This is a genomic window from Micromonospora sp. II (assembly GCF_001709195.1).
GTDB classification, from domain to species: domain Bacteria; phylum Actinomycetota; class Actinomycetes; order Mycobacteriales; family Micromonosporaceae; genus Micromonospora; species Micromonospora chalcea.
This window is the reverse complement of record NZ_LYXF01000057.1, coordinates 1-114,349: the sequence shown is the minus strand read 5'-3', so window position 1 is coordinate 114,349 and position 114,349 is coordinate 1. Positions and strand designations below refer to the sequence as shown.

103 protein-coding genes, 3 pseudogenes and 1 riboswitch (1 of these 107 cut by a window edge) are annotated in these 114,349 nt (G+C 73.1%); of the genes and pseudogenes, 38 read left to right on the top strand and 68 right to left on the bottom strand.

What is annotated here, in order from left to right:
• From A8711_RS23795 to A8711_RS31715, 3 genes and pseudogenes are all read left to right on the top strand, one after another.
• Positions 1 to 290: the end of a helix-turn-helix transcriptional regulator gene (locus A8711_RS23795; protein ID WP_069089521.1), read on the top strand. The gene continues 553 nt to the left of window position 1, outside the view; the window shows 290 of its 843 coding nt (coding positions 554–843); its start codon lies off the left edge, out of view; the stop codon is at positions 288 to 290.
• A 9-nt stretch (positions 291 to 299) separates the two neighbouring features.
• Entirely contained in the window at positions 300 to 467 is a 168-nt protein-coding gene (locus A8711_RS31720; protein WP_082931024.1) for a DUF397 domain-containing protein, read from the top strand.
• A gap of 52 nt (positions 468 to 519) precedes the next feature.
• A pseudogene (locus A8711_RS31715) lies at positions 520 to 701 on the top strand (DUF397 domain-containing protein).
• Between the two features lie 70 nt (positions 702 to 771).
• On the opposite strand, the gene A8711_RS23790 reads toward A8711_RS31715, so the two are convergent.
• Together A8711_RS23790 and nrdR are read right to left on the bottom strand one after the other, a co-directional pair.
• A complete protein-coding gene (locus tag A8711_RS23790; protein WP_043325710.1) occupies positions 772 to 3,669 on the bottom strand; it encodes a vitamin B12-dependent ribonucleotide reductase in 2,898 nt (965 codons plus the stop codon).
• A 34-nt stretch (positions 3,670 to 3,703) separates the two neighbouring features.
• Positions 3,704 to 4,204: a transcriptional regulator NrdR gene (gene nrdR / locus A8711_RS23785; RefSeq protein ID WP_013284751.1), complete on the bottom strand. Its 501-nt coding sequence runs from the start codon at positions 4,202 to 4,204 to the stop codon at positions 3,704 to 3,706.
• 489 nt (positions 4,205 to 4,693) lie between these two features.
• On the opposite strand from nrdR, the gene lexA reads away from it, so the two are divergent.
• Entirely contained in the window at positions 4,694 to 5,476 is a 783-nt protein-coding gene (lexA, locus tag A8711_RS23780; RefSeq protein ID WP_043325711.1) for a transcriptional repressor LexA, read from the top strand.
• Positions 5,477 to 5,532: 56 nt separating this feature from the next.
• Here lexA and A8711_RS23775 read toward each other — a convergent pair whose 3' ends face one another.
• Both A8711_RS23775 and hflX read right to left on the bottom strand, forming a co-directional pair.
• Positions 5,533 to 7,236, bottom strand: a complete 1,704-nt coding sequence (locus A8711_RS23775) for a hypothetical protein (protein WP_069089354.1) — start codon at positions 7,234 to 7,236, stop codon at positions 5,533 to 5,535.
• Positions 7,237 to 7,286: 50 nt separating this feature from the next.
• Positions 7,287 to 8,777 carry a GTPase HflX gene (gene hflX / locus A8711_RS23770; protein ID WP_231915529.1) on the bottom strand — a complete coding sequence of 497 codons (1,491 nt, stop codon included), beginning with the start codon at positions 8,775 to 8,777 and terminating at the stop codon, positions 7,287 to 7,289.
• Positions 8,778 to 8,946: 169 nt separating this feature from the next.
• Between hflX and A8711_RS23765 the strand changes: the two genes are divergently transcribed.
• Complete coding sequence (locus tag A8711_RS23765) at positions 8,947 to 10,419, top strand: NAD-dependent malic enzyme (RefSeq protein ID WP_013284747.1); 1,473 nt, start codon at positions 8,947 to 8,949, stop codon at positions 10,417 to 10,419.
• 481 nt (positions 10,420 to 10,900) lie between these two features.
• Here the strand turns inward: A8711_RS23765 and A8711_RS23760 are convergent, their stop codons facing one another.
• From A8711_RS23760 to A8711_RS23745, 4 genes are all read right to left on the bottom strand, one after another.
• On the bottom strand, positions 10,901 to 12,097 hold the full coding sequence (locus A8711_RS23760) for a DDE-type integrase/transposase/recombinase (protein WP_218062398.1): 1,197 nt from the start codon (positions 12,095 to 12,097) through the stop codon (positions 10,901 to 10,903).
• Positions 12,098 to 12,555: 458 nt separating this feature from the next.
• Positions 12,556 to 13,425 carry a diaminopimelate epimerase gene (dapF, locus tag A8711_RS23755; RefSeq protein ID WP_064447116.1) on the bottom strand — a complete coding sequence of 290 codons (870 nt, stop codon included), beginning with the start codon at positions 13,423 to 13,425 and terminating at the stop codon, positions 12,556 to 12,558.
• A gap of 7 nt (positions 13,426 to 13,432) precedes the next feature.
• A complete protein-coding gene (gene miaA, locus A8711_RS23750) occupies positions 13,433 to 14,452 on the bottom strand; it encodes a tRNA (adenosine(37)-N6)-dimethylallyltransferase MiaA (protein ID WP_082931022.1) in 1,020 nt (339 codons plus the stop codon).
• Positions 14,335 to 15,054: a hypothetical protein gene (locus tag A8711_RS23745; RefSeq protein ID WP_064447114.1), complete on the bottom strand. Its 720-nt coding sequence runs from the start codon at positions 15,052 to 15,054 to the stop codon at positions 14,335 to 14,337. Before A8711_RS23745 ends, miaA begins: the two co-directional genes overlap by 118 nt.
• Before the next feature lie 205 nt (positions 15,055 to 15,259).
• On the opposite strand from A8711_RS23745, the gene A8711_RS23740 reads away from it, so the two are divergent.
• Positions 15,260 to 16,468 (top strand): DUF349 domain-containing protein, encoded by a 1,209-nt coding sequence (locus A8711_RS23740; protein ID WP_064447113.1) that lies wholly within the window; start codon positions 15,260 to 15,262, stop codon positions 16,466 to 16,468.
• A 331-nt stretch (positions 16,469 to 16,799) separates the two neighbouring features.
• Positions 16,800 to 18,434, top strand: coding sequence for a cellulase family glycosylhydrolase (locus A8711_RS23735; protein WP_069089353.1), 1,635 nt, complete (start codon positions 16,800 to 16,802; stop codon positions 18,432 to 18,434).
• A 98-nt stretch (positions 18,435 to 18,532) separates the two neighbouring features.
• On the opposite strand, the gene miaB is transcribed toward A8711_RS23735, so the two are convergent.
• Complete coding sequence (miaB, locus tag A8711_RS23730; protein WP_069089352.1) at positions 18,533 to 20,032, bottom strand: tRNA (N6-isopentenyl adenosine(37)-C2)-methylthiotransferase MiaB; 1,500 nt, start codon at positions 20,030 to 20,032, stop codon at positions 18,533 to 18,535.
• Between the two features lie 52 nt (positions 20,033 to 20,084).
• On the opposite strand from miaB, the gene A8711_RS23725 reads away from it, so the two are divergent.
• Positions 20,085 to 20,312: a DUF2277 family protein gene (locus A8711_RS23725; RefSeq protein WP_043325723.1), complete on the top strand. Its 228-nt coding sequence runs from the start codon at positions 20,085 to 20,087 to the stop codon at positions 20,310 to 20,312.
• Between the two features lie 79 nt (positions 20,313 to 20,391).
• Here A8711_RS23725 and A8711_RS23720 read toward each other — a convergent pair whose 3' ends face one another.
• Both A8711_RS23720 and selD read right to left on the bottom strand, forming a co-directional pair.
• The gene (locus A8711_RS23720) at positions 20,392 to 20,871 is read right to left on the bottom strand and encodes a hypothetical protein (protein ID WP_043325725.1); all 480 of its coding nucleotides are present in this window, start codon (positions 20,869 to 20,871) and stop codon (positions 20,392 to 20,394) included.
• A gap of 212 nt (positions 20,872 to 21,083) precedes the next feature.
• Complete coding sequence (gene selD, locus A8711_RS23715; protein WP_069089351.1) at positions 21,084 to 22,073, bottom strand: selenide, water dikinase SelD; 990 nt, start codon at positions 22,071 to 22,073, stop codon at positions 21,084 to 21,086.
• Between the two features lie 198 nt (positions 22,074 to 22,271).
• Between selD and A8711_RS23710 the strand changes: the two genes are divergently transcribed.
• The 4 genes from A8711_RS23710 to A8711_RS23695 are packed head-to-tail and all read left to right on the top strand — an operon-like array spanning position 22,272 to position 25,667.
• Positions 22,272 to 23,027, top strand: a complete 756-nt coding sequence (locus A8711_RS23710) for an amino acid ABC transporter ATP-binding protein (RefSeq protein WP_030504151.1) — start codon at positions 22,272 to 22,274, stop codon at positions 23,025 to 23,027.
• 52 nt (positions 23,028 to 23,079) lie between these two features.
• Positions 23,080 to 23,958 carry a glutamate ABC transporter substrate-binding protein gene (locus A8711_RS23705; protein WP_043325728.1) on the top strand — a complete coding sequence of 293 codons (879 nt, stop codon included), beginning with the start codon at positions 23,080 to 23,082 and terminating at the stop codon, positions 23,956 to 23,958.
• A 36-nt stretch (positions 23,959 to 23,994) separates the two neighbouring features.
• Entirely contained in the window at positions 23,995 to 24,702 is a 708-nt protein-coding gene (locus tag A8711_RS23700) for an amino acid ABC transporter permease (protein WP_043325733.1), read from the top strand.
• Positions 24,699 to 25,667, top strand: coding sequence for an amino acid ABC transporter permease (locus A8711_RS23695; RefSeq protein WP_043325734.1), 969 nt, complete (start codon positions 24,699 to 24,701; stop codon positions 25,665 to 25,667). The genes A8711_RS23700 and A8711_RS23695 overlap by 4 nt, the downstream gene beginning before the upstream one ends.
• A 56-nt stretch (positions 25,668 to 25,723) precedes the next feature.
• Here A8711_RS23695 and rny read toward each other — a convergent pair whose 3' ends face one another.
• From rny to A8711_RS23660, 7 genes and pseudogenes are all read right to left on the bottom strand, one after another.
• Positions 25,724 to 27,490: a ribonuclease Y gene (gene rny / locus A8711_RS23690; RefSeq protein ID WP_030504155.1), complete on the bottom strand. Its 1,767-nt coding sequence runs from the start codon at positions 27,488 to 27,490 to the stop codon at positions 25,724 to 25,726.
• Positions 27,491 to 28,197: 707 nt separating this feature from the next.
• Positions 28,198 to 28,902, bottom strand: coding sequence for a 3-keto-5-aminohexanoate cleavage protein (locus A8711_RS23685; RefSeq protein WP_069089520.1), 705 nt, complete (start codon positions 28,900 to 28,902; stop codon positions 28,198 to 28,200).
• A 62-nt stretch (positions 28,903 to 28,964) separates the two neighbouring features.
• Positions 28,965 to 29,657 carry a regulatory protein RecX gene (locus A8711_RS23680; protein ID WP_069089350.1) on the bottom strand — a complete coding sequence of 231 codons (693 nt, stop codon included), beginning with the start codon at positions 29,655 to 29,657 and terminating at the stop codon, positions 28,965 to 28,967.
• An 11-nt stretch (positions 29,658 to 29,668) separates the two neighbouring features.
• Positions 29,669 to 30,718, bottom strand: a complete 1,050-nt coding sequence (gene recA, locus A8711_RS23675) for a recombinase RecA (RefSeq protein WP_013284729.1) — start codon at positions 30,716 to 30,718, stop codon at positions 29,669 to 29,671.
• A gap of 185 nt (positions 30,719 to 30,903) precedes the next feature.
• On the bottom strand, positions 30,904 to 31,104 hold the full coding sequence (locus A8711_RS23670; RefSeq protein WP_030504158.1) for a DUF3046 domain-containing protein: 201 nt from the start codon (positions 31,102 to 31,104) through the stop codon (positions 30,904 to 30,906).
• Positions 31,095 to 32,407, bottom strand: a pseudogene (locus A8711_RS23665) (MFS transporter). The gene A8711_RS23670 and the pseudogene A8711_RS23665 overlap by 10 nt, the downstream one beginning before the upstream one ends.
• A 67-nt stretch (positions 32,408 to 32,474) precedes the next feature.
• Positions 32,475 to 33,617, bottom strand: a complete 1,143-nt coding sequence (locus A8711_RS23660; protein ID WP_069089348.1) for an acyl-CoA dehydrogenase family protein — start codon at positions 33,615 to 33,617, stop codon at positions 32,475 to 32,477.
• Positions 33,618 to 33,706: 89 nt separating this feature from the next.
• Between A8711_RS23660 and A8711_RS23655 the strand changes: the two genes are divergently transcribed.
• Complete coding sequence (locus A8711_RS23655) at positions 33,707 to 34,357, top strand: 4a-hydroxytetrahydrobiopterin dehydratase (protein ID WP_069089347.1); 651 nt, start codon at positions 33,707 to 33,709, stop codon at positions 34,355 to 34,357.
• Between the two features lies 1 nt (position 34,358).
• Here A8711_RS23655 and A8711_RS23650 read toward each other — a convergent pair whose 3' ends face one another.
• Positions 34,359 to 35,057, bottom strand: a complete 699-nt coding sequence (locus A8711_RS23650; RefSeq protein WP_069089346.1) for a UdgX family uracil-DNA binding protein — start codon at positions 35,055 to 35,057, stop codon at positions 34,359 to 34,361.
• Between the two features lie 81 nt (positions 35,058 to 35,138).
• Positions 35,139 to 36,476 (bottom strand): aminotransferase class I/II-fold pyridoxal phosphate-dependent enzyme, encoded by a 1,338-nt coding sequence (locus tag A8711_RS23645; RefSeq protein WP_069089345.1) that lies wholly within the window; start codon positions 36,474 to 36,476, stop codon positions 35,139 to 35,141.
• Positions 36,477 to 36,514: 38 nt separating this feature from the next.
• On the opposite strand from A8711_RS23645, the gene A8711_RS23640 reads away from it, so the two are divergent.
• Both A8711_RS23640 and leuE read left to right on the top strand, forming a co-directional pair.
• Positions 36,515 to 37,762 (top strand): bifunctional pyridoxamine 5'-phosphate oxidase family protein/GNAT family N-acetyltransferase, encoded by a 1,248-nt coding sequence (locus A8711_RS23640; protein WP_069089344.1) that lies wholly within the window; start codon positions 36,515 to 36,517, stop codon positions 37,760 to 37,762.
• A complete protein-coding gene (leuE, locus tag A8711_RS23635) occupies positions 37,759 to 38,421 on the top strand; it encodes a leucine efflux protein LeuE (RefSeq protein ID WP_043325749.1) in 663 nt (220 codons plus the stop codon). The genes A8711_RS23640 and leuE overlap by 4 nt, the downstream gene beginning before the upstream one ends.
• A gap of 61 nt (positions 38,422 to 38,482) precedes the next feature.
• Here leuE and A8711_RS23630 read toward each other — a convergent pair whose 3' ends face one another.
• From A8711_RS23630 to A8711_RS23585, 10 genes are all read right to left on the bottom strand, one after another.
• On the bottom strand, positions 38,483 to 39,412 hold the full coding sequence (locus A8711_RS23630; protein ID WP_043325751.1) for a sporulation protein: 930 nt from the start codon (positions 39,410 to 39,412) through the stop codon (positions 38,483 to 38,485).
• Positions 39,413 to 39,568: 156 nt separating this feature from the next.
• On the bottom strand, positions 39,569 to 40,633 hold the full coding sequence (locus A8711_RS23625; protein ID WP_043325753.1) for a hemolysin family protein: 1,065 nt from the start codon (positions 40,631 to 40,633) through the stop codon (positions 39,569 to 39,571).
• Positions 40,630 to 41,985: a hemolysin family protein gene (locus A8711_RS23620; protein WP_043325755.1), complete on the bottom strand. Its 1,356-nt coding sequence runs from the start codon at positions 41,983 to 41,985 to the stop codon at positions 40,630 to 40,632. Before A8711_RS23620 ends, A8711_RS23625 begins: the two co-directional genes overlap by 4 nt.
• A 163-nt stretch (positions 41,986 to 42,148) precedes the next feature.
• Positions 42,149 to 42,484 (bottom strand): monovalent cation/H(+) antiporter subunit G, encoded by a 336-nt coding sequence (mnhG, locus tag A8711_RS23615; RefSeq protein ID WP_069089343.1) that lies wholly within the window; start codon positions 42,482 to 42,484, stop codon positions 42,149 to 42,151.
• Entirely contained in the window at positions 42,481 to 42,744 is a 264-nt protein-coding gene (locus tag A8711_RS23610; protein WP_013284715.1) for a monovalent cation/H+ antiporter complex subunit F, read from the bottom strand. The genes mnhG and A8711_RS23610 overlap by 4 nt, the downstream gene beginning before the upstream one ends.
• A complete protein-coding gene (locus A8711_RS23605) occupies positions 42,741 to 43,391 on the bottom strand; it encodes a Na+/H+ antiporter subunit E (RefSeq protein ID WP_064447104.1) in 651 nt (216 codons plus the stop codon). Before A8711_RS23605 ends, A8711_RS23610 begins: the two co-directional genes overlap by 4 nt.
• A complete protein-coding gene (locus tag A8711_RS23600) occupies positions 43,388 to 44,893 on the bottom strand; it encodes a Na+/H+ antiporter subunit D (RefSeq protein ID WP_069089342.1) in 1,506 nt (501 codons plus the stop codon). The genes A8711_RS23605 and A8711_RS23600 overlap by 4 nt, the downstream gene beginning before the upstream one ends.
• Entirely contained in the window at positions 44,890 to 45,369 is a 480-nt protein-coding gene (locus A8711_RS23595; protein ID WP_043325764.1) for a Na(+)/H(+) antiporter subunit C, read from the bottom strand. The genes A8711_RS23600 and A8711_RS23595 overlap by 4 nt, the downstream gene beginning before the upstream one ends.
• Positions 45,366 to 48,200: a Na+/H+ antiporter subunit A gene (locus A8711_RS23590; protein WP_069089341.1), complete on the bottom strand. Its 2,835-nt coding sequence runs from the start codon at positions 48,198 to 48,200 to the stop codon at positions 45,366 to 45,368. Before A8711_RS23590 ends, A8711_RS23595 begins: the two co-directional genes overlap by 4 nt.
• A 234-nt stretch (positions 48,201 to 48,434) precedes the next feature.
• A complete protein-coding gene (locus A8711_RS23585; protein WP_030504176.1) occupies positions 48,435 to 48,755 on the bottom strand; it encodes a hypothetical protein in 321 nt (106 codons plus the stop codon).
• Between the two features lie 178 nt (positions 48,756 to 48,933).
• Here A8711_RS23585 and A8711_RS23580 point away from each other — a divergent pair, with 178 nt between their 5' ends.
• The 3 genes from A8711_RS23580 to A8711_RS23570 are packed head-to-tail and all read left to right on the top strand — an operon-like array spanning position 48,934 to position 55,049.
• A complete protein-coding gene (locus A8711_RS23580; protein WP_069089340.1) occupies positions 48,934 to 53,685 on the top strand; it encodes a DEAD/DEAH box helicase in 4,752 nt (1,583 codons plus the stop codon).
• Positions 53,686 to 53,715: 30 nt separating this feature from the next.
• On the top strand, positions 53,716 to 54,219 hold the full coding sequence (locus tag A8711_RS23575; RefSeq protein ID WP_043325767.1) for a GNAT family N-acetyltransferase: 504 nt from the start codon (positions 53,716 to 53,718) through the stop codon (positions 54,217 to 54,219).
• Positions 54,216 to 55,049, top strand: a complete 834-nt coding sequence (locus A8711_RS23570) for an S-adenosyl-l-methionine hydroxide adenosyltransferase family protein (RefSeq protein WP_069089339.1) — start codon at positions 54,216 to 54,218, stop codon at positions 55,047 to 55,049. The genes A8711_RS23575 and A8711_RS23570 overlap by 4 nt, the downstream gene beginning before the upstream one ends.
• 103 nt (positions 55,050 to 55,152) lie before the next feature.
• Here the strand turns inward: A8711_RS23570 and A8711_RS23565 are convergent, their stop codons facing one another.
• Positions 55,153 to 56,403 (bottom strand): hypothetical protein, encoded by a 1,251-nt coding sequence (locus A8711_RS23565; protein ID WP_069089519.1) that lies wholly within the window; start codon positions 56,401 to 56,403, stop codon positions 55,153 to 55,155.
• A gap of 108 nt (positions 56,404 to 56,511) precedes the next feature.
• Here A8711_RS23565 and A8711_RS23560 point away from each other — a divergent pair, with 108 nt between their 5' ends.
• Complete coding sequence (locus A8711_RS23560) at positions 56,512 to 57,303, top strand: DNA-formamidopyrimidine glycosylase family protein (RefSeq protein ID WP_124778724.1); 792 nt, start codon at positions 56,512 to 56,514, stop codon at positions 57,301 to 57,303.
• A gap of 169 nt (positions 57,304 to 57,472) precedes the next feature.
• On the top strand, positions 57,473 to 61,099 hold the full coding sequence (locus A8711_RS23555; protein ID WP_069089338.1) for a multicopper oxidase domain-containing protein: 3,627 nt from the start codon (positions 57,473 to 57,475) through the stop codon (positions 61,097 to 61,099).
• 288 nt (positions 61,100 to 61,387) lie between these two features.
• On the opposite strand, the gene A8711_RS23550 is transcribed toward A8711_RS23555, so the two are convergent.
• The 7 genes from A8711_RS23550 to A8711_RS23520 form a co-directional block, all read right to left on the bottom strand.
• A complete protein-coding gene (locus A8711_RS23550; protein ID WP_069089337.1) occupies positions 61,388 to 62,161 on the bottom strand; it encodes a hypothetical protein in 774 nt (257 codons plus the stop codon).
• A 16-nt stretch (positions 62,162 to 62,177) separates the two neighbouring features.
• Complete coding sequence (locus A8711_RS23545; protein ID WP_030503385.1) at positions 62,178 to 63,029, bottom strand: PspA/IM30 family protein; 852 nt, start codon at positions 63,027 to 63,029, stop codon at positions 62,178 to 62,180.
• A 127-nt stretch (positions 63,030 to 63,156) separates the two neighbouring features.
• Positions 63,157 to 63,597 (bottom strand): helix-turn-helix domain-containing protein, encoded by a 441-nt coding sequence (locus A8711_RS23540; RefSeq protein ID WP_043325770.1) that lies wholly within the window; start codon positions 63,595 to 63,597, stop codon positions 63,157 to 63,159.
• Between the two features lie 210 nt (positions 63,598 to 63,807).
• The gene (locus A8711_RS23535) at positions 63,808 to 64,353 is read right to left on the bottom strand and encodes a CinA family protein (protein ID WP_043325772.1); all 546 of its coding nucleotides are present in this window, start codon (positions 64,351 to 64,353) and stop codon (positions 63,808 to 63,810) included.
• Positions 64,354 to 64,424: 71 nt separating this feature from the next.
• Positions 64,425 to 65,006, bottom strand: coding sequence for a CDP-diacylglycerol--glycerol-3-phosphate 3-phosphatidyltransferase (gene pgsA / locus A8711_RS23530; protein ID WP_030503388.1), 582 nt, complete (start codon positions 65,004 to 65,006; stop codon positions 64,425 to 64,427).
• A gap of 47 nt (positions 65,007 to 65,053) precedes the next feature.
• On the bottom strand, positions 65,054 to 66,556 hold the full coding sequence (gene rimO / locus A8711_RS23525; RefSeq protein WP_043325775.1) for a 30S ribosomal protein S12 methylthiotransferase RimO: 1,503 nt from the start codon (positions 66,554 to 66,556) through the stop codon (positions 65,054 to 65,056).
• 50 nt (positions 66,557 to 66,606) lie between these two features.
• On the bottom strand, positions 66,607 to 67,530 hold the full coding sequence (locus tag A8711_RS23520) for an ornithine cyclodeaminase family protein (protein WP_043325777.1): 924 nt from the start codon (positions 67,528 to 67,530) through the stop codon (positions 66,607 to 66,609).
• A 96-nt stretch (positions 67,531 to 67,626) separates the two neighbouring features.
• Positions 67,627 to 67,692, top strand: a riboswitch (guanidine-III (ykkC-III) riboswitch).
• Between the two features lie 57 nt (positions 67,693 to 67,749).
• Between A8711_RS23520 and A8711_RS23515 the strand changes: the two genes are divergently transcribed.
• Together A8711_RS23515 and A8711_RS23510 are read left to right on the top strand one after the other, a co-directional pair.
• Positions 67,750 to 68,064, top strand: a complete 315-nt coding sequence (locus A8711_RS23515; protein ID WP_043325778.1) for a multidrug efflux SMR transporter — start codon at positions 67,750 to 67,752, stop codon at positions 68,062 to 68,064.
• A gap of 88 nt (positions 68,065 to 68,152) precedes the next feature.
• Entirely contained in the window at positions 68,153 to 68,395 is a 243-nt protein-coding gene (locus A8711_RS23510) for a hypothetical protein (RefSeq protein ID WP_043325780.1), read from the top strand.
• 64 nt (positions 68,396 to 68,459) lie between these two features.
• Here A8711_RS23510 and A8711_RS23505 read toward each other — a convergent pair whose 3' ends face one another.
• Entirely contained in the window at positions 68,460 to 70,916 is a 2,457-nt protein-coding gene (locus A8711_RS23505) for a DNA translocase FtsK (RefSeq protein ID WP_043325782.1), read from the bottom strand.
• Between the two features lie 113 nt (positions 70,917 to 71,029).
• Between A8711_RS23505 and A8711_RS23500 the strand changes: the two genes are divergently transcribed.
• Both A8711_RS23500 and A8711_RS23495 read left to right on the top strand, forming a co-directional pair.
• Positions 71,030 to 71,509: a YbjN domain-containing protein gene (locus A8711_RS23500; protein ID WP_043325784.1), complete on the top strand. Its 480-nt coding sequence runs from the start codon at positions 71,030 to 71,032 to the stop codon at positions 71,507 to 71,509.
• The gene (locus A8711_RS23495) at positions 71,506 to 73,152 is read left to right on the top strand and encodes a YbjN domain-containing protein (RefSeq protein WP_069089336.1); all 1,647 of its coding nucleotides are present in this window, start codon (positions 71,506 to 71,508) and stop codon (positions 73,150 to 73,152) included. Before A8711_RS23500 ends, A8711_RS23495 begins: the two co-directional genes overlap by 4 nt.
• A gap of 89 nt (positions 73,153 to 73,241) precedes the next feature.
• On the opposite strand, the gene A8711_RS23490 is transcribed toward A8711_RS23495, so the two are convergent.
• The 6 genes from A8711_RS23490 to A8711_RS23465 all read right to left on the bottom strand — a co-directional run bounded on the left by A8711_RS23490 (position 73,242) and on the right by A8711_RS23465 (position 80,370).
• On the bottom strand, positions 73,242 to 74,792 hold the full coding sequence (locus A8711_RS23490) for a S1 family peptidase (protein WP_064447093.1): 1,551 nt from the start codon (positions 74,790 to 74,792) through the stop codon (positions 73,242 to 73,244).
• Positions 74,793 to 74,966: 174 nt separating this feature from the next.
• Positions 74,967 to 76,655: a ribonuclease J gene (locus A8711_RS23485; RefSeq protein ID WP_043325788.1), complete on the bottom strand. Its 1,689-nt coding sequence runs from the start codon at positions 76,653 to 76,655 to the stop codon at positions 74,967 to 74,969.
• Positions 76,656 to 76,706: 51 nt separating this feature from the next.
• Positions 76,707 to 77,633, bottom strand: a complete 927-nt coding sequence (gene dapA, locus A8711_RS23480; RefSeq protein ID WP_043325790.1) for a 4-hydroxy-tetrahydrodipicolinate synthase — start codon at positions 77,631 to 77,633, stop codon at positions 76,707 to 76,709.
• Between the two features lie 52 nt (positions 77,634 to 77,685).
• Positions 77,686 to 78,423 carry an FAD-dependent thymidylate synthase gene (gene thyX / locus A8711_RS23475; protein ID WP_043330542.1) on the bottom strand — a complete coding sequence of 246 codons (738 nt, stop codon included), beginning with the start codon at positions 78,421 to 78,423 and terminating at the stop codon, positions 77,686 to 77,688.
• 134 nt (positions 78,424 to 78,557) lie between these two features.
• On the bottom strand, positions 78,558 to 79,151 hold the full coding sequence (locus A8711_RS23470; protein ID WP_069089335.1) for a DUF2752 domain-containing protein: 594 nt from the start codon (positions 79,149 to 79,151) through the stop codon (positions 78,558 to 78,560).
• Complete coding sequence (locus A8711_RS23465) at positions 79,141 to 80,370, bottom strand: winged helix-turn-helix domain-containing protein (RefSeq protein WP_043325793.1); 1,230 nt, start codon at positions 80,368 to 80,370, stop codon at positions 79,141 to 79,143. Before A8711_RS23465 ends, A8711_RS23470 begins: the two co-directional genes overlap by 11 nt.
• Positions 80,371 to 80,449: 79 nt before the next feature.
• On the opposite strand from A8711_RS23465, the gene A8711_RS23460 reads away from it, so the two are divergent.
• Positions 80,450 to 80,995: a GNAT family N-acetyltransferase gene (locus A8711_RS23460; protein ID WP_069089334.1), complete on the top strand. Its 546-nt coding sequence runs from the start codon at positions 80,450 to 80,452 to the stop codon at positions 80,993 to 80,995.
• Here the strand turns inward: A8711_RS23460 and A8711_RS23455 are convergent.
• Positions 80,900 to 82,204 (bottom strand): glycosyltransferase family 87 protein, encoded by a 1,305-nt coding sequence (locus A8711_RS23455; protein ID WP_069089518.1) that lies wholly within the window; start codon positions 82,202 to 82,204, stop codon positions 80,900 to 80,902. The two genes, A8711_RS23460 and A8711_RS23455, sit on opposite strands and share 96 nt — an antisense overlap.
• 35 nt (positions 82,205 to 82,239) lie before the next feature.
• On the opposite strand from A8711_RS23455, the gene A8711_RS23450 reads away from it, so the two are divergent.
• Complete coding sequence (locus A8711_RS23450; RefSeq protein WP_064447090.1) at positions 82,240 to 82,833, top strand: GNAT family N-acetyltransferase; 594 nt, start codon at positions 82,240 to 82,242, stop codon at positions 82,831 to 82,833.
• 191 nt (positions 82,834 to 83,024) lie between these two features.
• On the opposite strand, the gene A8711_RS23445 is transcribed toward A8711_RS23450, so the two are convergent.
• The 7 genes from A8711_RS23445 to truB form a co-directional block, all read right to left on the bottom strand.
• Positions 83,025 to 83,495: a GNAT family N-acetyltransferase gene (locus A8711_RS23445; RefSeq protein WP_069089333.1), complete on the bottom strand. Its 471-nt coding sequence runs from the start codon at positions 83,493 to 83,495 to the stop codon at positions 83,025 to 83,027.
• Positions 83,496 to 83,570: 75 nt separating this feature from the next.
• The gene (gene dapB / locus A8711_RS23440) at positions 83,571 to 84,332 is read right to left on the bottom strand and encodes a 4-hydroxy-tetrahydrodipicolinate reductase (protein WP_069089332.1); all 762 of its coding nucleotides are present in this window, start codon (positions 84,330 to 84,332) and stop codon (positions 83,571 to 83,573) included.
• Between the two features lie 108 nt (positions 84,333 to 84,440).
• A complete protein-coding gene (locus tag A8711_RS23435) occupies positions 84,441 to 85,781 on the bottom strand; it encodes a pitrilysin family protein (RefSeq protein ID WP_199495900.1) in 1,341 nt (446 codons plus the stop codon).
• Positions 85,782 to 85,934: 153 nt separating this feature from the next.
• Entirely contained in the window at positions 85,935 to 88,292 is a 2,358-nt protein-coding gene (locus A8711_RS23430; protein WP_043325800.1) for a polyribonucleotide nucleotidyltransferase, read from the bottom strand.
• A 220-nt stretch (positions 88,293 to 88,512) separates the two neighbouring features.
• The gene (rpsO, locus tag A8711_RS23425; RefSeq protein WP_013284678.1) at positions 88,513 to 88,782 is read right to left on the bottom strand and encodes a 30S ribosomal protein S15; all 270 of its coding nucleotides are present in this window, start codon (positions 88,780 to 88,782) and stop codon (positions 88,513 to 88,515) included.
• Positions 88,783 to 88,963: 181 nt separating this feature from the next.
• Positions 88,964 to 89,890 carry a bifunctional riboflavin kinase/FAD synthetase gene (locus A8711_RS23420; protein ID WP_030503409.1) on the bottom strand — a complete coding sequence of 309 codons (927 nt, stop codon included), beginning with the start codon at positions 89,888 to 89,890 and terminating at the stop codon, positions 88,964 to 88,966.
• Positions 89,891 to 89,919: 29 nt separating this feature from the next.
• Positions 89,920 to 90,804 (bottom strand): tRNA pseudouridine(55) synthase TruB, encoded by an 885-nt coding sequence (truB, locus tag A8711_RS23415; RefSeq protein ID WP_043330544.1) that lies wholly within the window; start codon positions 90,802 to 90,804, stop codon positions 89,920 to 89,922.
• Positions 90,805 to 90,912: 108 nt separating this feature from the next.
• Here truB and A8711_RS23410 point away from each other — a divergent pair, with 108 nt between their 5' ends.
• The 3 genes from A8711_RS23410 to A8711_RS23400 all read left to right on the top strand — a co-directional run bounded on the left by A8711_RS23410 (position 90,913) and on the right by A8711_RS23400 (position 93,269).
• Positions 90,913 to 91,908: a hypothetical protein gene (locus A8711_RS23410; RefSeq protein ID WP_043325802.1), complete on the top strand. Its 996-nt coding sequence runs from the start codon at positions 90,913 to 90,915 to the stop codon at positions 91,906 to 91,908.
• A 41-nt stretch (positions 91,909 to 91,949) separates the two neighbouring features.
• Positions 91,950 to 92,243 (top strand): hypothetical protein, encoded by a 294-nt coding sequence (locus A8711_RS23405; RefSeq protein ID WP_043325804.1) that lies wholly within the window; start codon positions 91,950 to 91,952, stop codon positions 92,241 to 92,243.
• Positions 92,244 to 92,327: 84 nt separating this feature from the next.
• Positions 92,328 to 93,269 (top strand): hypothetical protein, encoded by a 942-nt coding sequence (locus A8711_RS23400; protein WP_069089331.1) that lies wholly within the window; start codon positions 92,328 to 92,330, stop codon positions 93,267 to 93,269.
• Between the two features lie 7 nt (positions 93,270 to 93,276).
• Here the strand turns inward: A8711_RS23400 and A8711_RS23395 are convergent, their stop codons facing one another.
• The 12 genes and pseudogenes from A8711_RS23395 to rimP form a co-directional block, all read right to left on the bottom strand.
• Complete coding sequence (locus A8711_RS23395; protein WP_069089330.1) at positions 93,277 to 94,599, bottom strand: MATE family efflux transporter; 1,323 nt, start codon at positions 94,597 to 94,599, stop codon at positions 93,277 to 93,279.
• A gap of 47 nt (positions 94,600 to 94,646) precedes the next feature.
• Positions 94,647 to 95,156 (bottom strand): adenylate kinase, encoded by a 510-nt coding sequence (locus A8711_RS23390; protein ID WP_043325807.1) that lies wholly within the window; start codon positions 95,154 to 95,156, stop codon positions 94,647 to 94,649.
• A gap of 475 nt (positions 95,157 to 95,631) precedes the next feature.
• Complete coding sequence (locus A8711_RS23385; RefSeq protein ID WP_176722875.1) at positions 95,632 to 95,841, bottom strand: DUF6186 family protein; 210 nt, start codon at positions 95,839 to 95,841, stop codon at positions 95,632 to 95,634.
• A complete protein-coding gene (locus A8711_RS23380) occupies positions 95,841 to 96,248 on the bottom strand; it encodes a hypothetical protein (RefSeq protein ID WP_043325811.1) in 408 nt (135 codons plus the stop codon). Before A8711_RS23380 ends, A8711_RS23385 begins: the two co-directional genes overlap by 1 nt.
• Positions 96,249 to 96,384: 136 nt before the next feature.
• Complete coding sequence (locus tag A8711_RS23375) at positions 96,385 to 97,431, bottom strand: bifunctional oligoribonuclease/PAP phosphatase NrnA (protein ID WP_064447083.1); 1,047 nt, start codon at positions 97,429 to 97,431, stop codon at positions 96,385 to 96,387.
• A complete protein-coding gene (rbfA, locus tag A8711_RS23370) occupies positions 97,428 to 97,910 on the bottom strand; it encodes a 30S ribosome-binding factor RbfA (RefSeq protein WP_043330546.1) in 483 nt (160 codons plus the stop codon). Before rbfA ends, A8711_RS23375 begins: the two co-directional genes overlap by 4 nt.
• A gap of 181 nt (positions 97,911 to 98,091) precedes the next feature.
• Positions 98,092 to 98,385, bottom strand: coding sequence for a DUF503 domain-containing protein (locus A8711_RS23365; RefSeq protein ID WP_043325814.1), 294 nt, complete (start codon positions 98,383 to 98,385; stop codon positions 98,092 to 98,094).
• Between the two features lie 41 nt (positions 98,386 to 98,426).
• Entirely contained in the window at positions 98,427 to 99,470 is a 1,044-nt protein-coding gene (locus A8711_RS23360; RefSeq protein ID WP_064447082.1) for a TRM11 family methyltransferase, read from the bottom strand.
• Between the two features lie 82 nt (positions 99,471 to 99,552).
• Positions 99,553 to 102,558 carry a translation initiation factor IF-2 gene (gene infB, locus A8711_RS23355; RefSeq protein WP_069089329.1) on the bottom strand — a complete coding sequence of 1,002 codons (3,006 nt, stop codon included), beginning with the start codon at positions 102,556 to 102,558 and terminating at the stop codon, positions 99,553 to 99,555.
• 93 nt (positions 102,559 to 102,651) lie between these two features.
• Positions 102,652 to 102,988, bottom strand: a pseudogene (locus A8711_RS31710) (YlxR family protein).
• Positions 102,989 to 103,003: 15 nt separating this feature from the next.
• Positions 103,004 to 104,047: a transcription termination factor NusA gene (nusA, locus tag A8711_RS23350; protein ID WP_030503423.1), complete on the bottom strand. Its 1,044-nt coding sequence runs from the start codon at positions 104,045 to 104,047 to the stop codon at positions 103,004 to 103,006.
• On the bottom strand, positions 104,044 to 104,700 hold the full coding sequence (rimP, locus tag A8711_RS23345; protein ID WP_069089328.1) for a ribosome maturation factor RimP: 657 nt from the start codon (positions 104,698 to 104,700) through the stop codon (positions 104,044 to 104,046). Before rimP ends, nusA begins: the two co-directional genes overlap by 4 nt.
• Before the next feature lie 263 nt (positions 104,701 to 104,963).
• Here rimP and A8711_RS23340 point away from each other — a divergent pair, with 263 nt between their 5' ends.
• The 6 genes from A8711_RS23340 to A8711_RS23315 all read left to right on the top strand — a co-directional run bounded on the left by A8711_RS23340 (position 104,964) and on the right by A8711_RS23315 (position 110,562).
• Positions 104,964 to 105,413, top strand: coding sequence for a hypothetical protein (locus tag A8711_RS23340; protein WP_176722874.1), 450 nt, complete (start codon positions 104,964 to 104,966; stop codon positions 105,411 to 105,413).
• Positions 105,410 to 105,853 (top strand): ferritin-like domain-containing protein, encoded by a 444-nt coding sequence (locus tag A8711_RS23335; RefSeq protein WP_069089327.1) that lies wholly within the window; start codon positions 105,410 to 105,412, stop codon positions 105,851 to 105,853. The genes A8711_RS23340 and A8711_RS23335 overlap by 4 nt, the downstream gene beginning before the upstream one ends.
• A gap of 69 nt (positions 105,854 to 105,922) precedes the next feature.
• Positions 105,923 to 106,504, top strand: a complete 582-nt coding sequence (locus A8711_RS23330) for a PadR family transcriptional regulator (protein WP_030503427.1) — start codon at positions 105,923 to 105,925, stop codon at positions 106,502 to 106,504.
• Between the two features lie 19 nt (positions 106,505 to 106,523).
• Positions 106,524 to 107,255, top strand: coding sequence for an ABC transporter ATP-binding protein (locus A8711_RS23325; protein WP_069089326.1), 732 nt, complete (start codon positions 106,524 to 106,526; stop codon positions 107,253 to 107,255).
• Complete coding sequence (locus tag A8711_RS23320; protein ID WP_069089325.1) at positions 107,252 to 109,930, top strand: FtsX-like permease family protein; 2,679 nt, start codon at positions 107,252 to 107,254, stop codon at positions 109,928 to 109,930. Before A8711_RS23325 ends, A8711_RS23320 begins: the two co-directional genes overlap by 4 nt.
• Positions 109,931 to 110,082: 152 nt before the next feature.
• Entirely contained in the window at positions 110,083 to 110,562 is a 480-nt protein-coding gene (locus tag A8711_RS23315; RefSeq protein ID WP_069089324.1) for a nitroreductase family deazaflavin-dependent oxidoreductase, read from the top strand.
• Positions 110,563 to 110,582: 20 nt separating this feature from the next.
• Here the strand turns inward: A8711_RS23315 and A8711_RS23310 are convergent, their stop codons facing one another.
• Both A8711_RS23310 and A8711_RS23305 read right to left on the bottom strand, forming a co-directional pair.
• The gene (locus A8711_RS23310) at positions 110,583 to 110,828 is read right to left on the bottom strand and encodes a type II toxin-antitoxin system RelE/ParE family toxin (RefSeq protein WP_073830496.1); all 246 of its coding nucleotides are present in this window, start codon (positions 110,826 to 110,828) and stop codon (positions 110,583 to 110,585) included.
• Positions 110,829 to 110,860: 32 nt separating this feature from the next.
• Positions 110,861 to 111,130: a type II toxin-antitoxin system prevent-host-death family antitoxin gene (locus A8711_RS23305; protein WP_026268006.1), complete on the bottom strand. Its 270-nt coding sequence runs from the start codon at positions 111,128 to 111,130 to the stop codon at positions 110,861 to 110,863.
• A 67-nt stretch (positions 111,131 to 111,197) separates the two neighbouring features.
• Here A8711_RS23305 and A8711_RS23300 point away from each other — a divergent pair, with 67 nt between their 5' ends.
• From A8711_RS23300 to A8711_RS32160, 3 genes are all read left to right on the top strand, one after another.
• A complete protein-coding gene (locus tag A8711_RS23300; protein ID WP_233607827.1) occupies positions 111,198 to 111,524 on the top strand; it encodes a hypothetical protein in 327 nt (108 codons plus the stop codon).
• 606 nt (positions 111,525 to 112,130) lie between these two features.
• Entirely contained in the window at positions 112,131 to 112,430 is a 300-nt protein-coding gene (locus A8711_RS23295) for a winged helix-turn-helix domain-containing protein (protein WP_369830125.1), read from the top strand.
• A 16-nt stretch (positions 112,431 to 112,446) separates the two neighbouring features.
• The gene (locus A8711_RS32160; protein WP_124778973.1) at positions 112,447 to 113,205 is read left to right on the top strand and encodes a hypothetical protein; all 759 of its coding nucleotides are present in this window, start codon (positions 112,447 to 112,449) and stop codon (positions 113,203 to 113,205) included.
• A gap of 11 nt (positions 113,206 to 113,216) precedes the next feature.
• Here the strand turns inward: A8711_RS32160 and A8711_RS32510 are convergent.
• The coding region (locus A8711_RS32510; protein ID WP_176722868.1) for a pentapeptide repeat-containing protein at positions 113,217 to 114,349 on the bottom strand (1,133 nt) is incomplete at its 5' end.

Genomic DNA, 114,349 nt, shown 5'->3' with positions numbered 1-114,349 from the left:
ACCAGCTCACCGCCTTGCTCGACGCCGGCAGCCGATGGAACGTCACGGTCCAGGTGATCCCGTTCCGGGAAGGTGCCTACGCTTCCATGCTGTCGAGCTTCCACATCCTCAACTTCGCTGACGGCCCCAGCGTGGTGTACATCGAGGGTTTGACGGGCGATCTCTACGCGGAGGGCGAGGATGTGCGCCGCTGTACGGTGGTGTTCAACAGCCTGCGCGCCGCGGCCCTGTCGCCAACCGACTCGGCGGCAATGATCAAAGCAATCCGAGGCGCGCTGCCCGTGGAGTAGGAGGCGGACGTGGACTCGCAGTGGCGCAAGAGCACCCGGAGCGGCACCAACGGAGCCTGCGTCGAAGCGAGATACGCCGACCAGGCAGTAGAAGTCCGCGACAGCAAGGATGCAGGCGGCGCGGTTCTACGCTTCAAGCGTCAGCCGTGGCAAGCGTTCCTCCGCACCCTGCGCTGAGCGCCCACCTCGGCGGTGCTCGTGCCAGGCGCTGGCAGGAAATGGAGGTGGCATGACAGACCGGATCGGCATCAAGTGGCGCAAATCGAGTCGCAGCGACAACAACGGCGGAGCGTGCGTGAGATTGCCGCAGTCAACGGGAGCATCCTGATCCGCGACAGCAAGGATGCGTCCGGCCCGGTTCTGCGCTTTGGGCGTCAGCCGTGGCAGGTGTTCCTCCGTACCCTGCGCTGAGCCCGACTCGCCAAAGCACGCGCGAGCGCGGCAGGGAGGTCCCTGCCGCGCTCGCGTCTTCGGTCGGTCGTCAGCTGCAGCCGCTGGTGGAGCCGCAGCCCTCGCAGACGTAGCAGCTACCGGCGGGCCGCATCTTCGTGCCGCAGGTGAAGCAGAGCGGCGCGTCGGCGGCCTTGCCGATCACGGCCTCCAGCAGCTCCGTGCTGGAACCCACCACCGGAGCGGGCTTGACCGCGGCGACGTCGGCCATCTCCTGCGCCGGCTGCGCGACCGGGCCGGTCTTCGGCTCCGGCGCCTCGACCGGGGCGGAGGCGGCCATCGCGGTGAGGTCCGCACCGCTCGCCTCCGCCTCCGCCTCGGCCGCGAGCTGGGCGGCCCGCTCCTTGGCGGTGAAGATGCCCAGCTCGGCGCGGCGGTCGTACGGCAGGAAGTCCAGCGCCAGGCGACGGAAGATGTAGTCCATCACCGAGGCGGCCATCCGCACGTCCGGGTCGTCGGTCATGCCGGCCGGCTCGAAGCGCATGTTGGTGAACTTGCTGACGTACGTCTCCAGCGGGACGCCGTACTGGAGACCGATGGAGATGGCCACCGAGAAGGCGTCCATCACGCCGGCCAGGGTCGAGCCCTGCTTCGACATCTTGAGGAAGACCTCGCCGAGACCGTCGTCCGGGTACGACGAGGCGGTGAGGTAGCCCTCCGCGCCGCCGACCGAGAAGGAGATGGTCTCCGACGGGCGCTTCTTCGGCAGCCGCTTGCGCACCGGGCGGTACTCGACGACCTTCTCCACGACCTTCTCCGGCTCGGCGGCCGGGGCCTGGGTCTCGACGGTGCTCTTGTTCTTCTTCGCCGCCGACAGCGGCTGGCCGACCTTGCAGTTGTCCCGGTAGATCGCCAGCGCCTTGAGGCCGAGCTTCCAGCCCTCGAAGTAGATCTTCTCGACGTCCTCGACGGTGGCCTGCTCCGGCATGTTCACCGTCTTGGAGATGGCGCCGGAGATGAACGGCTGGACGGCCGCCATCATCCGCACGTGGCCCATCGGCGCGATCGAGCGCTCGCCCATGGCGCAGTCGAAGACCGGGTAGTGCTCCGGCTTGAGGCCCGGGGCGTCCACCACGTGGCCGTGGTCGGCGATGTGCTCGACGATCGCCTCGACCTGCTCCTCGGGGTAGCCGAGGCTGCGCAGGGCGCGCGGCACGGTCTGGTTGACGATCTGCATCGAGCCGCCACCGACCAGCTTCTTGAACTTCACCAACGCCAGGTCCGGCTCGACGCCGGTGGTGTCGCAGTCCATCATCAGGCCGATGGTGCCGGTCGGGGCGAGCACGCTGGCCTGCGAGTTGCGCCAGCCGTGCTTGTCACCGAGCTTGTTGCCCAGCGTCCACTGCTTGGTCGCCTCGCGCTGCACGGCGGTGCCCACGGTGCCGGTCGGCTTGATCGCGTCGTTGGCGGCGGCGTGCTTGCGCATGACCCGCTTGTGCGGCTCGGCGTTGCGGGCGTAGCCGTCGTACGGGCCGACGATGCCGGCCAGCTCGGCGGAACGGCGGTAGGCGGTGCCGGTCATCAGCGAGGTGATCGCGGCGGACACCTCCCGGCCCTGCTCCGAGTCGTACGGCAGGCCGGAGGCCATCAGCAGCGCGCCCAGGTTGGCGTACCCGATGCCGAGCTGCCGGTAGGCGCGGGTGGTCTCACCGATCTTCTCGGTCGGGAAGTCGGCGAAGCAGATCGAGATGTCCATCGCGGTGATGACGAACTCGACCGACTTGACGAACTTCTCCACCTCGAAGCCGCCGTCGGCGCGCAGGAACTTCATCAGGTTCAGCGAGGCCAGGTTGCACGAGGAGTTGTCCAGGTGCAGGTACTCCGAGCACGGGTTCGACGCGGTGATCCGCCCGGTCTCCGGGCAGGTGTGCCAGTCGTTGATGGTGTCGTCGTACTGCAGGCCCGGGTCGGCGCACTCCCACGCGGCCTGGGAGATGGTGCGGAACAGCTTCTTCGCGTCGATCGTCTCGATGGTCTGCCCGTCGAGCCGGCCGCGCAGGTCGAAGCCGCCACCGTTCTCCACGGCGGTCATGAACTCGTCGGAGACGCGGACCGAGTTGTTGGCGTTCTGGTACTGCACGCTGACGATGTCGGCGCCGCCCAGGTCCATGTCGAACCCGGCGTCGCGCAGCGCGCGGATCTTGTCCTCCTCGCGCGCCTTGGTCGCCACGAACTCCTCGATGTCCGGGTGGTCGACGTCGAGGATGACCATCTTGGCCGCGCGCCGGGTGGCGCCGCCGGACTTGATGGTGCCGGCGGAGGCGTCCGCGCCGCGCATGAAGCTGACCGGGCCGGAGGCGGTGCCGCCGGAGGAGAGCAGTTCCTTCGAGGAACGGATGCGGGACAGGTTCACCCCGGCGCCCGAGCCGCCCTGGAAGATCCGCCCCTCCTCCTTGTACCAGTCGAGGATGGAGTCCATCGAGTCGTCGACCGACAGGATGAAGCAGGCGCTGACCTGCTGCGGCGACGGCGTGCCGACGTTGAACCACACCGGCGAGTTGAAGCTGAACACCTGGTGCAGCAGCATCCAGGTCAGCTCGTGCGCGAACACCTCGGCGTCGGCCGGGGTGGCGAAGTAGCCGTACTCCTCACCGGCGGTGCGGTAGGTGTCGACCACCCGGTCGATCAGCTGCCGCAGCGACCACTCCCGCTCCGGGGTCCCCACCGCGCCCCGGAAGTACTTGGTGGTCACGATGTTCGCCGCGTTCACCGACCAGGACTCGGGGAACTCCACCCCCCGCTGCTCGAAGTTGATCGAGCCGTCCCGCCAGTTCGTCATGACGACGTCGCGGCGCTCCCAGGTGACCTCGTCGTAGGGATGCACCCCCTCGGTCGTCCAGACGCGCTCGATCTTCAGCCCCGCCCCGGCCTTGTTCCGTGACCTGCTGGTCGTCACGCCCTCGCCCCCCTCGTCGGCACGGTCACCCACCGCGCCTCGTGTACCTGTCAGAAACCCGAAAATGTCAGCTGATCGCGCCGGCGGCGTCCGCCGCACCGGCACCGGCGCCCTCCCGGGCGCGCGCGGCGGCCCGCAACGTCTCGATCTCCCGCTCGAAGTCGGCGAGCGAGTCGAAGGACCGGTAGACGCTGGCGAACCGCATGTAGGCCACCTCGTCGAGGTCGCGCAACGGGCCGAGGATGGCCAGGCCCACCTCGTGGCTGGGGATCTCGGCCGCCCCCTTGGCCCGTACGGTCTCCTCGACCTTCTGTGCCAGCAGCGCGATCGAGTCGTCGTCGACCGGCCGCCCCTGGCACGCCTTGCGCACCCCGCCGATGATCTTCGTACGGCTGAACGGCTCGGTCACCCCGCTGCGCTTGACCACCGCGAGCACCGCCTCCTCGACGGTGGTGAACCGTTTGCCGCACTCCGGGCAGGACCGCCGCCGCCGGATGAGCTGGCCGTCGTCGGCCTCCCGCGAGTCGACCACCCGGGAGTCGGCGTGCCGGCAGTACGGACAGCGCATGGGCCCGACCTCCTCCGTCGATCGCGGGCACACCTACCGGCTCCCGGGCACACGTCGGCACGGCGGAGTCATCGTCCGATGACCGTCGCCGGATGCGCGGTGCGGGAGTGCGTTCGGTAGTTGAACCCAACCTGTGGGCGACTTACGCCCGTGTGACTACTACATCTAGGGGTCGACCGTATGCCGAACCCCAAGCGAGGTCAAGTTGGCGGGCGTGTCCGGCGCGTCATCAGAATCACGGTCGGCGCGACCCCGCCGAGGAGCCCAACGGACGGCCTCCCGCGCTGGACACGGCCCGCCGCAATGGAACATCTGTACGAGCGGCGTACTCTTTTATCAGAACAACAGTTCGGAAATCCAGGAATTCGGCACGACACGCCGACAGCAGGTCGTACAGATGTTTGAAAATGACCGATCTCACCTATACGGTCAGACCACACGCACCACGAGCCGACGAGGCACCCCAGCGCCGACCAGGGAGGGACGGACGTGACCGAGGACCGGGCCAGCCGGCAGAAGAACCCGCAGCCGAACGACGGGGCGGGTCCTCCGGCGACCCGCCGCCCCCGCGCCGCCCGCAGCCGCACCGCCCCGGCGGCGGTACGCCCGGTCACGCCGGTGGTGAGCAGCTTCCCCGACCCGACGAGCGTCGACCTGACCGCCCGGCAGCGGCGGATCCTGGAGTTCATCCGCACCTGGGTCGAGCGGCACGGCTACCCGCCGAGCGTGCGCGAGATCGGTGAGGCGGTCGGCCTGGTCTCCCCGTCCAGCGTCGCCTACCAGCTCAAGGAGCTGGAGAAGAAGGGCTTCCTGCGCCGCGACCCGAACCGGCCACGCGCCGTCGACGTCCGGGCCCCGGGCGAGGCCGACGACGAGGCCGCCCGCGCGCAGCGCCCCACCCCGGCGTACGTGCCGATGCTGGGCCGCATCGCCGCCGGTGGGCCGATCCTCGCCGAGCAGGCGGTGGAGGACATCTTCCCCCTCCCCCGCGAGCTGGTCGGCGAGGGCGAGGTCTTCATGCTCCAGGTCAAGGGCGACTCGATGCTCGACGCGGCGATCTGCGACGGCGACTGGGTGGTCGTCCGGCAGCAGCCCAACGCCGAGGTCGGCGACATCGTCGCCGCGATGCTCGACGGCGAGGCGACGGTCAAGACCTACCGGCGGCGGGACGGGCACGTCTGGCTGATGCCGCAGAACCCGGCCTTCGACCCGATCCCCGGCGACGACGCCACCATCATGGGTCGCGTGGTGGCGGTGCTGCGCCGCATCTGACCCCACAGCAGCGGAAAGGGGGTGACCGTCGCGGTCACCCCCTTTTCCATGTCGTCTCAGTAGCGGTCGCCCCGGTACTCCCGGCCACCACCGGACACCGGGCCGTACTGACCCCGATCGTCGTAGCCGTCGTCGCGGCGCGCGCCACGCGGGTCCTGGCCGCGACGCGGCGGCTCGGCCCGGCCGCCGCCTCCGCGCGGCCCGCCACCGGGCTGCCCGCGGTAACCGGGCCCGCCCGGGCCGCCGCCGTAGCCGCCACCCTGACCGCCACGACCCGAACCGCCCTGGCCGCCGCCGCCCTGGCCACCGCCGTAGACACCGCCACCGCGACCTCCGCCGCCGGCCGGGGCGCCACCGCCGTACACCCCACCACCCTGCGGACGGGTGCCGCCCGGGGGACGGCCACCGCCCTGGCCACGGCCGCCCTCCTGAGGGCCGCCGCCGTACACGCCGCCACCCGGCCGGCCACCGCCGTAGACGCCGCCCGAGGGCGGACGGTCGCCGTTCGCCGCGCCACCGTAGACGCCGCCCTGGCCCCCGCCGTAGACGCCGCCGCGTGGGGCGTCCGGCCGTTCCGCCGACGGGAACCCGCCGTTCACCGGGAACTCGCCGCTGCGCTCCGGCTCCTCGGCCGCCGCCCGCGGCGCGGGCTTGCGCCGCGACCGCAGGATCCCGAAGACGCCCGCGCCGACCAGGAGCGCGCCGATCACCCCGACCGCCGCGATCAGGTACGTGATCTCGTCGAGTGAGAGCCCTTCGAGCCAGGACTTCTCGGCGGCCGCCTTCGTCTCGGCCTTGCCGCCGTTCGGGAGCGCCTCCGCGCCACTGGTGGACGGCGTGTAGCTGAGAATGTCGATCGGATCCGAGTCGTCCAGCGTCCCGCCGTCGGAGACGGTGACGAACAACTTTCCGTCGGGCGTGTACGAGATCGCCTCGCCGAACGGGTCGGCCAGCGGGGTGATCCGGGGCTTACCTGTGGTCAGCGCCTTGACGATGTCGCCGCCGGACACGTCGAACTCGAACGCGTCGGCGTACGTGCGCAGCACGACCTTGCTGCCGTCGGGTGAACGGGCCGCGCCGGTCACCAGCGCTCGCCCGGGCGACCCGAGCTTGTTCTCGGTGTCGGTCTTCGGCAGCGTGACCTCGCCGACCTTCTTCATCGGGATCGGCTCGGGGTCGCCGGCGGTCTTCAGCTTCACCGTCGGGGTGAAGATCTCCGACTTGCCGGACAGGTCCTTGGTGATCACCAGCGGCATGTTGTCGTCGCCGACGAGCAGGGCCTCCGCGTCGTGCGGCTCCTTGCCCGGGTAGCTGAGCCGGTGCAGCACCGGCTGCTTCGCGCCGCTGAGCGGCATCGTCCAGACCGCGACCCGCTCCCGGCGGGTCTTCTTCTCCACGTTGTCGCCGGTGTCGGCGATCCAGAGCGTCTTGCGGTCCGGGCCGAGCGCCAGGTCCTCGGTGTCGAAGGGCCCGTCACCGGAGTACCGGACCTCCTTCTCGACCTTGCACTTGGCGTCCAGGTAGAAGACCCGCTTGCGGCTGGGGTCGTCGGTGCCGTCGTTGATCACGACGTACCCGCTGCTGGTGGCGATCAGGCCGGACAGCTCGCGGAGGCGGTTGTCCTCGACCGTGCACTTCTTCTTGGGAGCCGCGGCCAGCACGGGGGCCGCGGCGGGAGCCGCCGGGGCCGGCCCGGCCGGCGCCACGACCGCGCCGACCAGGCCGAGCGCGAGCGTGACCGAGGAGACAACGTGCCGCATGACGCTCAGTGTCGCACGACGCGGGTTTCCGGCGGGTGACGCCGGACGGCTCACCGTCCGGCACCCACCCGCTCGTCGCTGGTCAGCCGATCCCCCGCCCGGTAGGGCGCGAGCTCGGCGGCGAGCCCCTGGCCCACCCGTACGTGCAGCAGCGTGCCTTCGGGCAGGTGAGCGGTGCTGAGCACCTCACCCTGCCGGTGCGCCCGGGCGACCAGGTCACCCCGGTCGTACGGGAGCACGACGCGCACCTCGACGGCCGGCCGGGGCAGCCGGCGCTCGACCGCCTCGCGCAGCTCGTCGATCCCGCGGCCACTGTGCGCGGAGACGAACACGGCGTCCGGCCACAGCCGCTTGAGCCGCAGCATCGTCTCCTCGTCGGTGGCGTCGGTCTTGTTCACCACCAGGAGCTCCGGCAGCCGGTCGGCGCCCACCTCGGCGAGCACCTCGCGTACCGCCCGGACCTGCTCCTCCGGGTCCGGGTGGGTGCCGTCGACCACGTGCACGACCAGGTCCGCGTCGGCGACCTCCTCGAGCGTCGAGCGGAACGCCTCGACGATCTGGTGCGGCAGGTGCCGGACGAAGCCGACCGTGTCGGACAGCGTGTAGAGCCGCCCGTCGGACGTGGTGGCGCGGCGGGTGGTCGGGTCCAGCGTGGCGAACAGCGCGTTCTCCACCAGCACGCCCGCCCCGGTGAGGCGGTTGAGCAGGCTGGACTTGCCGGCGTTGGTGTAGCCGGCGATGGCCACCGCCGGCACCGCGTTACGGGTGCGCCGGGAGCGCTTGGTCTGGCGTACCGTCGCCATGCTCTTGATCTCGCGGCGCAGCCGCGCGATGCGGTGGCGGATACGCCGCCGGTCGGTCTCCAGCTTGGTCTCACCGGGACCGCGCAGGCCCACGCCGCCGCCGGCGCCACCGCCGCGACCGCTACCGCCGGTCTGCCGGGACAGCGTCTCGCCCCAACCGCGCAGGCGCGGCAGCAGATATTCGAGCTGGGCCAGCTCGACCTGCGCCTTGCCCTCCTTGCTCTTGGCGTGCTGGGCGAAGATGTCGAGGATCAGGGCGGTCCGGTCGACCACCTTGACCTTGGTGCGCTGCTCCAGGTTGCGCAGCTGCGACGGCGACAGCTCACCGTCGCAGATGATGGTGTCGGCGCCGGTGGACAGCACCACCGCGCCCAGGTCGTCGACCTTGCCGCGGCCGATGTACGTGGCCGGGTCGGGCCGGTGCCGGCGCTGGATCAGCCCTTCGAGCACCTGCGAGCCGGCCGTCTCGGCCAGCGCCGCCAGTTCGGTGAGGCTGTTGTCGGCGTCGGTCTGGGTGCCCTCGGTCCAGACGCCGACCAGGACGACCCGCTCCAGCCGCAGCTGGCGGTATTCGACCTCGGTGATGTCTGTGAGTTCGGTGGAGAGGCCGGGGACCCGCCGCAGCGCCTGCCGCTCCGACAGCTCGTACTCGCCCGTGGTGGCCTCGAGCTCGTCGTCGGTGTAGGGATGGAAGGTCTCCTGCTCGCGCAAACTGCGTCTCCTGTCCGTTATGTGCATCGCCGAGAATTTTCGGCGCGTGACAGCAATCCTGACATGTGACAACGCCCGGCGCACCTGCCTTATGCCCGTGACGCTACTGACCGGTAGCGGGGGCGGATGCCGGGCGACCTGCGCGGGCGAGTAGAAATGCCAGTCGAGCCGCTCAGCGCCGACGGAGGAGTTTCTCGTGGCCAACACACGACTGCCGAGTGCCGGATTCTCCATCACCATCCGGATCGCGGTACCCGCCGACGCCTCCTCCATCGGCCGGCTCACCACCGCCGCCGGCGAGGCCGGGGCCATCGTCACCGCGCTGGACGTGGTCGACTCCGACCCCGCGCACGTGATCGTCGACCTCACCTGCGACACCGCCGACGCCGGGCACGCCGACCAGGTCGTCGACGCGCTCACCGCGCTCGACGGGGTGGACGTCCGCAAGGTCTCCGACCGCACGTTCCTGCTGCACCTCGGCGGCAAGATCGAGGTGACCCCGAAGGTCGCGCTGCGTACCCGCGACGAGCTGTCCCGCGCGTACACCCCGGGTGTGGCCCGGGTCTGCATGGCCATCGCGGAGAACCCGGCCGACGCGCGCCGGCTCACCATCAAACGCAACACCGTCGCCGTGGTCAGCGACGGCACCGCCGTGCTCGGCCTGGGCAACCTCGGCCCGGCCGCCTCGCTGCCGGTGATGGAGGGCAAGGCCGCCCTGTTCAAGCGCTTCGGCGGGGTGGACGCCTGGCCGGTGGTGCTGGACACCCAGGACACCGACGAGATCGTGGCGATCGTCAAGGCGATCGCGCCCGCGTACGGCGGGATCAACCTGGAGGACATCGCCGCGCCACGCTGCTTCGAGATCGAGGCCCGGCTGCGCGAGGCGCTGGACATCCCGGTCTTCCACGACGACCAGCACGGCACCGCGATCTGCGTGCTGGCCGCGCTGACGAACGCGCTGCGCGTCGTGGGCAAGCAGCTCGCGGACGTCCGGGTCGTGGTCTCCGGCGCCGGCGCGGCCGGCACCGCGATCATGAAGCTGCTGCTGCGCCAGGGCGTGGGCGACATCATCGCGTACGACCGCCAGGGCGCCCTGCACCGCGGCCTGCCGGACCTCAACCCGGCCTGGCAGTGGCTGGCCGAGAACACCAACAAGGAGAACTACTCCGGCGACCTGGCCGGTGCGGTACGCGGCGCGGACGTGTTCATCGGCGTGAGCGCGCCGAACCTGCTCACCGGCGAGGACGTCGCCGCCATGGCGAAGGACTCGATCGTCTTCGCGCTGGCGAACCCCGACCCGGAGGTGGACCCGCGCGAGGCGCGCAAGTACGCCGCCGTGGTCGCCACCGGCCGCTCCGACCAGCCCAACCAGATCAACAACGTGCTCGCCTTCCCCGGCGTGTTCCGCGGCATGCTCGACGCGCACGCCGAGGAGTTCACCGAGGAGATGGCGCTCGCCGCCGCCCGGGCCATCGCGGACGTGGTCGGCGAAGACAAGATCAACCCGACGGTGATCGTGCCGAGCGTCTTCGACTCCCGGGTCGCCCCGGCGGTGGCCGCCGCCGTGCGGGCCGCCGCCCAGAACCCGGCCGCCACGCCGGCGCCGGCGGCCGACCCGGGCCCGGCCGACCTGCCCGAGATCGCCGCCAACGCCAGCGCCACCCCCTGACGCGCTCCTCCCGCTCGCGGCGCCTCTCGCAGGGCAGCGCCTCCTCGCGGGACAGCGCCTCCTCGCGGGACAGCGCCTCCTCGCAGGACAGCACCTCCTCGCAGGACAGCACCTCCTCGCAGGACAGCACCTCCTCAGGGCAGCGCCTCCTCGCGGGGCACGCCCCTGCCGGGTCGGAGACACGAGCGCGCGTGTTCCGGGCACGCGCACGGCTTCTGGGTGCACGTGCCGATTCGGGCACACCAGCAGCTTCCGGGACAGGGGCGCGGCTTCCACCGCACGCGAGTTGCCCGGCTCAGACGCTCTTCTCAGCACACGCGCACACTTCTTCGGCTACGACGCCACCCGCACCCGCACCCGCACCCGCATGAGGGTCAGGCGTCGCCCGACGCGCGTCCACGCGAGATCTTGGAAGGAAATGGCAGCCAGAGGGACTGTCATGTCCCGGGACATGTGTCAACGGGAAGTCCCGATAGATGTGTCAGGGGTTGTGGATCGTGGGGGTGGGGGTGAGGGGGATGTAGTTCTTGTCGGGGTTGAGGTGGAGGTAGCCGATGGGTTGGCCGTCGGGGTGGTAGATGGTGACGTGGTTGTTGTCGCGGATGGCGGTGACGGTGGTGCCGGCGTGGGTGGTGCCGACGCTGGTGCGGTGTCCGGCGACGGCGATGGCGCCGTTGCTGGCGACGGGGCAGTGGTGCAGGGTGGCGTCGGTTTGCAGGGGTGGGCTGGTGGGTCCGCCGAGGGTGGGTGCGTGGGTCCAGGCGTGGGCGGGTGTGGTGCGGTGGGGTAGGGCGCTGTGGCGGCGTTGGGTGTTGTAGTAGCGGCGGTAGGTGTCCAGGAGTGTTTGCAGGGCGGTGAGGGTCTGTGGTGGGGGTTGGGTGCTCAGCCATTTTTTGAGGGTTTGGTGGTGGCGTTCGACCTTGCCGCAGGTTTGTGGGTGGTAGGGGCTGGAGTTGATCGGGCGGGTGCCGTGGTCGATCAGGGTCTGCACGAAGGTGGAGATTGATCCGGGTCGGGTGCGGCGGCTGGTGAACGCGATGCCGTTGTCGCTGAGCACGATGGCCGGCACGCCGTAGGCGGTGAACGCCTGTCTGATCGCGGTGATCGCGGCTCGGGCGGTCTCCGCGGCGGCGGCGTGGCAGGCGACCAGGGTGCGGGTGCAGTCGTCCAGGACGTCGAAGACGACGACAGTGCGGCCGTCGGCGAGTTTCACTTCGGTGGCGTCGATCTGATAGCAGTCGCGGGGCCGGGCATAGCTGAAACGCCGCCACGAGCTACGCGGTCGTTTAGCCGGAGTAGCCACGAGCAGGTCATGCCGGGCCAGCACCCGGTTGACCGTCGAGCGTGACGGCACCGACCAGGACGCGTCGGTGCGCCGGCGCACATCGTCCAACGCGTCTCGGATGAAGTCAGCCCCGTTGTCCGGGCCCAGTTCAGCGCGCAGTTTGCAGATCCACGCGTCCACCTCCGGCGGCGTGACCCGCGGACTGGTACGCGGCCGCCGGGATCGTTCCTGCCACTGACCCTCGGCCCGGATACGTGCGCGGTGCCGGTACACCGTGCGCACCGACACCCCGTGCTCACGCGCGAACTCGGCCGCGTTCACCCGAACCCCCGCCGCCAGCAGCGCGTCCAGCAGGTTCATCACATGCCGCCGAGAAGCCATGCCCGGCAGCACATACCACCCGACCCAAGATCCCTACCACGTGACACATGTATCGGGACTTCAACGCTGACAGATGTCATGGGACTGAACAGCAGCCAGAGGGACCCTAATCTTCCAAGATCCACAACAGCGCCCCACCCCGAGGGGGACAAGTCGGACACATGACCCTTCACCCCGGCTTGATCGACTCCACTTCCCCGAAGTGGCGGCATCATCGCCCTTGATCAACACCAGTTCCCCGAAGTGGTGCCATCAGAGGCTCCGCGACACCACCACTTCGGCGAGCTGGTGTTGATCATGCCGGGCGGCAGCGCGCCAGGGCGGGATGGTACGGACGGCCAAGGCCCCGCGTGCCAGGGCCGCGAACACCCCAAGTTGACCAAGGAGTTCGTGTCACTGGGACGCCGGAAATCCCCCGCAAACTCCTTGATCAACCGCGAAGGGGGGCGCCGCAGACGGAGAGGGCGCGGTCAGGGGGTCAGGGCGGACGGGGTCAGGGTGCCGGTGGCCACCAGGACCGCCGGGCCCGACAGCCAGCACGAGTCGGCTGTCACGGTGACCGTCAGGCGTCCGCCCGGTACGTCCACCGCCACCGTGCCGGTGTCGAGCCCGGCGTCGCGCAACGCCACCGCGCCGACCGCGCACGCGCCGGTGCCGCAGGACAGCGTCTCGGCCGAGCCGCGCTCGTAGACCCGCATCAGCACGTGCGCGTCGGCGCCGGTCACCGGCTCGCCGGGCGTGGTGAACTCCACGTTCACCCCGGCCGGGAAGGTCCCGGCGTCCACCTCGGGCGCGCGGGTCAGGTCGAGGCCGGTCAGCTCCAGCGCGGCGGGCAGCGCGCACACCAGGTGCGGGTTGCCGACGTCCACTGCGGCACCGGGCAGCGTCAGCCCGCCGAGCGTGGCGGTCGCGGTGTCGTACAGCCGGGGGCGGCGCATCTCGACCGCCACGTCCGCGCCCTCGACCCGGGCCCGCACCAGACCGGCGCGGGTGGCGATCGGCAGCGTCCCGCCCGACGAGGACGAGGACGACGAGGACGAGGCGGCGGCCAGCGAACGGTCCAGCAGGTACCGCACGAACACGCGGGCCCCGTTGCCGCACATCTCGGCGAACGAGCCGTCGGAGTTCCAGTAGTCCATGAACCACTCGGCCTCGCCGGCGAGCGCGACGCCCTCGGGGTGCTTGGCCGCGCGCACCACGCGCAGCACGCCGTCGCCGCCGAGGCCGCGCCGCCTGTCGCAGAGCGCGGCGACCAGGCCGGGTGTCAGGTCGAGCGTGCCGTCCGGGTCGGGCAGGATGACGAAGTCGTTGCCGGTGCCGTGACCCTTCGTGAACTCCACGCCCCCATCATTCCCGATGTTCGGCGACCACCCGCAGGGCAGTGTCGAGAAACGCGGGCGACGCCGAGTCCAGCCAGTGCACGCGCGGGTCGCGCCGGAACCAGGAGCGCTGCCGCCGGACGAACCGGCGGGTGGCGCGGACGGTCTCCTCGTGCGCTTCGGCCTCGGTCAGCTCCCCGGCCAGGAACCGCAGCACCTGCTGGTAGCCGAGCGCCCGGCTGGCGGTACGGCCCTCGGGCAGCCCTTCGGCGACCAGCGCCCGCACCTCGTCGACCAGGCCGTCGGCCCACATCCGGTCCACCCGCAGCGCGATCCGCTCGTCCAGCGACGCGGTGTCCAGGTCGACGCCGAGCTGCACCGACGGGTAGTACGGCGTGGGCGACGGCAGCGACGCGGTGAACGGCGCGCCGGTCAGCTCGATCACCTCCAGCGCCCGCACGATCCGCCGTCCGTTCGTGGGCAGGATGCTCGCCGCCGCCCCCGGGTCCGCCTCGGCCAGCCGCGCGTGCAGCGGCAGCGGGCCGACAGCGGCCAGCTCCGCCTCCAGCCGCTGCCGCAGCGCCGGGTCGGTGCCGGGGAACTCGAACTGTTCGAGCACCGCCCGCACGTACAGCCCGGAGCCGCCGACCAGCAGCGGCACCCGCCCCCGGGCCAGGATGTCGTCGACGGCCGCGCGGGCCAGCGCCTGGTACTCCGCGACGCTCGCCGGCTCGGTCACCGGCCAGATGTCCAGCAGGTGATGCGGCACACCCTCGCGTTCGGCCGGCGTCAGCTTCGCGGTGCCGATGTCCATGCCCCGGTAGAGCTGCATCGAGTCGGCGTTGACCACCTCGCCGCCGAGCGCGTGCGCCAGCGCGATGCTCAGCGCCGACTTCCCGGCCGCGGTCGGCCCGACCACGGCGACGACGGTCACGCCCGCTCCCAGTTCGCCACGAAGTAGGCCACGCCGTAGGGCGCGTCCTGGTAGCTGACGTCGCCTCGCCAGTCGCCGCCCGCCGCCCGGGCCGCTCCGGCCAGCGCCTGCCACGGCGCGCGCCCGGCGACCCGCAGCTGCGCCGACAGCCCCGGGTCCAGGCCGAGCAGGGCGTCGGCGTCCGCGCCGGCCAGGGCAACCGCAACCCCTTCGTCGTACGCCTCGGCGCGCGGATCGTCGTACCCCGGCGCCTTGACGCCGCGGCACGCGGACCCGTCACCGAGCACGAGCAGCGCGACCCGCGGATCGTCGTCGGCGATCAGGCTCGCGCCGAACGCCGCGCACTCCGCCGGTGTGGCGTCGTGGGCCACCGACCGGGCCAGGCGGGGCAGCTCGGTGCCGGAACGGTTGAGCAGCCAGGCGCCGACGGTCAGGCTCAGCGGCAGGCGCTCCGCACCGGAGCAGGAGATCTTCCACAGCCGCACCGGCCGGTCCAGCCCGAAGCCGCGCAGGGAACCCCAGTCGGCGGCGTTGAACCGGACGGTCTCCGGCCCTGCTCCGACGAGCAGGACCGCCTCGGGCCCGGCGGCGAGCAGCCGTGCGACAGCGGCGTCGGCGGCGGCGCGCAGGTCGTCCAGCTCGGGCGCGGCGGCGCCGGCCAGCTCGGGCACGATCAACGGCGGATGGGGGCAGACTGCGGCGGCGACCAGTGGCACGCCCCCAAACCTATCGGGATCCGCCGGTGCGTCCCCGCGCCGATCCGGTCATCGAGGGCGTACGACACCGTATGGTCACGGTCGACGGCAGGCGCTCGACACGGACCGGGTCGGACCTGTGACAATGCCGGGAGAAAGTTTGCTGCGCCGTGGCGGCGATTCGAGGGGACTGTCCCCTCGACGCCGGGAGAACGAGGATGGGCACATGAGCGACTGGACTGCCTTCGGACGGGTGGACGAGGACGGCACCGTCTACGTCAAGACGACCGAGGGCGAGCGGGTGGTCGGATCCTGGCAGGCGGGCGCACCGGAGGAAGGGCTCGCCCACTTCGCCCGGCGCTACGCCGATCTGGTGACCGAGGTCGACCTGACCGAGGCCCGGCTCAACTCGGGCGCGGCTGATGCCGGCCACTCCCTGACCACGATCCGGCGGATCCGCGGTTCGCTGGCCGAGGCGCACGTGGTCGGTGACCTCGACGCGCTGGCCGCCCGGCTGGACAAGCTCGCCGTCGTCGCCGAGGAGAAGGCCGGCGAGGCCAAGGCGGCCCGCGAGGCCGCCCGCGGTGAGGCGCTGGCGCGCAAGACCGCCCTGGTCGAGGAGGCCGAGAAGCTGGCGGCCGAGTCGACCGGCTGGAAGACCGCCGGGGACCGGCTCAAGGAGATCCTCGACGAGTGGAAGACCATCCGCGGCGTCGACAAGAAGACCGACGGTGAGCTGTGGAAGCGGTTCGCCGCCGCGCGGGACGGCTTCACCCGCCGCCGGGGCGCCCACTTCGCCTCCCTGGACCAGCAGCGCAAGCAGGCGCAGACGGTCAAGGAGGAGCTGGTCGCCGAGGCGGAGAAGCTCAAGGACTCCACCGACTGGGGCGTCACCGCCGGGCAGCTCAAGGACCTGATGGCCCAGTGGAAGGCCGCGCCGCGCGCCGCCAAGGAGGCCGAGCAGAAGCTCTGGGAACGGTTCCGGGCCGCGCAGGACGAGTTCTTCAGCCGGCGCAGCGAGGTCTTCTCGGCACGCGACAACGAGCAGCGCGCCAACCTGGAGCGCAAGCAGGCGCTGCTGGCCGAGGCCGAGGCGCTCGACGTCGACGCCGACCCGAAGGGCGCCCAGGCGAAGCTGCGGGAGATCCAGGCGCAGTGGCACGAGGCCGGTCGCGTGCCCCGCGAGGCCGCGTCCGGGCTGGAGCGCCGGCTGCGGGCCGTGGACGACAAGGTCCGCGAGGTGATGGACTCGGCGTGGCGGCGTACCTCCAAGGAGGACAACCCGCTGCTGGCGCAGATGCGCGCCCAGGTCGCCGAGGCCGAGGACCGGCTGGCCCGGGCCCAGGCCGCCGGTGACGCCCGCCGGATCAAGGAGGCCGAGCAGGCGCTCGCGTCGAAGCGGCAGTTCCTCCAGCTCGCCGAGCAGGCCGGCTGACGCACGCACCCCGGCCGGGCAGGCCGGCGGACAGACACATCGGGTGAGCCCCCGGCCGTTCCGGCCCGGGGGCTCACCTGCGTCCGGGCCGGGTTGACGCATCGAGGCGGGCTGATCAGAATGAGCGGCGGAGCCAGGTTCAGGCACCGGCACGAGGGCACCGACGGCTGATCTCGCCGTCGACGGTCGCCGGTGCGACATCTCGCGGTTGGCCGTCCACACGACACGGCCCGGCGCGCGCTGCGCGCGTACTCGATGACGAGCGGGACGTGCCTCCTGGTCCTGCCGCCCGCGGCGCCTGCGCGGCGCGGGCATCCGAAGTGGAGCTCCCATGCACCGACGCACCGCCCTCGGCGGCGCCCTGACAGCGCTCGCCACCGCTGCGGCCGGCGTTCTCGTCGCCGCCGCCGTCTCCACCACACCGGCCGCCGCTGCGGCCGGTGGCACCGGCACCGGTTACCTGCACACCAGCGGCAACAAGATCGTCGACAGTACGGGCGCGACAGTCCGGCTGACCGGCATCAATTGGTTCGGGATGGAGACCGACAACAAGACGTTCCACGGCCTGTGGTCGAGCAACCCGTGGCGCGGCCAGCTCGACACCATGGCCCGGCTGGGCTACAACACGCTGCGGATTCCGTACTCGAACGACGCGCTCAAGTCCGGCGCGACAGCGACCGGCATCAACGACTTCGTCAACCCGGACCTGATCGGGCTCTCCCCGCTGCAGATCCTCGACAAGGTCATCGACTACGCGGGCAGCAAGGGGATGCGGGTCATCCTGGACCGGCACCGGCCCACGTCGGCCGGGCAGTCGCCGCTCTGGTACACCTCGACCGTCTCCGAGGCGACCTGGATCAACGACTGGAAGATGCTGGCCCAGCGGTACGCCGGCAACACCACAGTGATCGGCGCGGACCTGCACAACGAGCCGCACGCCGAGGGCACCAACCCGGCCGCCACCGGCGCCTGCTGGGGCTGCGGCGACACCGCCCGGGACTGGCGGCTGGCCGCCGAGCGGGCCGGCAACGCGATCCTCGGCGTGCAGCCGAACTGGCTGATCTTCGTGGAGGGGGTGAGCTGCCCGAGCGGCGGCCTGTCGAACGTCTGGGACAACGACCCCAGCAACGACGAGGACTGCGGCTGGTGGGGCGGCAACCTGTCCAAGGCCGGGCAGTTCCCGGTCCGGCTGAACGTGGCGAACCGGCTGGTCTACTCGCCGCACGAGTACGCCACGTCGGTGTACCGGCAGGCCTGGTTCGACGACCCGACGTACCCGGCGAACATGCCGGCCATCTGGGACAAGTACTGGGGCTACCTGTACAAGCAGAACATCGCGCCGATCATGATGGGTGAGTTCGGCACCACGCTCCAGGACCCCAAGGACAAGATCTGGCTGCAGAACCTGATGGCGTACACCGGCACCGGCGTGAACGGCATGTCGTTCACGTACTGGTCGTGGAATCCGAACTCCGGTGACACCGGCGGCATCGCCAACGACGACTGGACCACTATCAACCAGCCGAAGCAGGACATCCTCACGCCGTACCTGATCCCGCCGACCGGCGGTGGCGGCACCACCAGCCCGTCCCCCACCGGCACCCCGAACACCTCGCCGGCGCCCACGACCCCGGCGCCGACCACCCCGCCGCCGGCCACCGGTGGCTGCACCGCCACCTACAAGCAGATCAACTCCTGGGCGGGCGGCTTCCAGGGTGAGCTGACGGTCAAGAACACCGGCACCGCCGCGGTGAACCCGTGGTCGGCCACCTGGACCTGGCCGTCCGGGGTGACGCTGGCCAGCGGCTGGAACGCCACCGTCACGCAGTCCGGCACCACTGTGACGGCGGCCGCGCCGGGCTGGGCGTCGTCGCTGGCGGCGGGCGCGTCGGTCACCGTCGGCTTCACCGCCAACGGCACCGCCGCCGCCCCCGCCACGGTCAAGCTCAACGGCACCGCTTGCTGACCGTGCAAGGAAGGGCCCCTTATTAACGCCTGCGGTAGAGGAAGGGCCCCCTCTTAACACCGAGTGTTAAAAGGGGGCCCTTCCTTACACGGGGGCGGTCAGTGGGCGGCGCAGCCGCCGGTGGGGGCCGGTGACGGGGCCGGCGCGCCGATCGTCGGCAGCCCGAGCAGCACCCCGGGGGTACGCGGAACCTGTCCCGCCTCGGCCGCGTCACCGGCCCGGGTACGCCGGTGGGCCAGCGGCGCGCCGTCGGCGTTCAGGTGGTGCGGGGCGGCGTACGTGACAACTGTGTGCACGATGTCGCCGGGGCGGATCTGCCCGGCCAGCTCGCCGGTGGCGAAGTGCACGAGGCGGCCGTCGCGGGCCCGGCCGGACATCCGGCCGGTGCGCTCGTCCTTTCGGCCCTCGCCGACTGCCACGAGCACCTCGACGGTCTCCCCGACCAGTTTCTTGTTCTCCGCCCAGGTGATCTCCTCGACGCAGGCGATCAGCCGCTCGTAGCGTTCCTGCACCACCTGCTTGGGCAACTGCCCGTCCATCGTGGCGGCCGGGGTGCCGGGGCGCTTGGAGTACTGGAACGTGAACGCCGACGAGAACCGCGCCTCCCGGACCACGTCGAGCGTGCGGACGAAGTCGGCCTCGGTCTCGCCGGGGAAGCCGACGATGATGTCGGTGGTGATCGCCGCGTCCGGCATCGCCGCCCGGACCTTGGAGATGATCCCCAGGTAACGCTCCGACCGGTACGAGCGGCGCATCGCCCGCAGCACGTCGTCCGAGCCGGACTGCAACGGCATGTGCAGCGAGTGGCAGACGTTCGGCGTCTCCGCCATCGCGGCGATCACGTCGTCGGTGAAGTCCTTCGGGTGCGGGCTGGTGAACCGCACCCGCTCCAGCCCATCGATGTCGCCGCAGGCGCGCAGCAGCTTGCCGAACGCGTACCGGTCGCCGAACTCGACGCCGTACGAGTTGACGTTCTGCCCGAGCAGCGTCACCTCCAGCACGCCGGCGTCGGCGAGCGCGCGCACCTCGGCGAGGACGTCGCCGGGGCGGCGGTCCTTCTCCTTGCCGCGCAGGGAGGGCACGATGCAGAACGTGCAGGTGTTGTTGCAGCCGACGGAGATCGAGACCCACCCGGCGTACGTCGACTCGCGCCGGGTCGGCAGCGTGGAGGGGAAGACCTCCAGCGACTCCAGGATCTCCACCTCGGCCGCGGTGTTGTGCCGCGCCCGGTCCAGCAGCGCCGGCAGCGAGCCGATGTTGTGCGTGCCGAAGACGACGTCCACCCAGGGCGCCTTGCGGACGATGTCGCCCCGGTCCTTCTGGGCCAGGCAGCCGCCGACGGCGATCTGCATCCCGGGGTGCTTGGCCTTCACGGGGCGCAGATGACCCAGGTTGCCGTAGAGCCGGTTGTCGGCGTTCTCCCGGACCGCGCAGGTGTTGAACACCACCACGTCGGGCTGCTCGTCGGCCTCGGCGGCGCGCACGTACCCGGCGTCCTCGAGGAGGCCGGAGATGCGCTCGGAGTCGTGCACGTTCATCTGGCAGCCGTACGTACGCACCTGGTAGGTGCGCGGGCTGCCCGCGGCTGCGGTAGTCATGACCCGGACAGCGTATCCGGGTGGAGCTGATCGGATCGAACGAGGAGGAGCCGTGTGCCGGAGCATCAAGACCCTGCGTGAGCCGTACGTCCCGGTGGTGACCGAGGAGGACATCCGCGCCGCCGCGTTGCAGTACGTCCGGAAGATCTCCGGATTCCGTACCCCGGCGGCGCACAACGCGGCCGCGTTCGACGCCGCGGTGGACGCCGTGGCCGCCGCCACCGCGACGCTGCTCGACCAGCTCGTGGTGCGGGGCCAGCAGCCGGCGACCCGGGACTGAGCCCGGGGCCGCCACGGCTCGCCGCCGGGCGGGGGCACGGCGGCGAGCGCCGGTCACCGCCTCCGGCCGGCGCTCGCGGTCAGGCGGCGGCGAGCGCCGGGGCGACCGTGTCGGGGGCCCAGCGGGAGCGGTGGCACTGCGACCAGCCCCGGCAGCGCGGGTCGGCCTGCGTGCAGAGCCGGTGGTGGCTGAGCACCTCGCCGTCGTCGGTGTCGGCCACGTCGAAGTGCACCGGGCGGATCGTGCCGTCCGGCGCGAACAGCAGGTGCCGGCCGGCGTCGAGGGTGTCGTCGCGCATCAGGCAGTTGCGGCCCAGCAGCCGGGCCAGCGCCGCGAGCGCGGGCAGCTCGGCCAGGCTCTCGGGCACGCCGTAACAGTCGACCACGGTGCCGTACAGCCCGGGCGCCTCCCACACGTCGCAGACCACCGCGTACGCGGGGAGCCGCATCGGGTCGGCGACGGCCATGGGCATCACCACCCGGCCGAGCGCCTCGGCCAGTGCCGGGTAGACCTCCACCGGCTCGCCGCCGTCGATTCTCCAGTTCCACAGCTCGGTCATGCCGCCTCCTCGCCGCGCTCGTTTCCACCGGCCTCCGGATCGGGCCCTACTGACGATGGTGGGGGGCATTTGCCCTCAGCCGGGCGCAAGTTACCGGTCTGTGACCATTCCGGGCAAAATTCCCTCGGGCGACGTTGCCCAGAGTAGCTGGAAGATGACAGTTTATCGGGTACGGTGCCGTGTTCGCTTTCCCGCCGCGCCCACCGGCGCGTTCAGCGAACCCGGATCAGGTGCTCCGAGGCCGGCAGCAATTCACCGATGACGGTCCCACCGGGCACCTCACCGGCGACCAGCAGGCCGCCCGAGGTCTGCGCGTCGGCCAGCAGCAGCCGCTCTCCCTCGTCCGCGTCGCCGAAGTCCGTCCACGGGTTGACCCAGTCCAGGTTGCGCCGGGTGCCGCCGCTGACGTACCCGTCGCGCATCGCCTCCCGCGCGCCCGGCAGGTACGGCACCGCCGCCGCGTCGATCGCCACCGTGAGGCGGCTCGCGCGGGCCAGCTTCGAGGCGTGCCCGAGCAGGCCGAAGCCGGTGACGTCGGTGCCGCAGCGGATGCCGGCGGCCACCGCCGCGCGGGCCGCGTCCCGGTTGAGCCGGGCCATCGACTCGACCGCCTCGGGGAAGCGCTGGCCGGTCTGCTTGTGCCGGGTGTTGAGCACGCCCACGCCGAGCGGCTTGGTCAGCGACAGCGGCAGCCCGGCCCGCCCGGCGTCCAGCGTGATCAGCTCCTCCGGCCGGACCACGCCGGTGACCGCGAGGCCGTACTTCGGGCTGTCGTCGTCCACGCTGTGCCCGCCGGCCAGGTGGCAGTTCGCCTCCCGGGCCACGTCCAGACCGCCGCGCAGCACCTCGCGGGCCATCTCCGGCGGCAGCACGCCGCGCGGCCAGCAGAGCAGGTTCAGCGCGACGAGCGGGGTGCCGCCCATCGCGTACACGTCGGAGAGCGCGTTGGCGGCGGCGATGCGGCCCCAGTCGTAGGCATCGTCGACCACCGGGGTGAAGAAGTCGGCGGTGCTGACCAGGCCCGTACGCTCGTCCAGCCGGACCACCGCGGCGTCGTCGCCGTTCTCCAGGCCGACCAGCAGGTCGGCGGAGCCGCCGGTCGCGCCGAGGCCGGCGACCATCGCCTCCAGCTCGCCCGGAGGGATCTTGCAGGCGCAGCCGCCACCGCGGGCGTAGTCGGTCAGCCGGATCGCGTCGGTCATCACCTCATGATCTCTGGCCAGCGCCTTCGGCGCCACTCGGCCCACCCGGACGGCGACAAAATTCGGACGTGCCGGTATGCAGGTGACCGGTGTTACCGCTCCGTGACCATCTGAGTTGCGTACTGCCACATCACCCCGCCTACAGTTGCCCAACCGGGGGTCGATCGACCCCCAATTCCGGCATGGACGACAGGGACGGTGGACGACGTGACGACGGGCGACCCGCTGATCGTGCTCGACGGGGTCAACAAGTGGTTCGGGCCGCTGCACGTGCTCGACGACGTGTCCCTCTCCGTCGGCCGGGGCGAGGTGGTCGTGGTGATCGGCCCGTCCGGCTCCGGCAAGTCGACGCTGTGCCGCACGATCAACCGGCTGGAGCCCATCGACAAGGGCACCATCACGTTCGACGGGCAGCCGCTGCCGGCCGAGGGCAAGCCCCTGGCCAAGCTGCGCAGCGAGGTCGGCATGGTCTTCCAGTCGTTCAACCTCTTCGCCCACAAGACCATCCTGGAGAACGTCACGCTGGGGCCGGTCAAGGTGCGCAAGGAGAAGCCGGCCGCCGCCCGCGAGCGCGGCCTGGCGCTGCTCGACCGCGTCGGCATCGCCAACCAGGCGGACAAGTACCCGGCGCAGCTCTCCGGCGGTCAGCAGCAGCGGGCGGCGATCGCCCGCGCGCTGGCCATGCAGCCCAAGGCGATGCTCTTCGACGAGCCGACCAGCGCGCTGGACCCGGAGATGGTCGGCGAGGTGCTGGACGTGATGACGTCCCTGGCGAGCGAGGGCATGACCATGGTCGTGGTGACCCACGAGATGGGTTTCGCCCGGCACGCCGCCAACCGGGTGGTCTTCATGGCCGACGGGCAACTGGTCGAGGACGCGCCGCCGGCCGAGTTCTTCGCGAACCCGCGCAGCGAGCGGGCCAAGGACTTCCTCTCCAAGATCCTCACTCACTGAGCGTCCGTAGTTGGAGTCGTCCCGGCGGCTCCGTCGAAGAAGGAGATTGAGTATGCGTTACAAGCGCGTGGCGGCGGTTGCCGCGGCGGCGACTCTGGCGCTCGGCCTGTCCGCCTGCGGTGGCGACAGCGACGACGAGGGCACCGGCGCCGGCAGCAAGGACTTCGCGGCCGGCAGCACCATGGAGCGGCTGAGCAAGGCCCAGAAGATCAAGGTCGGCACCAAGTTCGACCAGCCGGGCTTCGGCCAGAAGGGCCTGTCGGGCAAGCCGGAGGGCTTCGACGTCGAGGTCGCCAAGCTGATCGTGAAGGCACTCGGCATCCCCGAGGACAAGATCGAGTACGTCGAGACGCCGTCGAAGGTCCGCGAGGACGTCATCGTGAACGGCACCGTCGACCTGGTCGCGGCCACCTACACGATCAACGACAAGCGCAAGGAGCGCATCGCCTTCGCCGGGCCGTACTACGAGGCCGGCCAGAACATCATGGTCCGCAAGGACGAGGCGGCCATCACCGGCCCCGACTCGTTCAAGGACGGCACCAAGAAGGTCTGCTCGGTCACCGGCTCCACCCCGGCCGAGGAGATCAAGAAGTACGTCAAGGACGTCGGCACCCAGCTGGTGCTCTTCGACACCTACGACAAGTGCCGCGACGCCCTGAAGGGCAAGCAGGTCGACGCCGTCACCACCGACAACGTCATCCTGCTCGGCTACATCGCCAAGGACGAGGCGTCCTTCAAGATGGCCGGCGACAACTTCACCAAGGAGCCCTACGGCATCGGTGTCAAGAAGGAGGACACCGACTTCCGTAACTTCATCAACGACACGCTCGACAAGGCGTTCCAGGACGGCAGCTGGAAGAAGGCGTGGGACGACACCGCCGGCAAGTTCGGCGCCACCCTGGGCGACCCGCCCGCCGTCAACCGCTACTGATCCGCTAGATCCGGAGGGTGGGGAGGAAACCGACCCGTGAATGTGCTCATCGACAAGTTCGACGTCTTCGCGGGCGGGTTCTGGCTCACCCTCCAGATCTGCTTTCTCGCCGCGATCGGCGCCCTGATCCTGGGCGCCGTCGTGGCGGTGCTGCGAATCTCGCCGGTGCCGCCGCTGCGCGCGGTCGGCACCACGTACGTGAACATCTTCCGTAACCTGCCGCTGACAGTGGTGCTGTTCTTCGCCGCGTTCGGCCTGCCGGCGCTGGGCTCCAACGCCGACTTCCTGCGTATCCCGGGCCTGGATTCGATCTTCAGCCGGCTCGGCACCGACCTGCCCTACTTCCGGTTCGGCCTGATCGCGCTGGTCCTCTACACCGCCGCGTTCGTCTGCGAGGCCCTGCGCTCCGGCGTGAACGCGGTGCCGCCCGGGCAGGCCGAGGCGGCGCGTTCGCTGGGCCTCACCTTCGGCCAGAACCTGCGGCACGTCGTGCTCCCGCAGTCCTGGAAGGCCTCGGTGGTGCCGCTCGGCTCGGTCATCATCGCGATGATCAAGAACTCCGCGCTCGTCGGCTTCTTCGGCGTGGTCGGTGACCTCTCGCAGACCGCCGATCAGCTCACCTCCGCCGGCGGCTACCCCTTCATTCCGGTGGCGATCGGCATCTCCGTCGGATACCTGATCATGACGGTCCCGCTCGGCGCCCTGCTGGACCGGATCGAGAAGCGACAGGCGGTGGCCCGATGAGCCAGCAGACCAGCGTCCTCTACGACGTTCCCGGGCCGCGCCAGCGACGCGTCACGCTCATCAGCAGCCTGGTCGCCGTCGTGGTGGTGCTGGCCGGCGCCTACCTGTTCATCTACCGGCCGCTTGCTGACAAAGGCCAGTTCTCGATGGAGCTGTGGGGGCCGCTGGTCGACCCCTCGAACGAGAACTTCCCGCTCGTCTGGGACCGGATCGGGTACGGCCTCAAGAACACCCTGATCGCCGCCGCGCTGGCCATCGTCTCGTCGCTCGTCGTCGGCACCCTGCTCGCCGTCCTGCGGATCCAGCTCAAGAGCCTGACCCGGCGGCGCTTCACCGGAGCCGCCGCACCTGTGGCGTACCTGCTGCGCGGGCTGAGCTGGGTGCTGGCCGCCGTGACCCGGGTCTGCGTCGAGGTGTTCCGCGGCCTGCCGGTCGTCATCACCATCTTCTTCGTGGCGCGCGGCTTCCCCGAGTTCGGCGCCTCGTTCGACAACCTCTGGTACCTCGTCATCGGCCTGACCATCTACAACTCCGTGGTCATCGCCGAGATCCTGCGCTCGGGCATGGAGGGCCTGCCCTCCGGGCAGGCCGAGGCGGCCTCGGCGATCGGGCTCTCCCCGTTCCAGACCACCGGGCTGATCCTGCTGCCGCAGGCCTTCCGGATCATGCTGCCGGCACTGATCAGCCAGCTCGTGGTGGTGCTCAAGGACACCTCGCTGGGCTTCATCATCAGCTACGAGGAGACGCTCAACATCGGCAAGCAGATCATCGGCGTCCTGGGCAACCCGATCCAGGTGTACGTGGTGATCGCCGTGCTGTTCATCGCCATCAACTACTCGCTGTCGAAGCTGGCCCAGTACGTCCAGCACCGGCTCTCCCAGGGCCGCAAGAGCGCCGGCACCCCGGCGCCGGCCCCGCCACCGGCCGCGCTCACCTCGCAGGCCGAGGGTGCCGGCGGCGTCTGACCCGCCACACGTGAAAGGGCTGGCCGTGAACGGCCAGCCCTTTCGTGTTCCCCGGTCTAGCGGGCGATCTCGGTGACCCGGGACTCGCGCACCACAGTCACCCGGATCTGACCCGGATAGGTCAGCTCCTCCTCGATCTGCTTGGCCACGTCCCGCGCCAGCACCGCCGCGCCGATGTCGTCCACGTCGTCCGGCTTGACCATCACCCGGATCTCCCGGCCCGCCTGCATGGCGAAGACCTTCTCCACGCCCAGCTTGCCGGCCGCGATCTCCTCGATCCGCTCCAGCCGCTTCACGTACGCCTCGAGGCTCTCCCGCCGCGCGCCCGGCCGCCCGCCCGAGCAGGCGTCCGACGCCTGCGTCAGCACCGCCTCGATGGTCTGCGGCGGCACCTCGTTGTGGTGCGCCTCGATGGCGTGCACCACGTCCTCGCTCTCGCCGTACTTGCGGGCCACGTCCGCGCCGATGATCGCGTGGCTGCCCTCCACCTCGTGGGTGAGCGCCTTGCCGATGTCGTGCAGGAACGCGCACCGCTTGATCGTCGGCACGTCCAGCCGCAGCTCGGCCGCCATCACGCCGGCGATGTGCGCGGTCTCCACCAGGTGCTTGAGCACGTTCTGCCCGTACGAGGTGCGGTAGCGCAACCGGCCCAGCAGCGTCACCAGTTCCGGGTGGATCTCGGTGATGCCGACCTCGACCAGCGCGTCCTCGGCGGCCCGGTGGCACAGCTCCTCCACCTCCTGCCGGGCCAGGTCGTAGACCTCCTCGATCCGGTGCGGGTGGATCCGGCCGTCCAGGACCAACTTCTCCAGCGTGACCCGGCCGACCTCCCGGCGTACCGGGTCGAAGCAGGAAAGCAGCACCGCCTCGGGCGTGTCGTCGATGATCAGGTTGACGCCGGTGACCGACTCGAAGGCGCGGATGTTGCGCCCCTCCCGGCCGATGATGCGCCCCTTCATCTCGTCACCGGGCAGGTGCAGCACGCTGACCACGCTCTCCGCGGTCTGCTCGCTGGCGACCCGCTGGATGGCGTCCACCACGATGTTGCGGGCGCGCTGCTCGGCGCTGCCCCGCGCGTCCGCCTCGATCTCCCGGACCAGCAACGCGGCCTCCCGCTTCGCCTGCCCCTCGATCGACTCGACAAGCTCGGCGCGGGCCGCGTCAGCGGTCAGGCCGGCCACCCGCTCCAGCTCCCGGCGGCGCTGCTCCTCCACCTCGGTCAGCGTCCGCTCCCGCTCGGCCAGGGCTGCCTCCCGGGCGGCGAGCGCCGCGGTGGCGGCGGTGAGCTGCCGCTCCCGCTCGGCCAGCCGCTCCACCTCCTCGGTGTGCAGCCGTTCCCGCTCGTCCATCCGGGCGGCCCGGCGTTCCACCTCGGCCGCCTGCTCCCGGGTGGTGGCGGCCAGCACCGCCACCTCACGCTCGCCGCTGCGCCGCGCGGTGGCGCGCAGCTGCTCGGCGTCCGCCTCGGCCTGCTTGTGCGCGCGCTCCAGCACGGTGTCCGCCTCGGCGCGGGCGTCGTCGAGCACCCGCCGCGCCTCGGCCCGGGCCGCCTTCGCCTCCGCCTTCGCGGCGGCCGCCTCGGCCCGCGCCGCCGCGGCCGCGGACTTCGCCACGTCGATGGTGCTGTTGGCCTCGCTGGCGGCGGTCCGCAGCGCCGCGAGCGACTGCTCCTGCCGGTCCTTCTCCGCGATGAACGCCGGATCCTCCGGCGCGGGCGCCAGGCTGAGCCGCTTGAGGGTACGCACGCCGAACAGCACGGCGCCGACCACCACCACGACGAGCAGCAGCACCACCACGAGGAGAACGATGTCGAAGGCGCTCATCGAACCGCTCCGCCGGCCCGGCCGGCGTTGCCGGCTCGTCGATACCCGGTGGCCGGGCTGTCGCCCGCCGATGCGGGGTCGGGGCCGTGTGGCAGACCGCCGGTGAACCTGTGCCGCCCCGCCATGGCCGCCTCCCCCTGAACGTCGGCGCCGCAGGACGCGCGCGAAGGACACGCGCCTGCGGCTCTGTACGCCCGACCGGAGCGGCTGGTTCTGGGCAGCTTTCCGTCGGCGGTGACCCGCGAGGGGCACCGCTGGCGGCCGGTTGCAGTTGTCGGAGGCCCCGAAAGGTTCCGGAGCTTCCGTCAAGGGCCGGTGTAGCTGGCCAAAGTGATGCTGTTCTGTTACGAGATCTATGTTGTGCGCTTAGCCTGCGCTGGTCGGGCAAAGTGAGCCTGTATGGCGAGGCTAGGTCGCGAGGGGCCGTTCGGTCAAGAAGTCATGATCAAACCACCCGGACGGAGAGAAGTTGCAGCGTCACTCATTGGTGATCAGATGCCGGACAGGCCCGGACAAACTTCGCCGTCCGGCCCCACCACTCGCCGCTCCCGACCTGCTCAGGCCACCTCCCCCATCGACGCCGCGCACCACTCCCCCGCACGATCATGAGGTTGACGGGCGCGATCATGAAGTTGGCCTGGACAAAACGGACGGGAAGTGCCGTCAACTTCATGATCAACGGGGCAGGGGCGGTCGGGGTGGGTGGGTCAGTGGGTGGCGAGGGTGCGGGCTGTGGTTACCAGGGTGGCGTTGTCGGGGGCCTGGGTGCCGTCGGGCAGCAGCAGCGTGTCCTCCAGGCCGATCCGGGTGTGCAGACCCCGGCGGACCGCCTCGGCGTAGACCGGCCAGGTGGCGGGCCCCTCGCCGTGCAGCAGCACCGGCGGGCGCTGGTCGGGCAGCGCGGCGAGGATCGCCGCCGCGTCGGCGAGCGCCGTCTCGACCTGCTCGGCCATGCACTCGACCAGGATCCGCCCGGTCGGCGCGGACCAGCGGCCCCAGGCGTCGACAGCCGCCGGCGTCCACAGGCCGGCCTCGACCATCACGCCGCGCTCGTGCAGGGCGGCGGCGACCTGGGCCGCTCCGGGTTCGTGGGCGTTGACCGAGGCGAAGTCGGGCAGCACCGTCCAGGCGCGGACGGCGGCGACCCGCTCGGCCGGGTCCGGGACGATCCAGGCGCCGGTGCTCACGCCCACCGGCAGGCCGGGACGGGAAGCCCGGATGGCGGTGACCGCAGTGGCGATCACCGCCGGGTCGAGCGACTCGGCGCCGGTGTCGTCGCGCGGGTGCACGTGCACCGCCGCCACCCCGGCGGCCGCGCAGCGCACCGCGTCGGCGGCCAGTTCGGCCGGGGTGAGCGGCACGGCGGGGTGCTCGTCCCGCCGCCGGGTGCCGTTGAGACACGCCTTCAGCACGGTGTGCGCCTCCCCTCGGGACGGCGGCCGCGACACCGACCGCCGGTCGGTCAGTCGGTCGGTCAGTCGAGCCGGCGGGAGTCGAGATCGTGCTCGGCGTCGGCCAGCGCGTCGGCGTCGATGTGCTCGGCGAACTCGGCCGCCTCGGCACTCTGCGCGGCCAGCGCGTCCTTCACCGCCCGGATCGCCACCCCGGCCGGGTAGCCCTTGCGCGCCAGCATGCCGACCAGACGCCGGAACACCGCGTCCGGCTCACCCCGGGTGCTGCGCAGCTTGCGGTCCACCAGGGCACGGGCGGTCTCCGCCTCGGTCTCCTCGTCCAGGTCGTCCAGGGCAGCGCCGGCCACCTCGCCGTCGACGCCGCGCTGGCGCAGCTCGTTGGCGAGCGCCCGGCGGGCCAGCCCACGGCCGGTGTGCCGGCTGCTCACCCAGGCACGCGCGAAGGCGGCGTCGTCGACGATGCCCACCTCGTCGTACCGGTCGAGGACCTGCTCGGCGATCTCCTCGGAGATGCCGCGCCGGGCCAGCGCGCCGGCCAGCTCGGCCCGGGTACGCGGGCGCACCGCGAGCTGCCGAAGGCAGATCTCCCGGGCCAGCTCGGCCTCGTCGCGCGGCGGAGCCGGAGCCTCCCCTGCGTCGGACTCCGCCGCGCGATCACGGCGTCCCCGGCGGGGCCGGGGCGTACCTGTGGCGTCGCCCGTACGAGGAGGACTGGCATCCCAGCCCCGGCCCGTACGGGCGCGTCGTCCTGCCACGGGTCAGCGGATCAGAAGTCGACCGGCGGCAGTTCCGGGCCACCGGCGGCGTCGCCCGCACCACCGGTGCCGACGCCGAGCTTCTCCAGGATCTTCTTCTCGATCTCGGCCGCCACGTCCGGGTTCTCGCGGAGGAACTCGCGGGCCTTCTCCTTGCCCTGGCCGAGCTGGTCACCGTCGTAGGTGTACCAGGCGCCGGACTTGCGGATGATCGCCTGCTCCACGCCGACGTCGATCAGCGAGCCCTCGCGGGAGATGCCCTTGCCGTACATGATGTCGAACTCGGCCTGCTTGAACGGCGCGGCGACCTTGTTCTTCACGACCTTGACCCGGGTGCGGTTACCGACCACGTCGGTGCCGTCCTTGAGGCTCTCGATGCGGCGCACGTCGAGCCGGACCGAGGCGTAGAACTTCAGCGCGCGACCACCGGTGGTGGTCTCCGGGCTGCCGAACATCACGCCGATCTTCTCGCGGAGCTGGTTGATGAAGATCGCGGTGGTGCCGGTGTTGTTGAGCACGCCGGTGATCTTCCGCAGCGCCTGGCTCATCAGCCGGGCCTGGAGGCCGACGTGGCTGTCGCCCATCTCGCCCTCGATCTCGGCGCGCGGCACCAGGGCCGCCACCGAGTCGATCACGATGATGTCGATCGCGCCGGAGCGGACCAGCATGTCGGCGATCTCCAGCGCCTGCTCGCCGGTGTCCGGCTGGGAGACCAGCAGGGCGTCGGTGTCGACGCCGAGGGCCCGCGCGTACTCCGGGTCGAGCGCGTGCTCCGCGTCGATGAACGCGGCGATGCCGCCGGCCCGCTGGGCGTTCGCGACCGCGTGCAGCGCGACGGTGGTCTTACCGCTGGACTCCGGACCGTAGATCTCGACCACCCGGCCGCGGGGCAGACCGCCCACGCCGAGCGCCACGTCGAGCGCGATGGAGCCGGTCGGGATGACAGCCGTCTGCACGACGGGCCGCTCCCCCAGCCTCATCACCGAACCCTTGCCGAACTGCTTGTCGATCTGAGCGAGAGCAAGGTCGAGCGCCTTCTCCCGGTCAGGCCCTGCTGCCATCGTTGCCACCCCTGCCTTCGCCGGCGTCTTTCCTGAGCTTCGCGTCACGCGGGACACGCTAGGCGCTGGGTCCGACAGAAAACCAGCCGACGGGCCGTGAGCTGTGGACGAGCACCCCGCTGTGGACAATAGCCGAACAGGTGTACGACTGGGCAAGCGACACGCGGGATCGATGAAAAGGCTGCTCAGCGTAGTCGGGCGGGCACCCGGTCGGGGTACGCGGCGACCACGGCGCGCCACACCACGTGCGTTTGCTCACCGGCCGCGAGCGCCTGCTCGATGGTCCGCCCACCGAGCTGGGACAGCACCTGGTCCCGGGCGATGCTGGCCGCGTAGCCGGGCCCGAACGCCTCCTCGAGCCGCGTCCAGAAGTCGGTCAGCCGCACGTGTTCAGTCCTCCTCGTCGAGTGGCGCCGGGCCGGGACGGCGCAGCGCCAGCGCCACCAGCGGCACCACGGCGATCGCCGCCAGCAGGGTGAGCGTCGGGTACCCCACGGCCCGCATCACGAACCCGCTCGCCGCCGCCGCGCCCGCCCCGGCCAGCCCCATGAGCAGGTCGGACAGCCCCTGCACACCGGGCCGGTCGGCGGTCGGCACCGACTCCGACAGCAGCGTCGAGCCCGCCACCATCGTGCCCGACCAGCCCAGCCCGAGCAGCGTCAGCCCCACCGACAGCGGCGCCGTGTGGTGCCCGGCAGTGCCGGAGACCGCGCACGCCGCCAGCAGCAGCGCCACCCCGCCGAGGATCACCGGCCGCCGGCCCACCCGGTCGGTGAGCCACCCCACCACCGGCGACAGCGCGTACATGCCGGCGATGTGCAGGCTCAGCACCAGGCCGACCACCGGCAGCACGTCCTCGTCGGAGTGCCACTCGCCGAGGTGCACCGGGGTCATCGACATGACAGCGACCATCACCAGGTGCCCCACCGCGACAGCGGCGATGCCGAGGCGGGCGGCCGGCCGCCCGCGTACCGTGCGCCACGCGGCGACCATGCCACCGCGGCGGGTGACCGCCGGCGCGGCGCCCGGCGCCGGCTCGGCCGCCGCCAGCCGGCGCGCGGTGAGCAGCGGGTCCGGCCGCAGCAGGACCAGGAGTACGACGGCGGTCAGCGTGAACGCGACGGCGCTGAACGCGAACGGGCCGGACAGCGCCGGCAGGCCCCAGCCCCGGGTGGTGTCGTCGGCGAGCGCGGCGAAGTTCGGCGCGGCCACCGCGCCGATGGTGGTGGCCCAGACGACCAGCGAGAGCTGCCGCCCCCGGCGCTGCGGCTCGGCCAGGTCCACCGCCGTGTAGCGGGCCTGGAGGTTGGCCGCCGTGCCGCCGCCGAACAGCAGCATGCCGACGAAGAGCAACGGCACCAGGCGCGTCACGGTGGCGACCACCACCAGCACGCCGCCGACCGCGCCGACCGCGTACGCGAGAACCAGGCCAGGTCGCCGGCCACGCGCAGCCATGAGCCGGGTGACCGGGATGGCGAGCAGCGCGGCGCCGACCACCCCGGCGCTCTGCGCGAGCCCGGCCAGGGCGGTGCCGGCGACCCGGGCGGCGAGCAGCGCGCCCACCGAGATGCCGATGGTGACGCCGATGCCGCCGATGATCTGGGTGAGGAACAGCAGCCGGACGGTACGCCGCTGGATGCCGGCGACGTCGGGCCGGGGCGGGGCCGGCGCGGTCAGGTCGGTGGACATGCGCGCTCCTGGTGGGACGGGTGCCCCATCCTCCCGCACCGGCCCGCCCGGCCGGCACCCGGTTTCGCTACAGGCCGAGGGCCCGGCCGATGATCTCCTTCATGATCTCGGTGGTGCCGCCGTAGATGGTCTGCACGCGGCTGTCCAGCCACGCCTTCGCCACCGGGTACTCCGCCATGAAGCCGTAGCCGCCGTGCAGCTGCACGCACCGGTCGGCCACCTTGGTCTGCAGCTCGGTGGTCCACCACTTGGCCTTCGCCGCGTCGGTCACCGACAGGCGGCCCGCGTTGAACTCGGCGACGCAGTGGTTGACGAACGTGCGCGCGATGGTGACCTCGGTGTCCAGCTCGGCCAGCAGGAACCGGTTGTGCTGGAACCGGCCGATCGGCCGCCCGAACGCCTCCCGGGAGCGGGCGTACTCGATGGTGAGCGCGAGCAGCTTCTCGCAGGCCGCCACCGCGGCGACGGCGATGCTCAGCCGCTCCCGGGGCAGGTTGGCCATCAGGTGGTAGAAGCCGTGGTTCTCGGTGCCGATCAGGTTCTCCGCCGGCACCCGGCAGTCGTCGAAGAACAGCTCGGCGGTGTCGTTGGCCTTCAGGCCGACCTTGGCCAGCCGGCGGCCCCGGCTGAAACCCGGCGTGCCGCTCTCCACCACGACCAGGCTCACCCCGTGGGCGCCCTGGTCCGGCGCGGTCTTGACGACCACGACCACCAGGTCGGCCATCTCACCGTTTGTGATGAACGTCTTCTGCCCGTTGAGGACCAGGCTGTCGCCGTCACGGACCGCGCCGGTGCGGATGCCGGCCAGGTCGCTGCCCGCGCCCGGCTCGCTCATCGCGATCGCGGTGACCAGGTCGCCGGAGCAGAAGCCCGGCAGCCAGCGCTTGCGCTGGTCGTCGGTGGTCAGCTCGGTCAGGTACGGCGCGACCACGTCGTTGTGCAGCCCGAACCCGAGGCCCGAGCACCCGGACGCGACGATCTCCTCGTCGAGCACCGCGTTGAACCGGAAGTCGCGCTGCCCGCCGCCGCCGTACTCGGGGTCGACGTCGGGGCCGAGCAGCCCGGCCGCGCCGGCGGCCCGCCACACCTCCCGGTCGACGATCCCGTCGGCCTCCCAGCGCTCGTGGTGCGGCACCGCCTCCCGGGTCAGGAACCGGCGGCACAGGTCACGGAACTCGTCGTGGACGGGTTCGTAGAGATGCTGCTCCATGCCGGCAAGTCTGGCACCGCTCACCCGCCCCGGACAGGGGCGAGCCGGGCGGGGTGGCCCGCCCCCGCGCGGTGGGCCAGGATGGCCGGATGGGCACACTCACGGGGAAACAGGTGGCCGAGGCCGGGCTGGACGGGTGGACGTACCTGCTGGGGGCGTTGCAGACGCGCATCCGTACCCCCGATTTCGCGGCCGGGCTGGCGTTGGTGGCCGCGGTGGGCGCGGAGGCCGAGCGGGTCGATCATCATCCCGATCTGGACCTGCGCTACACCCACGTGGACGTGCGGCTGTGGTCGCACGACGTGGGCGGGGTAACGCAGCGTGACCTGCGGCTGGCCCGGTTCATCTCGGGGCTCGCCGCGGACTCCGGGCTTACCCTCTCAGCCGCCGGGCTGGCCCGGCTGGAGCTCGCGCTCGACACCCCGGAGCACGCGGCGGTGCTGCCGTTCTGGCGGGCGGTGCTGGCGCCTGGCGCGCCGCCCGGCCCGGGCGCCGACGAGGTACGCGACCCGGACGGCGTGCTGCCCACGGTCTGGTTCCAGCGCTCCGGCCGGGACGAGCCCCGGCAGCGGTGGCATCCGGACGTGTGGGTCGACCCGGCCGAGGTGGACGCGCGTATCGCGGCCGCGCTGGCGGCCGGCGGGACGCTGGTCAGCGACGCGGAGGCGCCGAGTTTCTGGGTGCTGGCCGACCCGGACGGCAACCGGGTGTGCCTGTGCACCTGGCAGCAGCGCGCCTGACTCAGCGCAGCGCCTCGGCTGCCACCTTCAGGTCGGCGACCAGGCCCTCGTACGCGACGTCCTGGTTGTCGGCGCGCAGCACCGCCGACGGGTGGATGGTGGCGAGCAGCCGGGCCGCCGGGGCGTCGGCGACCGCGCCCGTCCGGTCCACCGGCACCCGTTCGAAGTCCTCCGGGCGCTGGGCGGCGGCGGGCCAGGGCAGCAGCTCGCCGCGTTGCTTCGTCACCCGGAAGCTCGGGCCGAGCAGCGCCTTGGCGGCGGTGGCGCCGAGCACCACCACGATCTCCGGGCGCAGCCGGGCGAACTCGGCGACCAGCCAGGGCCGGCAGGCGGTGACGTGCACCCGGTCCGGGGTCTGGTGGATGCGCCGATTGCCGCGCAGCTCGAACCGGAAGTGCTTCACCGCGTTTGTGAGGTAGATCTGGGCCGGGTCGAGCGCCGCGTCGTCGACGGCCTTGCGCAGCAGACGCCCGGCCGGGCCGACGAACGGCAGGCCCTTCTGGTCCTCGATGTCACCCGGCTGTTCGCCGACGAAGACCACGCGCGCGTGCTCGTCGCCGCGGCCGAAGACGGTCTGGGTGGCGTCCCGGTACAGCTCGCAGCCCCGGCAGTCGCCCGCCGCGGCGCGCAGTTCGTCGATGGTGTCCGCCGACGGCGGGATGAACTCCTGCGCTCCGGGTGCGCTCTCGGTCTCGGCCATGCCGATCGTTCTACCCCGTCCGGCGGCGCGCACGCGAGTGGCCCGCCGCGCTCGCCCGGAGGTGTTAAGAAGGGGCCCCTCCTATACCGAATGCGTTAAGAAGGGGCCCTTCCTTCCGGCGGTGAGCGCGTCGGCGAGCGCGGGGATGTCGGCCTCGTCCAGCGCGCTCACCGAGACGCGCACGGCGGGGTCGGCCGCGATCCGGTAGAGCCGGCCGGGCGCCACGGCCCATCCGGCGTCGCGCAGCGTCGTGACCGTCACCGTCTCGTCGGGCACCGGCACCCAGACGTTGATCCCGGTACGCCCGTGCGCGGCCACCCCGCGCGCGGCAAGCGCGGCCACCAGCCCGTCGCGCCGCCGGTCGTAGCTGTCCGCCGCGCGCCGTACCAGCTCGGCGGTGGCCGGGTCGCGCCAGAGCGACACGACCAGCCGTTGCAGCACCGTGGACACCCAGCCGGCGCCGACCCGCGCCCGGCCGGCCACCCGGGCCACTGTGGCCTCGTCGCCGGCCAGCACCGCGAGCCGCAGGTCGGGCCCGTAGGGCTTGCTCACCGACCGGACGAACGCCCACGCCGGGGTCGCCCCGGCGAGCGGATGCAGGGGTACGCGGGCCAGCTCGGCGGCGTGGTCGTCCTCGATCAGCAGCAGGTCGGCGCGGCCGTCCAGCAGTGTCCGCAGCGCGTCGGCCCGGTCGGCGGAGACGGCCGCGCCGGTCGGGTTCTGCGCCCGGCTGGTCACGACGAGCGCCCGGACCCCGGCGGCCAGCGCCGCGCGGACGCCGCCGACTGTGGGGCCGTCGTCGTCCACCGGCACCCCGACGGTACGCAGCCCGAGCGCGGCGATCAGGTCGAGCAGGTTGGCCCAGCCCGGGTCCTCCACCGCGACCGCGTCGCCGGGGCGCAGGTGGGCGGCGAGCAGCCGTTCGATGCCGTCGAGCGCGCCGCCGGTGACTGTGAGCTCGCCGGCCGGGACCCCGTCCGCGGCGAGCCGGTCCGTCGCCAGGGCGGCCAGGTCGGGCAGCACGGCGTCGGTCGCGTACCCGCCGGGGGGTCCGATGTCGGCGGCGAGCGCGGCGAGGTGCGGCCCGAGCGGGGGCAGCAGCCGGGGGTCGGGCTGGCCGGCGGAGAGGTCGCGGCCGCCGGGCAGCGGCGGGGGCAGCAGCGCGGCGCGGCGGGCGGCCACCGGTGGGCGGGGGCGGACCCGGGTGCCGTGCCGGCCGGCGGTCGCGACCAGGCCACGTTGCCGCAGTTCCTGGTACGCCTTCGCGACGGTGGCCGGGCTGACGCCGAGGTCGGCGGCGAGAGCCCGGACGGCGGGCAGGGCGTCGCCCGGGGCGAGCGCGCCGCTGCGGATGCCCGATTCGACGCTGGCCGAAATCGCGGCGGAGGTCGAGCCGGTGACCTGATAATGTGCTGCCACAGTTTGGGAATTGTACTAGAACAAAGGTGGGATGTCACATGTACCCTCCGACCCCCCGCACCACGGCCAGCCGCGTCCGCGACCGGATGCGCTACGACGCGGCCACCGCGCACGCGCTGCTCGACGAGGCGTACCACTGCGCGCTGTCGTTCACCGTCGACGGCGAGCCGCGCGTCCTGCCGACCCTGCACGTGCGCGTCGGCGACACGCTCTACCTGCACGGCTCCACCGGCAGCCGGCCACTGCTGGCCGCCCGGGGCGAGGCCGGGCTGCCGGTCTGCGTCGCCGTCACCCACCTCGACGGGCTGGTCTACGCGCGGTCGCAGTTCCACCACAGCGCCAACTACCGGTCCGTGGTGGCGCACGGCACCGCCCGGCTGGTCGAGGACACGGACGAGAAGGCGGCGGTGATGACCGCGCTGATCGAGAAGGTGGCCACCGGGCGCTCCGCCGAGAGCCGCCCGCCGAACCGGCGCGAGCTGGCCGAGACGGCGGTGCTGGCGCTGCCGCTGCGGGAAGTGTCGGTACGGGTGCGCACCGGCGGCGTCAACGACGAGCCGGCCGACGAGGCGCTGCCGTACTGGGCCGGTGTGGTGCCGCTGCGGCTCACACCGGGCCGACCCGAACCCGCCCCCGGGGTGAGCGCGCCGGTGCCGGCGTACCTGCGGGCGGCCCGCTCGCCGTGGCACGAGCCGGCGGTGCTGCGCGGCGAGCACGTGGTGCTGGAGCCGCTCGACCTCGCCCACGCCGACGAGCTGCACGCCGCCACCGACGACCCGCAGGTGTGGCAGCACCTGGGCGGTACGCGGCCGGCCGACGCCGACGAGATGCGCCGGGTGATCGGCGGCTACCTGGACGCGCAGGAGCGCGGCGAGCAGGTGTGCTGGGCGCAGCGCTGCGCCACCACCGGCGCGGTCATCGGCACCACCTCGTACTACGAGATCGACCCGGTACGCCGGTCGCTGGCGATCGGCTACACCTGGCTGGGCCGCCCCTGGTGGCGTACCGGCGTCAACACCGAGGCGAAGCTGCTGCTGCTGGGCCGTGCCTTCGACGAGCTGGACGCGGTGCGCGTGGTCTGGCACACCGACATCCGCAACGAGCGCTCCCAGCGGGCCATCGAACGGCTCGGCGCGAGCCGGGAGGGCGTGCTGCGGCAGCACAAGCAGCGCGCCGACGGCTCCTGGCGCGACACCGTGCAGTACTCCATGCTCGCGCAGGAGTGGCCGAGCGCACAGGCCAGCCTGCGGGAACGTCTTCGCGCGGCGGCCCCCGTGGCGTCATGATGTCCGGCGTGCTGGGGATCACCGACATCTGGACGTACGTGCTGGGCACCGTGGCGATCGTGCTGCTGCCCGGACCGAACTCGCTCTTCGTGCTGGCCACCGCCGCCCGCCGGGGCGTGGCCACCGGTTACCGGGCCGCGGCCGGGGTGTTCGTCGGCGACGCGGTGCTGATGTTCCTCTCCGCCGCCGGGGTGGCCTCGCTGCTCCAGGCGTACCCACCGCTCTACCTGGTGATCAAGTACGCCGGCGCGGCGTACCTCGGGTGGCTGGGGCTGGCCATGCTGCGCGGCGCGTGGCGGCGCTGGCGCGACCGCAACGACCCGGCCACGCCGCGCCTGATCGACGAGGTCGAGCCGGCCGGGCCGCAGGAGCCGTTCCGGCGGGCGCTGGTGATCAGCCTGCTCAACCCGAAGGCGATCCTGTTCTTCGTCTCGTTCTTCATCCAGTTCGTCGACCCCGGGTACGCCTGGCCGGCGCTGTCGTTCCTGCTGCTCGGGCTGATCGCGCAGGTCGCCAGCGCGCTCTACCTGACCGCGCTGATCTTCACCGGCACGTTCCTGGCGGCCCAGTTCCGGCAGCGCCGTCGGCTGGCCGCGACCGGGACCACGGCGGTGGCGATGCTGTTCCTCGGCTTCAGCCTCAAGCTCGCCGCCGGCTGAGGTGTAAGGAAGGGCCCCTTCTTAACGCCTCCGGCATAGGAAGGGCCCCTTCTTAACAAGATCACGTGCCGTCGCCCCCACCGCCACCGCCGCCGATGCCCGCGCCGCCGGCCGTGCCGCCGAGCCCGTAGCCGGGCGCGACCGGACGGTCGGGCGGGCGGCTGACGTGCGCCGACTCGCGGATCGTGGCCGACCAGTCGGCGTGCGCCGCCGCTGCCGCGTGCCTGTCGATGGCGTGCCGCAGCCAGCCGTCCACAGTCGCCACCCAGTCCCGCTGGTCGGCCCCGGCGTGCCAGATCCGGAACCGGCTGATGCTCTGGTGGGTGATCCCGGCCAGGGAGAGCCGCCGGTCCAGCCAGAGCAGCACCTCCATGCCGGCCGAGTCGGTCAGCATGATCATTTCGAGTTCGGTCATCGGCCCGGCGTAGAGCGGGGCGGCCCAGAAGCCGTACCACTGCTGGAACGGCAGCGTCTGCTCCACCCCCGGCAGGCGTCCCTCGCGCAGCCCGGCCTGCCGGATCGCGAAGCCGAGCGTGTCCAGCGCGGCGAGCACGTGCTCCTGGGAGGGCAGCGGGTGGATCAGCACCGGCACCATCGCGCCCTGGTCGACCTCCGGATCCACCGACACCTCGGTACGCAGCCCGGTACGCAGGCTCAGCAGCGGCACCCCGCCGTACGTGGTCACCGGTGACTCCCACGGCAGCGGCACGGCGAACTCGACGGCGCGCCGTCGTCCGGCCGGCACCACGAACCGGCCCGCGATCGTCCACGTCTGGAACTGCACCAGGCGGCGCGGCGCCTCCGGGTCCTCCGGTTCGACCTGGGTGACCAGGCCGAGCCGGATGTGCCGGACCGGTACGTCCGATCCGCCGGCGCTGAGCGTCACCCGGCCCGGCAGGCGCAGGCCCGGCCGGGTGCTCGGATTGGGCAGCGTGGTGCTCACCGAGAGCCCCGTCCAGGCGGAGTCCCGCGACACCCCGGTCAACCGCATGCCGGGGCATTCCCGCTGCCCGCCGGGCCATGCCCGACCGAAGCGGACGCCGGACGCCGGCTGCCGGGCGCCGGACGCCGGGTGCCAGACGCCGCAACGGACGCCGGCCCGGCGAGGTGGTCTCCCACCTCGCCGGGCCGGTACGGATCATGACGGTCAGCGCATCCGGCGGCCTCGCGGCACCGGGTCGGTCTCGTCGTCGAACTCGCCGATGACCTCCTCCAGGAGGTCCTCCAGCGCGACGAACCCGATCGGCCGGGTCGGCCCGCCACCGTTGCTCACCAGCGCGAGCTGCGCCTGCTGCGCCCGCATGGCGGCCACCGCCTCGGTCACCGACGCCTCGGCCGGCAGCGTGAAGGCGTTGGTCATCAGCTCGTCCGCGGTCGCCGGGCGGCCGGTGGTGACGGCACGCACCGCCTCGCGTACGTGCACCAGGCCGCACACCTCGCCACCGGCGTCGACCACGGCGAGCCGGGACCGGCCGCTGTCGCGGGAGACGTGCTCGATCCGCTCGGCGGTCTCGTCGCGGCCCACCGTGACGATCCGGTCGAACGGCTCCATCACCTGCGCCACAGTGGTGCCCTGAAGCTCCAGCATGCTGCTGAGCAGCTGGTGCTGCTCGGCGCCGAGCAGCCCGTGCTCCCGGGACTGCTCCAGCAGGATGCGCAGCTCGTCCGGGCCGTGCACCTGGGCGAGCTGGTCCTGCTGCTGCACGCCGAACAGCCGCAGCATCGCGTTGGCGAGCCCGTTGAGCACGGAGAGCACCGGCCGGACGATCCGGGCGAAGGCCCGGAACGGCAGCGCCAGCAGCGTCGCCGAACGCTCCGCGTCGGTGATCGCCCACGACTTCGGGGCCATCTCGCCGACCACCAGGTGCAGGAACGTCACCAGGGACAGCGCGAACACCAGCGCCACCACGTGACTGGCCGCGGTGGGCAGGCCGACCGCGTGCAGCAGCGGGCTGATCAGCCGTTCGATGGCCGGTTCGGCCAGCGCGCCCAGGCCCAGCGTGCACAGCGTGATGCCGAGCTGCGCGCCGGCCAGCATGAGGCTCAGCTCGCGGACGCCGTCGAGCGCCGCGCGGGCGGCCCGGCCGCCACCGGCGGCCGACTGCTCCAGCCGGTACCGCTTGGCCGCGACGAGCGCGAACTCGGCGGCCACGAAGAATCCGTTGAGCGCCAGCAGCACCACGGAGAAGAACAACGCGAACCCGGGGGTCATGCCGCACCCTCCCCGGAAACGTCGGCGGTGGACCGCAGCCGTACCGAGTCGGCCACGTGCCGGTCCACGGCGAGCACCTCGACCAGCACCCGCGGGCCGGAGGCCGGCTCGTCGCCGTCGGCGGCGACCGGGATCTCCAGCCGGTCACCGACCTCGGGCACCCGGCCCAGCTCCCGCATCACCAGCCCGGAGAGCGTGTCGTACTCGGGCGCCTCGGGCAGTTCGATGCCGGTGCTGTCGGCGACCTCGTCGATGCGCCAGCGCGCGGGGACGACCCAGGAGCCGTCCTCCTGCCGCGCCGCGGCCCGGTCCGGCGGGTCGTCCTCGTCGCGGATCGGCCCGACCAGCTCCTCGGCCAGGTCCTCCAGCGTGATCACGCCGGCGAAGCCGCCGTACTCGTCGACCACGCAGGCGAGCTGCCGGTGCCCGGACCGCAGCCGGTCGAGCACCGTCGGCAGCGGCAGCGTCTCGGGCACGAGCAACGGGGGTACGGCCACCGCGTCGACCCGGGTGGTCGCGCGCTGCGCCGGGGGCACCCCGAGCACGTCGGCGATGCCGACCACGCCGATCAGGTCGTCGACGCCCTCGGCGCCGCGCACCGGGAACCGGGAGTGGCCGGTGTCCAGCAGCTCGACGATGCGGCTGACCGGCTCGTCGGCCCGCACGGTGTGCACGTCGACGCGGGGCACCATCGCCTCGCCGGCGGTCAGCTCCCGGAAGTCCAGGCCCCGGTCCAGCAGGTCGGACATCTCGGCGTCGAGGTGCCCCTCCTCCCGGGACTCGGCGATGATCTGCTCCAGGTCCTGCGGGGTGGCGCCGCTGGGCAGCTCCTCGATCGGCTCGATGCCGATGCGGCGGAGCAGCCGTACCGCGGCCCGGTCGAAGAGCGTGATCAGCGGGCCGGCGATCTTCAGGTACATCAGGGTGGACCGGGACAGCGCCCGGGCCAGCGGCTCGGCGCGGGCGATGGCCAGGTTCTTCGGGGCCAGCTCACCCAGGACCATCTGCACCACTGTGGCGATGACCAGGGCCAGCGCCACCGACAGCGGCAACGCCACCGCGCTGGAGATGCCGGTGAGGCCGAGCAGGTCGGCCAGCCCGGCGCCGAGGAACGGCTCGGCGACGTAACCGACGAGCAGGGCGGTCACGGTGATGCCCAGTTGGGCGCCGGACAGCATGAACGAGAGCCGCGCGGTGACCTCCAGGGCCCGGGCCGCGGCACGATCGCCACCGTCGGCGAGCTGCTTGAGCTTGCCCCGGTCCACGGCGACGTAACCGAACTCCTGGGCCACGAAGTAACCGGTGGCGGCGGTGAGCACGATGATGAGAAGGAGACCGACGAGGATCAGCACGGGAGGTTCAGTGCTCCCGGGGTCGTCGGGGAGGGAATTCGCCGGGTATGACCCGGCCGGCTACTGCTGCCCTCCGGGGCAGGAGAGTCGATCATGCGGCCCATTTTATCGGTACCGGCTGGACGTCCGCTGAGGGTGCCGGGAACCCTCCCCCACGTCCGGTTCACCGCCCGGCGAGCTCGTCCACGTCCAGCAGGCTCCGGTCGACCCGGCCGGACCGGTAGGCCGCCCGGCCGATCATCTGCGCCGCCACCGGCGCGGTGGAGAGCTGGAAGATCGCCACCAGGACCAGCATGCCCAGGTCCGAGGGGGTACGCAGACGCAGCGCCAGCCCGGCCAGCAGCAGCAGGACGCCCAGCACCTGCGGCTTGGTGGCCGTGTGCATCCGGTCCAGCACGTCCGGGAAGCGGACCAGCCCGATGCCGGCGATCAGCCCCAGCACCGCCCCGGCCAGCAGCAGGACCCCGCCCGCCCAGTCCGCGATCGTGCCGGCACTCATGCTTCGGCCCGGACCGCGAAGCGCACCAGCGACACCGAACCGATGAAGCCGAGCAGGGAGAGCACCACGAGCACGGGCAGCGTGGTGGCGTGCCGGTTCACGGCGGCCTCCGCCCCCACCGCGGCGAGCATCGCCGACAGCAGCAGGTCGGCGCCGACGACCCGGTCGAGCAGGGACGGGCCGCGGTAGATGCGGGCCAGGGCGAGCAGCGCGGTGGCCGAGAGCAGCACGGTGAGCGCGACGGCGAGCAGGACTGTCACGGGTGGTTCCTCCGTTCGGCGGGTTCGAGGTCGAGCCGGCGTACCTCGGCGGGAGATCCGATGGCGCGGACGATGCGCCGTTCGACGGCGAGCACGCGCTCGCGGCTGCCGGTGATGTCCTCGGGGCCACGCACGTCGAGCACGTGCACGTAGAGCACGCCCGCGGCCCGGTCGACGTCGATGATCAGCGTGCCCGGCACCAGCGAGATCACCTCGGCGGTGAGCGCCAGGTTGAGGTCGGTACGCACGCGCAGCGGCACCGCGATGATGGCGCCGCGCGGGCGGTAACCGAAGCGCAGCGCCACGGCGGCCACGTGCAGGCTGGCGCTCACCAGCTCCGCGATGAAGGTGATCAGGAAGACCAGCAGCGCGCGGGGGCGGAACCGGCCGCCGAACGTGACCGGCGGCAGCGGGAAGAACAGCAGCACGGCCGCGCCGACCACCAGCCCGGCGATGAGGTTGCCCACTGACACGTCGCCCCACAGCAGCAGCCACGCGGCGACCAGCCAGCCGAGCGCGAGCGCCTGGTCGCGGCGCCGCCCACCCCGGCCCACCACCTGAATCGGCGCGTCGGGCTCGGGCGCGGCCCGGGGTACGCCCGTCGGCTCCCCGGTCGCGCCCCCGCCCGGGGGCAGGTCGTCGGTCATGGCACGTCCCGGGGCAGGACCGCCCGCACGTACGGGGTGCGTTCGCGCAGGTCGGTGGCCGCGTTCGAGGTGACCTGGAACAGCGGCCCGGCCGCCAGCGTGAACAGCACGCCGAGCGCGACCAGGGCGGTGGTGGCGCCGACCATCAGGCCGGGCAGCCGGGCCGGCACGGTGGTGGAGGCCAGCCGGGGCGCCCGCCAGAACGCGATGTTCCACACCCGGGAGGCCGCGTAGAGCGTGAGCAGGCTGGTCAGCGTGCCGGCCCCGACCAGCACGGCGGGCAGCGTCCCGCCCGCCGCCACGCCGGCCTGGAGCAGACCCAGCTTGCCGAGGAAGCCGGAGAACGGCGGGATGCCCGCCAGGTTCATCGCCGGGACGAAGAAGAGCACGCCGAGCATCGGGGCGATCCGCGCCAGCCCGCCGATACGGCGCAGGTCGGTGCTGCCCGCCCGCTCCTCGACCAGGCCGGCGACCAGGAACAGCGTGGTCTGGATGGTGATGTGGTGCACCACGTAGAAGATCGCCCCGGACAGGCCGGCGACGCTGCTCAGCGCCACCCCGAAGATCATGTAACCGATGTGGCTGACCAGCGTGAACGACAGCAGCCGCTTCAGGTCCGACTGGGCCACCGCGCCGAGGATGCCGACCACCATGGTCAGGCCGGCCACCACCATCAGCAGGCCGGCGACCTGGCCGCCGGGGAACAGCAGCGTCTCGGTGCGGATGATCGCGTACACGCCGACCTTGGTGAGCAGGCCGGCGAAGACAGCGGTCACCGGCGCGGGCGCGGTCGGGTAACTGTCCGGCAACCACGCCGACAGCGGGAACACCGCCGCCTTGATCCCGAACGCGAGCAGCAGCATCAGTTGCAGCGTCAGGCGTACGCCCGACGGCAGCGCGTCCAGCCGGCCGGCGAGCTGCGCCATGTTCAGCGTGCCGGTGGCGGCGTACACCAGCCCCACCGCGGACAGGAACAGCAGCGACGACAGGATGCTGACCACCACGTACGTCGAGCCGGTGCGCAGCCGCACCTCGGTGCCGCCCAGCGTGATCAGCACGAAGCTCGCGGCGAGCAGGATCTCGAAGCCGACGAAGAGGTTGAACAGGTCCCCGGCCAGGAAGGCGTTCGTCACGCCCGCGGTGAGCACCAGGTACGTGGGGTGGTAGATGCTCACCGGCGCGGTCTCGCCGGTCTCCCCCCGGCCCTGGCCGATCGAGTAGAGCAGCACGCACAAGGTCACCGCTGAGGAGACCAGCACCATCAGCGCCGCCAGCTGGTCGGCCACCAGCACGATGCCCACCGGCGCCGGCCAGCCGCCCACCTGCACCACCACCGGCTCGAACCGGTACGCCTCGACCAGCAGCACCGCCGCCACCACCAGGACGCTGGACAGGCAGAGCACGCTTATCGACCGCTGCAGGCGGGGCCGCCCGGACAGCAGGAGGGTGAGCGCCGCGCCGAGCAGCGGCACCACCACCGGCAGCGGCACGAGCCCGCTCATGTCTCACCGTCCCGGCGCAGCCGCCGGCGGGCCGGCTCCGGGTCCACCTGCTCCGGGTCGTCGTCCGGGCCCTCGCCGCCGTGGTCCGCGGTCGACACCTCGTTGCTCTCGGCGAGCCGGACGATCTGCCGGTCCTCCAGGTCGTCCTGCACCTCGTCGTCGCCGCTGGTGTACCAGCTGCGGTACGCGACGGCGAGCAGGAACGCGGTCAGCCCGAACGTGATCACCACTGCGGTGAGCACCATGGCCTGGGGCAGCGCGTCGCTCATCTCACCCTGCGGGGAGGAGCCCACGAACGGTGCGGCGCCGGCTCGCCCGCCGAGCAGGATGAGCAGGTTCACGCCGTTGCCGAGCAGGATGATGCCGAGCAGGATCCGGGTCAGGCTGCGTTCCAGCAGCAACGTGACACCGGCGGCGACGAGCACCCCGACCGCCAGCACCAGCACCAGCGTCGGCCCGGCCGCCCCCCTGGTCATGTCGGGCCGTCCCGCTGGACGATCAACCCGCGTCCCGCCTCGCCGGCGGCCTCCACGTGCCGGTCCACCTCGGCGCCCAGGCTGCGCAGGATGTCCAGCACCAGCCCGACCACCACCAGGTAGACGCCGATGTCAAAGAAGAGCGACGTGACCAGGTAGAAGTCGCCGATCACCGGCAGCCACAGGCCGACCTTGACGCTCTGCAGCACGTCGCCGGTCAGCGCCAGCCCGAGCACCCCGCTGCCGACCGAGATGCCCAGACCCGCGCCGAGCACGGTGCCGGCCCCGACCGGCGCCGCCTCGGCCAGCTCGTACCGGCCGCCGGCCAGATAGCGCAGGGCCAGCGCGAGGCCCGCCACCAGGCCGCCGGCGAAACCGCCACCGGGGGCGTTGTGCCCGGAGAAGAGCAGGAACAGCGAGAAGATCAGTACAGTGTGGAAGATCAGCCGGGTGACCACCTCGAACACGATCGAGCGCCGCCGCTCCGGCAGCGTCTGCCCGCCGCGCAGCCACACCGTGCGCCGGTCACCGGCGCGCATCGCGACCGGCCGCGGGCGGCGCGGACGCGGCCCGGTGCGGGAACGCTCGTAGATCAGGCTGGCCACACCGGTCGCGGTCACCACGAGCACCGAGATCTCCCCCATGGTGTCCCAGGCCCGGATGTCCACCAGGGTCACGTTCACGACGTTGCGGCCGTACCCCTCGACGAGGGCGAGCTGGGGGAAGTCGGCGGAGATCGACGGCGCCCGGCGCGCTCCGGCCGCGGTCAGCGCCAGGCCGGCCATCACCACGCCGGCGGCGATCCCGATGCCGCGCCGCACCCAGCGGCTGCGGCGCAGCGGACGCGCCGAGAAGCGTTCCGGCAGCCGGCGCAGCACCAGCACGAACACGGCGATCGTGGCGGTCTCCACCAGGAACTGGGTCAGCGCCACGTCCGGCGCGCCGTAGAGGACGAACATCATCGCGGTGCCGTAGCCGGTGACCCCGACCAGCAGCATCGCGGTGAGCCGGCGACGCGCGCCGACCGCGAGCAGCGCGGCCACCGCGATCACCACCGCGACCACGAGCTGGGCCGGGTTGTCCCACACCGCCAGCTCGACCCGCCACGGCGCGGTGGCGAGCATCGCCCCGCCGGGCACGAACACCAGCGCGAGCAGCACCGTACCGAGGTACTGCGGCAGCGAGCCGCGCTGGGTGGCGCCGGTGACCTCGATGGCGAGCCGGTCGAAGCCGTGCGTCACCCACTCGTACCCCTGGTTGCCGCTCACCGGCGAGCGCAGCCGCGCCAGCGCGGGCGCGAGCGGGCCGCGGACCAGGTGCAGCGCCGCGCCGCCGGCCAGCACGAGGGCGGAGAGGCCGAGCGCCGCGGTCGGCCCGTGCCAGAGCGCCAGATGCTCCTCGACCGGCCCGAACAACTCCGCGTACGGCTCGAACAGGCCGCTCAGCCACCCGGCGGCCGGACCGGCGGCGAGCCCGGCCACGGCGAGCAGCGCCGGGGGTACGAGCATCGCGGCCGGTGGCCGGGCCACCTCCGTGTCCGCGACGCCGGGCCGGGTGCCGAACGCGCCCCAGACGAACCTGATGCTGTACGCGACGGTGAGCGCGCTGCCGGCCACCAGCACGGCGAGCACGAACGGGTCGCCGGTGAACGCGGCGAGCACCGACTCCTTGGCCACGAACCCCAGCAGCGGCGGCACGCCGGCCATCGAGGCGGCGGCGAGCGTGGCGACGATCGCCAGCCACGGCGCGGCCCGGCCCACCCCGGACAGGTCCCGCAGGTCACGGGTGCCCGCCTCGTGGTCGAGGATGCCGACGACCAGGAACAGCGCCGCCTTGAACAGCGCGTGCGCCGCCAGCATCGCCACGCCGGCCAGCGCCGCCTTCGGGGTGCCCGCCCCGAACAGCACGGCGAGCAGTCCGAGTTGACTGACCGTGCCGTACGCCAGCAGCAGCTTCAGGTCGGTCTGCCGCAGCGCCGCCCAGCCACCCAGGACCAGCGAGACCAGCCCGGCGACGACGGTGACCGGCCGCCACGGTCCGGCCGCGGCGAGCGCCGGGCCGAGCAGTCCGATGAGGAAGATGCCGGCCTTCACCATGGCCGCCGCGTGCAGGTACGCGCTGACCGGTGTCGGCGCGGCCATCGCCACCGGCAGCCAGGCGTTGAACGGGAACACCGCCGACTTCGCCAGCGCGCCGGCGAGGACGAGCAGCACCGCCAGCGCCAGGTATCCGCCGCCGGGCAGCGGCGCGGACGCCACCGACGACCAGCGGTAGCCGCCCGCGTGGTGACCGAGCATCAGGAACCCGACGAGCATCGCCAGGCCGCCCAGCGTGGTCACGGTGAGCGCCTGCGCGGCCGCCCACCGGCTGGACCGGCGCTCGGTGCTGTGCCCGATCAGCAGGTACGAGAAGACGGTGGTCAGTTCCCAGAAGACGTAGAGCAGCAGCAGGTCGTCGGAGACGACGAGGCCGAGCATCGCCCCGGCGAAGGCGACCATGACGGCGGCGAACCGGGCCAGCCCGACCGACCCGGGTTCGAAGTAGCGGGCGGAGTAGACGAGCACCAGCGCGCCGACGCCACCGACCAGCAGCAGCATCAGCCAGGACAGCGTGGTGACCCGCAGCGCCACGTCGAACTGCAGCTCCGGGATCCACTGGTACGTCTCGACGACCGCGCCGCCGTCGCGTACCGCCCCGGTGTGGGCCGCCGCCCAGACCGCGGTGGCGGCCGGGGCGAGCGCGAGCAGCAGGCAGGCGCGTGGACCCCACCGGCGGACCAGCAGCGGGGCGAGCAGCGCCGCCACCAGGTGCACGATCAGCAGGACGAGCACGCGTACTCCCGGTCGAGGTGACAGCGCGCCGGAACACGCTGGGACACAACCGATCAGACGTCACAACCAACCCCAACCGCGCCCTTTTCCCCAAAAGCCACCCATCTCCCCCCCACCCACCCCACCCACCTTCTCGCGGTGATCAAGGAGTTTGTGTCCGGGGCAGGCTGGTGCGGTGACACGAACTCCTTGATCAACGCGGAGTTCGGGCGCCGGTCAGGTCGGGTGGGCCGGTCAGGACAGGGCGGTGGAGTCCAGCTGGCGGGCGGCCCGGTCGACGGCGCGCTGGGCGACGGCGAGGGACCGCAGCGGCAGCCGGGCGTCGCGGCTCTCCCGGCGCTGGACGAAGTAGTGCACGGCGGCCCGCACGCGCGCCCGGTCGGCGGCACTGGAACGGGCGGTGGCGAGGATCATCTCGCGCAGCCGCCGGGCCAGCTCCTCGGCCAGTTCGAGGTCGGGACCCCGCAGCCCGGCGCGGAGCGCGGCCAGCCGGCCGTCGACCTGACGGAGGAGCAGGTCGGTGCCGGGCCCGAAGCCTCGTTCCTCGACGGTCATCCACGCCTCCAGCCCACGCCGCATCGCGAGTGAAGTTACTTTATGTTGCAGTGCACAAGCAACCAGTTAAGTAAGACTTAACGGAATAACCACCCATTTCCCTCCCTGAGCGTCGTCGCCGGGACAGATCGCTCCGGCGAGGCGGCCGGATGTCACACCGGCGCGGCAGGATGGGGTCGTGGCGGACGAGGTGACCCGGTCGGGCGGGGTGCTCCAGGAGTTCGGCGCGGCGACCCGGGAGTGGTTCACCGCGGCGTTCGCCGCGCCCACCCCGGCCCAGCAGGGCGCCTGGCGTTCGGTGGCCGCCGGGCGCAACGCCCTGGTCGTCGCGCCGACCGGCTCCGGCAAGACGCTCGCGGCCTTCCTCTGGTCACTGGACCGGCTCGCCAAGGAACCGCCGCCGGCCGACCCCCGCCGACGCTGCCGCGTGCTCTACGTCAGCCCGCTCAAGGCGCTCGCCGTCGACGTCGAACGCAACCTGCGCGCCCCGCTCACCGGGATCCGCCAGGCCGCCGCCCGGCTCGGCCTGGCCCCGCCCGACGTCACCGTCGGCATGCGAACCGGGGACACCCCGGCCGACGAGCGCCGCGCCTTCGCCCGCACCCCGCCGGACATCCTCATCACCACGCCCGAGTCCCTGTTCCTGCTGCTCACCTCCGCCGCCCGCGACTCGCTGCGCGGCGTGGACACGGTCATCCTGGACGAGGTGCACGCGGTCGCGGGCACCAAGCGCGGCGCCCACCTCGCGCTGTCCCTGGAACGCCTCGACGCGCTGCTGGAGCGGCCCGCCCAGCGGATCGGGCTCTCCGCCACGGTCCGGCCGATCGACGTGTGCGCCCGCTTCCTCGGCGGCGCCCGCCCGGTCGACGTGGTGCAGCCGCCGGCCGACAAGACCATCGAGGTGAGCGTCCAGGTCCCGGTGGAGGACATGACGCGCCTCGACGAGCAGGAGCCACCGGAGGACGACCTCGGCGGGCTCGCCCCCCGCCGCCCCTCGATCTGGCCGGCCGTCGAGGAACGCGTGTTCTCGCTGATCCGCGCGCACCGGTCCACGATCGTGTTCACCAACTCCCGGCGCAGCGCCGAACGGCTCTGCGCCCGCCTCAACGAGCTGGCCGCCGAGGAGTTGGAGGCGGCGTCCGCCCCGGATGGCAGCCGCGTGGCCCGGGGCGGGGAGCCGGTGCGCGTATCCGATCTGCTGCCCGGCGTCGACGGCCCGCCGGCCGGCGACGAGGCCGGGCTCGACGACGCCGACGGGCTCGGCCCGATGTCCGGCGGCGGGCCGGCCGACGGGAGCCGGGCCCGGCGCGGGGCGGAGGCGTTCGGCGGGCCGGTGGGGCCGGTGCGCGCGCCGCGGCAGCCGGCCGAGGTGATGGCGCAGTCCGGCGCGGCGACCGGGGCCCCGGCGGTGATCGCGCGGGCGCACCACGGCAGCGTGTCCCGGGAGGAGCGCAAGCAGATCGAGGAGGCGCTCAAGTCCGGGCGCCTGCCCGCCGTGGTGGCCACGTCCAGCCTGGAGCTGGGCATCGACATGGGCGCCGTCGACCTGGTGGTGCAGATCGAGGCGCCGCCGAGCGTGGCCGCCGGGCTGCAACGGGTCGGGCGGGCCGGGCACCAGGTGGGCGCGGTCTCGCGCGGCGTCGTCTTCCCCAAGCACCGGGGCGACCTGCTCTCCTGCACGGTGGTGGCCGAGCGGATGGGCGCCGGGGCGATCGAGGAGCTGCACTACCCGCGCAACCCGCTCGACGTGCTGGCCCAGCAGATCGTCGCGATGGTGGCGCTGGAGCCGTGGCGGCTCGGCGACCTGGCCGTGCTGATCCGCCGGGCGGCGCCGTTCGCGGAGCTGCCCGACTCGGCGCTGCACGCGGTGCTCGACATGCTCTCCGGGCGCTACCCGTCCACCGCGTTCGCCGAGCTGCGGCCGCGGCTGGTCTGGGACCGCGCCACCGACGTGCTGACCGGCCGGCCCGGCGCCCAGCGGCTCGCCGTGACCAGCGGCGGCACCATCCCCGACCGGGGCCTGTTCGGTGTGTTCCTGGCCGGCGCCGAGCGGGCCGCCCGGGTGGGTGAGCTGGACGAGGAGATGGTCTACGAGTCCCGGGTGGGTGACGTGTTCCTGCTCGGCTCGTCGTCCTGGCGGATCGAGGAGATCACGCCCGACCGGGTGCTCGTCTCCCCCGCGCCGGGGCAGGCGGCCCGGATGCCGTTCTGGAAGGGCGACCAGCTCGGCCGTCCGGTCGAGCTGGGCCGGGCGATCGGCGCCCGGGTCCGGGCGCTGCTGCGGCAGTCCGACGCCGACGCGGTGGCGGCGCTGCGCGCCGGTGGGCTGGACGACTGGGCCGCCGGCAACCTGATGAACTACCTGCGCGAGCAGAAGGCGGCCACCCGGTCGCTGCCGGACGACCGGACGGTGGTGGTCGAACGGTTCCGCGACGAGCTGGGCGACTGGCGGCTCGCCGTGCACTCGGTGCTCGGCGCGCGCGTCAACGGGCCGTGGGCGCTCGCGATCGGCCGCCGGCTGGCCGAGCGGTACGGCGTGGACGCCCAGGTCATGCCCTCCGACGACGGCATCGTGGTGCGCCTGCCGGACACCGCCGAGACGCCGCCCGGCGCCGACGTGGTCGTGTTCGAGCCGGACGAGATCGCCCAGCTGGTCGAGGAGTCGGTGGGCACGTCCGCGCTGTTCGCATCCCGGTTCCGCGAGTGCGCGGCCCGGTCGCTGCTGCTGCCCCGCCGTGACCCCCGGCGGCGGCAGCCGCTGTGGCAGCAACGCCAGCGGGCCGCGCAACTGCTCGACGTGGCCCGCGAGTACGCCGACTTCCCGGTCACGCTGGAGGCCGCCCGCGAGTGCCTCCAGGACGTCTTCGACCAGCCCGCTCTGGCCGAGTTAATGCGTGACCTGGCCGCCCGCAAGGTACGCCTGGTCGAGGTGGAGTCCGAGCGCCCGTCGCCGTTCGCGCGGTCGCTGCTGTTCGGGTACGTCGGCGCGTTCCTCTACGAGGGCGACGCCCCGCTGGCCGAGCGGCGGGCCGCCGCGCTGGCGCTCGACTCCGGGCTGCTCGGCGAACTGCTGGGCCGGGTCGATCTGCGGGAGCTGCTCGACCCGGAGGTGCTCGCCGAGACCGCCCGCCAACTGCGCTGGCGCACCGAGCAGCGTCGGCCCCGCGACCCGGAGGACGTGGTCGAGCTGCTGCGCGTGGTCGGTGACCTGAGCAGCGCCGAGCTGGCCGAGCGCGGTGTGCCGGAGTCCTGGGCCGATGAGCTGGCGGCGGCCCGCCGGGTGCTGCGGGTCCGGATCGCCGGCGAGGACCGCTGGGTGGTCGTGGAGGACGCCGCCCGGCTGCGCGACGCGCTCGGCGTGGCGCTGCCCGTCGGGGTCGCCGAGGCGTACCTCGCGCCGGTCGCCGATCCGCTCACCGACCTGGTCGCCCGGTACGCCCGCACGCACGGCCCGTTCGCGGCGGCCACCTGTGCGGCCCGGTTCGGGCTCGGCGTGTTCGTGGTGGAGCAGGCGCTGCGGCGGCTCGCGGCGAACGGCCGGGTGGTCTCCGGCGAGTTCGCCCCGGACACGGTGGGCACGCAGTGGTGCGACGCGGAGGTGCTGCGCCTGCTGCGCCGCCGCTCCCTGGCCGCGTTGCGCCGGGAGATCGAACCGGTGCCGCCGCGCGCGCTCGCCACGTTCCTGCCCCGATGGCAGCAGGTCGGCTCGTCGGCCCGGGGCGTCGAGGCGGTCGCCGCCGCCCTCGAACAGTTGCAGGGCGTGAACGTGCCGGCGTCCGCGCTGGAACGCCTGGTGCTGCCCGCCCGGGTCGCCGACTACTCTCCCGCCCAGCTCGACGAGCTGTGCGCCAGTGGTGAGGTGGTGTGGGCCGGCGCGGGCGCGATCTCCGGCGGCGACGGGTGGGTGACGCTCGCGTACGCCGACGTCGCCCCGCTGCTGCTCCCCCCGCCGGACGAGGCGCTGACGCTGACCCCGCTGCACGAATCAGTGCTCGACGCGCTCGCCGACGGGCAGGCGCTGTTCTTCCGCTCGCTCTCCGACCGGGTCGGCGCCACCGACGACGCCGCCCTGTCCGGCGCGGTGTGGGACCTGGTGTGGGCCGGTCACCTCACCAACGACACGCTCGCCCCGCTGCGGGCCGCGCTCGGCGCGGGCGGGGCGCACCGGTCCCGGCCGTCGGCGCCGCGCACCCGCTACCGCCGGCCCGGCCGGGTGGCGCTGCCCAGCCGGGGCGGTCCGCCCACAATGGCCGGCCGCTGGTCCCGGCTGCCCGAACGCGACAGCGACCCCACCCGACGCGCCGCCGCGCTCGCCGACCTGCTGCTGGAGCGGCACGGCGTGGTGACCCGGGGCGCGGTCGTGGCCGAACAGGTCACCGGTGGTTTCGCCGCCGTCTACCCGGTGCTGTCCGCGCTGGAGGAACGCGGGGCGGCACGGCGCGGCTACTTCGTGGAAGGGCTGGGCGCGGCACAGTTCGCGGTGCCCGGCGCGGTCGACCGGATCCGGGCGCTCGCCGACGACTCCCAGGGCCGGGGCGGCCCGGCGGTGGTGCTCGCCGCCACCGATCCGGCGAACCCGTACGGCGCGGCGCTGCCCTGGCCCGAGCGCGTGGTCGACTCCGGCGACGGCGCGGCCCCCGCCACCGGGCACCGGGCCGGGCGCAAGGCGGGCGCGCTGGTCGTCCTGGTCGGTGGTGACGTGGTGCTGTACGTGGAGCGGGGCGGCCGGACGATCCTGTCGTTCACCGACGACACCGACACGCTCGGCGCGGCCGGCAAGGCGCTCGCCGACGCGGTGCACTCCGGCGCGCTCGGCGCGATCTCGGTGGAACGCGCCGACGGCGAGGCCGTGCACGCGTCCCCGCTGCGCGACGCGCTCACCGCCGCCGGTTTCCGCGCCACCCCGCGCGGCCTGCGGCTGCGCGGCTGACCGCCCGGCCGCCCCGGTTAGGGTGTGCCGATGGCCTCGATCCGGGTACGCCAGGCGCGCGACGAGGACCGCGCGGCGCTGGCGGCGTTGCACGAACGGGAGTGGGGCGGGCCGATCGTGGTGGTCCACGACACCCGCTACGACCTGCGTGACCTGCCCGCGCTGGTGGCGGTGGACGAGACCGGCGGGTTCGCCGGGGCGCTGGCGTACCGGGTCGACGCCGACGGGCTGGAGGTGGTCAGCCTGGCCGCGGCGGCACCGGGCAACGGCGCGGGCACCGCCCTGCTGGCCGCCGCGCAGGAGACGGCCACCGCCGCCGGGGCGGACCGGATCTGGCTGGTCACGACGAACGACAACCTGGGCGCGCTGCGCTTCTACCAGCGCCGGGGGCTGCGGATCGTCGCTGTGGACGCGGGCGCTGTCGACCGGGCCCGCGCGGTCAAGCCGACGATCCCGGAGGTCGGGGCGGACGGCATCCCGCTGCACGACGAGTTGCGCCTGGCCCGGCGCCTGACCGTGGCGGACCGGCGATGAGCGGCCCGGTCTCCGCGGGCCAGGGCCGCGCCACGCCGGGCGACGTTCCGAGCTGTGTCTCGCTGACCACCGACTACGGGCTGGCCGACGGGTTCGTGGCGGCGTGCCACGGGGTGCTGGCCCGGCTCGCCCCGGCTGTCCGGGTGATCGACGTGACGCACCTGGTGCCGCCGGCCGACGTACGCCGGGGCGCGGCCGTGCTCGCGCAGACAGTGCCGTACCTGCCGTGGGGCGTGCACGTGGCGGTGGTCGATCCGGGTGTCGGCACCGCACGCCGAGGCATCGCGCTGGCCGCGCCCGGCGGGCTGCTGGTCGGGCCGGACAACGGGCTGCTGCTTCCGGCCGCCGAGGCGCTCGGCGGGGTGAGCGCGGCGGTGGAGCTGACCAACCCGGACTGGCTCGGCCCGGCCGTCTCCCGCACGTTCCACGGGCGGGACGTGTTCGCGCCGGTGGCCGCGCGGCTGGCGCTGGGCGCGCCACTGGCCGGGGCCGGTCCGGCCGTGGATCCGGGCACGCTGGTCCGGCTGCCGGAACCGGTGGTCCGCGCCGAGCCGGGCAGCCTCACCGCCGAGGTGCTGACCGTCGACCACTTCGGCAACGTCCAGCTCGCCGCGCCGGGCACGCTGCTCGACGGCCTGCCGCGGCGGCTGCTGGTGAACGGCCGGGAGGCGGTCCACGGCCGCACGTTCGGCGACGCTCCGCCCGGCGCCCTGGTGGTCTACGTCGACTCCGCCGGCCTGGTCGCCATAGCGGTGAACAGCGGCCGAGCCGCAGAAACCCTCCACACCACCCCCGGCGCCCTCCTCACCCTCACCACCCCCCACCCCTGACCCCCGCGATCTTGCAGTTGGCGCCCCGGCACAGAGGACAAATGCCCCACCGAAAGGGCCGAAACTGCAAGATCAACGGGGGTCAGGGGGCGAGAGGGCAGGGTCAGCAGCGGGGGACGGTGCCGCCGTAGATCGAGGACAGGTACGCGTGGCTGACGTAGGTGCCGCCGACCAGGCGGTACCACCTCGTCGTGGTGCGATAGGTACCGGTGATCTTCTGCCCGGTCACGTAGCACTGCACCGGCACCTGGGCGTACGTGGCGGCCAGGCCACGGCTCGCGTACGAGGTGCCCGCCCCGGCGCGCAGGTTCAGCGGCCCGGAGCCGACGACCGCTCGCGCCCCGCCACCTGTCCACAGCAGCGTCACGTCCACCCACGCGTTGTCGGTGAGCCGCAGCCCGTCCCAGAACGTCCCGTCGGCCAGGTCCAGCCCGGCCGGGTTGCGCACGGTGCGTCCGAACTGGTCCAGCCCGCCGTTGTAGTTGCTCTGGTACGCCGCCTGGGCCTCGGGCCGCCCGCGCGGCAGGTCCTTCCAGTTCTCCCGGATCGACGACGGGTTCCACCAGTCGTCGCGGGTGTTCCACGGGCCGACGTCCCAGACCGGGGCGTACTCGCAGCGGCTTCCGCTGGTGGTGCAGACCTTGACCGTGTAGTCGCCGGTGCCACGCGGGGACAGTCCGCGCCGGCTGGGCAGCGCCGCGAAGTGGTCCCGGGCGCGTACGGTGTGCCCGTTCGCGGTGGTGCCGCCGACCAGGCCGATCCGGGTCGCGTACACCCGGTAGGTGAGCGGAGCGGCCGGCTGGACCGCCGTGGTGGCGGCCGAGTCGGCGGCGAGCGTCAGCCCGGTGACGGTGGCCTCCGAGGCGGCGTCCCGGGTGGTCAGCACGACGCGCGCCTGCACCCGGCGGACCGGTTCGTCGAACACGGCCTCGGCGGCGTCGCGCCACTCGGTCCAGCCCCGGGCGCGCCAGCCGCGCACCTGGGCCACCGCCGTACCCCCGTCGCCGGTGCGGGCGGTGAGCCGGGCGCGTACCCGGGTGGCGGGCCGGTCCAGGACGCGCGGCGCGGAGAGCAGGATGCCCTCGGCGACCGGACCGCCCACGGCGGCCGGGCGGGTGCGGGCGGAGGGGCGGGGATCGGCCAGCCGGAGGCGGCCGGAACGCCAGGCGACGTTGACGTCGTCGCCACCGGCGACGGCGAGGTCGACGGACCAGCGTTCGGGGTCGGGCGCGCCGGCGCGAGCCGGCACGGCGGTGGACGGGTGCGCGGCCGACGCGGGCGTGCCGGGCAGTCCGGCGGCCACGGTGAGCAGGGCAGTCAGGGCGACGACGATACGACGTCCGGAATGAGCCATCAGCATTCTCCTCAGAACCCCCTGATCGTTGCGTTTCCGCTGATCAAGTGGAACCTCAGTACAAATGGCGACACATGCGAATTCTGTTCGGTAGGGAACAATGGCGGGGTGCCCGAAGGCGACACCGTCTGGAACACGGCGCGCGTCCTGGATCGCGCGCTGGCCGGGGCCCGGCTCACCGGGTCCGACTTCCGCGTGCCGCAGCTCGCCGCCACCGACCTGACCGGCTGGACCGTGCGCGAGTCGGCCAGCCGGGGCAAACACCTGCTGCTGCGCCTCACCGCGCCCACCGCAGCGCAGTGGACGCTGCACTCGCACCTGCGGATGGACGGCGCATGGCGCGCGTACACCCCGGGTGAGCGCTGGACGGCGCGGCCGGCGCACCTGATCCGCGTGGTGCTCCGCTCCCCCGGCGCGGTCGCCGTCGGCTACCACCTGCACGAGCTGGCGCTGGTGCCGACGGCCGAGGAGCTGTCGCTCGTCGGTCACCTCGGCCCGGACCTGCTCGGCCCGGACTGGGACGCCGACGAGGCGGTACGCCGCCTCGCGGCCGAGCCGGAACGCACCATCGGTGAGGCGCTGCTGGACCAGCGCAACCTCGCCGGGGTGGGCAACCTCTACAAGTGCGAGGTGCTGTTCCTGCGCGGGGTGTCCCCGTGGACGCCGGTGGGCGCGGTGCCGGACCTGCCGGGCACCGTCGCGCTGGCGCAGCGGCTGCTCGCGGCGAACCGGGGCCGCTGGACGCAGAGCACGACCGGGGTGCTGCGCCGGGGCGGGACCAGCTACGTCTACGGCCGCCGGGCCCAGCCGTGCCGGCGCTGCGGGACGGCCATCCGCAAGGAGGAGCTGGGTGACCGGGTCACCTACTGGTGCCCGGTCTGCCAGCCCGACCGTTCCTGACGTGGAACTTCCACGAAACGCCAAAGATCGCCGAGATAGGGACGATTGGGTACTTCCGTCCCACCCCCGTGGCGTCGCATGCTGCGATTGACCGCTCACCGATCGTCAGCAGCGCGTACGCCCGCCACGCCGGGGTGTCGGCCGGCGCGCCCCGACCCCGGGGAGAGCCATGGTGCTGTTCCGCAGACTCCGGCCGGGACGGCCCGACCGGGCCGGAGTCGCCGAGGAGACCGCGTTCACCGGTTCCGCGGCGCGGGGCGTTCCCGCCGCGCGCGCCGGCGACGACGAGCCGGGGACCACCCCGGCGAGCCTGGACCCGGCCGCCGTCCCGCGCCTGTTCGGCCCGGTGCCGAACACCGCCGCCAGCCCGCTGCCCACGCTCGACGCCGACGGCCGCCTGGCGCCGGGCACCGGCATCCGCAAGTTCGTCGACCCGCTGCCGCTGCCGGGGCAGCCCGCCACCGACGGGCTCGGCGCCCGCCTGCCGGTAGCGGTCCCGGACACCATCACCTGGCCGGGCTGCGACTACTACGAGATCGGCCTCCAGGAGCACGCGCAGCGCCTGCACCGCGACCTGCCGGCCACCCGGCTGCGCGGCTACCGGCAGCTCAACCTGGGCACCGACGCCGCCGGCCACAACACGGTCAGCCCACCGGACCGCCCCTGGCACCTCGGCCCGATGATCGTCGCGCGGCGGGGCCGCCCGGTCCGGATCAAGTTCATCAACCAACTCCCCACCGGACGGGCGGGCGAGCTGTTCCTGCCGGTGGACGAGACCGTCGACGGGGCCGGCGCCGGCCCGCTGGACGGTCCCGCGCCGTACCCGCAGAACCGGGCCGTGCCGCACCTGTCCGGCGCGCAGACCGGGTGGATCAGCGCCGGCAACCCGTGGCAGTGGGTGACCCCGGCCGGCGAGATCACCCCGTACCCGGCCGGGGTGGGTGTCACCCCGGTGCCGGACATGCCGCCGCCCGGCGCGGGCGCCACCACGCTGTACTTCCCGAACGAGCAGAGCGGCCGGCTGATGTGGCTGCACGACAACACGCTCGGCCTGTCCCGGCTCACCGTCTACTCCGGGCAGATCGCGCTGTACCTGCTCACCGACCCCGCCGAGGACCGCCTCGTGGACGACGGCGTGCTGCCCGCGGAACAGTTCCCGCTGGTGATCGAGGACAAGACGTTCGTACCCGACGACGCCCAGCTCGCCGCGCAGGACCCGACCTGGGACCGGGACCGCTGGGGCGCCAAGGGCAGCCTCTGGCACCCGCACGTCTACCAGCCCCGGCAGAACCCGTACCGGATCACCGGCGGCAACCCCACCGGCCGCTGGGACTACGGCCCGTGGACCCACGACCCGGACGGCGGGGCCAGCCCGTGGGTCGCCCCGGTGCCGAACCCGCACCACGACCCCGACGCCGACCCGGACGAGCCGCCGCTGGCGCCCGCCGTGCCGCACCCGTCGGCGGTGCCCGAGGCGTACGGGGACACCCCGCTCGTCAACGGCGTGGCCTACCCGTACCTGGAGGTCGCTCCGCGCGCGTACCGGTTCCGGATCCTCAACGCCTGCGCGGACCGGGCACTCAACCTGCAGCTCTACCGGGCCGCCTCGGACGGCCCGATGTGGGCCGACGACGGCAGCCCGGCCGACCCGGACGCCGGCGAGGTGCCGATGGTCGAGGCGGTACGCGCGCCCGGGCGGCCCGCGTACTGGCCGGTGGACGGGCGCGACGGCGGCGTGCCCGACCCGGCCGCCGCCGGACCCGACCTGATCCAGATAGGCAACGAGAGCGGCCTGCTCCCCGCCCCGGTGGTGCTCGCCAACCGGCCGGTGGACTACCGCTACGACAGGCAGGACCCGACGGTGCTCAATGTGGACGGCCACGCGCTGCTGCTGGCCCCCGGCGAGCGGGCCGACGTGATCGTGGACTTCGCCACCGTGCCGCCGGGCAGCACGCTGATCCTCTACAACGACTGCCCCGCGCCGCTGCCCCGGTTCGACACGCGCTACGACCACCACACCGGCGCGCCCGACCGGACCGGCTCGGGCGGGCTGCCGCCGACCCGGCCCGGCTACGGCCCGAACACCCGCACGCTGCTCCAGATCCGGGTCACCGGCACACCGGCCCAGCCGTACGACACGCGCCGGCTCGCCGACCGGCTGCCCGCTGCGTACGCGCACAGCCAGCCGCCGCCGATCGTGCCGCAACCGGCGTACGACGCCGCGTTCGGCACCCACACCCCGCGTCCGACGCTCGTCGGCGCGCGGGACGGCTCGGTCACGTTCACCCCGCCCGGCGCGGCGACCCCGGTCACGCTGCCGCTGGCGGTGAAGTCGGTCGGGCAGGTGTTCGAGCCCCGGCACGGCCGCGCGGTGGGCCGGCTCGGCGTCGGCCACCCGGTCACCGGGCCGCTGCTTCCGGCCACGCTGCCGCTGGGCCCGGTGGAACCCGCCACCGAGGTGCTGCACGCCACCGACCCGGCCGTGCCGGTCGGCGCGCCGGGCGACGGCACGCAACTGTGGCGGATCGTCGGCGACGCGCCGCGCACCCATCCGGTGCACATCGAGGGCTGCGACGTGCAACTGGTCAACCGGGTCGGCTGGGACGGCACGCTGCGCCCGCCCGAGCCGGGCGAGCTGGGCTGGAAGGACACCGTCCGGGTCAACCCCCGGGAGGACGTCGTGGTGGCGCTGCGTCCCGTACCGCCGCCCCTGCCGTTCAAGATCAGCGACAGCGTACGGCTGCTCGACCCGTCCCGGCCCGCCGGCGCGCGGCTGGACGCGAGCCCGGTCAGCCCGGCCGACGGCCGCCCCGCCACGGTGGTCAACCAACTCGTCAACCTGGGCTGGGAGTACCGCTGGCAGACCCGCTCGGCGGGACTGCGCGACCAGGGCATGAGCCGTCCACTGGTGCTGCGGGTGGCACCCAAGGCGCCCACCGGGCTGACCGCCACCCCGGCGCCCGGCAGCGCCACCGCGCTGCCCGCCATCGCGCTGACCTGGACCGGCAACGGCAGCCGCCCGGTGCCCACCAGCCACCTGCTGCAACGCGCCACCGACAGCGCCTTCACCGCCGGGCTGACCGAGATCACCGTGGCCGCCACCGCGACCCGCTACACCGACGCGACAGTCACCCCCGGCGTCACCTACCACTACCGGATCCGCGCCGAGAACGCGGTGAGCTGCTCGTCCTGGTCGAATGCCGTACCGGCGGCGGTGCGTCTGGCCGCGCCGGCCCGGCTCACCGCGGCGGTGCCGCCGACCGCGCCACTGCGGGTGGCGCTGCGCTGGGCGAACCACTCCTTCGCCACCGGTGTGGACGTGCAGCGTGCCACCAACCCGACGTTCAGCAGCGGCCCGGGGACCACCGCCATCGCCGTGGGCGAGAACCACGTGGACCCGGCCGTCGCGCCGGACACCACGTACTACTACCGGGTACGCACGACGTACCTCGGCGCGGCGTCCCCCTGGTCGACAGTGGCCCGGGTGACCACCCCGGCCCGGCCGACGACGCCCACGGCGGTGAGCGTCACCGCGAGCGCGCCGGGACCGGACACCGCCACCGTGACGCTGAGCTGGTCGGCCGAGACGCCGGCCGGACCGGGCGCCGGCTTCATCGTGCAGCGCGCCACCGACGCCGCGTTCACCAGGGAGCCGGCCACGTTCCGCGTCACCGGCCGCGGCTTCACCAACACCGGCCTGGCGCGCTCCACCACCTACTACTACCGAGTACGCACGACGAACGTGGTTGGCACGTCCCCCTGGACCCCACCAACCCCCATAACCACCCCCACCTAGCCCTCCCTCTCAGGGTCGATCATGAAGTTGACGGCAGTTTCCGAGATCAACAACACCGCCAACCTCATGATCACCGGCGCTGGCGGGGCGATGGGCGGGTGTGGGGGTGCCTGACCGCGAGTTGCCCGCCCGGGCGGCCCGACGCCCTCCGCCCGCCCCCTGTCCGCGCCGGTGATCAAGGAGTTGGTGTACGGATTCGGCCCGCCTCAGGACACAAACTCCTTGATCAACGCGCGGGACGATCAGCGCGCGGACGATCAGCGCGCGGGGGATCGGCGCGCGGGGCGGTCAGCGTCCGGGCTGGGGGGCTCGGAGGGGGGTGCGGAGTTCGGCCAGGGCGGAGGCCACCCCGTGCAGCAGGTCGGTGGCCTCGGTCAGCCGCGCGGCGGCCGGGTGCGCGGTGTCGGGACGGGCGTCCTCGGCTACGTAGCCGGCGGCGGCCACCACCAGCCGCTCGTACGCGGCCACCCCGTCCTCCAACTGGGCCACCAGCGTGGCGTGCACCTCGTCCAGCGGGCTCTGCGGGGTCAGCTTCGCCGCGCGTTCCACGCCCGCCACCCGGTTCGCCAGCTCACGCAGGGAACGATCGGCCTCGGCCGCCTCCCGGACCGCCGGCTCGGCCAGCCCGGTCAGCCGTCCGGCGAGCCCGGCCAGGGTGAGCGCGGCCCGGTCCAGCCGTGCCCACGGCTCGGCCGCGGCGGTGCCGCGCAGCGCCATGCGGGAGCGGACCCGGCGTACCTCGGCCAGGACACCCGGCCCGACGGGCAGCCGCTCGACGGCGGCGACCAACCGGGCGCGGGAGCGGGCGGCGGCCTCCGCCGGGTCGAGGGCGGGCGGCGCCGGCACTGCTGCGAGCGCCCGGTGGTCGGCCCAGCGCCAGGCGGCGATCGCGATGGCGCTGCCCGCGGCGCCGGCCCAGGCCGCGTCCGGCAGGCCCAGTCCGGCGTACGGGGTGAGCACCGCCGCGGCGCCGCCGAGCCCGCCGGCCAGCACGCTCCACCGTCGCGCCGAGTTGCGCAGCCTGCGCAACCTGCGGAAGTGTCGGGCCCGTTCGTCCGCCATGGTGTCCGCCCCTCCGTCAGCCGGTCGTGCTCTCCCCGGTGCCGCGTTCCCGGCTCATGCTGGCCCGGATCTCGTCGAGCCGGGCCGCGGCGGCCGGGTCGGCCGGCTGCCCGACGGCGGGGGTCTCCTGCCGGCCACCGAGCTGCTCGCCGGCCATGCTCGACCGGATCTGTTCCAGTCTCGCCGATCCGGCCGAGTCGAGCGTGGCCTTCTGGATCTCCAGCATCCGGCCCTCGACCGAGTTGCCGGCCAGCTCGGCGCGGCCCATGGCGGTGGCGTAGCGGCGTTCGATCCGGTCGCGGACCTCGTCGAGCGACGGGGTGTTGGCGGGTGCGGTGAGCGACGACATCGACTCCAGCGAGCGGGCCACGCTCTCCTGCATCTTGGCCTGCTCCAGCTGGCTGAGCAGCTTGGTGCGCTCGGCCAGCTTCTGCTGGAGGATCATCGAGTTGTTCTCGACCGCCCTGCGGGCCTGGGCGGCCGCGCCGAGCGCCTGGTCGTGCAGCGTCTTGAGGTCCTCCAGGGCCTGCTCGGCGGAGACCAGCTGGGTGGCCAGCATCTGGGCGGTCTGCTCGTAGCGCCCGGCCTCGGCCTCGTCGCCCCGGCCCCGGGCCTGGTCGGCCACTGCGAGCGCCTGCCGCGCGTTGCCCTGGAGCTGTTCCACCTCGGTCATCTGCCGGGACAGCTTCATCTCCAGCTGGCGCTGGTTGCCGATCACCGCGGCCGCCTGCTGCACCAGCGCCTGGTGCTGGCGCTGCGCCTCCTCGACGGCCTGCTGGATCTGCACCTTCGGATCGGCGTGCTCGTCGATCTTCGCGCCGAAGAGCGCCATCAGGTATTTCCAACCCTTGACGAACGGGTTAGCCATCTCCGCCTCGTCCCCTCAGTAGCGTCGCGCCTACATCGTTCCAGCCGGACGCCACTCCGGCACCCGTACGCTCCTGATCAACAGTACGACGCGGACGCCAGCACCGCCCACGACGCGACAGCCGGGGTCAGGCGGCGCAGACCACGTCCCGCTCCGCGGGGCGTACCCGGGTGCTGCGCAGCGTGGCCTTGAGCGGCGAGTCCTGCCGGACCTGGACGGCGACCGCGCCGTCGGTGGTGACCTGCCGGACACCGCGGTTGGTCGCCTTACGCACGGCGGCCGTGGCCACCGGGGCCGGCTCGTCGGCCACCGGGACCAACACGCCGGGCATCTGCTCGGCGAGGGCGACGGTGTCGCTCACCTCGCGCAGCAGTTCCGACAGGCGGGCGCCGAGCGCGTCGCAGATGGCGGCCAGCAGCTCGCTCGACGGTTCCTTCTGGCCGCGTTCGATCTCGGACAGGTAGCCCAGGCTGACGTTGGCGGCGGACGACACCTCGCGGAGGGTGCGGTGCTGCCCCTGCCTGCGTGTCCGCAGCGCGTCACCGATCACCCGGCGTAGCAGGACCATCGCACCTCCCCCTGGACGGGACCACCATGCCCGGCCGAGCCGCGCCGGGCGCCGGACGCGGAAACCGCTCCGGCGCCGACGGCGACCGTCGGAGCCTTCCCGCAACCGTACCCGTTGGTTGCCACGACGACATCCCACCCCGCCTCTGAAAATCCGTGCGGATCGGCCGGCCGGCGGGCCCGCGGCCGGGCGTGTCGGCGCCGGGCCGGCTCATCGGGGGCCGACCCCCGCCGCCTCGGCGGCGTCGGCGTCCTCGGGGAGCTGGATGCGGTCGGCGAGCAGCCGCAGCGCCTCGATCACCACGGCCGAGCGGATGTGGTCGCGGCCGCCGTCGAGGTCGAGCCGGCGCACCTGCGTGCCGTCCGGCCCGGCGACCGCCACGTAGACCAAGCCGACCGGCTTGCCGTCCTGCGGCTCCGGCCCGGCGACGCCGGTGGTGGCCAGGCCCCAGTCCGCGCCGCACCGCTGCCGTCCGCCCTCGGCCAGGGCAGCGGCCACGTCGGGATCGACCGGGCCGCGCTCGGCCAGCAGGTCCTCCGGTACGCCGGCGAGCGTCGCCTTGAGTTCGGTGGCGTAGACCACCATGCCGCCCCGGTAGATCGAGCTGACCCCGGCGATCTCCACGACCGCCGCGGCGAGCAGCCCGCCGGTCAGCGACTCGACGGTGGCCAGCGTCTGGCCGCACTCGTGCAGGCGGTGCACGACGGAGGCCGCCGGGTTGCCGGCGGGCCGCTGGTGTCTCTCGTCGGTGTCCATGCCCGCCCTCTCTTCCCGCGCCAGGGCGGCTTACTCTTCGGCCGCCCGGAGCGACGAGCCGGCTGCCCGGGTCAACGGGCCGGACGCCGCAGCCGCAACGCCTGGGCGATGTAGTCGAAACCGGTGACCACGGTGACCACCACCGCCGCGCCCATGATCCACGGGCCGATCGCGGCGAGCGCCTCCGGCATCGGCCAGAGGTACCAGGTGATCGCCAGGATCTGCAGCGCCGTCTTGACCTTGCCGCCCCGGCTGGCCGCGATCACGCCGTGCCGGATCACCCAGAAGCGCAGCGCGGTGATGCCCAGCTCACGGGCGAGGATCACCACAGTCACCCACCAGGGCAGCCGGTCGTAGACGGAGAGCAGCACCAGCGCGGCGCCGGTGAGCGCCTTGTCGGCGATCGGGTCGGCGACCTTGCCCAGCGAGGTGACCAGCTCGAACCGGCGGGCGATCCAGCCGTCGACCAGGTCGGTCGCCGACGCCACCACGAAGATCAGGCAGGCGGCCATCCGCCAGCCCGCGTGGGTCATCGCGGACGCGACCACGGTGGCCGCGAAGACGGGCACCAGCACCAGGCGCGCGCCGGTCAGCACATTCGCCGCGTTGAGCAGCGGTACGGGGGCGGCCGCCGTCGACTCCGCGCCCGTCATGTCCCGCATCGCCCCACGTGGCTTCCCCGCTCCGTCCGGGCCCGCCGTCACCGTACCGCGCCGGGCGCCGCCGAGATCATCTCATCCGGTACGGCGACCAGGTCCACGCCCTCGGTGGCGGTGACGGTGGCCCGGACCAGGTCACCGGGGCGCAACGCGGCCAGGTCGACGCCGCCGCCGACCGGCGCGACGAGCGTGGTCGAGCCGTCGACCTCGGGCGCCTGGTGGGCGGCCCGCCCCTCCACCACGCCGTCCGCGACCGAGTCCACAAGCACCTCCACCGTCGCGCCGAGGCGCTCCTCGGCGCGCTGCGAGCAGAGTTCGTCGGCCAGCGCGCTGAGCTTGTCGTACCGCCGCTTGATCGTGGCGGCGGAGACCTTGCCGGCCAGGCCGGCGGCCTCGGTGCCGTCCTCGTCGCTGTAGTCGAACATGCCGATCGCGTCCAGCCGCGCCTCGGTCAGGAACCGGACCAGCTCGGCCACGTCCTGCTTCGTCTCGCCGGGGAAGCCGACGATGAAGTTGCTGCGCGCGCCCGCGTCCGGCGCCAGCGCGCGGGCGGAGGCGAGCAGCTCCAGGAACCGGTCGGTGGAGCCGAAGCGCCGCATCCGGCGCAGCACCGGCTCGCTGGAGTGCTGGAACGACAGGTCGAAGTACGCGGCCACGCCGGGCGTGGTGGCGATCACCTCGACCAGGCCGGGCCGGGTCTCGGCGGGCTGGAGGTAGCTGGCGCGGACCCGCACGATGCCGTCGATCGCGGCGAGCTGCGGCAGCAGCTTCTCCAGCGCGCGCGGGTCGCCCAGGTCCTTGCCGTACGAGGTGGAGTTCTCGCTGACCAGCACCAGCTCGCGGACGCCGGTCTTGGCCAGCCACTCGGCCTCGGCGAGCAGCTCGTCCGGGGTACGCGAGACGAACGCCCCGCGGAACGCCGGGATGGCGCAGAACGCGCAGCGCCGGTCGCAGCCGCTGGCGAGCTTCAGCGAGGCCACCGGGCCGGTGTCGAGCCGGTGCCGCAACACCTGCCGCAGGTGGGCCGGGGTGTGCGCGTCGGTCTCCGGCGCGACCCGGGCCGGGGTGCCGTGCCCGGGCAGCGACACCGCCGCGTCGCGGCGCTTCACCGGGGTCAGCGGCAGCAGCTCCCGCCGGTCGCGGGGAGTGTGCGCGCCGATGGCCTCACCGGCGAGCACCGAGTCGAGCCGGGCGGCGATGTCCGGGTAGTCGTCGAAGCTGAGCACCGCCTGCGCCTCGGGGAGGCTGTCGGCCAGCTCACGGCCGTACCGCTCGGCCATGCACCCGGCGGCGACGACCTTCGCGCCGGTGTCGGCGGCGGCCAGCAGCGTCTGGATCGAGTCCTGCTTGGCCTTCTCGACGAAGCCGCAGGTGTTCACCACCACCACGTCGGCGCCCTCGCCGTCGGTGGTGACCTGCCATCCGTCGGCGTGCAGCCGGGCGGCCAGCTCCTCCGAGTCGACCTCGTTGCGGGCGCAGCCGAGGGTCAGCAGGGCGACCCGGCGCCCGTCTGATTGCGGGGTGGAGGAGGTGGCAGACACCATCCGAGGGTACCGGGCCGGTTCCGTACCGCCACGCCGCCCGTCCGGCACGCTCAGCGGGCGGGAGCGGCCACGCGGGCCAGCCGGTCGAGCAGGAACACCTCGGTGCCGGCCAGACCGGTGGAGCAGAAGACCGAGATCTGGTCCGCGCCGGTCCGGCCGGGGACCGCCCCGGCCAGCACCGCGCCCAGGTCGCGCAACCGACCGGCGTACGGCTCGACGGCGGCGAGCATCGGCGGCACGTACGCGGCGGCCTGCCCCAGCGAGTCGGTGACCAGCAGGTCGGCGGCGTCGAGCAGGTCGGGGCCGAACTCGTGCCGGTCGGTCTGCTTGAAGCCAACGGTGTTGACGTGCGTGCCGGGGGACAGGTCGGCGGCGTCGATCACCGGGACGGTGCTGGTGGTGGCGAGCACCACCACGTCCCGGTCGCGCACCGCGGCGGCGGCCGAGCCGACGGCGCGGGACGGCACGCCCAGCTCGGCGCGGACCCGGGCGGCGAACGCCTCCCGCCGGGCCGCCGAGCGGCTGTACACGGTCACCTCGCGCAGCGGCCGGACCGCCGCGGCGGCCCAGACCTGGGTCCACGCCTGCCGGCCGGAGCCCACCACGCCGAGCGTGGCGGCGTCCGCGCGGGCCAGGGCGTCCACCGCCACGCCACCGAGTCCTCCGGTACGCCGCGAGCCGAGTTCCTCGCCGACGGCGATGGCGCGTACGGCACCGGTGGTCGCGTCGTGCAGCACGACCAGTTGACCGCTCTCCGGGTGGCCGAACGTGTCGTACGAGCGGAAGCCGTACCACTGCCCGGTGAGGTGACCGGCGGTGAGCACCATCCGGCCCCCGCCCAGCGGCGCGGACGCCCGGGGCGGGGCGATGAGCCGCCCGGCGTATGCGGCCAGCAGCGCGTCCCGCATGGCCGCGACGGTGAGCGGGGCGTCCACGGCGGCCGCGACGTCGTCGTCGGAGAAGAGCACGGTCATGCCTTCCATCGTGCAACCTGAAGTTGACGTCAACTCCACCCATGGTGGGCTTTCTCACCCCGCCGCCCGTTCCGCCCGGCCGGTGCTACCGTCGGCCACGACGGCCCGCGGGCCGTCCCGGACGAGTGGTGGGCGTACCCGGTCAGGCCAAGACGCCCCGCGTGACCCGACCGTCGCCCGGCCCGCTCCACGCCGGGCCCGCCCGTCAGAGGTGATCTCATGGCCTGGCTCGTACTGGTGCTCTCCGGACTCCTGGAGACCGCGTGGGCGATCGCGCTCGATCGCAGCGCCGGCTTCACCCGTCCCCTCCCCTCCGCCGTCTTCGGCGTCACGCTCGTCGGCAGCATGGCCGGCCTGGCGTACGCGCTGCGCGACATCCCGGTCGGCACCGGCTACGCGGTGTGGGTCGGCATCGGCGCGGTGGGCACCGCGCTGGTGGGCATGCTCGCGCTCGGCGAGCCGGTCAACCTGCCGCGCGTGGCCTGCCTGCTGCTGGTGGTCGCCGGCGTGATCGGATTGAAGTTGTTCGCCTGATCGATGCCGCATCCGGTTTGGACGACGCGGCGGCCGGGGTACCGGATCTTTCGTTGACCGGTAGCGAGATCACTCACGGAGGAACCCCATGGCCGACATCCACGCCAGCGCCCGTCCGCGTACCAACGCCGCCCGGATCTGCACGATCATCGCGTTCGTCTTCGCGGCTCTCGCGATCTTCCTGTCCCCGCTGATCTTCGGCGTCCTCGGCCTGATCCTCGGCATCGTCGGCGCCGTCCTCGGCGACAAGCCGCTGGGCTGGTACGCCGCCGCCGCGAGCGTGGTCGGCGCGATCATCGGCGCCGTGCTCGTCGCCGCGCTGCTCAACTGAGCCGGAAACCGCCGACGGCGGCTCCCACCTGACGGTGGGGGCCGCCGTCGTCCGTCGTGGGTCGTCAGTCCTCGCCGCCGCGCAGGCCGGCCAGGACCTCCTCCAGCTCGTCCGGCTTGACCAGCACGTCGCGGGCCTTGGAACCCTCGGACGGCCCGACCACGCCGCGGGTCTCCATCAGGTCCATCAACCGGCCCGCCTTGGCGAAACCGACACGCAGCTTGCGCTGGAGCATCGAGGTCGACCCGAACTGCGAGGTGACCACCAGCTCGACCGCCTGCACGAGCAGGTCCAGGTCGTCGCCGATGTCCTCGTCGATCTTCTTCTTGCTGTCCTGCGCCGGGGCGAGCACGTCCGGACGGAACTCCGGCTCCCGCTGGTCCTTGCAGAACTTGACCACGTCGGCGATCTCGCGCTCGGTGACCCAGGCGCCCTGGATGCGCTGCGGCTTCGACGCGCCCATCGGCAGGAACAGGCCGTCGCCGCGGCCCAGCAGCTTCTCCGCGCCGGGCTGGTCCAGGATGACCCGCGAGTCGGCGAGCGAGGAGGTGGCGAACGCGAGCCGGGACGGCACGTTCGCCTTGATCAGGCCGGTGACCACGTCCACCGAGGGCCGCTGGGTGGCCAGCACCAGGTGGATGCCGGCGGCGCGGGCGAGCTGGGTGATCCGGACGATGGAGTCCTCCACGTCGCGCGGCGCGACCATCATCAGGTCGGCCAGCTCGTCCACGATCACGAGCAGGTACGGGTACGGCCGCATCTCCCGCTCGCTGCCCGGCGGCGCCTTGATCTCGCCGTTGCGCACCTTGCGGTTGAAGTCGTCGATGTGCCGGACCCCGTTGGCGGCGAGGTCGTCGTAACGCATGTCCATCTCGCGGACGACCCACTCCAGCGAGTCGGCCGCCTTCTTCGGGTTGGTCACGATCGGCGTGACCAGGTGCGGGATGCCCTCGTAGCCGGTCATCTCGACCCGCTTCGGGTCGATCAGCAGCAGCCGCACCTCGTCCGGCGTGGCCCGGGTCAAAATGGACACAAGCAGACTGTTGAGGCAACTCGACTTGCCCGCGCCGGTGGCGCCCGCGATCAGGATGTGCGGCATCTTCGCGAGGTTGGCCACCACGTAGCCGCCCTCGATGTCCTTGCCGAGCGCCACCACCATCGGGTGGTGGTCGCTGGTCGCCTCGCGGGAGCGCAACACGTCGCCGAGCGACACGTTTTCCGGGTCGGTGTTCGGGATCTCCACGCCGACCGCGCTCTTGCCCGGGATCGGGCTGAGGATGCGCACGTCCGGCGACTTCACCGCGTACGCGATGTTGCGGGACAGCTGGGTGATCCGCTCGACCTTCACGCCCGGGCCCAGCTCCACCTCGTACCGGGTGACCGTCGGGCCGCGGGTGAACCCGGTGACCGCGGCGTCCACGTCGAACTGCTCGAAGACGCCGGTCAGCGCGGCGATCACCTCGTCGTTGGCCTTGCTCCGGCTCTTCGGCTTGGCGCCGCTGCCGAGCAGGTTCGCCGGCGGCAGCGTGTAGTCGCCGGCCAGCCCGGTGAGCGCGAGCTGCTCGGCGCGGGTGGGCAGCGGCGAGTGCTCCGGAGGCTCGACCGGCTTGCGGTTCGCCGGCACCCGCGGCGGCTTGCGCGGCAGCACGAGCGTCTCCTGGAGGTCGACGCCGGCCAGTTCGTCGTCCGGGTCCAGCGGCTCCAGCGGCGACGGCATCCGCTTCGCCGGCCGCTTACGGGCCGGTTTCGCCGCCGCCTCGGCCTCGGCTTCCTCCTCATCGTCCTCGGGCGCGGCCGGGTCGGCGCGCAGGCCGAGCCGCTCCGGGATCTTGTTGATCGGGGTCGCGGTGACCACGAGCAGGCCGAACACCAGCAGCAGAAGCAGCAGCGGCATCGCCACCCACGCGGTCACCGCCGACTTCAGCACGTCGCCCACGCCCGCGCCGATCAGGCCGCCGGCGTAGTCGCGCTGGACCTCGTCGACCGGGTTCTGCCCGATGTGCAGCATCGAGGCGGTCGCCAGCATCATCGAGCCCCAGCCCACCAGGCCGCGACCGCGGTGCTCGGGGTCGGCCGGGCTCCGCATCAGCCGCCACGCGCCGACCATGAACAGCACCGGAAGGATTATCGAGATGGCGCCGATGAACAGCCGTACGGTGTCGGCCAGGTGCCGGCCCACGGGCCCGGCGCCGCCGCCCCAGATGCCCACCGCGCTGAGGATGGCCAGGCCGAACAGCAGCAGCCCGGCGCCGTCGCGGCGGTGCTCCGGATCCAGCTCCCGGGTGGACGCGGCCTGCCGGCCGGCGGCCCGGAACGCCCAGCCCACCGTGTGGGCCAGTCCCATCCAGACGGCGCCCGCGGCGCGGCCGACGAACGCGGCCGGGGCCGGCCCGCGGCGCGCCGGCCGCCGCGCCGGTTTCCGCGCCGCCGCCTTCTTCGCCGGTTGCCGGGCGCGGTTGTTCGTGGTGCCACGCGGCGACGCGCCGCGCCGCCGGCTCGCCTGAGAGGTACGGCCCGCCATAGAGTCACGGTAACGGCGGCACCCGGTGGAACGCCGCTTTTCCGGGTCGTGTCCGCGCGTCGCAGCACGGGTCGGACCGTCGTTTGTGTTATTCGCCTCAGAAGGGATGCCCGATGGCGTCGCCGGAGATCGAGGACGGTCCGGACGGTCCGCTGACCGGACACCCCCAGGCGCTGCGCCCGCTGACCGGCGAGCTGATCGCCGCCGTGCTGGCCCACCGGGGGTACGCGGTGGTCGAGGAGCCCGACGGCGCGCTCGTGGGCCGCTGGGAACGGAACCTGATCTGGTTCCACCGCCGGGGCGCGGCAGGTGAGCTGCTCCAGGTACGCACCGTCGTGGCGCCGCACTTCGGCATCGAGCACGTGCCCGAGCTGCACGCCTTCTGCAACAGGTGGAACCACGACCGGCTCTGGCCCAAGGCGTACGTGCACGTGGCCGACGACGGGTCGGCCCAGATCTGCGGCGAGGTCACCACCGACCTGGAGCGCGGCGTCACACCGCACCAGCTCGACCGGCTGGTCGACTGCGGTGTCACCACCGGCTGTCAGCTGGCCGCCGCCGTCGCCGAGCTGACCGGCGGGACGCTCCGATGACCACGGCACGCGACCGGGGGCTGGCCGCCGCGCTCGCCGACGCCCGGGACCGGCCCGACGGCGAGGAGCGCTGCGCCGAGCTGGAGCGGATCGCCTCCCGCGCGGACGCCACCGGTGACCCGCGTACCGCCCTGTCGGCGCGGTTCGCGCTGGTCGAGGCGTACCTGCACCTGGGTGAGCGGTGGCGCGCGGTGGAGCCGGTGCGGCGGATGCGGGAGACGGTGGCCCGGCACCCCGGGCTGCTGGACGCCCGGCCCGACGAGCTGACCCGGCTGCGCCGGCACCAGCGGCAGGCGGTGGAGGCGCTGTTCGGCACGCCCCGGGTGGGCCTGGATCAGGCCCGGTCCCTGTTGGACACGCTCGCCGGGGAGCTGGGCGAGGACGCCGCGCCGGTCGCGGAGCTGCGCTGCCGCGTCGCCGACCACCTCGGCGACGAGCCGGCGGCCCGCCGGGCGTACGAACGCTGGTCGGCCGCCGACGCGACGGACCCGGTGGGTGGCTGTGCGGGGTGCGCCCCGGCGCGGCGGGCCGACCTGCTGGCCGGGTGGGGTGACCCGGAGGCGGCGCTGGCGGCGCTCGCGCCGGCGCTGACCGGCTGGGTCGAGCCGCAGGGGCCACCGACCCGGCGGGCCGAACGGCAGACCGCCGCGACAGTGGCGACGACCTGCACCGACCAGCCCGAACGGGCGCTCACCGTGGGACTGCTGCCGTGGCTGCGCACCGGCGCGGTGACCGAGGCGGCCCGGGCGCACGTACGCGCGTACCGCCGGCACCGCCGGGAACGGGCCGCGTTTCCGCTGCTCGCCGCGCACCTGCGCTTCTGCGCGCTGGGCGGCTACCTGCATCGCGGGCTGGAGGTGCTGACCGAGCAGCTGCCCCGGCTGGACCGCCCGGCCGACGACCTGTCCGCGATGGAGTTCGCCGCGGCCGGCGCGCTGCTCTGCGGGCTGGCCGCCGAGGCCGGGCTCGGCGGGCGGCGGATCCACCGCCCCGGGCACGGTTCCCGGCCGGCCGCCGAGGTGGACGTGGCGACACTCGGGGCGCAGCTCCAGGCGCTGGCCACGGCGCTCGCCGGCAGCTTCGACGCCCGCAACGGCACCGGGCACCAGTCCGGCCGGATCGCCTCGTGGCTGGCCGAGCGGCCGCTCGCCGCGCCGGTGTCGCTGGCCGCCGAGAGCGAGTTCGACGAGGAGCCGGAACCGGACCCGGCCGAGCCCGGCCCGCCCGGCCCGGAGGAGCCCGCCCCGCTGGACGCGGCGCTGCTCGCCGCCGCGCTCGACGCCCGGGGCGAGCCGTACTCGCCTGAGCCGGACGGCACACTCGTCGGCCGGTGGGGCGAGRCCACGATCCAGTTCCGCCTGCTCGGCCGCCACGGCGACGTGCTGCACGCCCGCGTGGTGGCGCAGCGGCGGCTGCCGGCCGAGCGGCGCGCCGAGGCGTACGCCTTCTGCAACGCCTGGAACCACGACCGGCTGCTGCCCGCCGCCTACGTGCACGAGCCCGGCGACGGAACGCTGGTGCTGGCCGCCGGCGTCTCCACGGACCTGTCCTGCGGGGTCGCCCCGGCGCAGCTGGAGGTGCTGGTGGCCGCGGCGGTACGCACCGGCGCGGCGTACGCCGAAGCGGTCGCCGCCCTGGCCTGAGCCGCCGAGCCGACCGGCCGGTCCGCGACGCGGCGCGGCCCCCGACCACCGGGCGGTGGTGGTCGGGGGCCGCGGTCCCGATGCGGCGGTCAGCGGGCGGAGAACGCCAGCGTGTACTCGCCGGAGCCGGACAGTCCGGCCACCCGGTACCGGTAGGCGCCGGCCGGGCCCTCGACGGTCAGCCGGGCCACACCGTCGGCGCTGGTGGCGCGGGCGACGGTACGGAACGCGCCGTTGGTGAAGCGTTGCAGCTCCAGCGTCACCCGGACGCCGTCCGGCGCGGCCAGGCACGCCTCCTGAGTGCCGCCGGGCACCCGGAAGAAGCGCCCGTCCGGCTGCACCTGGACCCGCCCGGCGGCGATCCGGCCGCTCCGGCTCACCTGGCCGGCGCACTCGGTGTCACCGGCCGGCGGGGTCGGCGGGACGGTCGCCGGCGGGGCGGTCTCCCCGCCACCGGCGGGCGGCTGCGTCGGGGCCGGCTGGCCACCGGCGGTGACGAGCGTGAGGTTGTTGCGCTGGAGGATCTCGTTGACCGGCTGGAAGAACGTGACCCCGCCCCGGGTGCAGTCGCCGGAGCCGCCGGAGGTGACGCCCTGCGCCTGGTCGCCGGAGAGCCACGCGCCGCCGGAGTCGCCCGGCTCGGCGCAGACGTTCGTCCGGGTCAGCCCGGTGACAGTCCCCTCCGGATAGTTGACAGTGGCGTTCTTGGCCTGGACCAGGCCGCAGCGGGTGCCGGTGGTGGAGCCGGACCGGCAGATCGAGGCCCCGACCGGCGCCTCGGTGGAGCCGTTGACCGCCACCGTGCGGCCGTCGCTGAAGTCGGTCACCACGCCCTGCGGCGTCCAGTCGCCGTTCACCCGCACGAACGCCCAGTCGTCGCCGGGGAACGAGGAGGCCGCGAACGTGCCCTGGGCGACCCGGTTGGATCCGGTGGTGCGGTCCCCCGGCCGGCCGCAGTGCCCGGCGGTGACGAATCCGCCCACCACCGAGAAGCCGACCGAGCAGCGGCCGGCGTTGTTGATGAAGAAGGCGTCGCCGCCCCGCACGTCGAACAGCGGGCGCGGGGCCTCGTCGGCGGTGCGTACCCGGACCATCGCGGTCTTCGACCCAGCGGCCGCGGCGAACCGGCGGCCGTCGGCCTCCGCGCCCGGACGGGCGACCACCACCACCGTGTTGTCGGTCACGTCGACGTACCAGCCGGCGATGTCCGGGCTGGCCGCGCCGCCCGCCGCGTCGAGCCGGGACTTCACCGCGTCCAGCTCGGCGACGCCCCGGGCGACCCGCTTCGGGACCGCGCCGGCCGCCTTGACCCGCGCCTCGCCGGCCGCGTCGGCCACCGCCACGGTGAGCGTCGCGCCGTCCGCGCTGAGCCAGCTGCCCCCGTAGCCGGCACCGAGTTCCGCACGCAGCCGGGTGACCGTGCCGGCCGCCCACCGCTCGGTGCGCAGCCGCTTCACCGCCTGGTCACGGGTGAGGGAGAGGTCGCGACCCATCGCGTCCAGGACCTCCGGGGCGACGCCGTCGGTGGCCGGCGCGGCCCGCCGGGGTTCCTCGCCGGCGAACGACGGTACGGTCACCGCCGCCGTCAACCCGGCCGCCGCCACCAGTACGCCGATGGCTGTCATCCGTCTGCGGTCCATCCGCCACGCTCCTCCCGGCCGGCGCAGGGGCACGCCGGCCGTCCCGGAGTACGGAGACGGACGCCGATCGGATGAGGGTGAGCGGAGGGTTTCGACGCGGCGTGTCGGGACGTACCCGGAAAGCGACGGCGCCGGCCCACCGTGGACGGTGGACCGGCGCGCGGCGCGGTCGGGTCAGACCTCGACGACTGTCGGGACGATCATCGGCCGACGGCGGTACGCGTCGTTGACCCAGCGTCCGACGGTGCGGCGGACGATCTGCTGGAGCTGGTGCGGGTCGGTGATGCCGTCCGCGGCGGCCCGGTTCAGCGCCTCGGTGACCAGCGGAACCACCGCGTTGAAGGCGGCCGGGTCCTCGGAGAAGCCCTTCGCCGAGACGGTCGGCCCGGCGACCACCTTGCCGGTGACCGAGTCGACCACGACCGTCGCGGCGATGAAACCGCCGTCGCCGAGGATCCGCCGCTCGGTGAGCAGCGACTCGCTGACGTCGCCGACGGCGAGGCCGTCGACGTAGACGTACCGGCTCTTGACCCGGCCGACCAGGCTGGCGCGGCCCTCGACCAGGTCGACCACGTCGCCGTCCTCGCAGAGCACGACCCGGTCCGGCGCGACGCCGGACTCGATGCCGAGCCGGGCGTGCGCCCGCAGGTGCCGCCACTCGCCGTGCACCGGCATCAGGTTGCTCGGGCGGACGACGTTGAGCAGGTAGAGCAGCTCGCCGGCCGGGGCGTGGCCGGAGACGTGCACCTTCGCCACGTCCTTGTGCACCACCACGGCGCCGGCGCGGGCCAGCCGGTTGATCACCCGGTAGACCGAGGTCTCGTTACCGGGCACCAGCGAGGACGCCAGCACCACGGTGTCGCCGGGCGCGATGGTGATGTGCCGGTGGTCGCCGCTGGCCATCCGGCCCAGCGCGCTCATCGGCTCGCCCTGCGAACCGGTGGACATCAGCACGATCTGCTCGGGCGGCAGGTTCGTGGCCTCCTCGATCCCGACCACCAGGCCGGGCGGGATGTTCAGCAGGCCCAGGTCGCGGGCGATGCCCATGTTGCGGACCATGGACCGGCCGATCAGCGCCACCTTGCGGCCGTGCTCGACCGCCGAGTCGAAGACCTGCTGCACCCGGTGCACGTGCGAGGCGAACGAGGCGACGATGATCCGCCCCTTGGCCTTCGCGAAGATCGAGTCGAGGACCGGGCCGATCTCCTTCTCCGGCGTGACGAAGCCGGGGATCTCCGCGTTCGTCGAGTCCGACAGCAGCAGGTCGACGCCCTCGGCGCCGAGCCGGGCGAACCCGGCCAGGTCGGTGATCCGCCCGTCCAGCGGAAGCTGGTCCATCTTGAAGTCGCCGGTGTGCAGCACCAGGCCGGCGGGCGTACGGATGGCCACCGCCAGCGCGTCCGGGATCGAGTGGTTCACCGCGAAGAACTCGCACTCGAACGGGCCCAGCCGTTCCCGGCCGCCCTCCCGCACGGTCAGCGTGTACGGCTGGATCCGCCGCTCGGCCAGTTTCGCCTCGACCAGCGCGAGCGTGAACTGGGAGCCGACGAGCGGGATGTCCGGCTTGTGCGCGAGCAGGTACGGCACCGCGCCGATGTGGTCCTCGTGGCCGTGCGTGAGCACGATCGCCTGCACGTCGGCCAGCCGGTCCAGGATCGGGCCGAAGTCGGGCAGGATCAGGTCCACGCCCGGCTGCTCGACGTCGGGGAACAGCACCCCGCAGTCGACGATGAGCAGCTTGCCGTCGTACTCGAAGACGGTCATGTTCCGGCCGATGGCGCCGAGTCCGCCGAGCGGGATGATCCGCAGGCCGCCCTCGGGCAGCGGCGGGGGCAGCTCACCCTCGATGTGCGCCTCGGTCACGCGTCACCTCATTCTGCGACGCCGTCGCGCGGCGTCCGTCGTGTCGTTTGTTCATTCGGGCAGGGGCAGGCCCGCCGCCGCGCAGTCGGCGCGCAGCTGGGCCAGTTCGTCGCCGGTGGCGTCCACCAGCGGCGGTCGCACCGGGCCGGCCGGGCGGCCCTGGGCCGCGAGACCCGCCTTGACCAGGATCGTGCCCTGGGTGCGGAAGATGCCGGTGTAGAGCGGCAGCAACTGCCGGTGCAGCGCGAGCGCCCGGGCGTTGTCGCCCGCCTCGAACGCCTCGATCATCTGCTTGGTCGGCGCGCCGGTGAAGTGGGTGGAGGTGCCGACCACGCCGACCGCGCCGATCGACAGCATCGGCAGGGTGAGCGCGTCCTCGCCGCTGTAGAACGCGAGGTCGCTGCGGGCCAGCACCCAGGAGGTGGCGGTCAGATCGCTCTTGGCGTCCTTCACTGCCACGATGCGGCCGTGCTCGGCCAGCTTCACCAGCGTCTCGGTGGCGATCTCCACGCCGGAGCGGTGCGGGATGTCGTAGAGCATGACCGGCAGGCCGGTGGCGTCCGCGACGGTGGTGAAGTGACGCAGCAGCCCGGCCTGCGGCGGCTTGTTGTAGTAGGGCGTCACCACCAGCAGGCCGTGCGCGCCGGCCTTCTCGGCCTGGGTGGCCAGCTCGACTGTGTGCCGGGTGTCGTTGGTGCCCACCCCGGCGACGATGCGGGCCCGGTCGCCCACCGCCTCGGCCACGGCGCGGATCAGCGACTCCTTCTCCGCGTCGGTGGTGGTCGGTGACTCACCGGTGGTGCCGTTGAGGACCAGCGCGTCGTTGCGCTGCTCGTCCACGAGGTACTCGGCCAGCCGGGCGGCGCCGGCGAGATCGAGCCCGCCGTCCGGCGTGAACGGGGTCACCATGGCCGTCATCACTCGCCCGAACGGGCGCGACGCGCCCCGGCTCGGGGCGGCGGAGTGGTCGTGCGTCATGCTCACAACCTAGCGGACGACCACCGGTGACCCGGCGGCGAAGGGCGACAGGTCACTCGGCGTACGGGGACGCCGCCACCTCGGTGCCGTCGGGCAGGGTGGAGATCTCGAAGTCGGCGAACACGTTCGGCGCGACGCTCTTGAGCTGCCGCAGGCACTCCACCGCCAGCTCGCGGATCTCCACGTCGGCGTGCTCGGTGGCGCGCATCTTGACGAAGTGCCGCCACGCGCGGTAGTTGCCGGTCACCACGATCCGCGTCTCGGTGGCGTTCGGCAGCACCGCCCGCGCCGCCTGGCGCGCCTGCTTGCGGCGCAGCGTCGGGTTGGGCTCGTCGGTGAAGCGGGCCTCCAGCCCCTCCAGCAACTCGGTGTACGCCCGCACCGCCGCGTCGGTGGCCTCGACGAACTTCTTGTGCAGCTCCGGGTCGTCGGCGATCACCGACGGCTCGACCATCGCCGCGTCCCGCTCCGGCACGTAGCGCTGGGAGAGCTGCGAGTAGGAGAAGTGCCGGTGCCGGATCAGCTCGTGCGTGAACGACCGCGACACGCCGCTGAAGTAGAAGCTCACCGAGCCGTGCTCCAGCACGCTCAGGTGGCCGACCTCCAGGATGTGCGCCAGGTAGCCCGCGTTGGTGGCGGTGGCCGGGTTCGGCTTCTTCCAGCTCTGGTAGCAGGCCCGGCCGGCGAACTCGGCGAGCGCCTGCCCGCCGTCGGCGTCGGTGGACCAGGGCACCTCTTCGGGCGCCTGGAACTGGGTCCACGCGATCAACTTGACCTGGGGCTGCACCATCTCCGGCATTCCTGGGACTGTAGTTGGCCCTCGCCCGACGCGGAAATCGGGCGCGCGGCCGACCTGCCGCCCAGCTCAGCCCGGGTGTCCAAGATCTCCCGGCCCTCGCGTCAGCGCGGTCCCTCGGCGGGAGGCTAGACGTAGAGCGAGGTGAAGGGCGCCCACGGCAGGTTGCGGGCCACCGAGAAGACCCCCCAGGCGGCCAGGAACAACCCGATCGCCTTGGGGCTGAACCGCGGCTCGGGCAGCTTCCAGCCGAACGCCCGGTTGCCGGCCCAGGTCACGAAGAGCCAGCTCAGGAACGGCAGCGCGAACACGAACAGGAAGTGGTGCCGGGCGGCGGCCGGCAGGTCGCCGTGCAGCACGTACCAGAGCGCGCGGGTGCCGCCGCAGCCCGGGCAGTCGAGCCCGGTGGTGAGCTTGAGCAGGCAGGTCGGACGGGCGTCCGGGTCGCTCTGCGTCGGGTTGCTGATCATCGCGTACGCCAGACCGAGGACGACGCAGCCGAGCGCGGCCAGCGGCACCGCCCAGCGCGGGGCGCGGGCGTGCAGGCGCAGGACCATACGGGTGAACCGGTCGGTCTCGACCGGCTGGTACGCGACCGGGTACGGCCCCTGCCACGGCCCGTCGGGAGCGTGCGGCCCAGCGTGGACGTGCGGCTCACTGTGGGCGTGCGGGTCGGGCTCGGTGGCAGGCCGGTCAACGCTCGTCACGCGCTCACCGTACACCGGCCACGCCCACCAGCGCGGCGGCCAGCGGCCCCGCGAGGTCGCCTGCGGCGGGCGGGGCGACCGCGTCCAGGCCGAGCCACCCGGCCAGCCGGTACAGCTCGGCGGCGAGCGCCACAGCGGTCTCCCCCGGGTCGGCGCCCGGCTCGACCCAGGCGGCCGGCACCAGCAGCACGCCGGCCTTCCGGTCGGCCTTGAGGTCGACCCGGGCGGTGAAGCGCTCGCCCTGGCGGAACGGCAGCACGTAGTAGCCGTACACCCGCTGCGGCGCGGGCACGTAGATCTCGATCCGGTAGGTGAAGCCGAACAGCCGCTCCGTGCGCGCCCGCTCCCAGACCAGCGGGTCGAACGGGCTGACCAGCGTGTTCCCGCGTACCCAGCGGGGCATCCGGGCGTCGGCGTGCAGATAGGCGGGGTGCCGCCAGCCCTGCACGGTGACCGGGGTCAGCTCGCCCGCCTCGACCAGGTCGGCCACCGCCTGCCGCGCCCCGGCCACCGGCAGCCGGAAGTAGTCGCGCAGCTCCGGCTCGGCGGCCACGCCGAGGCAGCGGGCCGCGATCGAGACGAGCGTCCGGTACGCCTCGGCGTCGGTCGGGGTGGGCGCGTCCAGCACGGCGGCCGGGAGCACCCGCTCGGGCAGGTCGTAGCGGCGGGCGAACGAGTTGGTGCGCTCGGCGGCGGTGACCTCGCCGGCCCAGAACAGGAACTCCAGCGCCCGCTTCACGGCGGACCAGTTCCAGCCCCAGTTGCCGGTCTCCCGTGGCGCGTCGTGCTCGATCTCGGCCGCGGTCAGCGGCCCCCGGGCGGCCACCTCGTCACGGACCCAGGCGACCAGCCCGGGCTGCTCCTGGGCGATCCGGCGCATGCCGCCCCACGCCTCGTCGCGGGCCTTCGCCATCCGCCAGCGCAGCGCCGGGTGCAGCCCGACCGGCACCAGCGACGCCTCGTGCGCCCAGTACTCGAACAGCTCACGCGGGCGGCGGTAGGCGGCGGTGTCCAGCAGCGCGGTCGGGTAGGGCCCGAGCCGGCTGTAGAGCGGCAGGTAGTGCGCCCGCTGGAGCACGTTCACCGAGTCCATCTGGATCAGCCCGACCCGGTCGAGCACCCGGCGCAGGTGCCGCCGGGTGGGCACGCCGGCAGGCGCCGGGTCGGCGAAGCCCTGGGCGGCCAGGGCGATCCGGCGGGCCTGGGCGAGGGAGAGCGATTCCGGTACGGCCATCGCCGGCGACCCTAATCCAGCGGTACGACACCGGGAGCGGCGGCTGGACCGATCGCCCGTCTGGGCATAGAACGGACAGATGCTCACCATTCGCCGGGAGGAACCGGACGACGCCGAGGCGATCGCCCGGGTGCACGTCCACGGATGGCAGTCCGGTTACGCCGGGATCATGCCCACGGAGGTGCTGGCCCGGCTGAACCCGGCCGCCTGGGCCCAGCGCCGCCGCGACCTCGGCACCGCCGACCCGGAGCACCCGTTCACCACGCTCGTCGCCGAGGACGGCGGCACGATCGTCGGGTTCACCACGTTCGGGCCGTACCGGAACAACCAGGACCGCGGCGACCTGGACCCGGCGCACGGTGAGCTGTTGGCGATCTACGTGGAGCCCGCGTACTGGGGTTCGGGTGTCGCCCGGACGCTGCTCGCGGCGGCCCGGGACGGCCTGGCCGAGCGGGGCTGGACCGGGTACCGGCTCTGGGTGCTCGCCGACAACGCCCGGGCGCGCCGCTTCTACGAGCGGGCCGGGCACTCACCGGACGGCGAGGAGTCCACCTATCCGGTGCCGCTGTCCGGCGGACTCCCCCCGCTCCTGCTCCGCGAGCTGCGCTACACCGCCGGAGGCTGACCCGGCCGGGACCTCCCCGCCGGGACGCCCACCGCCGTCCGGGGTGAGCCAGCGCCGGATCGGCAGCCCCAGCAGCAACGCCAGGCTGATCCACACGTACGTGTTGCTGCCGAGGAAGCCGTCCACGCCGGTGAAGTCCTTCTCCCAGGCCCAGACGATCCGGCTGCACAGCAGCGCGTACCCGATCAACGCGGCGGCCAGCAGCAGACGGCGCCGCCGGCTGCGCGCGGGCGCCGCCATGCCGTTGTCCACGAGCAGGATCAACCCGGGCAGCAGCCACACCAGGTGGTGCACCCAGGTGACCGGGCTGACCAGGCACATCACGGCGCCGGTCAGGGCCAGGCCGGTGGCCTCGTCGCCGGCGGCCACCGCCGCCCGCGACCGCCACGCCCACACCACGAGCGTCAGGAGTACGAGCGCCAGCCAGGCGATCGTGCTGGGGTGCTGCGGGTCGAGCCGGGCCACCACCCCGCGCAGCGACTGGTTGGAGACGAACGCCAGTTCACCGACCCGGTCGGTGTTCCACAGCGCCTCGGTCCAGAACTCCCGGGAGGCGTCCGGGAAGAGACCGGCGGCCACGAGCGTGGCGACGGCAGCCGTGCCGACCGACGTGGCGGCGGCCCGCCAGCGGCCGGTGACCAGCAGGTAGACGATGAAGATGCCGGGCGTCAGCTTGATCGCGGTGGCCAGGCCGATGCCCACGCCCGCCCAGCGGCTGCGGGCCGGCAGCAGCCACAGCAGGTCCACCGCCACCAGGAACAGCAGCAGCATGTTGACCTGGCCGAAGTTGACCGTCTCGCGCATCGGCTCGTACGCGGCGGCCAGGCACAGCGCGACGGCGAGGGCGAACCAGCGGGTCCAGCCGGAGCGGCGGGCCACCGGGTCCAGCAGCCGCCAGATCACCACGGCGCTCGCCAGCACCGTGAGCGTCACGCTCACCACGATCGCGGCGTTCCACGGCAGGTACGCCATCGGCAGCATCACCAGCGCGGCGAACGGCGGGTAGGTGAAGCCGTACTGGGTGCCGGGGCGCAGGAAGTCGTAGATCTCCCCGCCGTCACGCGCCCAGTAGGTGAGCGCGCCGTAGTAGACCTGCAGGTCGAAGAAGCCGTGCCGCACCGCCGCCACGGACAGGAACACGGTGACCGCCGCGGCGAGCGCCGCCACGGCGACGGCCTGCGTGATCGTGCGCCCGGCACCCTGCGCCACCGTCACCCTCCTCGCCCTGCGTAGGCTCACGTGCCATGGCTGCAGGCTACGTCCGGCCCGCGCGTCCCGAGGACGCCGGCGAGATCGCACGCGTCCAGCTCGCGACCTGGCGGGTCGCGTACCGCCGGATCCTGCCCCGGCACGTGCTCGACAACCTGGACGAGGCGTACCTCGCCCGGCGGTGGAGCGCGGCGGTGCAGGAGCCCCCCTCGGGCGCGCACCGGGTGCTGGTCGCCGTCGAGGAGGCGGCGCAATCCTATCTGGTGGGGTTCATCGCCTCCGGTCCGGCCGACGCCGAGGCGCTGGCTCCCGGTGAGCCGGCCGACGCGCTCGCGTCGGGCGTCGCGGCGGTGACCGACCTGCTGGTGGAGCCCCGGTGGGGGCGGCGCGGGCACGGCAGCCGGCTGCTCGCCGCGGCGGTCGAGCACTGGCGCGCCGACGGGCTGACCCGGGCGGTGGCGTGGGCGTTCGACGCCGACGCGGCGACCCGCAACTTCCTCGGCTCGACCGGCTGGGAGCCGGACGGCGCGACCCGCGCGCTGGACGTGGACGACATGCTCGTCCCCCAGCTCCGCTTCCACGTGGCGGTCCCGGAATCCGCTGACGAAAATCCTTCAGCCGACCGATGAGTTCCCGCCCGGCCGCCGGTCCACCCTCACGTGGGTGGGCCGGCGGTCCCGGCACGGGGCAGGACCGCCACCCCACCCCCTCACCGCACCACCCCACCCCCACCGCGTCGATCATGAAGTTGGCGGCAGTCGGGGAGATCGAAAAGGCCGCCAACCTCATGATCGACCGGGGGCAAGCTCGGGGGTGAGGGTCAGGCTGGGGGGAGGAGCTCGGCTACCAGTTCGTCGTCCTCGAACGCGCCTGTGGGGTGGAAGCCCAGGGACGTGTAGAGGGCGGCGGCGGGCTTGTTGTCGGGGTGGTAGCTCAAGCGGATCGGCCGGCCCGCCTCGGCGAGCCGGTCGGCGATCGTCCGCACCGTCGCGCGGCCCAGCCCCCGGCCCTGCTCGGCGGCGTCGATCACCATGCCGCCGATCCAGCGCGACTCGTCGTCGTCCACGCCCCACATGACATGGCCGACGACAGTCTCGTCGGCGTAGACAGCCAGCGAGTTCCAGACGTCCGAGCGCTCGGTGAGCAGCAGGTAGCGGGCGGCCAGCGCGAACACGAAGGCGCGCTGGTCGTCACGCGGGGCGACGTCGGCGACGGCCCGCCAGTTGTCGTCGTCCACCGGCCGCAGCGTCACCCGGCGGCCGGTGCGGTCGGAGTGCCCGGAGTCGATCATGGAAAGCAGCCTAGGTCGACGCCCCCGACCAGGCAAAACGGTTTCCCGCAGCAGGCCGGGGGCACACCGCGGCAGTCAGTCCAGCAGGGCGTCCAGGCCGACCGTCAGACCGGGCCGGCGGCCCACCTCGCGGACCGCGAGCAGCACGCCGGGCATGAACGACACCCGGTCGAACGAGTCGTGCCGGATGGTCAGCGTCTCACCGGTGGTGCCGAACAGCACCTCCTGGTGGGCGACCAGGCCGGTGGCGCGCACCGCGTGCACGCGTACCCCGTCGATGTCGGCGCCGCGGGCGCCGGCCACCTCGTCGCGGGTGGCGTCCGGCACCGGCCCGAGCCCGGCGTCGGCGCGGGCCGCGGCGATCAGCCGAGCCGTGTGGGTGGCGGTGCCGCTCGGCGCGTCCAGCTTGCGCGGGTGGTGCTGCTCGATGATCTCGACCGACTCGAAGTGCCGGGCCGCGCGCGCGGCGAACTGCATCATCAGTACCGCGCCGATGCCGAAGTTGGGGGCGATCACCACGCCCACGCCGGGACGGCCGGCCAGCCACTCGCGTACCTGGTCGAGCCGCTGCTCGGTGAAGCCGGTGGTGCCGACCACCGCGTGCACGCCGTTCTCGACGCACCAGCGCAGGTTGTCCATGACCGCGTCGGGGGTGGTGAAGTCGACGACCACCCCGGCGCCCGCCCGGGCCACAGCGTCCAGGTCGTCGCCCTGGTCGACTGCCGCGACCAGCTCCAGGTCGGCGGCGGAGTCGACCGCCTTGCAGACCTCCATGCCCATCCGGCCCCGGGCACCAAGCACACCGACCCGGGCCACCGTCTTCTGCTGCTCAGTCACGGCCCACAACCTATCCCAGCCCGCACGGCGCGGTCCGGCGGACCGCACCGACGCCCGGCATCCGGCGAACCGGCGCGGCCGACACCCGGCCGACCGGACCGCCGCCGCTCAGCGGTCGACGGTGAAGCTGCCGGAGTCGAACGGGCCCACCACGGCCAGCGACATCGGCCGGCCGAGCAGCTCGGCGGCGAGCGTGTTCACGTCGTCGAGGGTCACCGCGTCCACCCGGGCCAGCAGGTCGTCCACCGGCATCAGGTTGCCGTAGAGCAGCTCGCCCTTGGCGAGCCGGCTCATCCGCGAGCCGGTGTCCTCCAGCCCGAGCACGAACGAGCCCTTGCTCATCCCCTTGCCCCGGGCCAGTTCCGCCTCGGTGATCCCCTCGGCGGCGACCCGGGCCAGCTCGGCGCGGGTCAGGTGCAGCACCTCGTCCACCTTGCCCGGAGCGCAACCGGCGTAGACGGCGAACACGCCGCTGTCGGCGTACTGGCTGGCGTAGGAGTAGACCGAGTACGCGAGGCCGCGCTGTTCCCGGATCTCCTGGAACAGCCGGCTGGACATGCCGCCGCCGAGCACGTTGTTGAGCACGCCGAGGGCGAAGCGCCGCTCGTCGGTGCGGTCGATGGCCGGGCAGCCGAGGACGACGTGCGCCTGCTCGGTCTCCTTCGGCTCGACGAGCGTGGTGGCCGGCTTGGTGCGTACCCCCGGGGTGGACGGGCGGTGCGACGCCGGCGCCGCCGGGTCGGTGTCCAGCGGGGTGCCGCGCAGCGCCTGCCGGACCAGCTTGACCACCGCGGCGTGGTCGAGGTTGCCGGCGGCGGCGATCACGATCCGCGGCGGGGTGTAGCGGCGGCGGTAGAAGCCCTGGATCTGCCGCCGGCTCATCGGCGTGACGGTCTCCTCGGTGCCGGAGATGAGGCGGCCCAGCGGGTGGTCGCCGTAGACGGCGCGGGTGAACAGGTCGTGCACCTCGTCGCCGGGCTCGTCGTCGTGCATGGCGATCTCTTCGAGGATGACGCCGCGCTCGGTCTCCACGTCGGACGGGGTCAGCACCGAGTCGGCGACCAGGTCGCACATGACGTCGATGGCCAGCGGCAGGTCCTCGTCCAGCACCCGCGCGTAGTAGCAGGTGTATTCCTTCGTGGTGAAGGCGTTGGTCTCGCCGCCCACCGCCTCGATCTGGGACGAGATCTCCAGCGCGCTGCGCTTGTTGGTGCCCTTGAACAGCAGGTGTTCCAGGAAGTGCGCGGCGCCGGCCTGCGGGCCGGTCTCGTCGCGCGAACCGACCGCCACCCAGATGCCGAACGACACGCTGCGCATGGCCGGGATCGCCTCGGTCAGCACCCGCAGCCCGCTGGGCAGCACGGTACGGCGGACGGTGCCGCCGAGCGGGTCGTCGCTGAGCGTCCGGGTGACCGCGCGGGCGGCCGAACCCGGCCCGGTCGACGTCACCCCCCGTCCCGTCGAGGCGGCTGACGAACTCACGAGCACCTGCTCTCCGGATGACGAGGGACGGCGGGACGTACGACGGCTCCAGCTCGCGCAGGCGACCTGGAGCCGTGGTCCGGCCCGGGTGACGCGGACGTCACCCGGGCCGGCGGTGGATCAGCTGTGCCGGGTCCGGCGACGCGGACGGGACTCGCCGCCGCCCTCGCCGCCCTCGGAGCGGCGCTCGCCGCGCTCCCGGTCGCCACCCCGGTCACCCCGGTCACGCGGGCCGCGGTCGCCGCCGCGGTCCCGGCCCGACGGACGGTCGCCACCCTCGGCGGCGGCCGGCGCCTCGGCGCCCTCCGGGCGGATCTTGTCCAGGTAGATCTTGCCGCGGGCGTCGATGTCCGCGATCTCCACCTCGACCTTGTCGCCGACGTTGAGGAAGTCCTCGACCTTCTCGACCCGCTTGCCGTCGCCCACCTTGGAGATGTGCAGCAGGCCGTCGCGGCCCGGCAGCAGCGAGATGAAGGCACCGAACGCGGCGGTCTTCACCACGGTGCCGAGGAACCGCTCGCCGACCTTGGGCAGCGTCGGGTTGGCGATGCCGTTGATCCGGTCCACCGCGGCCTGGGCCGCCGGCCCGTTTGTGGCGCCGACGTAGATCGTGCCGTCGTCCTCGATGGAGATCTCGGCGCCGGTCTCGTCCTGGATCGCGTTGATGGTCTGGCCCTTCGGGCCGATCACCATGCCGATCTTGTCGACCGGGATCTTCACGGTGGTGACCCGCGGCGCGTAGTCCGACATCTCGGCCGGCGCCTCGATGGCCCGCTGCATCACGTCGAGGATGGTCTGCCGGGCCTCGTGCGCCTGCTGCAGCGCGGCGGCCAGCACGTCCGACGGGATGCCGTCGAGCTTGGTGTCGAGCTGGAGCGCGGTGACGAAGTCCCGGGTGCCGGCGACCTTGAAGTCCATGTCGCCGAACGCGTCCTCGGCGCCGAGGATGTCGGTCAGCGTCACGTACTGGGTCTTGCCGTCGACCTCGTCGGAGATGAGGCCCATGGCGATGCCGGCGACCGGCGCCTTCAGCGGCACACCGGCGGAGAGCAGGCCCAGCGTCGAGGCGCAGACCGAACCCATCGAGGTGGAGCCGTTGGAGCCGAGCGCCTCGGAGACCTGCCGGATGGCGTACGGGAACTCCTCGCGCGAGGGCAGCACCGGGATCAGCGCCCGCTCGGCGAGCGCGCCGTGGCCGATCTCGCGCCGCTTCGGCGAGCCGACCCGGCCGGTCTCACCGGTCGAGTACGGCGGGAAGTTGTAGTTGTGCATGTAGCGCTTGCGGTTCTCCGGGGACAGCGTGTCCACCATCTGCTCCATGCGCAGCATGTTCAGCGTGGTGACGCCCAGGATCTGGGTCTCGCCGCGCTCGAACAGCGCCGAGCCGTGCACCCGCGGCAGCACGCCGACCTCGGCGGTCAGCGGGCGGATGTCACGCGGGCCGCGGCCGTCGATGCGGACCTGCTCGCGCAGCACCCGGTTGCGGACCTCGGACTTGGTCAGCGAACGGAACGCGGCGGACAGCTCCTTCTCGCGGCCCTCGAAGCGGCCGGTCAGCTCCTCGGCGACCTTGGCCTTGATCCGGTCCAGGGCCTCCTCGCGGTCGGCCTTGCCGGCGATCTTCAGCGCCTCGGCGACCTCGGCGCGGGCCACCTCGGCCACCGCGTCGTACGCGTCGTCCTGGTAATCCAGGAAGATCGGGAACTCGGCGACCGGCTTGGCGGCCACCTCGGCCAGCTCGCTCTGCGCCCGGCACAGCTCGCGGATGGCCGGCTTGGCGGCCTCCAGGCCGCTGGCCACGATCTCCTCGGTCGGCGCGGTGGCGCCGCCCGAGATCAGGGTCACCGCGTTCGGGGTGGCCTCGGCCTCGACCATCATGATCGCGACCTCGCCGTCGGCCAGGGTGCGGCCGGCCACGACCATGTCGAACGTGGCCCGCTCCAGCTCCTCCAGGGTCGGGAAGGCGACCCACTGGCCGTCGACGTGCGCGACCCGGGTCGCGCCGATCGGGCCGGAGAACGGCAGGCCGGACAGCTTGGTCGACATCGAGGCGGCGTTGATCGCCACCACGTCGTACGGGTGCTGCGGGTCGAGCGCCAGCACCGTCTCGACGACCTGGACCTCGTTGCGCAGGCCCTTGACGAACGACGGGCGCAGCGGCCGGTCGATCAGCCGGCAGGTGAGGATGGCGTCCTCGCTGGGCCGGCCCTCACGGCGGAAGAACGAGCCGGGGATCCGGCCCGCGGCGTACATCCGCTCCTCGACGTCCACGGTCAGCGGGAAGAAGTCGAACGACTCGCGCGGCTGCTTGCCGGCCGTGGTGGCGGAGAGGACGACCGTCTCGCCGAGCTGGGCGACGACGGAGCCGGCGGCCTGGCGGGCCAGGCGGCCGGTGGAGAAGGTGATCTCACGGGTGCCGAAGGACCCGTTGTCGATCACCGCGGTGCGGGATTCGGTGCCGAGGTTGGTCTCGGTCATGTGCTGTGGTGCTCCTTCGCGTCGTCGGCCGACGACACGGGAACTGCTCAGGCGGCCGGTCTTCGATCGAAGCGCCCGGGTGGGCCGGCGTCGTGCCGGGATGCCCGGGGGCCACTACCGGAGACCGGTGCTGACCGGCTCCCTCTTCGGGTGTCGCGCGGCCGGGTTCTTCGGTGGTACTGCAACGGGGGAGCGGCCAGGCGGCCACTCCCCCGTCAGGTCATCGGCGCAGGCCGAGCCGCTCGATGAGCGACCGGTAGCGGTTGATGTCCTTCTTCTGGACGTAGTTCAGCAGCCGGCGGCGCCGGCCGACCAGCAGCAGCAGCCCACGGCGGCTGTGGTGGTCGTGCTTGTGCACCTTCAGGTGCTCGGTGAGCTCAGCGATCCGCTTGGTCAGGACCGCGACCTGCACCTCGGGCGAGCCGGTGTCGCCCTCGGCGGTCGCGTACTCCTGGCGGATCTTGGCCTTGGCTTCCTGGTCGAGCGCCATGTTCTCCCTGTTTCGTGGGTCATTCGATGAGGTCCGGAGCGGTCGTGGTGACCGGTGCAACGGACCGGTTCCTCGCACCCGCGGCGTCGTGCAGGCACGCGAGGCCCCCGTCGGTCAGCCGACGTCTCCGCCAGCCTACCAGCCCCCGGGCCGGACGGCCGGTCAAGGTCGCCCGAGCGGGTCAGGACACCGCCCGGCGGGTGCGCTCCACGTCCTCGGCGATCTGGGCCACCAGCGGCTCGATCGCGTCGTACGTCCGCTGCTCGCGCAGGTGCGCCACGAAGTCCAGGGCCAGCCGCTCGCCGTACAGGTCGCCGGTGAAGTCCAGCGCGTACGCCTCCACCCGCCGTTCCCGGCCGGAGAACGTCGGGTTGGTGCCGATCGACACGGCCGCGGCGAGCGGTTCGCCGTCGCGGCGCACCAGGCGGGCCGCGTACACGCCGTCGGCGGGCACCGCCGCGTACCTGTGGGTCAGCAGGTTGGCGGTGGGGTAACCCAGCTCACGTCCGCGCTGGTCGCCGCGGACCACCACGCCCTCGACCCGGTGCGGGCGGCCGAGCGCCGCCGCCGCCGCGCCCACGTCGCCCGCGTCGACGCAGGACCTGATGTACGTGGAGGAGAAGACCGTCCCCGCCTCGGCGACCAGCGGCGCGCCCTCGACGGCGAAGCCGAAGGTGCGGCCGAGCCGTTCCAGCAGCGGCACGTCCCCGGCCGCCCGGTGCCCGAACCGGAAGTTGTCGCCGACCACCACGAGCGCGGCGTGCAGGTGCTCGACCAGGACGTCGTGCACGAACGCCTCGGGTGGCAGCCGGGAGAACTCGACCGTGAACGGCACCACGCAGAGCACGTCCACGCCGAGCGCCTCGATCAGCTCGGCCTTGCGCGCCGGCTCGGTGAGCACCGCCGGGTGCGAGCCCGGGCGCACCACCTCGGCCGGGTGCGGGTCGAACGTCACCACCACCGACTTGACGCCCAGCTCCCGGGCGCGCGCCACGGTGTGCCCGATGGTGGCCTGGTGCCCCCGGTGCACGCCGTCGAAGACGCCGATGGTGACCACCGAGCGTCCCCAGCCGCCGGGCGCCGCCTCGTACCCCCGCCACCGCTGCATGCCGTTCCTCCCCTGTCCGCCCGCGCCGTTCAGGCCGGGGCCAGCACGATCTCCGCGCGGGCCCGACCGTCCCGCTCGCTGACGATAGCGATCAGCCCGCCCGCCGGGTCGAAGACCGCGTACGGCCCGGTGATCCCGGCCGGGGTCAGCGGCCCGCCGTGGGAGAGCACCCGGGTCTCGTCGGCGGTGGCGTCCCGGCGCGGGAAGAACCGCGCGGCGGCGGCGTCCAGCGGCAGGTTCACCACGTCGGGCGCGCGCTGCTCCAGCTGGTCGAGCGTGGCCGCCTCGGCGAGCGTGAACCCGCCCACCGCGGTGCGGCGCAGCGCGGTGAGGTGGCCGCCGACGCCGAGCGCGGCCCCCGCGTCGCGGGCCAGCGCCCTGATGTACGTGCCGGACGAGCAGGTCACGTCCACGTCCACGTCCACCACGTCCGGGGCGTCCCGGCGGATGTCCCGCACGTCCAGCCGGGAGACGGTGACCCGGCGGGCGGGCAGCTCGACCGTCTCGCCGTCACGGACCCGCTTGTACGCCCGCTGGCCGTTGATCTTGATGGCGCTGACAGCGCTCGGCACCTGGTCGATCTCGCCGGTGAGGGCGGCCAGCGCGGCGCGTACCCCGTCGTCGGTGACCGCGCCGGCCGGGGTGGTCGCGACCACCTCGCCCTCGGCGTCGTCGGTGACGGTGGCCTGCCCCAGCCGGATCGTCGCGGCGTAGCTCTTGCCGGCGCCGATCACGTACGTGAGCAGCCGGGTCGCCCGGCCCACCCCGATCACCAGCACGCCGGTGGCCATCGGGTCCAGCGTGCCGCCGTGCCCCACCCGGCGGGTACGGGCCAGCCGGCGGATCCGGGCCACGACGTCGTGCGACGTCATGCCGCCGGGCTTGTCGACCACGATCAGACCGTCTGTGCTCACGACCGCCAAGCCTGCCAGACGGCGCCGATCCTCCCTGCGGGGGATACCGCCCTGCTTCGGCGGGGTGTCAAGATCGTGCGCCCCCGCCCCGTCTGCCCGGGAAGTCCGATGACCGATCACCGTTCCGTCCCCGATCCCCACGCCACCGATCGCCCGTCGGAGGACACGCTGGGACGGGTACCCGAGTGGCTGCGCCAGCCCGCGCCCGAGGTCGAGCCGGGCCGCGGCGACCGCCTGCGGATCGCGCTCGGCGGGCACTCCGGCAAGCTGCTCGGCGGCGTGGTCGTGCTGGCGCTGCTCGCGTTCTTCGGGCTCGTCGGCGGCCTCGGCTACCAGGGCTTCCAGCGCTGGCGGGAGCCGCCCGCCGAGCACCCCACGGTGAGCCTGCCGGTCGGTGAGCAGGCGTCCTCGTCGGCCTCGCCGCCACCGGCCGCCGGCCCCTTCGACGGCACCCCGGCAGCCGGCTTCCCCGAGGGCACGGCCGGGATCGCGCTGCCCCGGGCCAAGCGGACCGGCGCGTTCACCGAGAAGCAGGTGGCAGACACGCTGGCCAAGGTACGCAAGGCGCTGATCACCGCCCGGCTGGACCGCACGTTCTTCACCGCGAAGGACCCGGAGCGGCTGGTCCGCCAGTTCGCCCCGGACGCGCGGGCCGGCGTACGGGACGACTTCCCCACCGGCGAGGCGGGCACCTACTCGACCCGGCTCGCCCCCGGCGCCCGGCTCACCGACGACGAGCCCCGGGTCAAGGGCCGGATCAGCTACCGGGCGACGAAGGACCGGGACGGCATCCGCATCCTGGAGGTGACCACGAACTTCGTCTGGGCGTACGCGTTCTCCACCACCCGCCCCGCCCCGGGCGCCGGCGTGGTGGTGGTCCACGACACGGTGAAGTGGAGCATGCCGCACCCGGCCGACGTGACCACCGCCTCCGCCGGGCTGTGGATCGAGCGGGCCGACTCGTACGCCTCCAACATCGACTGCGTCGCGCTGGACAAGGGGCTGCTCGCGCTGGGCCGGCCCTCGCTCGCCGGTCCGGCCGACCCGGACCCGGACGCGGTCTTCGACCCGGACAAGACGGTCGACCTGCCGGACACCTGCTGACCCGCCCACCTCACCACGCCACCCCGCGGCAGGAGCCCCCGATGAGCGACGCCCCGCCACCGCACCGCGCCCGGGTCGACCTGCCGGACTGGATGCGCAATCCGGAGCCGCCCCGCCGTACGCTCGGCCGCCGCCTGTCCGGCCTGGTCGACGGTGTGCCGGCGCTGGCGGCGGCGCGCCACCGGATGTGGGCCTGGCAGGGCCGGACCCGGTTCGGCGAGCGGCACCCCACGATGGCCGCGATCGGGTCGTTCGTGTTCGTCCTGGTGACCGCGACGCTGCTGGTCGTCGGCACGCTCTACCTCGGGTGGGCGATCCGGCAGGGGCGGATCTGACCGGCACGGAAACGGGACAGCGGGATCGGCGGCGGAGTGCAATGATCATGCGCCCCCTGGCCCTGCACCCCTCTGGAACGCCGCATGAGCACCGAAGACGGAACCACGCCGCCCGAGCCGGATCCCTACGCCGTCGCCTCCCGGGGCGCGGAGATCCAGCTGCCGAGCTGGATGACCGGAGCGGACGCGGACGTCCCGCTGACCCGCGGCGAGCGCTTCCGCATGGTCTGGTCGCGGCAGCGCGGCAAGCGCCGCGTCGCCTTCGTGGTGGTGCTGGCGCTGGCGCTGATCGGCGGCACTGTCGTGCTCGGCCGGGTCACCGTGGACCGGGTGCGGTCCGGCACCGCCGCCGCGGCGTCGGCCGAGGCCAGCCCGTCGCCGGTGCCGCTCAGCCGGGTGGGCGAGCCGCGCGACCTGTTCGCGGGGACCATCGGCGCGGACTTCGCGGTGGGTGAGGCCGGGATCGTCCTGCCGGAGGCCACGGCGCGGCCGCCGTTCACCGCCCGCGAGGTGGCCGCGGCGCTGACCCGGGTCCGGGCCGCGCTGGTCCAGGCCCGGCTCGACCTGTCCATGATCCTCGGCGACACGGAGCCGTTCCTGGCGCTGCTGGCGCCGGCCGCGCGCGCTCAGCTGCGTACCGACTTCGAGGACTTGTCGTTCGTGAACTACGCCACCCGGATCGGCTCGCAGGACAGCGCGGACGAGATCCGGGTCCGGGGTGAGATGCGCTACCGGGCCGTCACCRGCGACGACGGCCGGCCGATCCTGCGGATCACCACAGAGTACGTCTGGATGTACGCGTTCGACGTGCCGCGGACGACACCGGGCCGGGCCGGGATCGCCGCCATCCGTGACCGGGTCGTCTGGGAGGTCCCCCACCCCGAAGGGTTGCCGGCGGCGAAGCGCGGGCTCTGGCTCGTCTCCGCGCAGGCGAGCACGAACAACGTCGACTGCGCCCGGCTGGACGAGGGCTTCTTCGTGGTCGAGCCGTGGATGGGCGGTCCCGGCTCGTTCCAGCCCTGCTGACCCGGCGTCAGCGGACCGCGCCGACCACCGCCCACGCGCCCGAGCGCATCCGCAGCAGCAGGCCGGCCAGCCGCAGCACCACGAACAGCGTCAGCCCGGCCCAGATCCCGCCCAGCCCGAGTTCCAGCCCGTACGCCAGCCAGATCGCCGGCAGGAACCCGCCGAACGCGCACACGATGGTGAGGTTGCGCAGGTAGCGCACGTCGCCCGCGCCGATCAGCACCCCGTCGAGCGCGAACACCACGCCGCCGATCGGCTGGAGCGCGACGAACCAGGGCCAGGCCGTCATGGCCTGCTCGCGTACCTGCGGATCGGAGCTGAACCACGACGGCACGACGCCGGCGCCGGCGGCGATCAGCACCGCGAAGGCCACGCCGCACAGCCCGCCGAGCAGCGCGACGCGGCGGGCCAGGAACCGCGCGCCGGCCGCGTCGCCGCCGCCCAGCGCGGCGCCGACCAGCGACTGCGCGGCGATGGCCAGCGCGTCGAGCACCAGCACGGTGAAGAACCACAGTTGCAGGGCGATCTGGTGCGCGCCCACCGCGGCGGCGCCGAAGCGGGCCGCGACGGCGGTCGCGGACAGGAAGCTGGCCTGGAACGCGACACCGCGCACCAGCAGGTCCCGGCTGAGCACGAGCTGCTGACCGATCACCCGGGGCCGGGGCCGCAGCGAGACCCGCTCGCGCACCAGCGCGGCCGCGAACAGGACGCCGGAGAGCGTCTGCGCGATCGCGTTCGCCACCGCCGAGCCGACCAGCCCGAGCCCGGCCGGATAGACCAGCAGCGGGCAGAGCACCGCGGAGAGCAGGTTGGGGCCGAGCACGAACAGCAGCGGCCGGCGGGTGTCCTGGATGCCGCGCAGCCAGCCGTTGCCGGCGGCGGCGAGCAGCAGGCCGGGCGCGCCGAGCGCCGCGACCCGCAGCCATCCGGCGGCGGCGTCGGCCACCTCGCCGGGGCCGCCGACGAGGGTACGCGCCAGCGCGCCCCCGCCGATGCCGATGGCGACCGCCACCAGCACACCGGTGGCCAGCGCGAGCCAGGACGCCTGCACGCCCTCGGCCACCGCGGCGGCCCGGTCCCCCGCCCCGAAGCGGCGGGCCGAGCGCCCGGTGGTGCCGTACGCGACGACGGTGCCGACCCAGGCGGTGAGCGTCATGACGGTGCCGCCGACGGCGAGCGCGGCCAGCGGCACCCGCCCGAGGTGACCCACCACTGCGGTGTCGACCAGGACGTAGAGCGGCTCGGCGGCCAGCACCACGAGGGCGGGCAGCGCGAGCGTGGCGATCCGCCGGGGTGTGGCGGCGGTGGCGGGGGCGGCAGTCGTGCTCATCGACGCCGATCCTGGCACGCTCCCGGTAAGGTCCGCAAGGCGGGGGGCTACTTACTTACGTCGGCCAGGAACCGCGCCGTGTCACGGCGCCCGCGCAGACGGCGCACCGGCAGCCCGGGGGCGTGCTCGACCAGCGCGGCCAGCACCCGGGGCCGGGAGTCGCGGGGGTAACGCCAGACGTAGAGCAGGAAGTCGAGATCGAGCCGCTCCGGGCAGCCCTCGGGCAGGTCGGCGCGGGGCGCGGCGCGATGTGCCCACCGGCGGCGGACGATCCGGACCAGGCAGCGCAGCCGGGAGGTGTCGCAGAGCACCAGCAGGTCGGCGCGGGGCAGCCGGAGGTCGAGCGTGCTCGCGTAGTTGCCGTCCATCACCCAGGCCGGGCGGGCGGCGAGCGCTGCCACCTCGGCGCGGAAGTCCGCCGGGGCCGGTGCGGTCCAGCCGGGGCGCCAGTAGTGCCGGTCGAGGTGGATCAGGGGAAGGTCGAGTCGCCGGGCCAGTTCACCGGCGAGCGTGCTCTTGCCGGCGCCGGAGGCGCCGACGACCAGGATGCGTCGCACCGGGTGACGGTAGCGCCGTCCGGCACGGCGGTCGGTCCCGAGCGGCGGTGACGTCGGCGTCGGGCCACGGGTGCGGCCCGGCCGGCGTCACCGCCGGACGGCGTACGTCACTGACGGGTGTCCATCGAGGTCTGCAGCGCGCGGCGCATCTGCTCGCGCGCCTCGTCGGTGGTGGTCTCGGTCTGCGGCTTGCGCTTGCTGGGCATCTGAGGTCCTTCCAGGGTGCGGTCCGCCGGACACGGCGGCCCTACGGGCGCCCGGCTGCGGTCCGGGATCACCGGAGCGGCTCGCCTGGCAGCGTGAGCCCGGGTCGGTCTGACCCTGGAGGGAGGCGAGGCCGGGTGCGGCAGCACCGCCCGTGACCAGCGCCGCGAAGCGCCGGCCCTCACCCAAATTAACGTTCACTTTCCAGATGCTGCCCACAGTTCCCGAAATGCGGAAAGATCAACCTCGTCGTCCGGCTCAGCCGGCCGTGTCAGCGGGCCAGGAAGTGCCAGCCCAGCCACCACCAGAAACCGAACAGGCCGATCCGCCCGACCGGCACCGGGCCCACCTCGTACCGCATCACGAAGGCGCAGACGTCGGCCAGCGACGGGACCCGCGAGCCCTCCCGGCGCGCCACCCATTCGACGACCGCGAACAGCACGAGCGAGACCAGAAACCCGCCGATCGCCAGTGCCCGCATCATCGGCGCACCAGTCCCCAGAACGTGGACAGCCACGCGAACCAGGCCGCCGAACGGATCACGCTGTCCTCCAGCAGCGGATCGGCCAGCCGGGAGAGGGTGGGGAAGTCGTCACCCGCCGCCGCCATGAACGTCGCCCCCTCGAAGACCCCGAAGACGGTCACCGGCACCAGCCACCAGAGCGCGACCGACGGCAGCCGGCGGGGCGCCGGGCGCCGGGGCACCCGGTTGCTCAGGCCGACCCAGATCAACCCTCCGCCGGTGGTGAGGATGTAGAGGTTGGCCGCGGTCGAGAAGGACGGAAGTTGACCGCCGACCAGGGACAAGCAGATCAGCACCGGCACGGAGACGACCGGCCGGTCCCAGGCCCGGGGCGCCTCGACGGTGAGCTCACGGGGATGATCCATCACCCGATTGTCCCCAGCGTCACGCACGGCGGAAAGGCTGGCACGCCTCGTAATCCCTGGAAAAGCCGCCGATCAGCTCACACTTCCGATCATCGCCGCGCCTCGGCCCGGCAGAAATATCGGCACAATTCCGCTTTTAGGGGGCTACCAGCGTTGCGGTAGCGAGTTCGGCCCGGATCCGTCCGACCAACTCGTCGAGCGCGCCCCGCCCGGTGAAGCCGGCCGCGAACCGGTGCCCGCCACCGCCCAGCGCCACCGCCACCGCGCTCACGTCCACCGCGCCCTTGCTGCGCAGCGACACCGCCCACTCGGCCTCGCCCGCCTGCTTGATCACGCAGCTCACGTCCGCCTCCTCGGTGCACCGCACCGAGTCGATGAGCGCCTCCAGCACGTACGCCGGCTGGTCGTGCCGGACCAGGTCCTCGCGGGTCGCGTACGTCCAGACGAGCCCGTGCCCGGCGGCGGCCGCCGGTTCCAGCGTGGCCCGGCCGAGCACCTCGCCGAACAGGCGGACGGCGCCGAACGGGCGGGTGTCGAACACCCGCCGGGAGATGTCGCCGGGCCGGATGCCGGTGGCCAGCAGACGCGCCGCCATCCGGTGCACGGCAGGCGTGGTCGCCTCGAAGCGGAACGAGCCGGTGTCGGTGGTCAGCGCGACGTAGAGCCCGGTCGCCACCTCCGCGTCGAGCGTCGCCCCGAGCCGGTCCAGCAACTCCAGCGCGACCACCGAGGTGGCGGCGGCGTGCGGGTCGACCAGGTTGATCCGGCCGAAGCCGGTGTTCGAGGCGTGGTGGTCGAGCACCAGCGAGGTGCCCGCCGTGTCCAGCCGGCCCACCAGGTCACCCAGCCGCGACTCGCTCGCCGCGTCGAAGCAGATCACCAGATCCGGATCGGGGTACGTGTCGTCCTGCGGCACCAGCAGCTCCACGCCGGGCATCCAGCGGAACGGCTCGGGCACCTCCGGCGGGCCGGGGAAGGTCGCCTGGAGATCGCGTACGCCGAGCCGCCGCAGACCCAGCCCGAAGCCGAGCATGCTGCCCAGCGCGTCCCCGTCCGGGTTCACGTGGCAGATCAGCAGCACCCGCGCGTCGGCGGGAAGGTCGCGTACCGCCGCGACGGCCGCCGCCCACTCCGATTCGGCCGGGCCGGCCGGCAGGCCACCCGCGACGGCGACCTCGGTCACCGGCGGTCGCCCTCGCGCGGCTCGTCGTCGGCGGCCGGCTCGTCGTCCGCGGCGTCCTCGTCGTCCTCGACCCGGTACGGCTGGGCGTCGCCCGCGTACGAGGACTTGGCGGCCAGCCGCTGCACCTCGGCGTCGGCGGTACGCGCTGCGGCGAGCAGGTCGTCGATGTGCTTGACCTGGTCCTGCACGTCGTCGAGGACGAAGGTCAGCGTCGGCGAGTGCCGCAGCCCGAGGGCCTTGCCGACGGTGCTGCGCAGCATGCCCTTGGCGCTCTCCAGCGCGGCGGCGGTGCTCGCCTGGGCCGCCGCGTCACCGAGCACCGTGTAGAAGACGGTGGCGTCGCGCAGGTCGGCGGTGATCCGGGCGTCGGTGATCGTGATCATGCCGAGCCGGGGGTCCTTGATCTGGCTGCGCACCACCGACGCGACGAGTTCCCGGATACGCTCCGCGTGCCGGCGAACCTTTGCCTGATCCGTCATGTCCCCCACCTCCGGGATCACCTGTACCGATGACGGCGCCGGGTCACCGTGCGACCCGGGCCGTCGGCCGGAGACGGCGGGCGCGTGGGCGCCGCCGGGTCCGACCGCCCAACGCTGAAGAACACTACCCGCGTCCCACCGGACCTCACGCGGCACGGGCGGAGTACCGCGCGACGCGCCGTCAGTCGTCCTCGCCGTGCAGGCGACGGCGCACCGACAGCAGTTCGGTCTCCGGGCGGGCGGCGACCAGCCGCTCACAGGAGTCGAGCACCTCGCGGACGTGGGCCGGCTCGGCGGCCACCACCGCCACCCCGATCTCGGCCCGGCCGTGCAGGTCCAGCGCCCCCACCTCGGCGGCGGAGACCTCGAACTTGCGCAGCGCGGCGACGATCGGCCGGACGTAGGACCGCTTGGCCTTCAGGGACCGGGAGTCACCCGGGAGCAACAGGTCGAACAGTGCGGTTCCGGTATACACGGCGAGCAACGGTACGCCGGGTGGCGCACCCCGGCACGCGATTAAGGCGCGACCGCCACCAGCACGTCCCGCTCGATCGCCTGGTCGACCCGGTGGGCGAAGTCACCGAAGCCGGGGCCGTCGAGCACGCGCAGCCCGGCGTCGGCCAGCACCGCCTCCGCCTGCGCCCGCGGCGCCACGTGGGTGTTCCAGGACAGCCCGAGCGCGCCACCGGGGCGCAGCAGCTCCCGCCACACCGGCACGGCCGCGGTGAGCAGCTCCAGCGGGCTGCGGGACAACCCCTGATCGGTACGGCTGCCGTGCGCCACCCCGTACGGCGCGTCGGTCACGATCACGTCGGCGCAGCGGGGGCGCAGCGCCTCGCGGGCCCGGGTGGTGTCGGTGTTCAGCACGGTGACCCGCTGGGTGGCCCCGGCCCGGTGCTCGTCCCGCGACGGCGCGAGCACCGCCTCGAACCGGCGGGCCACCAGCTTGCGGTCCCGGCGCACCGACGTCGACTCGGTGGTGTGCTTGAGCCGCTTTCGGCGCAGCCAGGTACGCAGGAACGTCGCGTACGCGTCGACGTCCTTGCTGTCGCGCTCGACCCCGATGCCGTCGTAGCCGTACATCAGCGCCTGGTTGAGCGTGGTGCCCCGGCCGCAGAGCGGGTCCAGCACCACCACCGGCCCGTCCAGCATCCGGGGCGCGGCGGCGGAGGCGAGCACTGTGACGTTGAGCAGCAGCCGGGTGAACTGCTCGTTGGTCTTGCCGGCGTACTTGGGGATGGTGATCAGGTCGGAGTCGTACCGGGCCAGCGGGCTCAGCGGCACCGGCCGCAGCAGGTCGTCACCGACCCGCTCGAACAGCGCGTACGCCGCCGACAGGTTCGCCAGGTGGGCCAGGTCCCGCTCGCCGAGTCCGGGTTCGGGGGCGGTGAACGTCAGGTACTCCACCCCGCCGATCCGGGTGACCTCGGCGTCGCCCGGCACCACGTCGAGCACGCCGGAGCCGGCGAACACGGCCAGTTCGGCGCGGGCCAGCCGGGCCGCCGCGTCGGCGTAGACGCGGTTGGCGGAGGGGGCGAGGAGCAGCGCGTACCGGATCACGCCGCAGATTGTCGCAGCCTGCGGAAACGGCGACGGCCGGGGCCCGAAGGCCCCGGCCGCCGACCGGTCGTACGTGTGGAACTCAGGCGCGCGGCTTCTCGCGCATCTCGAACGTCTCGATGACGTCGCCGACCTGGACGTTGTTGTAGCCGCCCAGCGTCAGACCACACTCGAAGCCCTCGCGGACCTCGGTCGCGTCGTCCTTGAACCGCTTCAAGGAGCTGATCGTGAGGTTGTCCGCCACGACCGCACCGTCCCGCAGCAGCCGCGCCTTGGCGTTGCGGCGGATGAGGCCGGACCGGACGATACAGCCGGAGATGTTGCCGATCTTGGACGAGCGGAAGACGTCGCGGATCTCCGCGGTGCCCAGCTCGACCTCCTCGTACTCCGGCTTGAGCAGACCCTTGAGCGCGGCGTCGATCTCCTCGATGGCCTGGTAGATGACCGTGTAGTACCGGATCTCCACGCCCTCGCGGTCGGCCATCTCGCGGACCTTGTTCGAGGCCCGCACGTTGAAGCCGATGATCGTGACCGCCTCGGACGAGGCGCTCGCGAGCATGACGTCGCTCTCGGTGATCGCGCCCACGCCCCGGTGGATGATCCGAAGCTGGACCTCCTCCGGGATGTCGAGGTTGAACAGCGCGTCCTCGAGCGCCTCCACGGAACCGGAGACGTCGCCCTTGAGCACCAGGTTGAGCGAGGTCTTCTCGCCCTCCTTGAGCTGCTCCATGAGCGTCTCGAGGGTGGCCCGGCCACGGGAGTTGGCGAACGACGCCGCCCGCCTCCGCGCCTGCCGCTGCTCGGCGATCTGCCGCACGGTGCGGTCGTCCTCGGCGGCCAGGAAGGTGTCACCCGCACCCGGCACCGTGGTCAGACCCAGCACCATGACCGGACGCGCCGGACCGGCCTCGTCGACCGGCTTGCCGTTCTCGTCCAGCATGGCCCGCACGCGGCCGTGCGCCCCACCGGCGACGATCGAGTCACCGGCACGCAGGGTGCCCTTCTGCACCAGCACGGTCGCCACCGCGCCACGGCCCTTGTCCAGGTGCGCCTCGATCGCGACACCCTGCGCCGGCCCGTCGATCGGAGCGGTCAGCTCCAGCGACGCGTCGGCGGTCAGCAGCACGGCCTCGAGCAGTTCCTCGATGCCGATGCCGGGCTTGGCCGCCACGTTGACGAACATGGTGTCGCCGCCGTACTCCTCGGCGACCAGGCCGTACTCGGTCAGCTGCTGGCGGACCTTGTCCGGGTTCGCCTCGGGCTTGTCGACCTTGTTGACCGCGACCACGATCGGCACGTCCGCCGCCTTGGCGTGGTTGAGCGCCTCGATGGTCTGCGGCATCACGCCGTCGTCCGCCGCCACCACCAGGATCACGATGTCCGTGACCTGGGCGCCACGGGCACGCATGGCGGTGAACGCCTCGTGACCCGGGGTGTCGATGAACGTCACCGCGCGGTCCTCGCCCTCGTGCGGGACGTGGACCTGGTAGGCGCCGATGTGCTGGGTGATGCCACCCGCCTCGCCGGCCACCACGTTCGCCTTGCGGATCGCGTCGAGCAGCTTGGTCTTACCGTGGTCGACGTGACCCATGACGGTCACGACCGGCGCACGGCTGACCAGGCGGTCCGCCGCGACCTCGGCGTCGAGGTCGATGTTGAACTGCGCGAGCAGCTCGCGGTCCTCGTCCTCCGGGCTGACGATCTGCACGTCGAAGCCGAGGTGCTCACCCAGCAACTGCAGGGTCTCGTCGGAGCACGACTGGGTCGCCGTCACCATCTCGCCCAGGTTGAACATCTCCTGGACCAGCGAACCCGGGTTAGCGTTGATCTTGTCGGCGAAGTCCGACAGCGAGGCGCCACGGGACAACCGGACGACCTGACCCTGACCGCGGGGCGCGCCCGAGGACATGGTCGGGGCCGACAGGTTGTCGAACTCCTGTCTGCGCTGCTTCTTGGACTTGCGACCGCGGGTCGGGCGACCGCCCGGACGCCCGAAGGCACCCGCAGCGCCACCGCCACGGCCACGACCGCCGCCACCGGGACGGCCACCGCCGCCGACCGGACCACCCGGACGGAAACCACCGCCGGGAGCACCGCCACCGCCGCCGGGACCGCCGCGGTAGCCACCGCCACCGCCGCCACCACCGGGACCGCCGCGGTAGCCACCGCCACCGCCGCCACCACCGGGTCCGCCGCGGTAGCCACCGCCACCGCCACCGGGACGACCGGCGCCACCACCGGGTCCGCCACGACCGCCACCGGGGCCGCCGGGACGGCCGGTGGTCGGACGCTGGCTCGGCATCGAGGCCGGGCTCGGCCGCGGCGGCATCGACGCCGGGCTGGGCCGCGGCGGCATGCCGGCCGGGCTGGGACGGGGACCGCCCGCACCGGCGGCCGGGGGCCGCTGCTGCTGGCCGCCCTGGATGCCGAACGGGTTGTTACCGGCGCCGCGCGCCGGCGGACGACCGCCGGGCCGGGCACCGGGGCCCTGACCCTGGCCCGGACCGCCGGGGCGACCGGCGGCCGGGGAACCCGGACGCGGCGGCATGGCGTTCGGGCCGGGACGCGGGCCGGGACGGGGACCGCCCTCGGCCGGAGGCTCCCGGCGTACGGTCTCGCGCTGCTGCTGGCGGGCGGCCTGCGCGGCCTTGACCGCGGCCTCCTGCTCAGCCTTCAGCGCGGCGGCACGCGCTTCGGCGGCCGCCACTTCGATGTCGTGCGCGCTCGCCGGCTTGGCGACCGGAGTCGCCGGCTGCGGCGGGCCGGGGACCGGGCCCTTGGGCTTCGGTCCAGGGGTCGGCGCAGCCGGACGCCGGGGCGGCATCGGCTTGGCCGAGACCCGGGGGGCACCCGGGGTCGGGGTGGGCGTCGGGGTCGGTGCCGGACCGCTGGGCGCGGCAGCCGGCGGGCCGGCGGGCGCCGACGAACCGGCTACGAAGGCGCTACGCAGCCGCCGGGCGACAGGCGCCTCGACGGTGCTGGACGCGGACTTCACGAACTCGCCCATTTCCTTGAGCTTGGCGAGAACGGTCTTGCTTTCGACCCCGAGCTCCTTGGCAAGCTCGTGTACGCGGGCCTTTCCTGCCACTGCACTCCTCACTCCGAGGTCGTGCGGGCAGCACCCGCAGCGACCTCACTCGTGCACTTGAAGCCTGGTCATTTCAGGGACTTCATCGTGTGCTCATGTCGGTCGTCCTACCTTGCTAGCGACCCTCGACCGGTCGGGCTTGACCGGTCGTCGGGGGTTGCGCGTCGACGTGCTCCGCAAGCGCACCGTGGTCAGGAACCCCGGTGAGGCGCAGTGCCCGCCCGAAGGCGCGACGCCGCACCGCCTGCGCGAAGCAGGCCGGATCAGGGTGCATGTTCGCTCCCCGACCCGGCAGTCTGCGGGCCGGATCGGGCCTGAGACTGATGTGACCAGCCTCGTCACCGATCGCGACAACCCGCAACAACTCGCTGGCCGGCGCCCGTTTCCGGCAGCCCACACAGGTGCGCTCCGGAATCGCGCGTCGTGCCACTGAGTAAGTCTACCCCTAGCCGCCGGAGATCGCGCCGCCCGGCTCCGGGACGTGATCAGCTCCGCCCCGGCTCTGCGGGGCCGCGGTCTCCGCGTCGGACCGGATGTCGATGCGCCAACCGGTCAGGCGGGCCGCCAGGCGGGCGTTCTGCCCTTCCCGGCCGATCGCGAGCGAGAGCTGGAAGTCCGGGACCGTCACCCGGGCGGTACGGGAGGCCAGGTCGACCACCTCGACCCGCAGCGCCTTGGCCGGCGACAACGCGTTGCCGACGAACGTCGCGGGGTCGTCCGACCAGTCGATGATGTCGATCTTCTCGCCGTGCAGCTCGCTCATCACCGCGCGGACCCGCTGCCCCATCGGGCCGATGCAGGCGCCCTTGGCGTTGACGCCGGACGCGGTGGAGCGGACCGCGATCTTCGTACGGTGACCTGCCTCACGGGCGATCGCGCCGATCTCCACGGTGCCGTCGGCGATCTCCGGCACCTCCAGCGCGAACAGCTTCTTCACGAGCGCCGGATGCGACCGGGACAGCGTGATCTGCGGGCCGCGCATGCCCTTGGCGACGTGCACGACCACGCAGCGGATCCGCTCGCCGTGCTCGTACCGCTCGCCGGGGACCTGCTCGGACTGCGGCAGGACACCCTCCAGCTTGCCCAGGTCGACGCTGACGATGCCCTTCTCCCGGCGCGTCTCGTGCGCCTGCACCACGCCGGTGACCAGGTCACCGTCGCGGCCCACGTACTCGCCGAAGTGCACCTCGTCGGTGGCCTCCCGCAGCCGCTGGAGGATCACCTGCTTGGCGGTCATGGCGGCGATCCGCCCGAAGTCGTGCGGGGTGTCGTCCCACTCCCGGGTGACGGTGCCGTCGGCGTCGAGCTCCTGCGCGAAGACCGAGGCGGCCCCGCTCTTGCGGTCGATCTCCACCCGGGCGTGCGACTCGGCGCCGTCGGTGTGCCGGTAGGCGGTCAGCAGCGCGGTCTCGATCGCCGCGAGGATCGTGTCGAACGGGATCTCCCGCTCGCGCTCCAGGGCGCGCAGCGCCGCGAGGTCGATGTTCACCTCTCCTCGTCCTCCAGATCTTCGTCGTCGTCGGTGTCTGTGTCGTCGCCGAGGTCCTCGTCGGCCAGGTCGTCCAGGCGGCTGAACTCCACCTGGACCCGGCCGGGCCCGAGTTCGGCGTACGGGTGTGCCACGGGGCCGGCGTCGGTCTCCAGCTCCACGCGCTCGTCGTCGGCGGCCGTGATCCGGCCGGTGAGCTGGCGGTCCCCGGCGTCGCCGCGGACGGTGACCTTGACCAGCCGGCCCACGTTGCGCCGCCAGTGCCGGGGCAGGGTGAGCGGGCGGTCCACGCCGGGCGAGCTGACCTCCAGCTGGTACTCGCCGGCCACGATGTCGCCGCCGGACTCCTCCGCCGCGTCCAGGGCCGCCGACACCGCCCGGGAGACGTCCGCCACGGCGTCCAGGTTGATCCCGCCGTCGGCGTCCACGATCACCCGGACCACGTGCCGCCGCCCGGCGCGGGAGACGGAAAGGTCCTCCAGGTCGTAGCCGGCCGCGGCGACGACCGGTTCGATCACCTCGCGCAGCCGGTTGCGGCGCGCGTTCAGATCGCCACGGGGTGCGCCGCTGCGCTCCGCGCCGCGGGGGCCGTCGGACCGGCGGGGCCGCCCGGCGGGCCCCGTCGGCCGGGTGGCACGGCCACGCTGCGTCATTCCGCGCACCTCTCCTGCTGTTGCCACGACCCGCGGGCCGTGTTGTCCCGGGCCGGTGCGGGCGGTCGGCCCGCCATACCGGCACGCCACCGGGGCGTCCGCGCCCGGTGGTTGCGCAGAGCGTAACGCTAACGGCCGCGGACGGACCCGGCGGCGCACCGAGACCCTGACCCACGAGGCGGCGCGAATGGTGTTGACTCTGTCAGGTGGGGACCGGCAGAACACCATCCGACCAGGTCAGAGCGGGGCATTCCCGGCGCTGGCTGCTGCGCGCCGGAGGGCTCGTGGCGCTCGGCGGCGCGGCCGCGCCGCTGACCGGTTGTGATCTTTTCGACCGCGACCAGGAGCCACCGGCGCCTGATGCGCTGGAGCCGCTGGCCGCCGAGGCGCTGGCGCTGGAGGCCCGCTACCGGGCAGCCGCCACCGCCGCCCCGGCGCTCGCCGGACGGCTCACCCCGATCGCCGACGCGCACAAGGCGCACGCCGAGGAGCTACGCCGGGTCATCGGCCGGCCAGCTCCCTCCGGCACGCCGGCGGCCGCCGGCTCGGCGAGCGCGCCCGCGCCCGACGCCGTGCTCACCGAGCTGCGTCAGGCCGAGCAGGAGGGCCGGACCAACGCGGCGAAGGCCTGCGCCGAGGCGCCGGCCGAGCGGGCCGCGCTGCTCGGCTCGATCGCCGCCGCGCGGGCGACCCACGTGGAGGCCCTGAAGTGAACAACCCGACGACCGGCCCGGCCCAGGCCCTCGCCGACGCGCTCGCCGCCGAGTACGCGGCGATCTGGGCGTACGGGGTGATCGGCGTGCACCTCACCGGCGCGGCGCGGACGGCGGCCCGGGCCGCCGAGGCGGCGCACCGGTCCCGCCGCGACGCGCTGCTCCTGCAGCTCGCCGAGGGCTCCGGGCAGGTACCCGCGGACCGGGCCGGGTACGCGCTGCCCTATCCGGTCACCGACCGGGCGGGAGCGCTGCGGCTGGCGGTGGAGATCGAGGAGCGGACCGCCGGGCACTGGCGGGCCGCGCTCGCGCACACCGGCGGCGTGGAGCGGAACACGGCGCTCGCCGCGCTCACCGACTGCGCGCTGCGGGCCACCCGCTGGCGGCGTACGGCGGGCGTGACACCGGTCACCGTTCCGTTCCCGGGCCGCCCCGCCTGAGCGCGACGCCGGTCACCCGGCGAAGCTTCCCGGTTGCGCTGCGCATACCAGGTATGCATACTCGCGGTCATGTCCATCCGTCACGGCCTGCTCGCCCTTCTCGAACGCGGCCAGATGTACGGCTATCAGCTCCGTGCCGCGTTCGAGGAGTCCACCGGGTCGACCTGGCCGCTGAACATCGGGCAGGTCTACACCACGCTGGCCCGGCTGGAACGCGACGGACTGGTGCGCCCGCTGCCGGAGAACGAGAGCGGGCAGCGGCCGTATGAGATCACCGACGCCGGACGGGCGGACCTGGCGATGTGGTTCGCCACCCCGATCAGCCGCGCCGACCGGCCCCGCGACGAGTTGTCGATCAAGCTGGCGCTGGCGTTGACCACGCCGGGCGTCGACGTGCGGGCGGTGGTGCAGACCCAGCGCACCGCCACCATGCGCGCGCTCCAGGAGTTCACCCGGTTGAAGTACACGAGCGACAAGCCGGAGGATCTACCCTGGCGGCTGGTGCTGGACGCGATGATCTTCCAGACCGAGGCCGAGGTGCGGTGGCTCGACCACTGCGAGACCAGCCTGGTCCGGCACCGCCCGGCGCCGATCCGGGCGGTCGACCACCCCGAGGCGGTGGACCGGGCCGGCGACGAAGCCCGCCGGTGAACCGGCACGGGAGGCGCTGATGGACCCGATCGACGGGGTGCTGGAACTGCGGGACGTACGCCGTACCCACGGCACCGGTGAGGCCGCCGTGCACGCGCTGCGCGGCGTGAGCCTGACCGTGCGGGCCGGGGAACTGGTGGCGGTGATGGGCCCCTCCGGGTCCGGCAAGTCCACGCTGCTGGCGCTCGCCGGCGGCCTGGACCGGCCCACCGGCGGCGAGGTGGTGGTCGAGGGCGAGGCGCTGGTCGGGCTGTCCGCCCGGGAGCTGGCCCGGCTGCGCCGCCGCCGGATCGGGTACGTCTTCCAGGATCTGAACCTGCTCGGCAGCCTGACCGCGGTGGAGAACGTGGCGCTCCCCCTGGAACTGGACGGCGCCGGCGTACGGGCGGCCCGCCAGTCGGCCCTCGACGCGCTGCGCGAGGTCGACCTGGAGGACCTGGCCGACCGCTTCCCGGACCAGATGTCCGGCGGCCAGCAGCAGCGGGTGGCGATCGCCCGGGCCCTCGTCGGCGAACGCCGCCTGGTCCTCGCCGACGAGCCGACCGGCGCGCTGGACTCGCAGACCGGTGAGGCGGTGCTGCACCTGCTGCGCCGCCGGGTGGACGCCGGGGCGGCCGGGGTGCTGGTCACCCACGAGGCCCGGCACGCGGGCTGGGCGGACCGGGTGGTCTTCCTGCGCGACGGGGTGATGGTCGACTCGACCGCCCCGCTGATCGGCGTCGACCACCTGCTCAGCGGCAGCATCCGGTGACCGGCGGCCGCCTCGCCGCCGTACGCGGATCGTGGCGGACCGCGCTGCGGATCGCCCGCCGGGAGGCCCGGCGGTCCCGGCGGCGCACGCTGCTGGTGCTGGTGATGATCGCGCTGCCGGTGCTCGGCCTCAGCTTCGCCGCGGTCAGCTACGACATGTCGGATCTGACCCGCGCCGAGCGGATCGAACGCCAGCTCGGCGGCGCCGACGTCGCGCTGCGCTGGGAAAGCCTGACGGCGGTGAGGCAGGACGCCTGGGGCGAGTCGGCCTGGCCGGTCGAGGGCGAATGGGTCGGCCGGACCCGTCCGGCGACCGCCGAGGAGGTGCGCGCGCTGCTGCCCGACGGCAGCCGGGTCGCCCGCACGCGCTGGTGGATGACGTTCTCGACCCGGATCGGCCGGCACGTCGAGTCGCTCGACGCGCGCGCCCTGGACCTGACCGACCCGCTCACCCGGCCGCTGGCCCGGGTCCTCGACGGCCGGCCGCCGGTGCGCCCGGACGAGATCGCGGTCAGCCCGGCCGCGCTGCGCCGGCTCGACACCCGCATCGGCAACCCGGTACGCACCATCGACGGCGCCACGTACCGGGTGGTCGGGGTGGTGGAGTACCCGGACAACCTCCGGGAGGTGATCACGCTGGCCGGGGTGACCCCGGAGACCGCGGCCGGCAGCGACACCTGGCTGGTGGACCTGCCCGGCCCGCTCGACCCGGGGCTCGCCGACCGGCTGAACGCGCAGGGCATCCAGATCGTCGTCCGCGACCCGCTGCCCGGGCGGGAGGAGCTCACCCGCGGTATGCGCGTGCCGGACGCCGACGAGGCCGGCGTCGTCGGCGTGGTCGGCGGGCTGGGCCTGCTGGAGGTGGTGCTGCTGGTCGGCCCGGCCTTCGCGGTGAGCGTCCGCCGTCGGCGGCGCGACCTCGCGCTCGTCGCGGTGGCCGGTGGCGACGCCTCCCACCTGCGCCGGATCGTGCTCGCCGACGGGGTGGTGCTCGGCGCCGGCGGGGCCGCCCTCGGGCTGCTGCTCGGCATCGGCGCCGCGTTCGCCGGCCGGCCGCTCGTCGAGCAGTACCTGCTCGGGGAGCGCCTCGGGGCGTACCGGATCTTCCCGACCGCGCTGGTGGCGATCGCCGCGACGGCGGTGCTGGCCGGGGTGCTGGCGGCGATGGCGCCGGCCTGGACGGCGGCCCGGCAGGACGTGACGACCGGCCTGGCCGGCCGGCGCGACGGGTCCCGGCCCCGCCGCCGCTGGCTGCTGATCGGGGTGGCGCTCACCGTCGCCGGGACCGCGATCGCCGCGTTCGCCGCCGGCCGCACCTCGCAGACCGGCGTGCTGGCCGGTGTCGCCCTGGGCGAGCTGGGGCTGGTGTTCTGCACCCCGACGCTCGTGGGCGTGCTGGGCCGGGCCGGCCGGCTGCTGCCGCTCACCCCCCGCCTCGCGTTGCGCGACGCCAGCCGCAACCGGTCGTCGGCCGCGCCGGCCATCTCGGCGGTGATGGCCGCCGTCGCCGGAAGCGTCGCGCTCGGCGTCTACGTGGCGAGTGACGAGACCCGCTCCCGGGAACTCTGGCAGCCCGGCCTGCCGCCGGGCAACGTGCTGCTCACCCACTCCGGCGAGATCCCGACGGGCCCGCCGTCGGCCGAGGCCGTCGCCGCCCGGGCCCGCACGGTCCTGCCCGACGCCACAGTGGTGTCCGTCGCGACCCCCGGGTGCGCCGGCGACGTCCGGGACAAGAACGACTGCGCGGCGTACGCGCTCGTTCCGCCGGAGCGGCGCTGCCCGTACACCTCCTCCGACCCGGTCCCCGACGCGGCCCGGCGCGATCCGCGCTGCGTGAGCCCCTTCCAGGAGCCGGTCGACGTCTACCTGCCGGCGCTCGTGGACGACGGCGCCGCGCTGGCCGCGCTCACCGGCGCGCCCGCCGACGAGCTGGCCGCCGCGCGCCGGACGCTCGCCACCGGCGGCGTGGTGGTCACCGACGCCCGGCGGGTGGTGGACGGGCAGGTCCGGGTGGAGGTCAACTACAACTCCGGCGGCCCGCCCACCGGGCGTCTCCTGCCCGCGTACGCGCTGCGCGGCGGTCTCAGCGTCGACCGGCTGGTGCTCTCCCCCGCCGCCGCGGACGCGCTCGGCCTGTCCGCCGTACCGCTTGGCTACCTGCTGGATACCGCCGGCTCGCCCACCGATCGGCAGATGGAGATGCTGACCGACGAGCTGTACGACATCGGGCCCATGTCGGCGCAGGTGGCGACCGCCGACCCGCCGTCGGACCAGCGCCCGATGCTGCTCCTGCTGGCGGTGGCCTCGGGGGTGATCACGCTGGGCGCCGCCGCTGTCGCCACCGGCCTCGCCGCGGCCGAGGGCCGCCGGGACCTGTCCACGCTCGCGGCGGTGGGCGCCGATCCCCGGGTACGCCGCCTGCTGTCGCTCTGCCAGGCCGGGGTCATCGCGGTGCTCGGCTCCGCGCTGGGCATCGTCGCCGGGCTCGGCTCCGCCGTGGTCGTCCTGGCCGCGCTCAACCAGCGGTACGCGGATTCCTGGCCGGTGCAGCCGCCGTACCCGGTGACGGTGCCCGGCGTGACGCTCGCCGCGCTGGTCGTGGTGCCGCTGGTGGCGATGGGCGGCGCGGCGCTGTTCACCAGGTCCCGCCTGCCGATCGAACGCCGGCTCGACTGAGCCGGCCGCCCATGCATGATCACACCATTTCGCCGGAGTGGCGGCATCGCGGTGGGGTGGATGCCACCACTTCGGGGAAATGGAGTCGACCTTGGAGCGGACTGACCGTCCGAGGGGGTGACGGGGCGCGGTGCGGGCGGCACACTTGTCGGATGTCAGCCCTGGGAACCCTCACCCGCCGTCTCGGTCACCAGCGTTGGTTCGGCGCCACCATGCGCCTGCTCGTCCCGGCCGACCGGCTGGTCGGCCGGATGACGAAGGGCCGAGTGGTCGCCTTCGGGCTCGTGCCCACGCTGGTGCTCACCTCCACCGGCCGCCGCTCCGGCAAGCCCCGCAGCAACCCCCTGGTGTACGTCCCCGACGGCGACGCCTACGTGGTGATCGGCTCGAACTGGGGGCAGCAGCACCAGCCGTCCTGGACGTTCAACCTGATGGCTAATCCGGCCGCCGAGGTGGACGTCAAGGGCCGCCGGATCCCGGTCACCGCCGAGCAGGTCACCGGCGAGGAACGGGAACGGCTGTTCCAGCGGCTGGTGCAGGAGTGGCCCGCGTACCGCACGTACGTCGAGCGCGCCGGTAACCGCGAGATCCGCGTGTTCCGGCTGGTCCCGAACGTCGAATCGGCCACCTGAGGTGCGCTCGCCACGCTCCGCTAGAGCACGTCGTAGACGTCGCTACGGTGACCGAGGTGCACCACCAACACGATTAGTTCCTCGTCGCGGACGGTGTACACCACGCGGTAGGAGCCGACGCGGATACGTAGGAGGCCCGGATGCCCGGCGAGCGCTTTGACACCGGCGGGCCGTGGTTCAGCCGCGAGAGCGGCGATCGCGTCGACGAGACGAGCCTGCACCGGCCGGTCGAGCTTGCGGAGGAGCTTGGCGGCGGCGCGCTCAATCGTGACCGTGTAGCTGGACGGGGTAAGCCCGCTCACAGGCCCAGCTCTTTCCGTAGGTCAGTGAGAGAGACCGGCGCCTCGCCCGCGTCCAGACGGGCAAGGGCGGCTCGCGCGGCCTCGACGTCGATCGCATCCTCGGCGCGTTCGATCGCCTCGGCGAGGTCCGCCGGGACAATGGCAGCCAGCCGCTGCCCGCGACGAGTGACGTAGGTGATGCGGCCGGCGTAGTGAGCGCGTGAGACGACATCCGCGAGATTCTCGCGAGCGTCGGAGATCGGAAGCTCGGCAGCGGGCTCGGTCATACCTAGAGCGTACAGCTCGTACGACTCGTACAACTGGAACTGACGACGTTGCGGATTGGCGGTGGCCTTGGCCGACGAACGAGACTCCGAGCGGCGTCTGGACGACCCGCGGTGGCAGGTGGCCGGGCGCGTCGGTGACGCCGTCCTGCGGCGGTTCCCGGCCGACGTGCTGGCGGTCGCCGTACACAGTGCACTCGCGCACGGCGACGACGACGGCGGCGGGGACCGCGAGGTCGGGTTGCTGGTCGTCACCTACCGGCCCGGCGCCGGGCCGCCGCCGTCCACCCGCCGGGTGGACGGGGTGCTTGTCGACCTCACGGTGGCCGGGGCGGACGACTACCTGCGCCGGGCGACGACGATCACGTCCCGCTGGCCGCTCAACGCCCGCCAGTGAGGTACGTCGAGAGTAAGGACATCTCGGACTAGCCCTGACCTGGGTTCTCCTAACACTCGCCAGGTGGACGGCGGATCGCACTATTGCAGGAGCACAACCCTGGTGACTACCTGACGAGCCAGGCTGAGCGCAGCTAAGAAGATCAGCCGCAAACATCCCCTGCGGGGCAGAGCGGCGCACCTGGGGGCAGGGACAGCCACGAACCGAGAAGTTCGCAGCTCAGCGCTTCTGAAACAAGATCGACGCATAGTGTGCGTAGCGCTCCAAAGCCCAATCGAGCTGAGCGCAGGAGAACCAGTCTCGGCACTGTAGGCATGCCCCTGCTTGCCACGGCCGGTCAGGTGACGAAGTCCAGTGAACTTCGAGAATGCGATGGGCTTCGAAGACTTCCCGGGCTGTGGAGACTGGCTCATCGATTGGCATGGCAGAACAACCCTCCCCGGCGAAGCACGAATAGACCCCACCTGGGGGGCAGAGTCCGTGCGTCGCGCTCCCCCAGGTGGGCTTTCGGCCGGAACCCAGGAGTTTGCCGAAACCAGGGAACCGACTCAGCCAGCAACCTATTCCAACTTGTAGGAGTAGGCAACCCGCCACGCTCCGGAAATCATGAAACTTGCTGGAGCAGGTTCGGCCGTGATCAAATTGGCCTGCCGAAACCAGGGAACCAGCGGAGATCAACTCATGCCGACGGAGAGAGTCGACTACCGGCGCATCGCGAACGACATCACGGAGAAGATCAAGTCTGGTGAGCTTGCGCCCGGTACCAAGCTGCCCTCTACCCGTGAGCTAGCTGAGCAGTACGGCGTGCATATCTCCACGGTTAACCGAAGCATGTCGATTCTCAAAGATCGTGAGTTGGTTGAGGGGCACCCTGGAAAGGGTGTCTACGTAGCCGAGCCCGAATAGTTAGGCTCACGGCTGAATGAGCAACGGCCAGGGACAAGAGTTACGGGAATCTGAACGCCTTCAGTATCTCGGCACAGCTCTGACGGCTGCGCCATTCGCTGTGGCGATCATTAGGATTGCTGCCGTCTCCGAGCTAAACCCAACCGTACTGGCAATCCTTCTGCAAACCGCGAACTATGCCACCCTCTTCATCCGGTCGGTGATAGACCTACTGCCTATGGTGGCCGTCATTATGGTCGCCACTGTTGTGGCGACAAAACGTGTTCTTATGCCTGGACAAAAGCGGAGGGTGGGTCGTCTACTCCAAGGCTTCATCGTCTTCGGCTGGCTCGGCGTGCTGTTCATAACGCCGCTTCACCTCGCTGCCCTTATCGCCATCATCGCCGCATGGCTTCTTCTGTACCGCTTCGTCCATAAGGACATCACGCGACTGTCGTGGTCTAAACGGCGGGAAGCCGAGAGGAAAGAACTGAGGGAGCAAATCCTTCTCGCAGCGGGGATGCTGGCTGGCTCCCTACTTATCCTTTCCCAGCAAATGTGGCTACCTCCGCAGATCCTAGAGTACGGGACAGAAAGGCACGTAGCCTACGTCCTCGAAGAGAAGGATAGAACAACTACGCTGCTAACCGAGCCTGACAGACGACTTCTTGTCGTCAATACAGACATAATCCAAACCCGCCAGCCCTGCACAAAGGACCATTCATGGGCAAGCAGACCACTCATCAGCCTCATAAGTAACCAGTCCCCGCGATTGCCGAACTGCCCCGAAAAATAAGAGCGAGGTCGTCACTCGTCGGGGTTGGGGCTTGGTTGTGGATTTACAGGGTCGCGGCCTGTGGGTTGCTGAGGAACTGCCGAGTTAGCCTCAGCCTCCTCGCTCACGCTTTCCGGATCAGGCGAGCGCCGCTCACCCCCATCATGCCCCTCGACTACGAACCCCATTTCCTCGTTATCGAGCTTGGATACCGTGTAGCCAGCGGGCCAACGGTGGCCTCGCGTAAGACATGCCCTAGCGAGCTCGAAATCACCCACTCCATTAGTTTGCCTGAACGACACCACGTTCCGGAAAGTTGCATGCCGAAACGTGTACGTGTCAAAGTCGGCGCGGTCAACGAGAACGGCGCTGTCAAATATGGTGCCACTACAGATGAGAAAATCCGCTTCGGAGTCGCTAAAGTCAACAAAACCACGGAATCTTGACTTCGCAAAGTTCGCCTGTCCCGCAAGGTATAGAGCGCGAAAGTCGGATCGGCCATAGAAATCTGCACCAACCGCGTGCACCATCCCCGCAGCGCAGTGAGCGAGGCTGAAGTCAATAAGTGCCGCTCCCGTCAGATCAACGTGCATGTCGCTCCAGAAATAATCACCTCCCTCCACCGAGAACGGGAAGGTATCAATGCTCACAGTTTCATAACGCAAGTGTTTAGCGAGAATCCGCTGCGCAGTTAGTCTTACCTGGCGTTCATGATGGCGTTTCACGTCCTCCTCACCGCTTTGTCCATCAGGCTCTAAAACATCATCCGGCATCTCATACGGCATACGAAGATACGCGCAGAACAAATCCACAATAGTTTGTCGGTGCTCAGGGTTACCCTGCCCCAGTCGCTCAAGCGCGTAGAGCGCCGCCAAACGAACTGCAGCGTTCTCTGACCCCAACTGCTCAGCAGCCTTAACGTAAAGGTCTGTCACTCGCCGCTCTGTCGCGTCATGCCTCGCGTCGTCGGCTGTTCGGTTCTTATGGGCCTGGTCGTCATAATCAACGCGCTCTTTGACGTATTGCCGACGTAGAGCCAGGAACAGGGCAATCAAGCCGCCAGTTCCAGCACCGACCGCAAGAATGTTACGAATGACGTCTACGCGAAGTTGTGCTGCCCGAACAGCAAGGTCCGGCGAAGTTATGAGCCTCGCCGGAACCTTTG

Coding starts and splice junctions, on each gene's coding strand:
- recA (WP_013284729.1), bottom strand. CDS start 30,718: ATGGCAGCAGGGCCTGACCGGGAGAAGGCGCTCGACCTTGCTCTCGCT.
- A8711_RS23640 (WP_069089344.1), top strand. CDS start 36,515: ATGTACCCTCCGACCCCCCGCACCACGGCCAGCCGCGTCCGCGACCGG.
- A8711_RS23545 (WP_030503385.1), bottom strand. CDS start 63,029: ATGGCTAACCCGTTCGTCAAGGGTTGGAAATACCTGATGGCGCTCTTC.
- A8711_RS23405 (WP_043325804.1), top strand. CDS start 91,950: ATGAGCGACGCCCCGCCACCGCACCGCGCCCGGGTCGACCTGCCGGAC.
- A8711_RS23505 (WP_043325782.1), bottom strand. CDS start 70,916: ATGGCGGGCCGTACCTCTCAGGCGAGCCGGCGGCGCGGCGCGTCGCCG.
- A8711_RS23775 (WP_069089354.1), bottom strand. CDS start 7,236: ATGCGGCACGTTGTCTCCTCGGTCACGCTCGCGCTCGGCCTGGTCGGC.
- miaB (WP_069089352.1), bottom strand. CDS start 20,032: ATGACTACCGCAGCCGCGGGCAGCCCGCGCACCTACCAGGTGCGTACG.
- A8711_RS23735 (WP_069089353.1), top strand. CDS start 16,800: ATGCACCGACGCACCGCCCTCGGCGGCGCCCTGACAGCGCTCGCCACC.
- A8711_RS23585 (WP_030504176.1), bottom strand. CDS start 48,755: ATGACCGTCGAGGAACGAGGCTTCGGGCCCGGCACCGACCTGCTCCTC.
- mnhG (WP_069089343.1), bottom strand. CDS start 42,484: ATGAGTGCCGGCACGATCGCGGACTGGGCGGGCGGGGTCCTGCTGCTG.
- A8711_RS23515 (WP_043325778.1), top strand. CDS start 67,750: ATGGCCTGGCTCGTACTGGTGCTCTCCGGACTCCTGGAGACCGCGTGG.
- A8711_RS23395 (WP_069089330.1), bottom strand. CDS start 94,599: ATGAGCACGACTGCCGCCCCCGCCACCGCCGCCACACCCCGGCGGATC.
- pgsA (WP_030503388.1), bottom strand. CDS start 65,006: ATGACGGGCGCGGAGTCGACGGCGGCCGCCCCCGTACCGCTGCTCAAC.
- rimP (WP_069089328.1), bottom strand. CDS start 104,700: ATGACGCAGCGTGGCCGTGCCACCCGGCCGACGGGGCCCGCCGGGCGG.
- leuE (WP_043325749.1), top strand. CDS start 37,759: ATGATGTCCGGCGTGCTGGGGATCACCGACATCTGGACGTACGTGCTG.
- A8711_RS23445 (WP_069089333.1), bottom strand. CDS start 83,495: ATGATCGACTCCGGGCACTCCGACCGCACCGGCCGCCGGGTGACGCTG.
- A8711_RS23380 (WP_043325811.1), bottom strand. CDS start 96,248: ATGGATCATCCCCGTGAGCTCACCGTCGAGGCGCCCCGGGCCTGGGAC.
- hflX (WP_231915529.1), bottom strand. CDS start 8,777: ATGCACATAACGGACAGGAGACGCAGTTTGCGCGAGCAGGAGACCTTC.
- rbfA (WP_043330546.1), bottom strand. CDS start 97,910: ATGACGGATCAGGCAAAGGTTCGCCGGCACGCGGAGCGTATCCGGGAA.
- A8711_RS23385 (WP_176722875.1), bottom strand. CDS start 95,841: ATGCGGGCACTGGCGATCGGCGGGTTTCTGGTCTCGCTCGTGCTGTTC.
- nrdR (WP_013284751.1), bottom strand. CDS start 4,204: ATGCGCTGTCCGTACTGCCGGCACGCCGACTCCCGGGTGGTCGACTCG.
- selD (WP_069089351.1), bottom strand. CDS start 22,073: ATGACCGACGCGATCCGGCTGACCGACTACGCCCGCGGTGGCGGCTGC.
- A8711_RS23500 (WP_043325784.1), top strand. CDS start 71,030: ATGGCGTCGCCGGAGATCGAGGACGGTCCGGACGGTCCGCTGACCGGA.
- A8711_RS23295 (WP_369830125.1), top strand. CDS start 112,131: ATGAAACTTGCTGGAGCAGGTTCGGCCGTGATCAAATTGGCCTGCCGA.
- A8711_RS23430 (WP_043325800.1), bottom strand. CDS start 88,292: ATGACCGAGACCAACCTCGGCACCGAATCCCGCACCGCGGTGATCGAC.
- A8711_RS23655 (WP_069089347.1), top strand. CDS start 33,707: ATGGGCACACTCACGGGGAAACAGGTGGCCGAGGCCGGGCTGGACGGG.
- A8711_RS23315 (WP_069089324.1), top strand. CDS start 110,083: ATGTCAGCCCTGGGAACCCTCACCCGCCGTCTCGGTCACCAGCGTTGG.
- A8711_RS23305 (WP_026268006.1), bottom strand. CDS start 111,130: ATGACCGAGCCCGCTGCCGAGCTTCCGATCTCCGACGCTCGCGAGAAT.
- A8711_RS23420 (WP_030503409.1), bottom strand. CDS start 89,890: ATGCAGCGGTGGCGGGGGTACGAGGCGGCGCCCGGCGGCTGGGGACGC.
- A8711_RS23535 (WP_043325772.1), bottom strand. CDS start 64,353: ATGGACACCGACGAGAGACACCAGCGGCCCGCCGGCAACCCGGCGGCC.
- dapA (WP_043325790.1), bottom strand. CDS start 77,633: ATGACGCACGACCACTCCGCCGCCCCGAGCCGGGGCGCGTCGCGCCCG.
- A8711_RS23460 (WP_069089334.1), top strand. CDS start 80,450: ATGCTCACCATTCGCCGGGAGGAACCGGACGACGCCGAGGCGATCGCC.
- A8711_RS23410 (WP_043325802.1), top strand. CDS start 90,913: ATGACCGATCACCGTTCCGTCCCCGATCCCCACGCCACCGATCGCCCG.
- A8711_RS23740 (WP_064447113.1), top strand. CDS start 15,260: ATGAGCGACTGGACTGCCTTCGGACGGGTGGACGAGGACGGCACCGTC.
- A8711_RS23630 (WP_043325751.1), bottom strand. CDS start 39,412: ATGCGGTTGACCGGGGTGTCGCGGGACTCCGCCTGGACGGGGCTCTCG.
- A8711_RS23705 (WP_043325728.1), top strand. CDS start 23,080: ATGCGTTACAAGCGCGTGGCGGCGGTTGCCGCGGCGGCGACTCTGGCG.
- A8711_RS23695 (WP_043325734.1), top strand. CDS start 24,699: ATGAGCCAGCAGACCAGCGTCCTCTACGACGTTCCCGGGCCGCGCCAG.
- A8711_RS23605 (WP_064447104.1), bottom strand. CDS start 43,391: ATGACCGACGACCTGCCCCCGGGCGGGGGCGCGACCGGGGAGCCGACG.
- A8711_RS23325 (WP_069089326.1), top strand. CDS start 106,524: ATGGACCCGATCGACGGGGTGCTGGAACTGCGGGACGTACGCCGTACC.
- A8711_RS23570 (WP_069089339.1), top strand. CDS start 54,216: ATGAGCGGCCCGGTCTCCGCGGGCCAGGGCCGCGCCACGCCGGGCGAC.
- A8711_RS23540 (WP_043325770.1), bottom strand. CDS start 63,597: ATGGTCCTGCTACGCCGGGTGATCGGTGACGCGCTGCGGACACGCAGG.
- rpsO (WP_013284678.1), bottom strand. CDS start 88,782: ATGGCGCTCGACCAGGAAGCCAAGGCCAAGATCCGCCAGGAGTACGCG.
- A8711_RS23520 (WP_043325777.1), bottom strand. CDS start 67,530: ATGACCGTGCTCTTCTCCGACGACGACGTCGCGGCCGCCGTGGACGCC.
- A8711_RS23625 (WP_043325753.1), bottom strand. CDS start 40,633: ATGACCCCCGGGTTCGCGTTGTTCTTCTCCGTGGTGCTGCTGGCGCTC.
- A8711_RS23465 (WP_043325793.1), bottom strand. CDS start 80,370: ATGGCCGTACCGGAATCGCTCTCCCTCGCCCAGGCCCGCCGGATCGCC.
- A8711_RS23595 (WP_043325764.1), bottom strand. CDS start 45,369: ATGACCAGGGGGGCGGCCGGGCCGACGCTGGTGCTGGTGCTGGCGGTC.
- A8711_RS32160 (WP_124778973.1), top strand. CDS start 112,447: ATGAGCAACGGCCAGGGACAAGAGTTACGGGAATCTGAACGCCTTCAG.
- A8711_RS23660 (WP_069089348.1), bottom strand. CDS start 33,617: ATGGAGCAGCATCTCTACGAACCCGTCCACGACGAGTTCCGTGACCTG.
- A8711_RS23330 (WP_030503427.1), top strand. CDS start 105,923: ATGTCCATCCGTCACGGCCTGCTCGCCCTTCTCGAACGCGGCCAGATG.
- A8711_RS23490 (WP_064447093.1), bottom strand. CDS start 74,792: ATGGACCGCAGACGGATGACAGCCATCGGCGTACTGGTGGCGGCGGCC.
- A8711_RS23450 (WP_064447090.1), top strand. CDS start 82,240: ATGGCTGCAGGCTACGTCCGGCCCGCGCGTCCCGAGGACGCCGGCGAG.
- A8711_RS23510 (WP_043325780.1), top strand. CDS start 68,153: ATGGCCGACATCCACGCCAGCGCCCGTCCGCGTACCAACGCCGCCCGG.
- A8711_RS23720 (WP_043325725.1), bottom strand. CDS start 20,871: ATGACCGAGCTGTGGAACTGGAGAATCGACGGCGGCGAGCCGGTGGAG.
- thyX (WP_043330542.1), bottom strand. CDS start 78,423: ATGGTGCAGCCCCAGGTCAAGTTGATCGCGTGGACCCAGTTCCAGGCG.
- A8711_RS23565 (WP_069089519.1), bottom strand. CDS start 56,403: ATGGCTCATTCCGGACGTCGTATCGTCGTCGCCCTGACTGCCCTGCTC.
- A8711_RS23650 (WP_069089346.1), bottom strand. CDS start 35,057: ATGGCCGAGACCGAGAGCGCACCCGGAGCGCAGGAGTTCATCCCGCCG.
- rimO (WP_043325775.1), bottom strand. CDS start 66,556: ATGGTGTCTGCCACCTCCTCCACCCCGCAATCAGACGGGCGCCGGGTC.
- A8711_RS23550 (WP_069089337.1), bottom strand. CDS start 62,161: ATGGCGGACGAACGGGCCCGACACTTCCGCAGGTTGCGCAGGCTGCGC.
- A8711_RS23600 (WP_069089342.1), bottom strand. CDS start 44,893: ATGAGCGGGCTCGTGCCGCTGCCGGTGGTGGTGCCGCTGCTCGGCGCG.
- rny (WP_030504155.1), bottom strand. CDS start 27,490: ATGAGCGCCTTCGACATCGTTCTCCTCGTGGTGGTGCTGCTGCTCGTC.
- A8711_RS23575 (WP_043325767.1), top strand. CDS start 53,716: ATGGCCTCGATCCGGGTACGCCAGGCGCGCGACGAGGACCGCGCGGCG.
- A8711_RS23555 (WP_069089338.1), top strand. CDS start 57,473: ATGGTGCTGTTCCGCAGACTCCGGCCGGGACGGCCCGACCGGGCCGGA.